This is a genomic window from Streptomyces sp. NBC_00986 (assembly GCF_045162565.1).
Classification (GTDB): domain Bacteria; phylum Actinomycetota; class Actinomycetes; order Streptomycetales; family Streptomycetaceae; genus Streptomyces.
In genome coordinates this window covers 3,214,163-3,329,505 of sequence record NZ_CP108733.1, presented here as the reverse complement: position 1 = coordinate 3,329,505, position 115,343 = coordinate 3,214,163, and the positions used below count along the sequence as shown (strand labels likewise).

91 protein-coding genes and 1 tRNA gene (2 of these 92 running past the window's edge) are annotated in these 115,343 nt (G+C 70.9%); 43 read left to right on the top strand and 49 right to left on the bottom strand.

All coding sequences use genetic code 11. The features are described 5' to 3' along the window. From OG504_RS14475 to msrB, 4 genes are all read left to right on the top strand, one after another. Positions 1-189 carry the final stretch of a pyrimidine reductase family protein gene (locus OG504_RS14475; RefSeq protein ID WP_405990205.1) on the top strand. Its footprint begins 606 nt before the window's first position, so only the last 189 of its 795 coding nucleotides appear in the window; the start codon falls outside the window, past its left edge; its stop codon occupies positions 187-189. A 154-nt stretch (positions 190-343) separates the two neighbouring features. Then, positions 344-817 carry an indole-3-glycerol phosphate synthase gene (locus OG504_RS14470; protein ID WP_199811090.1) on the top strand — a complete coding sequence of 158 codons (474 nt, stop codon included), beginning with the start codon at positions 344-346 and terminating at the stop codon, positions 815-817. Positions 818-927: 110 nt separating this feature from the next. Beyond that, positions 928-2,316: a UDP-N-acetylmuramate--L-alanine ligase gene (gene murC, locus OG504_RS14465; protein WP_405990204.1), complete on the top strand. Its 1,389-nt coding sequence runs from the start codon at positions 928-930 to the stop codon at positions 2,314-2,316. Between the two features lie 13 nt (positions 2,317-2,329). Next, positions 2,330-2,737 (top strand): peptide-methionine (R)-S-oxide reductase MsrB, encoded by a 408-nt coding sequence (msrB, locus tag OG504_RS14460; protein WP_403584613.1) that lies wholly within the window; start codon positions 2,330-2,332, stop codon positions 2,735-2,737. 105 nt (positions 2,738-2,842) lie between these two features. Here msrB and OG504_RS14455 read toward each other — a convergent pair whose 3' ends face one another. Both OG504_RS14455 and OG504_RS14450 read right to left on the bottom strand, forming a co-directional pair. Next, entirely contained in the window at positions 2,843-3,592 is a 750-nt protein-coding gene (locus tag OG504_RS14455; protein WP_405990203.1) for an SDR family oxidoreductase, read from the bottom strand. 156 nt (positions 3,593-3,748) lie between these two features. Continuing rightward, positions 3,749-4,654, bottom strand: coding sequence for an AraC family transcriptional regulator N-terminal domain-containing protein (locus tag OG504_RS14450; protein ID WP_405990202.1), 906 nt, complete (start codon positions 4,652-4,654; stop codon positions 3,749-3,751). A gap of 143 nt (positions 4,655-4,797) precedes the next feature. Between OG504_RS14450 and OG504_RS14445 the strand changes: the two genes are divergently transcribed. Together OG504_RS14445 and OG504_RS14440 are read left to right on the top strand one after the other, a co-directional pair. After that, positions 4,798-5,115, top strand: coding sequence for a putative quinol monooxygenase (locus tag OG504_RS14445; protein WP_405990201.1), 318 nt, complete (start codon positions 4,798-4,800; stop codon positions 5,113-5,115). Positions 5,116-5,237: 122 nt separating this feature from the next. Then, positions 5,238-6,206, top strand: a complete 969-nt coding sequence (locus OG504_RS14440) for an alpha/beta hydrolase (protein WP_405990200.1) — start codon at positions 5,238-5,240, stop codon at positions 6,204-6,206. Positions 6,207-6,379: 173 nt separating this feature from the next. Here OG504_RS14440 and OG504_RS14435 read toward each other — a convergent pair whose 3' ends face one another. Next, positions 6,380-7,105: a DUF4241 domain-containing protein gene (locus OG504_RS14435; protein ID WP_405990199.1), complete on the bottom strand. Its 726-nt coding sequence runs from the start codon at positions 7,103-7,105 to the stop codon at positions 6,380-6,382. Positions 7,106-7,181: 76 nt separating this feature from the next. Next, complete coding sequence (locus OG504_RS14430) at positions 7,182-8,189, bottom strand: thaumatin family protein (RefSeq protein ID WP_405990198.1); 1,008 nt, start codon at positions 8,187-8,189, stop codon at positions 7,182-7,184. A gap of 199 nt (positions 8,190-8,388) precedes the next feature. Here OG504_RS14430 and OG504_RS14425 point away from each other — a divergent pair, with 199 nt between their 5' ends. After that, on the top strand, positions 8,389-10,284 hold the full coding sequence (locus OG504_RS14425; protein ID WP_405990197.1) for a sigma-70 family RNA polymerase sigma factor: 1,896 nt from the start codon (positions 8,389-8,391) through the stop codon (positions 10,282-10,284). Between the two features lie 22 nt (positions 10,285-10,306). Here the strand turns inward: OG504_RS14425 and OG504_RS14420 are convergent, their stop codons facing one another. After that, positions 10,307-11,344 carry a thaumatin family protein gene (locus OG504_RS14420; RefSeq protein ID WP_405990196.1) on the bottom strand — a complete coding sequence of 346 codons (1,038 nt, stop codon included), beginning with the start codon at positions 11,342-11,344 and terminating at the stop codon, positions 10,307-10,309. A 349-nt stretch (positions 11,345-11,693) separates the two neighbouring features. Between OG504_RS14420 and OG504_RS14415 the strand changes: the two genes are divergently transcribed. Continuing rightward, positions 11,694-12,254 (top strand): DUF3455 domain-containing protein, encoded by a 561-nt coding sequence (locus OG504_RS14415; protein WP_405990195.1) that lies wholly within the window; start codon positions 11,694-11,696, stop codon positions 12,252-12,254. 70 nt (positions 12,255-12,324) lie between these two features. Here OG504_RS14415 and OG504_RS14410 read toward each other — a convergent pair whose 3' ends face one another. Then, complete coding sequence (locus OG504_RS14410) at positions 12,325-14,406, bottom strand: AAA family ATPase (protein ID WP_405990194.1); 2,082 nt, start codon at positions 14,404-14,406, stop codon at positions 12,325-12,327. A gap of 276 nt (positions 14,407-14,682) precedes the next feature. Between OG504_RS14410 and OG504_RS14405 the strand changes: the two genes are divergently transcribed. Continuing rightward, positions 14,683-15,951, top strand: a complete 1,269-nt coding sequence (locus tag OG504_RS14405) for an alpha/beta hydrolase (protein WP_405990193.1) — start codon at positions 14,683-14,685, stop codon at positions 15,949-15,951. Between the two features lie 21 nt (positions 15,952-15,972). Here OG504_RS14405 and OG504_RS14400 read toward each other — a convergent pair whose 3' ends face one another. Further along, positions 15,973-18,774 (bottom strand): LuxR C-terminal-related transcriptional regulator, encoded by a 2,802-nt coding sequence (locus OG504_RS14400; protein ID WP_405990192.1) that lies wholly within the window; start codon positions 18,772-18,774, stop codon positions 15,973-15,975. Between the two features lie 218 nt (positions 18,775-18,992). On the opposite strand from OG504_RS14400, the gene OG504_RS14395 reads away from it, so the two are divergent. From OG504_RS14395 to OG504_RS14385, 3 genes are all read left to right on the top strand, one after another. Beyond that, positions 18,993-19,661 (top strand): LuxR C-terminal-related transcriptional regulator, encoded by a 669-nt coding sequence (locus OG504_RS14395; protein ID WP_405990191.1) that lies wholly within the window; start codon positions 18,993-18,995, stop codon positions 19,659-19,661. Positions 19,662-19,838: 177 nt separating this feature from the next. Next, entirely contained in the window at positions 19,839-20,522 is a 684-nt protein-coding gene (locus OG504_RS14390; protein ID WP_405990190.1) for a DUF4255 domain-containing protein, read from the top strand. Between the two features lie 35 nt (positions 20,523-20,557). Beyond that, entirely contained in the window at positions 20,558-22,588 is a 2,031-nt protein-coding gene (locus OG504_RS14385; protein ID WP_405996333.1) for an ATP-binding protein, read from the top strand. Positions 22,589-22,616: 28 nt separating this feature from the next. Here OG504_RS14385 and OG504_RS14380 read toward each other — a convergent pair whose 3' ends face one another. Further along, complete coding sequence (locus OG504_RS14380) at positions 22,617-24,044, bottom strand: hydrolase (RefSeq protein ID WP_405990189.1); 1,428 nt, start codon at positions 24,042-24,044, stop codon at positions 22,617-22,619. A 260-nt stretch (positions 24,045-24,304) separates the two neighbouring features. Between OG504_RS14380 and OG504_RS14375 the strand changes: the two genes are divergently transcribed. Genes OG504_RS14375 through OG504_RS14360 form a run of 4 tightly spaced genes read left to right on the top strand, consistent with a single transcriptional unit; the run spans position 24,305 to position 27,051 of the window. Further along, positions 24,305-25,897 carry a phage tail sheath family protein gene (locus OG504_RS14375; RefSeq protein WP_405990188.1) on the top strand — a complete coding sequence of 531 codons (1,593 nt, stop codon included), beginning with the start codon at positions 24,305-24,307 and terminating at the stop codon, positions 25,895-25,897. Between the two features lie 58 nt (positions 25,898-25,955). Then, on the top strand, positions 25,956-26,399 hold the full coding sequence (locus tag OG504_RS14370; protein ID WP_019063375.1) for a phage tail protein: 444 nt from the start codon (positions 25,956-25,958) through the stop codon (positions 26,397-26,399). Next, complete coding sequence (locus OG504_RS14365; protein WP_405990187.1) at positions 26,399-26,896, top strand: hypothetical protein; 498 nt, start codon at positions 26,399-26,401, stop codon at positions 26,894-26,896. The genes OG504_RS14370 and OG504_RS14365 overlap by 1 nt, the downstream gene beginning before the upstream one ends. After that, positions 26,893-27,051 (top strand): DUF6760 family protein, encoded by a 159-nt coding sequence (locus tag OG504_RS14360; protein ID WP_200684736.1) that lies wholly within the window; start codon positions 26,893-26,895, stop codon positions 27,049-27,051. Before OG504_RS14365 ends, OG504_RS14360 begins: the two co-directional genes overlap by 4 nt. Positions 27,052-28,184: 1,133 nt before the next feature. On the opposite strand, the gene OG504_RS14355 is transcribed toward OG504_RS14360, so the two are convergent. Further along, on the bottom strand, positions 28,185-28,520 hold the full coding sequence (locus tag OG504_RS14355; protein ID WP_405990186.1) for a hypothetical protein: 336 nt from the start codon (positions 28,518-28,520) through the stop codon (positions 28,185-28,187). A gap of 2,216 nt (positions 28,521-30,736) precedes the next feature. Between OG504_RS14355 and OG504_RS14350 the strand changes: the two genes are divergently transcribed. The 7 genes from OG504_RS14350 (at position 30,737) to OG504_RS14320 (ending at position 38,391) form a co-directional block, all read left to right on the top strand. Next, positions 30,737-31,159 carry a phage tail protein gene (locus OG504_RS14350; RefSeq protein WP_033281422.1) on the top strand — a complete coding sequence of 141 codons (423 nt, stop codon included), beginning with the start codon at positions 30,737-30,739 and terminating at the stop codon, positions 31,157-31,159. A 20-nt stretch (positions 31,160-31,179) separates the two neighbouring features. Continuing rightward, positions 31,180-31,899, top strand: coding sequence for a peptidase M23 (locus OG504_RS14345; RefSeq protein ID WP_405990185.1), 720 nt, complete (start codon positions 31,180-31,182; stop codon positions 31,897-31,899). Then, positions 31,899-33,806, top strand: a complete 1,908-nt coding sequence (locus OG504_RS14340) for a VgrG-related protein (protein WP_405990184.1) — start codon at positions 31,899-31,901, stop codon at positions 33,804-33,806. Before OG504_RS14345 ends, OG504_RS14340 begins: the two co-directional genes overlap by 1 nt. A gap of 61 nt (positions 33,807-33,867) precedes the next feature. Further along, the gene (locus OG504_RS14335; RefSeq protein ID WP_019062855.1) at positions 33,868-34,311 is read left to right on the top strand and encodes a GPW/gp25 family protein; all 444 of its coding nucleotides are present in this window, start codon (positions 33,868-33,870) and stop codon (positions 34,309-34,311) included. Positions 34,312-34,314: 3 nt separating this feature from the next. Beyond that, the gene (locus OG504_RS14330) at positions 34,315-36,273 is read left to right on the top strand and encodes a putative baseplate assembly protein (RefSeq protein WP_405990183.1); all 1,959 of its coding nucleotides are present in this window, start codon (positions 34,315-34,317) and stop codon (positions 36,271-36,273) included. Positions 36,274-36,319: 46 nt separating this feature from the next. Next, a complete protein-coding gene (locus OG504_RS14325; protein WP_365303802.1) occupies positions 36,320-36,886 on the top strand; it encodes a phage tail protein in 567 nt (188 codons plus the stop codon). Then, positions 36,883-38,391: an NADase-type glycan-binding domain-containing protein gene (locus OG504_RS14320; RefSeq protein WP_405990182.1), complete on the top strand. Its 1,509-nt coding sequence runs from the start codon at positions 36,883-36,885 to the stop codon at positions 38,389-38,391. Before OG504_RS14325 ends, OG504_RS14320 begins: the two co-directional genes overlap by 4 nt. Before the next feature lie 42 nt (positions 38,392-38,433). Here the strand turns inward: OG504_RS14320 and OG504_RS14315 are convergent, their stop codons facing one another. Then, positions 38,434-38,892, bottom strand: coding sequence for a cupin domain-containing protein (locus tag OG504_RS14315; RefSeq protein WP_405990181.1), 459 nt, complete (start codon positions 38,890-38,892; stop codon positions 38,434-38,436). Positions 38,893-39,067: 175 nt separating this feature from the next. On the opposite strand from OG504_RS14315, the gene OG504_RS14310 reads away from it, so the two are divergent. Next, positions 39,068-39,709, top strand: coding sequence for a TetR/AcrR family transcriptional regulator (locus OG504_RS14310; RefSeq protein ID WP_405990180.1), 642 nt, complete (start codon positions 39,068-39,070; stop codon positions 39,707-39,709). Positions 39,710-39,731: 22 nt separating this feature from the next. Here OG504_RS14310 and OG504_RS14305 read toward each other — a convergent pair whose 3' ends face one another. The 3 genes from OG504_RS14305 to OG504_RS14295 form a co-directional block, all read right to left on the bottom strand. Continuing rightward, positions 39,732-42,098, bottom strand: coding sequence for a hypothetical protein (locus OG504_RS14305; RefSeq protein WP_405990179.1), 2,367 nt, complete (start codon positions 42,096-42,098; stop codon positions 39,732-39,734). Between the two features lie 3 nt (positions 42,099-42,101). Continuing rightward, positions 42,102-42,173, bottom strand: a tRNA-Lys gene (locus tag OG504_RS14300). 87 nt (positions 42,174-42,260) lie between these two features. Next, entirely contained in the window at positions 42,261-43,286 is a 1,026-nt protein-coding gene (locus OG504_RS14295) for a YbhN family protein (RefSeq protein ID WP_405990178.1), read from the bottom strand. 255 nt (positions 43,287-43,541) lie between these two features. Here OG504_RS14295 and OG504_RS14290 point away from each other — a divergent pair, with 255 nt between their 5' ends. Continuing rightward, positions 43,542-45,020, top strand: a complete 1,479-nt coding sequence (locus tag OG504_RS14290) for a glycoside hydrolase family 3 N-terminal domain-containing protein (RefSeq protein WP_405990177.1) — start codon at positions 43,542-43,544, stop codon at positions 45,018-45,020. A gap of 3 nt (positions 45,021-45,023) precedes the next feature. Here the strand turns inward: OG504_RS14290 and OG504_RS14285 are convergent, their stop codons facing one another. Continuing rightward, entirely contained in the window at positions 45,024-46,229 is a 1,206-nt protein-coding gene (locus OG504_RS14285) for a glycosyl hydrolase (protein ID WP_405996332.1), read from the bottom strand. A gap of 92 nt (positions 46,230-46,321) precedes the next feature. Between OG504_RS14285 and OG504_RS14280 the strand changes: the two genes are divergently transcribed. Both OG504_RS14280 and OG504_RS14275 read left to right on the top strand, forming a co-directional pair. After that, positions 46,322-47,332 carry an N-acetylglucosamine kinase gene (locus tag OG504_RS14280; RefSeq protein WP_405990176.1) on the top strand — a complete coding sequence of 337 codons (1,011 nt, stop codon included), beginning with the start codon at positions 46,322-46,324 and terminating at the stop codon, positions 47,330-47,332. Continuing rightward, a complete protein-coding gene (locus OG504_RS14275) occupies positions 47,329-49,629 on the top strand; it encodes a glycoside hydrolase family 3 N-terminal domain-containing protein (RefSeq protein WP_405990175.1) in 2,301 nt (766 codons plus the stop codon). The genes OG504_RS14280 and OG504_RS14275 overlap by 4 nt, the downstream gene beginning before the upstream one ends. 3 nt (positions 49,630-49,632) lie before the next feature. Here the strand turns inward: OG504_RS14275 and OG504_RS14270 are convergent, their stop codons facing one another. The 6 genes from OG504_RS14270 to OG504_RS14245 form a co-directional block, all read right to left on the bottom strand. Next, the gene (locus OG504_RS14270; protein ID WP_405990174.1) at positions 49,633-50,517 is read right to left on the bottom strand and encodes a carbohydrate ABC transporter permease; all 885 of its coding nucleotides are present in this window, start codon (positions 50,515-50,517) and stop codon (positions 49,633-49,635) included. Continuing rightward, entirely contained in the window at positions 50,514-51,530 is a 1,017-nt protein-coding gene (locus OG504_RS14265) for a carbohydrate ABC transporter permease (RefSeq protein WP_405990173.1), read from the bottom strand. The genes OG504_RS14270 and OG504_RS14265 overlap by 4 nt, the downstream gene beginning before the upstream one ends. Next, complete coding sequence (locus tag OG504_RS14260) at positions 51,530-52,900, bottom strand: extracellular solute-binding protein (RefSeq protein ID WP_405990172.1); 1,371 nt, start codon at positions 52,898-52,900, stop codon at positions 51,530-51,532. The genes OG504_RS14265 and OG504_RS14260 overlap by 1 nt, the downstream gene beginning before the upstream one ends. A gap of 129 nt (positions 52,901-53,029) precedes the next feature. Beyond that, positions 53,030-53,659: a peptidyl-prolyl cis-trans isomerase gene (locus tag OG504_RS14255; RefSeq protein WP_405990171.1), complete on the bottom strand. Its 630-nt coding sequence runs from the start codon at positions 53,657-53,659 to the stop codon at positions 53,030-53,032. Next, the gene (locus OG504_RS14250) at positions 53,656-57,900 is read right to left on the bottom strand and encodes an NEW3 domain-containing protein (protein ID WP_405990170.1); all 4,245 of its coding nucleotides are present in this window, start codon (positions 57,898-57,900) and stop codon (positions 53,656-53,658) included. Before OG504_RS14250 ends, OG504_RS14255 begins: the two co-directional genes overlap by 4 nt. 133 nt (positions 57,901-58,033) lie before the next feature. After that, the gene (locus OG504_RS14245; RefSeq protein ID WP_318019443.1) at positions 58,034-58,918 is read right to left on the bottom strand and encodes a MurR/RpiR family transcriptional regulator; all 885 of its coding nucleotides are present in this window, start codon (positions 58,916-58,918) and stop codon (positions 58,034-58,036) included. Positions 58,919-59,036: 118 nt separating this feature from the next. Here OG504_RS14245 and OG504_RS14240 point away from each other — a divergent pair, with 118 nt between their 5' ends. Further along, a complete protein-coding gene (locus OG504_RS14240) occupies positions 59,037-59,801 on the top strand; it encodes a sugar isomerase domain-containing protein (protein ID WP_405990169.1) in 765 nt (254 codons plus the stop codon). A gap of 207 nt (positions 59,802-60,008) precedes the next feature. Here the strand turns inward: OG504_RS14240 and OG504_RS14235 are convergent, their stop codons facing one another. After that, complete coding sequence (locus OG504_RS14235) at positions 60,009-60,335, bottom strand: hypothetical protein (RefSeq protein WP_405990168.1); 327 nt, start codon at positions 60,333-60,335, stop codon at positions 60,009-60,011. A 16-nt stretch (positions 60,336-60,351) separates the two neighbouring features. Here OG504_RS14235 and OG504_RS14230 point away from each other — a divergent pair, with 16 nt between their 5' ends. Then, a complete protein-coding gene (locus tag OG504_RS14230) occupies positions 60,352-60,867 on the top strand; it encodes an AAA family ATPase (RefSeq protein ID WP_405990167.1) in 516 nt (171 codons plus the stop codon). Positions 60,868-60,883: 16 nt separating this feature from the next. On the opposite strand, the gene OG504_RS14225 is transcribed toward OG504_RS14230, so the two are convergent. From OG504_RS14225 to OG504_RS14200, 6 genes are read right to left on the bottom strand one after another with little or no spacing between them, the layout of a single operon-like run. Next, positions 60,884-61,966 (bottom strand): class I SAM-dependent methyltransferase, encoded by a 1,083-nt coding sequence (locus OG504_RS14225; RefSeq protein WP_405990166.1) that lies wholly within the window; start codon positions 61,964-61,966, stop codon positions 60,884-60,886. Continuing rightward, entirely contained in the window at positions 61,963-63,162 is a 1,200-nt protein-coding gene (locus OG504_RS14220; protein WP_405990165.1) for a glycosyltransferase, read from the bottom strand. Before OG504_RS14220 ends, OG504_RS14225 begins: the two co-directional genes overlap by 4 nt. Then, positions 63,159-63,977, bottom strand: a complete 819-nt coding sequence (locus OG504_RS14215) for an alpha/beta fold hydrolase (protein WP_405990164.1) — start codon at positions 63,975-63,977, stop codon at positions 63,159-63,161. The genes OG504_RS14220 and OG504_RS14215 overlap by 4 nt, the downstream gene beginning before the upstream one ends. Positions 63,978-63,980: 3 nt before the next feature. After that, entirely contained in the window at positions 63,981-64,283 is a 303-nt protein-coding gene (locus tag OG504_RS14210) for an acyl carrier protein (protein ID WP_405990163.1), read from the bottom strand. After that, positions 64,280-68,821 carry a beta-ketoacyl synthase N-terminal-like domain-containing protein gene (locus OG504_RS14205; protein ID WP_405990162.1) on the bottom strand — a complete coding sequence of 1,514 codons (4,542 nt, stop codon included), beginning with the start codon at positions 68,819-68,821 and terminating at the stop codon, positions 64,280-64,282. The genes OG504_RS14210 and OG504_RS14205 overlap by 4 nt, the downstream gene beginning before the upstream one ends. Before the next feature lie 2 nt (positions 68,822-68,823). Beyond that, on the bottom strand, positions 68,824-75,693 hold the full coding sequence (locus tag OG504_RS14200; RefSeq protein ID WP_405990161.1) for an SDR family oxidoreductase: 6,870 nt from the start codon (positions 75,691-75,693) through the stop codon (positions 68,824-68,826). 397 nt (positions 75,694-76,090) lie between these two features. Here OG504_RS14200 and OG504_RS14195 point away from each other — a divergent pair, with 397 nt between their 5' ends. Continuing rightward, positions 76,091-76,696 carry a GPP34 family phosphoprotein gene (locus tag OG504_RS14195; RefSeq protein ID WP_405990160.1) on the top strand — a complete coding sequence of 202 codons (606 nt, stop codon included), beginning with the start codon at positions 76,091-76,093 and terminating at the stop codon, positions 76,694-76,696. Between the two features lie 183 nt (positions 76,697-76,879). Here OG504_RS14195 and OG504_RS14190 read toward each other — a convergent pair whose 3' ends face one another. Together OG504_RS14190 and OG504_RS14185 are read right to left on the bottom strand one after the other, a co-directional pair. Then, complete coding sequence (locus tag OG504_RS14190) at positions 76,880-78,322, bottom strand: sensor histidine kinase (protein ID WP_405990159.1); 1,443 nt, start codon at positions 78,320-78,322, stop codon at positions 76,880-76,882. Then, entirely contained in the window at positions 78,319-79,008 is a 690-nt protein-coding gene (locus OG504_RS14185; RefSeq protein ID WP_405990158.1) for a response regulator transcription factor, read from the bottom strand. The genes OG504_RS14190 and OG504_RS14185 overlap by 4 nt, the downstream gene beginning before the upstream one ends. 150 nt (positions 79,009-79,158) lie before the next feature. Here OG504_RS14185 and OG504_RS14180 point away from each other — a divergent pair, with 150 nt between their 5' ends. Genes OG504_RS14180 through OG504_RS14170 form a run of 3 tightly spaced genes read left to right on the top strand, consistent with a single transcriptional unit; the run spans position 79,159 to position 81,689 of the window. After that, complete coding sequence (locus tag OG504_RS14180; RefSeq protein WP_405990157.1) at positions 79,159-80,496, top strand: ferric reductase-like transmembrane domain-containing protein; 1,338 nt, start codon at positions 79,159-79,161, stop codon at positions 80,494-80,496. A 10-nt stretch (positions 80,497-80,506) separates the two neighbouring features. Beyond that, positions 80,507-80,956 carry an FMN-binding protein gene (locus tag OG504_RS14175; RefSeq protein WP_405990156.1) on the top strand — a complete coding sequence of 150 codons (450 nt, stop codon included), beginning with the start codon at positions 80,507-80,509 and terminating at the stop codon, positions 80,954-80,956. 1 nt (position 80,957) lies between these two features. Continuing rightward, the gene (locus OG504_RS14170; protein WP_405990155.1) at positions 80,958-81,689 is read left to right on the top strand and encodes an FAD:protein FMN transferase; all 732 of its coding nucleotides are present in this window, start codon (positions 80,958-80,960) and stop codon (positions 81,687-81,689) included. A gap of 154 nt (positions 81,690-81,843) precedes the next feature. Here OG504_RS14170 and OG504_RS14165 read toward each other — a convergent pair whose 3' ends face one another. Continuing rightward, complete coding sequence (locus OG504_RS14165) at positions 81,844-83,982, bottom strand: ArnT family glycosyltransferase (RefSeq protein ID WP_405990154.1); 2,139 nt, start codon at positions 83,980-83,982, stop codon at positions 81,844-81,846. Next, on the bottom strand, positions 83,979-84,821 hold the full coding sequence (locus tag OG504_RS14160) for a dolichyl-phosphate beta-glucosyltransferase (protein ID WP_405990153.1): 843 nt from the start codon (positions 84,819-84,821) through the stop codon (positions 83,979-83,981). The genes OG504_RS14165 and OG504_RS14160 overlap by 4 nt, the downstream gene beginning before the upstream one ends. Before the next feature lie 244 nt (positions 84,822-85,065). On the opposite strand from OG504_RS14160, the gene OG504_RS14155 reads away from it, so the two are divergent. The 3 genes from OG504_RS14155 to OG504_RS14145 are packed head-to-tail and all read left to right on the top strand — an operon-like array spanning position 85,066 to position 87,568. After that, positions 85,066-86,196 (top strand): ABC transporter ATP-binding protein, encoded by a 1,131-nt coding sequence (locus OG504_RS14155; RefSeq protein ID WP_405990152.1) that lies wholly within the window; start codon positions 85,066-85,068, stop codon positions 86,194-86,196. Continuing rightward, positions 86,193-86,903: an ABC transporter permease gene (locus OG504_RS14150; RefSeq protein ID WP_405990151.1), complete on the top strand. Its 711-nt coding sequence runs from the start codon at positions 86,193-86,195 to the stop codon at positions 86,901-86,903. Before OG504_RS14155 ends, OG504_RS14150 begins: the two co-directional genes overlap by 4 nt. Beyond that, complete coding sequence (locus tag OG504_RS14145) at positions 86,900-87,568, top strand: ABC transporter permease (RefSeq protein WP_405990150.1); 669 nt, start codon at positions 86,900-86,902, stop codon at positions 87,566-87,568. The genes OG504_RS14150 and OG504_RS14145 overlap by 4 nt, the downstream gene beginning before the upstream one ends. Before the next feature lie 67 nt (positions 87,569-87,635). On the opposite strand, the gene OG504_RS14140 is transcribed toward OG504_RS14145, so the two are convergent. Genes OG504_RS14140 through OG504_RS14125 form a run of 4 tightly spaced genes read right to left on the bottom strand, consistent with a single transcriptional unit; the run spans position 87,636 to position 91,721 of the window. Further along, the gene (locus OG504_RS14140) at positions 87,636-88,232 is read right to left on the bottom strand and encodes a GTP-binding protein (protein WP_405990149.1); all 597 of its coding nucleotides are present in this window, start codon (positions 88,230-88,232) and stop codon (positions 87,636-87,638) included. Then, positions 88,219-88,674 carry a DUF742 domain-containing protein gene (locus OG504_RS14135; RefSeq protein ID WP_365303741.1) on the bottom strand — a complete coding sequence of 152 codons (456 nt, stop codon included), beginning with the start codon at positions 88,672-88,674 and terminating at the stop codon, positions 88,219-88,221. The genes OG504_RS14140 and OG504_RS14135 overlap by 14 nt, the downstream gene beginning before the upstream one ends. A gap of 36 nt (positions 88,675-88,710) precedes the next feature. Further along, a complete protein-coding gene (locus tag OG504_RS14130; protein ID WP_019062808.1) occupies positions 88,711-89,187 on the bottom strand; it encodes a roadblock/LC7 domain-containing protein in 477 nt (158 codons plus the stop codon). Next, on the bottom strand, positions 89,184-91,721 hold the full coding sequence (locus OG504_RS14125) for an ATP-binding protein (RefSeq protein WP_405990148.1): 2,538 nt from the start codon (positions 91,719-91,721) through the stop codon (positions 89,184-89,186). Before OG504_RS14125 ends, OG504_RS14130 begins: the two co-directional genes overlap by 4 nt. A gap of 364 nt (positions 91,722-92,085) precedes the next feature. On the opposite strand from OG504_RS14125, the gene OG504_RS14120 reads away from it, so the two are divergent. After that, on the top strand, positions 92,086-93,048 hold the full coding sequence (locus tag OG504_RS14120) for an ABC transporter substrate-binding protein (protein WP_405990147.1): 963 nt from the start codon (positions 92,086-92,088) through the stop codon (positions 93,046-93,048). Positions 93,049-93,105: 57 nt separating this feature from the next. Here the strand turns inward: OG504_RS14120 and OG504_RS14115 are convergent, their stop codons facing one another. From OG504_RS14115 to OG504_RS14090, 6 genes are all read right to left on the bottom strand, one after another. Further along, positions 93,106-94,503: a glycoside hydrolase family 43 protein gene (locus tag OG504_RS14115; RefSeq protein WP_405990146.1), complete on the bottom strand. Its 1,398-nt coding sequence runs from the start codon at positions 94,501-94,503 to the stop codon at positions 93,106-93,108. 193 nt (positions 94,504-94,696) lie between these two features. After that, positions 94,697-95,629 (bottom strand): ROK family protein, encoded by a 933-nt coding sequence (locus OG504_RS14110; protein WP_405990145.1) that lies wholly within the window; start codon positions 95,627-95,629, stop codon positions 94,697-94,699. Then, positions 95,626-97,284: a dipeptide ABC transporter ATP-binding protein gene (locus OG504_RS14105; protein ID WP_405990144.1), complete on the bottom strand. Its 1,659-nt coding sequence runs from the start codon at positions 97,282-97,284 to the stop codon at positions 95,626-95,628. Before OG504_RS14105 ends, OG504_RS14110 begins: the two co-directional genes overlap by 4 nt. Next, the gene (locus tag OG504_RS14100; RefSeq protein ID WP_405996331.1) at positions 97,281-98,153 is read right to left on the bottom strand and encodes an ABC transporter permease; all 873 of its coding nucleotides are present in this window, start codon (positions 98,151-98,153) and stop codon (positions 97,281-97,283) included. Before OG504_RS14100 ends, OG504_RS14105 begins: the two co-directional genes overlap by 4 nt. Before the next feature lie 26 nt (positions 98,154-98,179). After that, entirely contained in the window at positions 98,180-99,139 is a 960-nt protein-coding gene (locus tag OG504_RS14095) for an ABC transporter permease (RefSeq protein WP_405990143.1), read from the bottom strand. Between the two features lie 3 nt (positions 99,140-99,142). After that, a complete protein-coding gene (locus tag OG504_RS14090) occupies positions 99,143-100,900 on the bottom strand; it encodes a peptide ABC transporter substrate-binding protein (RefSeq protein WP_405990142.1) in 1,758 nt (585 codons plus the stop codon). 181 nt (positions 100,901-101,081) lie between these two features. Between OG504_RS14090 and OG504_RS14085 the strand changes: the two genes are divergently transcribed. Together OG504_RS14085 and OG504_RS14080 are read left to right on the top strand one after the other, a co-directional pair. Further along, complete coding sequence (locus OG504_RS14085) at positions 101,082-102,281, top strand: ROK family protein (protein ID WP_405990141.1); 1,200 nt, start codon at positions 101,082-101,084, stop codon at positions 102,279-102,281. Positions 102,282-102,355: 74 nt separating this feature from the next. Next, positions 102,356-103,864 carry a M81 family metallopeptidase gene (locus tag OG504_RS14080; RefSeq protein WP_405990140.1) on the top strand — a complete coding sequence of 503 codons (1,509 nt, stop codon included), beginning with the start codon at positions 102,356-102,358 and terminating at the stop codon, positions 103,862-103,864. Here OG504_RS14080 and OG504_RS14075 read toward each other — a convergent pair. The 6 genes from OG504_RS14075 to OG504_RS14050 all read right to left on the bottom strand — a co-directional run bounded on the left by OG504_RS14075 (position 103,845) and on the right by OG504_RS14050 (position 109,536). Then, the gene (locus tag OG504_RS14075; protein ID WP_405990139.1) at positions 103,845-104,462 is read right to left on the bottom strand and encodes a GTP-binding protein; all 618 of its coding nucleotides are present in this window, start codon (positions 104,460-104,462) and stop codon (positions 103,845-103,847) included. The two genes, OG504_RS14080 and OG504_RS14075, sit on opposite strands and share 20 nt — an antisense overlap. Continuing rightward, complete coding sequence (locus OG504_RS14070) at positions 104,449-104,808, bottom strand: DUF742 domain-containing protein (RefSeq protein ID WP_328677335.1); 360 nt, start codon at positions 104,806-104,808, stop codon at positions 104,449-104,451. Before OG504_RS14070 ends, OG504_RS14075 begins: the two co-directional genes overlap by 14 nt. A gap of 1 nt (position 104,809) precedes the next feature. Then, entirely contained in the window at positions 104,810-105,241 is a 432-nt protein-coding gene (locus tag OG504_RS14065; protein ID WP_405990138.1) for a roadblock/LC7 domain-containing protein, read from the bottom strand. 11 nt (positions 105,242-105,252) lie between these two features. Continuing rightward, positions 105,253-107,646 (bottom strand): nitrate- and nitrite sensing domain-containing protein, encoded by a 2,394-nt coding sequence (locus OG504_RS14060; protein ID WP_405990137.1) that lies wholly within the window; start codon positions 107,644-107,646, stop codon positions 105,253-105,255. 39 nt (positions 107,647-107,685) lie between these two features. Next, positions 107,686-108,699 (bottom strand): substrate-binding domain-containing protein, encoded by a 1,014-nt coding sequence (locus OG504_RS14055; RefSeq protein ID WP_405990136.1) that lies wholly within the window; start codon positions 108,697-108,699, stop codon positions 107,686-107,688. A 381-nt stretch (positions 108,700-109,080) separates the two neighbouring features. Beyond that, positions 109,081-109,536 (bottom strand): tellurite resistance TerB family protein, encoded by a 456-nt coding sequence (locus OG504_RS14050; protein WP_033281474.1) that lies wholly within the window; start codon positions 109,534-109,536, stop codon positions 109,081-109,083. A 147-nt stretch (positions 109,537-109,683) separates the two neighbouring features. Here OG504_RS14050 and OG504_RS14045 point away from each other — a divergent pair, with 147 nt between their 5' ends. From OG504_RS14045 to tatA, 3 genes are read left to right on the top strand one after another with little or no spacing between them, the layout of a single operon-like run. Next, positions 109,684-110,040: an ArsR/SmtB family transcription factor gene (locus OG504_RS14045; protein WP_405990135.1), complete on the top strand. Its 357-nt coding sequence runs from the start codon at positions 109,684-109,686 to the stop codon at positions 110,038-110,040. Continuing rightward, entirely contained in the window at positions 110,030-112,507 is a 2,478-nt protein-coding gene (gene mgtA, locus OG504_RS14040) for a magnesium-translocating P-type ATPase (protein WP_405990134.1), read from the top strand. Before OG504_RS14045 ends, mgtA begins: the two co-directional genes overlap by 11 nt. A 35-nt stretch (positions 112,508-112,542) precedes the next feature. After that, positions 112,543-112,797 carry a Sec-independent protein translocase subunit TatA gene (tatA, locus tag OG504_RS14035; protein ID WP_405990133.1) on the top strand — a complete coding sequence of 85 codons (255 nt, stop codon included), beginning with the start codon at positions 112,543-112,545 and terminating at the stop codon, positions 112,795-112,797. Positions 112,798-112,985: 188 nt separating this feature from the next. Here the strand turns inward: tatA and OG504_RS14030 are convergent, their stop codons facing one another. Both OG504_RS14030 and OG504_RS14025 read right to left on the bottom strand, forming a co-directional pair. Further along, entirely contained in the window at positions 112,986-113,429 is a 444-nt protein-coding gene (locus tag OG504_RS14030) for a DUF6114 domain-containing protein (RefSeq protein WP_363095338.1), read from the bottom strand. Further along, positions 113,429-114,112, bottom strand: a complete 684-nt coding sequence (locus OG504_RS14025) for a DUF6230 family protein (RefSeq protein WP_405990132.1) — start codon at positions 114,110-114,112, stop codon at positions 113,429-113,431. The genes OG504_RS14030 and OG504_RS14025 overlap by 1 nt, the downstream gene beginning before the upstream one ends. Before the next feature lie 665 nt (positions 114,113-114,777). Between OG504_RS14025 and OG504_RS14020 the strand changes: the two genes are divergently transcribed. Beyond that, positions 114,778-115,343 carry the 5' portion of a Tat pathway signal sequence domain protein gene (locus tag OG504_RS14020; RefSeq protein WP_405990131.1) on the top strand. It continues 85 nt past the right edge of the window, so only the first 566 of its 651 coding nucleotides appear in the window; its start codon is at positions 114,778-114,780; its stop codon lies off the right edge, out of view.

The following is a 115,343-nucleotide window of genomic DNA, read 5'->3' as shown; positions in this document are numbered from 1 at the left end:
CGGCTGCTGGGGCAGTTCGTGGCCGCAGGGGTGCTCGACGAGCTGTGTCTGACGCTCTCGCCGATGCTCGTGGCGGGGGAGGCGCAGCGGATCTCCGGCGGGCCGTCGGTTAAGGTGCCCCAGCGCTTCGAACTGGTGTCCCTGCTGGAAGAGGCCGGGTTCCTGTTCGGTCGCTACCGTCGGTCCTGAGTGCGGGCGGAATGATCCGTTCCGTTTGTCTTTCGACGGGCACACTAAATCCGGCAGTACCCGTGCGATCACGGGGCAGGATGGTTTCCGCAGGGCCTCGACGGCCCACGGAGGAGAGAGGGCCCGAGGGTCCTCGAAGGAGAAAGGGCGCCTGGTGTTCACAAGCGTACTGATGATCGAGAAGGCCCTTACGTCCGCCGACGTGGAGTTCGTCACCACCTTGCACGGTGACGAGACCGTCTCCTTCCACGTGTTGCTCCAGCCCCGCGGCGACCAGGCGGACCGCCTGCTGCGGGCCATCGACGACGTCGCCCTCGGCGAACTCGACGAGGCGGCACACGAGCGGGAGACCCCCGAGGGCAAGGACGCGGCGGCACTCGGTACGCAGGCTCTGGAGGTGTCCCTGGCGGCCCTGCACGCGGCCGGCAGCGAGGCGCAGGGGCGGCTCATCGAGGACCACCCGCTGGACGCGCTGAAGACCCTCGTGGACGAGATCGGCGCGGACGAGGTCATCGTGCTGACCGATCCCCACTACGTGGAGGAGTTCTTCCACCGGGACTGGGCCTCGCGCGCCCGTCACAAGGTCGGCGTACCGGTGCTGAAGCTGTTCTCGCACAGCAAGGAGTAGCGGTCGGCGGGACGGCCGACGGGTGTCCGTGATTGTCAGTGGCACCGCATAGGCTTGCCGCTGAACGTCCGCCGTACCCGTACGGAACCAGCACGCACAGGGAGACACGCATGGCACCCGGCCTTCCCACCGCCATGGACCGACCGCACTTCATCGGCATCGGCGGGGCCGGGATGTCGGGGATCGCCAAGATCCTCGCGCAGCGCGGGGCGAAGGTCGCGGGCAGCGACGCCAAGGACTCCGCGACCGCCGACGCCCTGCGCGCCCTGGGTGCCACGGTGCACATCGGACACGCGGCGGAGCACCTCGCCGACGACGCCACCTGCGTGGTCGTGTCGTCGGCGATCCGCAAGGACAACCCCGAGCTGGCCCGCGCGGCCGAGCTCGGCATCCCCGTCGTCCACCGCTCGGACGCCCTCGCCCGCCTGATGGACGGCCTGCGCCCGATCGCCGTAGCGGGCACGCACGGCAAGACGACCACGACGTCGATGCTCGCGGTGTCGCTGTCCGAGCTGGGCCTGAAGCCCTCGTACGCGATCGGCGGCGATCTGGACGCCCCCGGTTCGAACGCGCTGCACGGCGACGGCGAGATCTTCGTCGCCGAGGCGGACGAATCGGACCGCAGCTTCCACAAGTACGCGCCCGAGGTCGCGATCGTCCTCAACGTGGAGCTCGACCACCACGCCAACTACGCGTCCATGGAAGAGATCTACGAGTCCTTCCAGACCTTCGCGGACCGGATCGTGCCGGACGGCACCCTGGTGATCTCGGCGGACCACGAGGGCGCCCGGGAGCTGACGCGGCGAATCTCCGACTCCGTGAAGACGGTGACGTACGGAGAGGCGGAGGACGCCGACGTACGCATCCTCTCCGTGGTCGCGCAGGGCCTGAAGAGCGAGGTGACCGTCCTCCTGGGGGGTGAGGAACTCACCTTCACCGTCTCGGTCCCCGGCCGGCACTACGCGAGCAACGCGGTCGCGGCCCTCGCCGCGGGCGTCGCGCTCGGCATCCCGGCCGCGGAACTGGCGCCCGCGCTCGCCGCGTACACAGGGGTGAAGCGGCGCCTCCAGCTCAAGGGCGAGGCGGCCGGCGTCCAGGTGATCGACTCCTACGCCCACCACCCCACGGAGATGACCGCCGACCTGGAGGCGATGCGCGCGGCGGCCTCCTCCGCGCGGCTGCTGGTCGTCTTCCAGCCCCACCTCTTCTCCCGCACCCAGGAGCTCGGCAAGGAGATGGGCCAGTCCCTCGCCCTCGCCGACGCCTCGCTGGTCCTGGACATCTACCCGGCCCGCGAGGACCCGATCCCCGGCATCACCAGCGACCTGATCATCGAGGCCGCGCGCGCCGCGGGCGCCGATGTGACCCCGGTCCACGACAAGGCGGACGTACCGGAGGCCGTGGCGGGAATGGCGAAGCCCGGTGATCTGGTTCTCACCATGGGAGCGGGCGATGTGACAGACCTCGGCCCGCGGATCCTGGACCGTCTCGCGAAGTAAGGGGCTGAGCTGCATGTCGTACGACGTCGAAAAGCCGGACGAGGAATGGCGCGCGGAGCTGAACCCGGCCGAGTACGCGGTGCTGCGGCAGGCCGGCACGGAACCCGCCTTCGTCGGTGAGTACACCGACACCAAGACGAAGGGCGTCTACTCCTGCCGGGCCTGTGGCGCCGAACTCTTCACCTCCACCGAGAAGTTCGAGTCCCACTGCGGCTGGCCTTCCTTCTACGACCCGAAGGACACCGACGCGGTCGAACTGATCCAGGACCGCTCGCACGGCATGGTGCGCACCGAGGTGCGGTGTGCCCGGTGCGGGTCGCACCTCGGGCATGTCTTCGAGGGCGAGGGCTACGCGACCCCGACGGACCAGCGGTACTGCATCAACAGCATTTCGCTGCGGCTGACGCCTGAAGAGGGCTGACACGGGCAAGTCGCCTGGTAGCGGGGCGGTAAGAGCACTCTGGGACAGCGAGCCGGCCCCGCGCATGTGCGCGGGGCCGGCTCTGTTCCTCTGCCCGCTGGTCGATCACTTCGCCTGGGCGAGCCAGACCGCGTCGGGGCCGGCCGGGAAGCGCAACTGGCCGGTCGTGTCGTGCACGGCGCGCCACACCGTCTCGGCGACGTCGCTCTCCTTGGTGAACAGGTCCTGGCCCGTGAAGGAGTCCATGGTCTTCTTCGCCCACGTCGCGTAGGGCGCCGGGACCAGCTCGTCCACCGAGCTGCCGTTCGTCGCGACGGCGGCGAAGTTGGTCGTCAGGCAGGCACCCGGTTCGACCGTCTTCGCCTGCACTCCGAAGGGCGCGAGTTCGAGCGAGAGGGATGCGGTGAACCCCTCGACGGCCATCTTGCTCGCCTTGTAGACGGCCGAGAGGGGCATGTGGCCCAGCACCACGCTGGAGGTCACGTTGATCACCACGCCGGAGCCCCGCTCGCGGAACTGGGGGAGCACGGCCTGCGTCGTCGCCATCACGCCGAACGTGTTGGTCTCGAACACGTCCCGCACCCGGGCCATGGGGGTGCCCTCGAACACGCCGATCGACGGGACGCCCGCGTTGTTGACCAGGACGTCGACCGGCCCGGCCGCCTCGAACGCGGCGGTGATCGTCTCGGGCCTGGTCACGTCGAGCGCGACGACGCGCAGCCGGTCCGACTCGGGCAGGACACCCGGACGCGGCGTGCGCATCGTGGCGATGACGTTCCACCCCTGCGCGTGGAAGTGGAGGGCGGTCGCCCGCCCGTATCCGGATGAGGCACCAGTGATCAGGACTGTCTTCATGCTGTGATCCTCGCGATGTCGTGGGAGCCGCGACGAGCAGGCATTTTCCTACCCGGCGGAAGAACTTCTGATCCCAGTAAATCGCTCTCACCTGCGGAGACAGTAGAGCCATTCTCTCTAATACTTGCACGATCCTCTACGGCGCTCCGGCTCCGCTCAGGGCAGGACGCTCACGGGGGTGCGCCCGATGTTCCGCAGGCGGGCCGCGTCCCGGCTCGGGGGTTCACCGAACTGGCGGCGGTACTCGCGGCTGAACTGCGACGGGTTGTCGTAGCCGACGCGCTGCCCGACCCCCGTGACGTCCCCGGGGTGGGTGGCCAGCAGCAGCCGGGCCTCCTGGAGGCGGATCTGCTTCTGGAACTGGATGGGGCTCATCGCGGTCACCGCCTGGAAGTTGCGGTAGAACGCGGAGACGCTCATCCCGGAAAGCCGCGCCACGTCCTCGACCCGGAAGGGCTGCGCGTAGTGCTCGCGGATCCAGCGCACGGCCCGGGAGACATGGCTGAGCCCGCTGTCGGCGAGGCCGAGCTGGCGTACCGTCGCGCCCTGCTCGCCGGTGATCAGCCGCCAGAGGATCTCGCGCTTGGCCAGCGGGGCCAGTACGGCCCGGTCGCGGGGCTCGTCGAGCAGGCGCAGCAGCCGTACCACCGCGTCGAGCAGGGCGGCCGGGGCATCGCTGACGGCGATTCCCGACGGGGTGCCTCCGCCGGTGCGGGGGAGGTCGCCGGGACCGGCCTGCAGCAGGAGTTCGGCTACGGCGGACGGTTCCAGGGTGAGGCCGAAGCCGAGGGCCGGCCGCTCGGGGTCGGCCTGGGTGAACTGCCCGGTGACGGGCAGGTCGACGGATGCGACCAGGTACTGCCCGGGGCCGTACTCGTAGACCCGCTCGCCCAGCGCGAGGCGTTTGGCGCCCTGGGCGATGACGGCGACCACCGTGCCGGACATGGAGGGCGCCGGCGGATCAGGCCGGTCGACCTTCGAGATCAGGACGCCGTCGACGGCGGTGGTCCAGTCGGGCCGGGCATGCCGGTCCAGCAGGGTGCGGAACTCTTCCAGGGACATGCGTCCATTGCAGCACCCCACCGCCGTCCAGCTCCCGAACTCGCGAGGATCGTGCAAGTGGCCGCGAGCATCGTTCTAACGTTTCCGCAGTTCAGTGGCCTTGAATGGAATCAGCCCACTCCATCACCGCCAAGGAGAAACCCATGCTTGCCACCTACGGCTTCAACGCCACCCTGACCGCCAGGCCCGGGATGGGCGGCCGGCTGGTCGACCTGCTGCTGACGGGCCTGGACGAGGGCAGCCCCGGCGCGAGCGAACACTGCGTCGTGTACCTCGTCTCCCGTTCCGCGTCCGACTCCGACGTCGTCCATGTCACCGAGGGCTGGACCAGCGAGGAGGACCACCACCGGATCTTCGCCGGTGAGGCCGCTCAGGCCATCGTGGCGCGGATCGCCGGGCTGCTGGCCAAGGAGTCCGAGTACACCGACTACGTCCCGGTCCTCGGCAAGGCCGCCTTCTGATCTCCCGGGCCGATCTGCCGACTCGCTACCTGGCCACCTGCCCACCTGGCCGCCTGCCCAGACGCCCCCCTCTTCGTCCTCGTCCCCGTCCGTCCGGCACCACACCACGAAAGGCCCACGCCATGACCGCCGTACGTCCCGCTCTGGACCCCGAACTGCGCGAACTGCTGGCCGACATGCCCCTCATGTCCCAGCTCACCCCGGAACTTCTCGCGCAATTGCGGCAGTTCCCCTCGGCACCCGTCGACTCGCTCCTGGCACACCGGCAGGTCGACAGGCGTGAGGTCGGCGTGCCGGCCGAGGACGGTTTCCAGATCCGGCTGTCGGTCTTCAGCCCCGCGAACACCGATCGCACCACGGCCGCCCCCTGCGTCTACTGGATCCACGGTGGCGGGATGGTCATGGGCGACCGCTTCTCGCAGCTCGACATCCCGCTGGAATGGCTCGACGAGTTCGGCGCGGTCGTGGTCTCCGTGGACTACCGGCTCGCACCGGAGGTCACCGGCACCACCCTCGTCGACGACTGCTACCGAGGTCTGCTCTGGACCGCCGGACACTGCGAAGAACTGGGCGTCGACCCCACCCGGATCATCGTCGCCGGCGCCAGCGCGGGCGGCGGCCTCGCTGCCGGTCTCACCCTGATGGCACGCGACCTCGGCGCCCCGGCGATCGCCGCGCAGGTGCTGATCTGCCCCATGCTCGACCACCGCAACACCACCACCTCCAGCCGCCAGTACTCCGGCGTGCCCGGTGTCTGGACCGGCGAGATGAACGAGTTCGGCTGGCGAGCCGTCCTCGGCGACCTCACCGACGCCGAGGTGTCCCCGTACGTCTCACCCGCCCGGGCCGAGGACCTCTCGGACCTGCCGGCCACCTACATCGACGCCGGCTCCGCCGAAGTCTTCCGCGACGAGGACACCGACTACGCCACCCGCATCTGGGCGGCCGGCGGCCAGGCCGAACTCCACGTCTGGGCAGGCGGGTTCCACGGCTTCGACGCGCTGTACCCGCAGGCGGACATCTCGGCCACGGCCCGCCGCACGCGCATCGACTGGCTCGGCCGAACCCTGCGTACGAACGGCTCCGCGTGACGCACCGTGCGTAGATCCGGCGTTGAGCCTGCGCGGTCCTCCACCGCAGTCGACGTCGTTCGCTCGGACCAGCGGTTGGTGATCTACCGTGCCGTGGACGACGCGAGCCGGTCGGCATTGGACCGGTTGTGCGCGGGGTGATGTCGAACCGCCCCCTCGTGCACTGAGCGGCGTCAGGCCTTGGCGCCGGACATGCCGCTGGTCACCACGATCGTGGCCACCGCGCCGGTCCCGGTGCGGCCCAGCCAGACCACGCCGCCCGACTCCGCGGTGAACGTGACGAGGTCGGCGCGTCGTGTTTCGTCGCTCAACCGCTCGCAGTTGTCGGGCAGTTGCTCGGAATCGCGCGGCACCGGGCTGCCGTCCACGAACGTGCGGAACGGCGCCACCAGGGTCGTCCACGCCTCGGCGTCGGCGAAGCAGCCGAAGTTGGCATCCGAGGAGAACCCGACCTGCTCGCCCGGCTGAAGCCGGTCGATGTCGTCGTGGATCCCCAGGCCCATCTCCCACCCGGCCACGGGGTCGTCGCTCAGGCGTATCCGGGTCGCGGCGCACGCGATGCCGTCGAAGTGCTCACCGAAGAACTCGTACGGCCCCGCCGTCCAGGCGATCTCCACCGGGTAGGTGCCCGGTGGAATCCGCACGGCCAGTTCGCGCGGGGGCTTGGTCGGCGACCCGTTCTCGTAGTCGCTGATCTCGTCGTCGTGCCACGGCGCGTCCACGATCAGACGGCCGCTGGGTATGCGAATGGTGGTCATCCGCTCAACTCCCGTGACCACGATGGGTGTTGACGGATCGTCGTACACGGTCCCCAGGTGCGCGCCGGTCGTGAACGCCGTCTCCAGATACCAGGTGGCCTCCGGCCCGGCGGCCGGCCGGGCGTCCCCGAACCAGTCCATGTCCCGTCCCTCCCCTGCCGTCCGGCCGGACGGTCAAGGGAAAAGGTACGCGGGGCCACTGACATCGAACCGCGTGCTACGACCCGGTCGTCCCGAAGGTGACCCTGTAATAGCAGGCCCCCTTGCACGGCATCGTCGCCCCGTCGTCGAAGGCGTACGAATAGGCGTACGGGGCGGCCCGCTTGAAGACCTGGGTGTAGTCGACCGGCCACTTCGAGGGGACGCAGTTGTCGCGGCCCGCCCAGGCGCCGCGGCAGCAGTACGTGTCGCCGCCGAACGCCGCGCAGGGCGGTTTGCAGCCGACGACCTGGCCGCCCGACACCGCCTGCATCGCGGTGGGGCAGTCGATGTCCGACGTGCAGACGCCCTTGTAGCAGCCCGAGGAACCGACCGGGTCGACGGTCGTGGTGTGCGAGATGTTGATGTACATCGGCAGGTTCGAGCCGTCGACCATGCTCACGTCGTAGAAATCCATCCCGGCGTACGCGTCGAACGTGAACTCACCCAGTGTGGTGGGCGGGTTGGCGCCCTCGCACACGCTGGTGCAGTCGCCGGTCGCGCAGTGGCCGGCGGCCGTCGAGGTACAGCCCGTGCGGCCCCAGATGCGGCCGCCCCAGTTGTTCGCCACGGTCACCGACAGGCTCTGGCCCGGGGCGAGTCGGCGGCCCTGCGGGTAGACGGCGGTGTTGGTGACGACCGCCCAGACCGTCTTCGGGGTGCGGTTGACGACCGTGATCAGGCGCTTGCCGACCGGGGCCGCCGAGGGGTGCGCTGTCGGTCCGACTGCCTTGGCGGTGGGTTTGCTTGTGCTCTTCTTCGAGACGGCGGTTCTGGGGGACGGAGAAGCCGAGGCGCTCCGACTCGGAGAAGGCGACGGCGAGGGCGACGCACTTCGGGACACGGCCGGACGCGCGGCCGTGTCCTGGTGGGCCGTCGTGCGGGTGCCGCCCGTTCCGGACGGCGTCCACACGCTGTAGGCGATCAGCACGGTGGCGGCCGTCGCGACGGCCGCTGCCCCGACGTACCACCAGCGTCGGCGGTGTCGCGGCGGGCCCGCACTGCGCCTTCTGCGTCCTCGTGCCATCGTCCTCGCGCCTTCCTCATGCACTCCGGATGTGTCCCTGCCTATCGGTGACCTTCTCGGCGACGGCTCGACAACATAAATTCGGACGCGACCGGCTGATTTCTTTTGTTGTCCTGTTTTCTGTAGTCCTTGCGCGCGTCGGCGGTCTCCGAATCAGAGAGTTGCCACGGCCGGACCACACGCGGAGGAACGAACGCAGATGACCGAGAAGCCCAGGAGTGGACCCGACGCGGGCGTGGTGACGGCCGCGTGCGCGGGCGACCGGCAGGCCCTGGATCACCTGCTGACGCAGTGCCTGCCGCTGGTCTACAACATCGTCGGCCGGGCCCTGAACGGTCACGCCGACGTCGATGACGTCGTACAGGAGACGCTGTTGCGCATGGTGCGGGGGCTGCCGAAGCTGCGGGATCCCGCCGCGTTCCGGTCGTGGCTGGTGGCCATCACGATCAGGCAGGTACGGGACCGTGAGCAGATACGGGCCGCCGATCGCGACCGCCGGGCGCACATCGAGGACGCGGAGACGATCACCGACCCCGCGCTCGACTTCGCCGGACTGACCATCCTGCGGCTGGGGTTGACCGAGCAGCGCCGTGAAGTCGTCGAGGCCACACGCTGGTTGGACCCGGACGACCAGGAACTGCTGTCCCTGTGGTGGCTGGAGGAGACCGGCGAACTCGAACGGGCCGAACTCGCCGGTGCGTTGGGGCTCTCCGACCGGCACGCCTCCGTGCGCGTGCAGCGGATGAAGAAGCAGATGGAGGTCTCGCGCGTGGTGGTGCGGGCGCTGGCCGCCGCACCGCGCTGCGTGGAGCTGGACGAGACGGCCTCGACGTGGGACGGCACGCCAAGTGCCTTGTGGCGCAAGCGGTTTGCGCGGCACATCCGTGGGTGCGGGGTGTGCCAGGGGCTCGATGAGGGGCTGCTCCCGATGGACCGGCTGTTGAGCGGGCTTCCGTTGGTGGCGGTTCCGACGGGACTTGACCCGGCGCGGGTCCTCAACGCCGTTATGGGGGAGGGTGGTTCGTCCTCACCGGCGGACCAACCCGCGCACTCCGCGCACCGGGGAACCCGTCGACGGCACGGGCGCCGGTCCGGTCGGTCCGGTCGTATGGGCAAGCAGGTCGTGGGTGGCTCGGCGGCGGTCGCCGTCGTCGTGGTGGCGGCGCTGGTCGCGCCCCGGCTGACGGGGGGACCCTCTTCTACGACGGCTGTGGCATCGCCCGCTCCGGTGGTCAGTGTCACCCCGAGCCCCACGCCCTCGCCCTCCCCGAGCACGTCGCCGAGCGCGTCCCCGACGCCGAGGGCCAAGCCGAGCCCCTCTCCCTCGAAGCACGCCGCCGCCCCCGCGCACATCGCCTCCGGTGCCAAGAAGGGCGTCGGGGTGTGGTCGTTCGGCGGGGTGAGCCAGGCGCTCGCCGCGAGCGGGGCGAACTGGTACTACACCTGGTCCACGCAGCACTCGGGGATCACGACGCCCTCGTCGGGGTCGTTCGTACCCATGATCTGGGGCGCGAAGTCCGTCACCGACTCCTCGCTGGCCCAGGCCCGGGAGTACGGGCCGTATCTGCTGGGGTTCAACGAACCGGACATGGCGCAGCAGTCGAACATGACCGTCGAGCAGGCGCTGCAGCTGTGGCCCCAACTCATGGCGGCGGGCAAGATCCTGGGCAGCCCGGCGGTGGCCTACGGCGGTGACACGGCGGGTGGTTGGCTGGACCGTTTCATGTCGGGGGCCAGGACGAAGGGGTACCGGGTCGACTTCATCACGCTGCACTGGTACGGCGGCGACTTCCGCACCCCGCAGGCCGTCGAGCAGCTGAAGTCGTACCTGGCCGCGGTGTACGCGCGCTACCACAAGCCGATCTGGCTCACCGAGTACGCGCTGATCGACTTCTCCCAGGGGACGCGATTCCCGTCCGCGCAGCAACAGGCCGACTTCGTGACCGCGTCCACCAAGGCGTTGGACGGGCTGTCGTACGTGCAGCGCTACGCGTGGTTCGGGCTGGGCGCGGACGCGTCGAAGCCGAGCAGCGGGCTCTTCACGGACGGTACGACGACCACCGCGGCGGGCCGGGCCTTCCAGTCCGCCGACTGATCCGGCCCGGCCGCCCCCGGAGTCAGGGGCTCACACCCCAGGTGATGCGGTACCCGCACTCTCCCGAGCAGGTGAGCACGCTGGTCGCGTCGTCGTTGACGTAGGAGTAGGCGAAGGGCTCGGCCTTCTTGAACACGGCCGCCGAGTCGACGGGCCAGGACGACGGGACGCACTGGGGTCGTGCCGCGTAGGCGCCGGTGCAGCAGGTCTTGTCCGTCTTGAACACCAGGCAGGCGCTCAGGCAGGCCACGACCCGGCCGTCCCGCACGCGCCGCAGTTCGGTGGGGCAGGTCGCGTTGGCGTCCCGGGTGCACCCGGCGGCGGAGCAGCCGTTCGCGTCGATCTTGTCCTGGGACGAGCCGCCGTAACTGTTGATCCACATCGGCAGGTTGTTGCCCTCGACCAGGCTGACGTCGTAGAAGTCCATGCCGTTCCAGGCGTTCAGGTTGAACTCGGCCAGCGTGGAGGGGAATTCGCCCCAGGTCGAACCGCACTGGAAACGGCCGCAGTCGCCGGTCGTGCAGTGGCCGTCGCCGGCCGCGTCGAAGGAACAGCCGGTGCGCGCCCACACCCGGACGTCCCAGTGGTCGGGGACGGTGAAGCTGAGGCTGGCCCCGGGCTTCAGCACCCAACCCGTCGCCTCCACAGGGTGTTTGGGGTCCGCCGCGATCGCGGGCCAGATCGTCCGGTCGAGGCGGTTGACGAGGGTGACGGTCCGCTTGCCGGCGGTCGCGGTCTTCGGCTGACCGGCCGCGCGGGACGGCGAGGCGCTCGCCTCGGCCGGCTTCCGTGCGTCAGGGGTGGGCGAGGGGGAGGGCGTGGCGCGCGGCGATGACGTCGTCGTCGGCGACGGTCCGGGGAGGGACGGGGTGCCGGCGACCGCCGTACCGTGCGCGGACGACGGGCCGGCGACCGTACGGTCTCCCGGGGTTCCCGGCTGCGCGCGGGCGAGCAGGACGCCGGTCACCACGGCGAGGCAGGTCAGGAGCACCGCGGCGGCCAGGCCTACCTGTCTGCGTGCCGGGCGGGGCGGGCGGGGCGCACGGCGGTGGCCCGCCACGGTTCGTGCGCGCCCTTGTCGGCGGATGGACGACCGGCGACGAGGCATGTGTCAACACTCCTGTCCGTTCCCACGTTCCGCCGCGCGGTGATCCGGCCGGCGGAGTCTTCCGTAGTGGAGACCGGCGCACGCCCCGCCGGACAACGGAAACGGGACCGGCAATACCCACTTCGCCGTGCCGGTGAGCAGTGCTGGTCACAAGTCGATCAGAAGTTGGCAACCTGGCGGCGAGTAATCCCCCGTACATTGCGGCAGCGGGGCCGAAAGATCATCTGATCGGCCCGGGAGTCCGGACATCCGCGACCCCGATACCGCGATCCTGTTCAGAAATTGCTCTGGAGACATACCGATGAAGATCGCCAAACGTCTCATCCTCACCACCGCGGCCGTCACCGCCGTGGCCGCCGGCACGCTCGTGAGCGCGACGGTCGGCCAGGCCGCCACCCCGCAGTCGCCCGTCCGCCTCGGTGTCACCGTGCCCGACGCGCTGAAGGTCCCGGACGGCAACACGCTCACCGGCGTCTTCTCCGCCGCCGGCGTCCAGACCTACACCTGCACCAACAGCGCCTGGACGCTGCTGGAGCCGGCCGCCACCCTGTGGGCCAAGAACGACCGCACCAAGCGTCCCGTCGCCCTGCACTCGCGCGGCCCGGTGTGGGTGTCCACGGTGGACGGCAGCGCGGTGAACGGCTCCGCGATCGCCACCTCGCCCAAGACGGGCGCCATCCCCGAGCTGCTGGTGAAGGCCACCGCCACCCGCGGCACCGGGACGTTCGCCGACGTGTCCTACGTCCAGCGCCTGGGCACCAGCGGCGGCGTCGCCCCCACCACGGCCTGCACCGGCACCAGCACGGACCAGGTCAGCGTGCAGTACACCGCCACGTACGCGTTCTACAAGCCCGCCAAGTAGTCCGGTAGGCGGCGACGGCAGTGGCCTCCCGGGGGTTCCTGGGGGCCACTGCCGTGCGTCTGACGGGCCCTCAACTCCCTTGCTGCGGCTCCTGTTCGGCCCTGATCCGGCCGTGCACCTCCCAGTCCCACACCGTCTCCCGCACCTCGTCCAGGGCGCGGGCCAGATGCCTGCGGTAGGTGCTGAACGCCAGGTTGAGCTTCCGCGCCACGGCGTCCTGCGTGGACGTCGAGTGGTACGTCAGCGTCAGCACGTCGTGCAGATGCCGGGTGCGGGGATGGGCGTTCAGCCGCTGTACGGCCCTGCCGATCAGGTCGCGCAGCGCGGTCACCGGGTCGCCCTCGCTGAGCTCCTCCACCAGTCGGCTGCGCAGCAGCGGGTTGTCGGCGAGCCCGCCGGGGTCGAGCCAGCCGCGCAGCGCCTCCCGAACGGCGGCGTCCGACTCCTCCCGACTCAACGGTGTCACACGGGACTTGGGCTTCCCGGCGACCACGGCCGGTGCCCCGCCGAGCAGGCGCGCGTCGATACCCTCGGCCCACTCCTCCACCCGCGCCGCCCGCCAGTCGTGACAGAACAGGCCGTACCCGCGATCGGCGTGCACGGCCCGGCGGGGCGGCTGGAACATGCCGAGATACGTCAACAGCGGGGCCCAGAACTTCGGTTCGGCGCTGACGAAGCACGACCAGGCACAGTGCTTGGCGCGCAGCACCTCGAAGACGATCCGCGTGCGCACCAGGTCCCACGACCGCGAGGGGCGGTGGTGGTGCTCCTCGTGCACCATGAACCGCGCCACACCCAGGTGTTCGCCCTGGCGCGGGGGAGTCATCGCGGAGACCAGCTCCCACGCCTCCGCCAGCACGGGGTCCGCCGCCCGGGTCTCGTCGTCGAATGCGTCGATCCTCAACCAGGCCATGAACCCGAGGATTTGACCCGTGTCGCAGCGCCGGTGGACGTGAAACGCCTCTGGCTGACGTCTCAACCAGTACGCGACCATACGGGCGTTGTGCTCGCCCTCGACCTTGTGGGTCAGCTCGATCAGGGCGGGGACGTCCTCCGGGCGCATCGGCTGCTCGTGGACGTCCGGTTCGTCCCGGCCGCCCTGGAACTCCCTCAGCCACTGCGCCCTGGAGACGATGTGGTTGAACTCCCGTGCCGCGCGCAGGGCTTCCTTCTCCGGTGCCTCGCGGACGCGCTCCACCAGGTGGCGGCGGATCGTGCGGTGCATGGCCTTGTAGCGTTCCGGGTCGCGCCAGCGGAAGTCGCTGTCGAGGGCGTCACGGACGACGTCGTAGGGGCACACCCCGAAGGGGCCCGACTTCATGAACGACAACTGCCGCAGCCAGGCGAAGAGTTCGGTGGCGTCCTCGTCCGGGAGTGCCACGCGCAGCAACTCCTCGGTGGTGTCCGCGACATGGCCGCACACCTCCAGGGCGCGCCGGTGTGCGGGCGAGGGCGGTCTGCCGACGATGTGGGTCAGCAGGCGGTCGACGACCGTGCGCAGCGGGGCCCAGAAGACCTCGTCCGTCGAGGAGTTGTCGTGGGTCGCGGCCTCCGCGACCAGGCGCAGGGCGAGCGGATGGCCCGCGGCGAACCGGAGGAGGGACGGGTGCAGTGCGGGGTCCGCGCCCTGCGAGGTGAGCAGCGCCGCCGAGTCCGCGGGCCCCAACTCCCTTAGGGGCACGACCTGGAGGACCTCGCTCCACGCGAGGTCCGCCTTCCAGAGGGGGTCGGGTGCGTGCCGTCCGGCGACGACGACCAGGGATCCGGCGGGTAACCGCGGCAGGAAGCGGTCCCGTATCCACTCCTCCATGTCCCGGTAGCGCTCGAAGTCGTCGACCAGCAGGACAGCGTTGTCGCGGGCGAAGACCTCGGCGGTCGCCTCCTCGAAGGCCGACGGCGAGAGCTCGACCGTACGGGCGTCGACGCCGACGACCGGCCGGCCCGCGGCGCGTGCCTCCGCGGCGAAGCGCTGCAGCAGCACGCTCTTCCCCATGCCGCCCGGGCCGTGCAGCACGATGACCATCGGGGCGCCGGGTGCACCGGCCAACGCCCGCCGGAACAGGGCGAGTTCCTCGCGCCTGCCGACGAAGTTCTGCAGGCGGGCGGAGGCCAGTCTGTCGGCCAGCAGGCCGGCGGAATCGTCCTTGGCCATGCCGTTCCCTTCCCCGGAGTCGACCGCTTCGGGCCGCTGCGAAACCTACCCGTTCGGGCCGGCCCATGGAGTACGGCCGGACCTTACGCCGGTCTTACGGACAACGGGACCGGTCACCGGCCGGGCGCCCTAAACCTGGGAGGGGGCCGTCCGTGGAAACACCTGCCGACCCGCTTCTTTGTCCTATTCGTGCTCGTTGAGGAACGCAGAAGGGTCCGTAACCCTCCTTCTGTGTGAAGGAAACAGCACAGGCAAGGAAACCGGGGACTGAGTGGCATGGGTTTGACCAGCGAGACTACCGTTTATGTGGTGGCGGCCGTGGCTGCCGTCTGCGTGGCGCTGCTGGTCTGGGTGTGGCCGCGGCTCGCCAGTCCGGGCGTGCGGCAGGTGCTCGGGCGGCTGGCAGCCATTGGGGTGACTCAGGTCACCATCATCGCGGCGTTCGCGTGCTGGCTGAACTCCTCGTACCAGTTCTTCGGATCGTGGGGCGAGCTCTTCGGCAACGTCGACACCGCCCCCGTCGGCGTGACCCAGGCGGCCGACCACAGCGGTGACGGCACGGCCGGCGGTGTCTCCGTGAAGGGCGCGCTGGTGCAGCCCGCCGGCGACGAGCAGCTGAGCCGGGTCAGCGGACTGCCCACCGGCGATCCCGCGGTGAACGGCAAGGTGGAGTCCGTGAAGGTCATCGGCCGCCGTACGGGAGTGGTCGACCCGGCGTTCGTCTACCTGCCGCCGCAGTACTTCCAGAAGGCGTACGCGCGCCAGCGCTTCCCCGTCGTCGTCACGCTCAGCGGCTACCCGGGCAGCATCTTCAACCTCGCGCAGTATCTACGGGTGTCGCAGACCGCCGGGCAGCTGCAGAAGAGCGGGCAGATGCAGCCGACCATCATGGTGATGATCCGGCCGACGATCGCCCCGCCGCGCGACACCGAGTGCGTGAACGTCCCTGGCGGACCGCAGACCGAGACCTTCCTCGCCAAGGACCTTCCGCAGGCCCTCAAGTCCGTCTACCGGGTGGGCCACGACGCCAGCGCCTGGGGCGTCATGGGGTACTCCTCCGGCGGGAGTTGCGCCCTCCAGCTGACGATGCGCAACCCGCACGTGTACACGACGGCCGCCGCGCTCTCGCCCGACTACAGGGTCAAGGACGACCCCACCACCGGCAACCTCTTCGGCAGCGGCCTCGGCCGGGTGAACCGGGTCAACGGGCATGACCTGATGTGGCGGTTGAAGCACCTGCCCATCCCGCAGGTCTCCGTCCTGGTCGCCGAGAGCAAGCACGGCGAGCGGGGCTATCCGCAGACCCTCGCCTTCATCAAGGCCGTCAAGGCACCCATGCGTGTCGCGTCGATCCAGCCCGCGTCGGGCAGCCACAACTTCCCCACCTGGGTACGGGAGATGCCCGCGTCCCTGAAGTGGATGAACCAGCAACTCACCTTCCCCCAGGACGTCGTGCCCCGGCACGTCCCCAAGAAGAAGGGCAACAGCACCGTGCGGGCGGAGGGCACCGAGCCCAAGAAGCCGGCCGCCGGGGCGCGCAAGTAACGCGCGCTGGGCCACTGCCCGTTACTTGCGCCCCAGCGTTCCGGGCAGTTCGCCCCGCCGCCGGATGCCCAACTTCCGGTAGGAACTGGTGAGATGGGTCTCCACCGTGCGGCGGGCCAGATGCAGCAGATCGGCGATCTCGGTGTTCGTCCGGCCGTCGGCGGCCAGTTCGGCGATCCGCCGCTCACTCGTCGTGAGCGACCGCGAACCAGTACGGGCGGGCGCCGAGCGCCGGGCCCCGCTCTCGCCCAACGCCTCCTCCGCCAGAGCCCATTGACGCGTCGCCCCCAGCCGCTCCGCACGCTCGGCGGCCTCCCGCAGACAGGCCCGGGCCCGCCCCCGGTCCCCGGCCGCGGTCAGCCCGCGGCCCCGCACGATCAGCGCCGATACCAACTCGGCCTCCGTGCCCACCGGCCCGTCCCGCAGCAGTCGTAGGGCCTCCTCCGCGAGCTCCAGACCGCGTCGGCCGCCGGTCGCCGCGGCCAGGACACGCAGTGAACGGCCCACCGTGCGGGGTGTGTTCCACACCCGGGCCAGCCGCAGCTCCTCCTCGGCCAGGGCGATGGCCTCCCGGGGACGGGCCAGCGCGATCCGGCACTCGGCGGCGGCCGTGCGCCACGGGGTGACGACCGGACTGACCACCTCACGGGCCGACTGCCGGCGCCCGCACTCCAGGAAGTCGTGCAGCGCGCCCGCCATGTCGCCGGTCGCGGCGCGCACCACTCCTCGCGCGTAGAGAAAGCGGTTCAACTCCCAGGATTCCGGCGCGGACCGCAGGTCGAGACCGTCCGCGAGCCGCAGCGCCCGTGCCTCCTCGCCGGTCGCCACGAGCGAAAGCAGCACATGGGCCTGCCGGTTGGAGGGGCCGGTGCGCGCCCGGTCACGCGGACACGGGTCCGCCAGCAGCCGCGCGTGCTCGCCGCGTGCGGCCAGGATGTCGGCCCGTACGTTGACCAGCGCCTCGTGCATCGGGTGCAGCACGTCGGGACGCTGACCCACCAGGCCGCGCTCCACCAGCCGTTCCGCTTCCGGGAGTTCGTCGGCCCACTGGGCCACGGCGGCGGCCGTGCCGATCAGGAACGGCTCGGTCAGCGGATCGGCGGGCTGCGCGAGCAGCGCCCGCAGCCGCCGCATCGCCTCCGCCGCCGAGATCAGCCCGGCCGTGGCCGCATGCCGTACGACCAGCGCGTGACCGGCCGTGCCGACCAGCTCCGGCGAGTGCTCGGCGGCGTCGCACAGCCACCGGTACACCTCCTTGCGTACCGTCTGGTCCTGCTCGGACAGCAGCACCGAGGCGGTCTGGAGGGTACGGATCAGCTGCGGACGGTCCGTCAACTCGTCCTCCAGTGTGCGCAGTACGTCCACGGCGGCCAGGGTCCTGCCCCGGCCGGCCAGCGCCGTGCCGAGCGCGACCGCCGCCCGCACCGTGTCCTGCGGCGCCCCCGACAGCCGTAGCGCCTCGCTCAGGCGGGGGATACCGGCCGAGGTCGTCTGTGCCGTGTACTCCAAGGAGCCCAGTTCGGTGAGCAGTTGCTGTCTGCGGGCGTCCGGGAGCGGCTCCTCGAGGACCCGGCGCAGGAAGGCGGCCGCGTCGGACGTGCGGCCGTCGCGCAGCGCGAGCGAGGACGCCTCCTGGAGCGCGACCGCCGTCCAGGGCTCGCCCACCGGGTCGGACAGCAGCAACTGCCGGGCCACCGTGTCGGGAGAGACACCGTGGCGCTGCATCGTCTCGGCCGCCGCCGCGTGCGCGGCCCGCCGCCGGGCCACGGGCACGCCGGTGAGCACCGCGTCGCGCAGGAGTGGATGCGCGTAGCGCGGACGCCCGTCGGGGTCGGGGCGCAGCACCCCGAGCCCGGTCATCGCGGTGAGCCAGCCGGCCACCCGCGCCGGGTCGGCACCCGCCAACTCGGCGATCACGGCAGCCAGTTCGTCGATGGGACAGGTGTCATGGCCGCTCGGCAACTCCTGCGGGGTGTCGCCGTCCCACCCCTCGTCCAGCGCGGCCAGCGCCCGGGCGACCTCGCCGGTGGCCTGACCCGCGCTGTCCAGCCACCAGGACACGGCGGCCGGATACGCGCCCGGGTACAGCGCGGCGGACGTCCTCGGCACGGTCGGGTGCCGCCCGGCGCCGAGGTCGTCGAGCAGGGCCCGCAGCAGCAACGGGTTGCCGGCACCGGCCCGTACGCAGTCGTCCACCCACGGCTCGGGGGCATCCGCATGGGCCGAACGCACCAGCTCGGCCGCCGAGTTCGCGGTCAGGGGACCCAGCGTGAGGGTGCGCACCAGGGCGGGCGACAGGGTGTGGGTCAGGCCCGGCGCCGGTGGATCGACGTCGTACTGGCTGCGTTCCGTGACGACCAGCAGAATCCGTAATCGGTCGACGTGCCGGGCGGACTCGACCAGCCAGCGGTGCGAGGCCGGGTCGGCGAGGTGGACGTCGTCCACGGCGATCAGCAGCGGGGCCCGGTCGGCGTAGGAGTGCAGCACCCGCCGGAACAGCTCGGCGCTCGCCCGCTCGTCACCGGCGAACTTCACGTCCCCGAACTCCGGTACCGGAGCCATCAGTTGCAGCACGGTGGCGTACGGCACCGCCTGGTCGCGGGGCGAACAGCGGGCCCGCAGCACCCGCATGCCGTGCGCCCGGGCATCCGTCACGGCGCCCTCCAGCACGGTGGTACGGCCCGTCCCGGTGGCCCCGCGCAGCAGCACCAGCCGGCCGGCACCGGCCCGGGCCCACGCGGCCTCCGCCACCAACAGCCGTGCCGCGTCGCGGTGTTCGGGCGGTGTCGCGGACGCTCCGGCGTCAGACGTCGTCCCCGTCATCGCGGTCCTCCTCGTCTCCGTCGTACCCGTCGTGCCGGTCGCTTCCGCCGTCTTGGCCGCTCACTCGCCGTGGTCCGCCGTACGTCCGATCTCGTGGTGCTGCTCGTGGTCCTCCACGATTGCGCGCGCCCCACCCGTCCCGTGAGGGTGAGGAGTACACGGCCGCCACCAGCGCACCTGGGGTGGCACGTAGTTGGATGTGGATTCGAGGGAGAACGTTGCTCAGCTCATCGCGGCCCGCACACCCCGGTACCGCCGACTCCGCCGACCGCATACCCGTGGCGGTGCACGCCCCGGACCCGATCTCCCGCGAGGGGGCACTCAGCCAGCTGCGCAGATACCCGGAGATCGACCTCCGCGAGGAGAACGACACCGGTCCCGGCAGAGTGGCCCTGTTCATCGCCGACACCCTCGACGAGACCGCGCTCGCCCGGCTGCGCCGACTGGTGCGCAGCGAGGGCGGGCGGGCCGTGCTCGTCGTCGGGGCGCTGCGCGAGGCCGAGTTGCTCGACGTGATCGAGTGCGGGGTCGGCGCCATCGTGTGGCGCGGGGAGGCGACCGCACAGCGCCTGGTGCAGGCCGTGGTCGCCGCGGCCCGCGGTGACGGCGACCTCCCGGCCGATCTGATCGGCCGACTCGTCGAACAGGTGGGAACACTGCATCGCAGCGCGGCGGGCCGGTCCGGAGGCCACCCCTCGGGGCTCTCGCCGCGCGAGGTGGACGTCCTGCGGCTGGTCGCCGAAGGGCTGGACACCGGAGAGATAGCCAGCAAGCTCTCCTATTCCGAACGCACCGTCAAAAACGTCATGCACGGACTGACCACACGCCTTCACCTGCGCAATCGGGCGCATGCCGTGGCGCATGCCCTTCGGGAAGGCTACATCTGACCGAACGGGCACTCGAAGGAGGACGCGCGGGCAGCGTGTCCTGCCCCGTTCCCGTCCCCAAGGTGATTGCGGGGACGGGCGGTTGGGACGGCACGATCGGGGGACGGCCGACAGGGGCGTACCGGGCGCCGACGCGTACCGCGGGGCACGACAGCACGGCAGGGCGGGAGTTCGGCGGTGATCCACGAGGTGGACGAGGTTCTCAAGGACCTGATCGGCGGCGGCGCACTGGCCGGTTCGGGCATCGAGGTCTCCTTCGACGCCCCGACCCGCGACTGGGCGGCCCGCCGCAACACCCCCACGATCAACACCTACTTGTACGACATCCGGGAGGACGTGCACCGGCGCCAGCGCGGGCATGTCGCCGTGCGCGACGAACGCGACGTGGTCGTCAAGCGTCGCCAGCCACCGCGCTGGTTCCGGCTGTCGTATCTGGTGACCGCGTGGACGAAACGGCCGCAGGACGAACACCGGCTGCTGTCGGCCGTGTTGTCGACCCTCATCCCGCGCGAGCTGCTCGCCCCCGCCGAACTCCCCGGTTCCCTAGGTCAGTTGGGCTTGACGGTGCCGATCTCGGTGGCCGGCATCCAGACCGAGTCACGCTCCCTCGCGGAGATCTGGTCCGCCCTCGGCGGCGAACTCAAGCCGTCCCTCGACCTCGTGGTCACCGCGCCCTTCCCGGCCTACCCCGAGTACGACGCCGGCCCGCCCGTCACCGAGGGCGCGGCGGTCCGCGTGAGCGGCCTCGACGGCACCGAGCCGGGCGTGGAGGAACGCGCGCACCGTCCGCGGCAGGTGGCGGCGGTACGGGAGGCGCGCGAGGTCGCTCGGCGCAAGAGGGCGCCGGGGACGCCGACGTGACGGTGACGGACGAGACCGGGGACGTCGAAGTCTCAGTGGCAGAAGACGCGTTGGGCTTCGCCGTCGAGCCGGAGACCGAGATCCTCCTCGCCCGCCTCGGTCACCTCCGTGAGCGCGTCGCCCTGCTCGTCGACCGGCGTTCCGCCACCGACCCCACGGCCGGCGACCCGATGCGCGGCCTGTACCTCCCGGAAGAGGCGGTACGGCACCTGCTGCTGCGCTCCCCGGAGCAGGAACTGGGCTCGCCCGCCCGGGAGTTGGCGCACAGCCCGGCCGACCGGCTCGCCGCCCTGCACCTGACCGACCTCGACACCGCCCTTCTCCTCGTCGCCCTCGCCCCCGACCTGGACCGCACCTTCGAGCCGCTCTACGGCTACCTCAACGACGACGTCAGCCGCCGCCGGGCCACCGTCGGACTTGCCCTGGACCTGTGCGGCGTACCGGCACACCAGGCGGAGGGCCGGGCCCGGTTCCTGCCCACGGCACCGCTGTCCGCCCTCGGACTGCTCACCGTGGAGGAACCCGAACGCCCGTTCCTCGGCCGCTCGTTGCGCGTGCCCGACCGGGTCGTGGCGCATCTGCTCGGGGACGACACCCCGGACGCGCCCCTCACCGGGCACCTCCACCCGCTGCCGGTTCCGGTGCCGAGTGGGTCGTACGACGCACAGGAGACTGGCGGGCAAGAGCCGGGCGGAGACGAGGAGTTCACCGTTTTCGTCGACCGGCTGGGCGCACTGCTCGCCGAAGGTCCGCCTCTCACCGTGTATGTGAGGGAGCGTCACGAAGGCGACGGGCTGGTGTGCGTGGCGGCGGCGCTGCACGCGGCGGGGGTGGCCGCCGTGCGCTACTCCGGACCCGTGGAGCAGGTGCCGGAGCTGCTGCGCGAGGCCCGGCTGAGCGGCCGTACGGTCGTCGTGGGCGGACTGTCCGACCAACCCGGCGCGTTGGTAAGGGCGTTGACCGACGCCACTGACGTCTCCGTACTGATCGCCGGTGCGCGGCCGTACGACCCGCAGTGGTGCGAGAGCGATCCGCTGATCCTGGAGGCGCCTCGGCAGCGCGCCGCGGCGGTGCGGGCCTGGACGGACGCCGTCGGCGAGCAGAACGGCTTCGACGTACGGGCCACCGTCGCGCCGTACCATCTCGGCGCCGACCGCATCGCGCGCGCCGCCCGTGCGGCCCGGGGGCTCGCCGCGTTCGACGGCACCCCGATGAGCGCCGCCCATCTGCGGCTCGCGGCGCGACAGCAGTCGGCGTCGGGGCTCGAACAGCATGCACGGCGGATCCGGCCCGCCGTGGACTGGCGGGACCTCGTCCTGCCCGAGCGGTCCCTGACCCAGCTGCACGAACTCGCCCTGCGCGCCCGGCATCGCGACCGGGTCCTCGGCGACTGGCGGCTCAGCGCGGGCGGCGGCCGGGGGCGTGGCGTGCTCGGCCTGTTCGCGGGGGAGTCCGGGACCGGCAAGACACTGTCGGCGGAGGTCGTCGCGGCCGAACTCGGCCTGGATCTCTATGTCGTTCAGCTGTCGTCGATCGTCGACAAGTACGTCGGCGAGACCGAGAAGAACCTCGAACGGATCTTCACGGAGGCCGACCGCACCGACGCCGTGCTCCTCTTCGACGAGGCCGACGCCGTCTTCGGCAAGCGGTCCGAGGTGAAGGACTCGCACGACCGGTACGCCAACATGGAGAGCGCCTATCTGCTCCAACGCCTGGAGTCCTTCGACGGGATCGCGCTGCTCACCACCAACCTGCGCGCCAACATCGACGAGGCGTTCACCCGCCGGCTCGACCTGGTCGTCGACTTCCCGTTCCCGGACCCGGCGCAGCGGCTCGCGCTGTGGCGGCACGGGCTGACCCATGTGCCGAGCGCGCCCGACCTCGAACTCGCGCCGCTGGCCGATGAGTTCGAGCTGGCCGGCGGCTCCATCCGCAGCGCCGTCGTCACCGCCGCCTACCTCGCCGCCGGACGCGGCGACACGGTGACCGCGCCGGACCTCCTCGAAGGGGCCCGCCGCGAATACCGCAAGGCGGGGCGGCTGGTGCCGGGAGAAGGCACCTGGTAGCCGCCCCGCCAGGGTGGATCAGAAACCGTCAGTTCGGCACCGTCAGCCTGACCGCCACCAGCCAGTGCGCGTTGTCGAGGGTGCCCGAGAAGCCGTACTCGGGCCGCGGCTTGGTGCAGTTCTGCGGGCTCCAGTCCCAACCGGAGTTGCGGACGATCCAACAGAGCTGACCACTGCCGATGTTGTTCGCGAAGCCCGTCATGTACGCGGCGCCCGGCTTCGCGCTGCCGATGTAGTTGTCCTTGCCGTCGGCGATGATGGCCGTCCAGCCCGAAGGCTGGTACTTGCCGTAGCCGTTGGTCGACGCCGGGTCGTGGATGAAGGCGTTCGCGGCCGAACCGGCGGTCCCGGAGACCGCGATGTTCACGGAGAGGATCTGCTCGTCGTCGGTGGAGGTGGCGGCCGTGGCACCGTCGCACTCCGGGGCCTGCCAGCCCTTGCCACCGATGTAGATCCGGTAGCAGACATGGCGTCCGGAGTCCCGCGCGGCCAGCTTGTTCACCGCGGTCGCCGCCGTCACGGGCTTCGGCTTGGCGGACGGCTTGGAGTCCCCGCCGCCGCCCGATCCGCCACCGGCCGCCGCGGCCGTCGAGGTCTCGGCCGCCGGGGGCGCGCTCGTCACGACGGGCGAGGGCGGCGGGGGAGCGGCGCTCAGCGTGGGGCTGGGCGCGAGCGTGCTGACGCCCGCGTCCTTCAACTGCTCGGTGGCGGCGGTCTGCACCTGCGGCTTGTACGCGATCCACAGCATGACGAAGGTGAGCGCGAGCGCGGTGAGGACCCCGAGGAAGGTGGCCAGCCAGCGCGGCAGGAACCCGCGCTGGAGGTAAGTCCCCTCCACCGGAAGGGGGTTGGCGCCGGACCGCAACACGCTGAGCGTGTACGGCCGTTGCTCCTTCGGCCCGAACCAGATGATCTTCCGCGGCTTCAGGGACGCCTTGACGAACGCCGCCCGGCCCGGCTCGATCTGCACATTGCCCGGATGGATGTCGTACGACAGCTGGTCGCCGTTGTCGCTGCCGCTGATCGACGCCGTCAGCCTGGTGTTGCCGAGGTTGTCCACGGCGAGTTGGGGACGGCCCCGGAAACGCCCCTTGACCGTCGGCGGCACCAGCTCCGCCCGCACCTCCGTGAACGGGGTGATGGTCAGATTGCCCTCGGGGACGGTGACCGCCTCCGGGTGCTCGGTCGGCGTGATCCGCACCGCGTACGGGTTCGGGCCCGCCGTCGCGTCCGGGGTGCGCGGCGGCGCGAACGTCAGGTCGACCGTCCCCGTCGTGCCCGGATAGAGCCGCAGCGTCTGCGGCTCCACAACGGTCCAGGGCGCGATGCTCCCGACCGGTTCGAAGCGGTACTCGTCCACGACGTCGCCGGTGTTGCGCAGCCGCAGCCGCACGCGGGTACTGCCACCGGGATCGACGGTCGCGGACGCGGGCTCCAGGGAGGTCCACAGACTCATGAGCCGACGCTACGACGGATGGTGAGGGCGCGTCAGGAGTCGCCGGGGCAACACAAGTTGCCCAAAAGGGCCGCCCGGCAAACCCCCGCTGCCCCCGCGCCGACGGTCTCCACCGCGGTGTGCCGCCCCTGTTCCCGCTGTGGAGTGCCCCTGAGGGCAAGGAAGTTGCCCCGAGGCAGGCACTCAGGGACGTTTCGGCGGCCGGGTCGCGCGCGTGACGCTTGAGGGCGTCCTGTCTCGTACCCCGAGGAGAGCAGAGCATGCCGTCCTATCTGTCGCCCGGCGTCTACGTCGAGGAGGTGGCCAGCGGCTCACGCCCGATCGAGGGAGTGGGCACCTCGGTGGCGGCCTTCGTGGGCCTGGCCCCGACCGGTCCGCTGAACGAGCCGACCCTGGTGACCAACTGGACGCAGTACGTGGCTGCCTTCGGTGAGTTCACCGACGGGTACTACCTCGCTCACTCCGTCTACGGCTTCTTCAACAACGGCGGTTCGGCGGCCTACGTCGTCCGTGTCGGCGGCACCGCCGAGGGCACCGCCGGCGAGTCCAACTCCCCTTCCGCCGTGACGGGTTCGGCCGCTCCGGCCGCGCTGCCGCCCGGCGAGCCGGCCCAGCTCGGCACCTTTGCCGTGACCGCTCTGGCACCCGGCGACCTGAGTGTCGAGGTGGCCGACGCCGAGGGTGAAGGCCCCGCCGAACGCTTCCGGCTGGTCGTCAAGGACGCCGGCAAGGACGTCGAGAGCTTCGACGTGACCGCCAAGAAGGGCGGCCGCAACTACGTCGTCACGCAGGTCAAGGAGCGCTCCAAGCTCATCGCCGTGGCCGAGACCGCGCCCGCCGCGCAGCTGGCCCGCCCGGAGAACCAGACGGTCGCCCTCACTGCGCCCGCCTCCGCTCCGGCCGCACCCGTCGTACCCGGCAAGGGAACTGACACTGCGTCACACCCCGGCCCGGCCACCTACCTCGGTGACTCCTCCGACCGCACCGGCTTCGGCGGCCTGGAGGCGGTGGACGAGATCTCGATGGTCGCGGTGCCCGACCTGATGGCCGCCTACCAGCGCGGCGCGATCGACCTGGAGGCCGTCAAGGCGGTCCAGTTGGGTCTGATCGCGCACTGCGAGCTGATGGGTGACCGGGTCGCGGTCATCGACCCGCCGCCGAGCCTGAACGCCCGTCAGATCCGGGTGTGGCGACAGGAGACGGCCGGCTACGACTCCAAGTACGCGGCCCTGTACTACCCGTGGATCAAGACCTTCGATCCGTCCAGCGGGCAGTCCCGGCTGATCCCGCCGAGCGGCCACATCGCCGGCGTCTGGGCCCGCAACGACTCCGAGCGCGGCGTGCACAAGGCGCCCGCCAACGAGGTCGTACGCGGCGCGGTCGACCTGGAGACCCAAATCACGCGCGGCGAGCAGGACTTGCTCAACCCGATCGGCGTCAACTGCATCCGCGCCTTCCCGGGCCGCGGCATCCGCGTCTGGGGCGCGCGCACCATGTCCTCCGACCCGGCCTGGCGCTACCTCAACATCCGCCGGTACTTCAACTACCTGGAGGAGTCGATCCTGATCGGCACCCAGTGGGTGGTGTTCGAGCCGAACGACCACGCGCTGTGGGCGCGGATCCGGCGCAACATCTCGGCCTTCCTGGTCAACGAGTGGCGCAGCGGTGCCCTGTTCGGCCAGCGGCCGGAGGAGGCGTACTACGTCAAGTGCGACGAGGAGACCAACCCGCCGGAGTCCGTCGACGTCGGCCGCGTCGTCTGCGAGATCGGCATCGCGCCGGTCAAGCCGGCCGAGTTCGTGATCTTCCGACTGGCTCAGTTCTCCAGCGGCAGCGGGGAGTTGGAGGAGTAGTCCCCCATCCTCATCAGCCAGCAGTCAGCCGCCGTAACGCCAGAAGGAACGCGAATTCATGAGTCTCCAGCCGGGTGACGCCCTCACCTCACACAATTTCGGCCTGCAGATCGACGGCGTGATGGTCGAGTACCTCGCGGAGGTCAGCGGCCTCAGCATCGAGCAGGACGTCATCACGTACCAGCAGAACACCCCCAACGGCCAGAACGTGGTCAAGAACCTGCCGGGCGTGAAGAAGAACGGCACCTGCACGGTCATCCGCGGCATGACCCAGTCGGCCTCGTTCACCCAGTGGATCAACGAGTCGATCTCCGGTCAGATGACCACCGCGCGCAAGAACGCGTCGATCATCATGATGGACTTCCAGAACAACCCGGTGAAGCGCTACCACCTGCGCAACGCCTGGTGCAGCAAGATCGACGCGAGCACGGTGAAGGCGGGCGAGGCCGCCGCGCTCACCGAGTCCGTGACCATCGTGTTCGAAGAACTGGTCATCGAATAATGAGGCGTTCGGCGGCGGGCGCGGCCGTGGCCGCGCCGGGTGCGGAGCCCGCGGCCGAGGTGGGGGCCGGACCGATACCGGCCCCGGCTCCGGCCGCCGCGGCACCCGCTCCGGTCGTACGGCAGACGCTGCGGACCGAGTTCCCCTTCCAGCTGCCGCGCGGTTACGTCGACGAGTCCGGCACGGTCCACCAGGACGGTGTGATGCGACTGGCCACCGCACGCGACGAGTTGGTGCCGCTGCGGGACGTCCGCGTGCAGGAGAACCCGGCGTATCTGTCGGTGGTGCTGCTCGGCCGGGTCATCACGCGGCTGGGCGCCGTCCCCATGGTCCACGACGGGATCGTGGAGAACATGTTCGCCTCCGACCTCGCCTTCCTCCAGGACTTCTACCGCCAGATCAACGCGGAAGGCCACACCCGCGCGGCAGTTCAGTGCCCGCACTGCGCGGAACCCTTCGAAGTGGAGCTCGGCGGGAGCCGCCTGGGGGAATCGTGACGTACGCGACCGACCGGCTGCACGAGGAGATCGCGTACGTCGCCTACCACTTCCACTGGAGCCTGGAGGACATCCTGGACCTCGAACACCACGACCGCCGCCGCTACACGGGCGAGATCGCGTCCCTGGTGACGCGGTCCGGGGCGGAGGGCTGAGCGGTGGGGTTCTTGGACCGGTTGCGGGGGCGGGCCGGAGGGGACGCCAACTCCGGAGACGGTAAGGGAGGTGGCGAGGTTCCGGGTCCCGCTGAGGCGGATGGCTCCGCGGGTCCGGCGAGTTCTGGTTCTACGGCTGCCACGGCTGCTGCGGCTTCCGCGCCTGCGGTGGCCTTGGCCGCGTGGCCGGGGTTGCCGCCGATCCAGCGGGCCTCTGCCCTCGGGGGTACCGGAGTTGCCGACGCCGGGTTCGGTGCGCGGCTGCCGACGTGGCAGAACCCTTCGTTCACGGGGTCGGGGTTCCGTGCGGTGCTGGACGCGGAGCGGAGTGCCCGGATCGCGGGTTCCTCGCTGCCCGCGGGGCCGGCGCGGGCGGTACCGAGCCTGGGGCAGCCTGCGGGTGAACTTCCCTTGGCGGGGCGGCCTTTGGTCGCGCAGCCGGGGCCGGTGGTTCCGATGCGGGCGAGTGCGGGGCCTGTGGTGCAGCGGGCTGTGCGGCCTGCGCGGGCTGTGCCTCTTGCGTCGAGTGGGGCTGAGGGTGTGCGCGGTACTGCTCACGCTCCTGTGGCGGGTTCGGGCGGTGCGGTGGGGTCGGCTTCCGGTATTCGGGTGACCGCGGTGTCGTCCTCGAAGCAACTCCGGCCGAGGGAAGGGTCGTTGACGAGGTCGAGTGCGGCTGCGGTGCAGCGGCGGTTGGTCGGTCGGCGGAACTCGGGGACTGTGGGGGATGGTTCGGGTAGTGAGTCCGCTGCGGGGCCAACTGGCGGAGACCGAGGGGATGTTGAGCCGGTCGGCGACTCACCTGTTCCGGCGGCTGGTGACGTTGTGGGGCAACTCGGCCGTGAGGCAGGCGTAGTTCCCGGAGGGGGAGGCGCTGGCCCAAGTGGCGGGCCTCCGGCTGCGCTTCCTCCCGTCCCTCCTCGGGCAGCCGGTATTCACGGCACCGGAGGGAACGAGGCCGGGCGGGTGGCCGTGCAGCGTGCCGTGGCTGCGCATGGCGCGCCGGAGTCGCAGGTCGTGGTTCCGGCGGCTCCGAGCAGGTCGGCCGCCGGCCCCGGTGAGGCGAAGCCCGCTGTACAACGACGACCGGCGACCGAGTCGGGCACACTGCGGACGCCACCGGCGCACGGCAGTCACGAGCCCGTCGGCCCCAGCGCGACCGAGCCCGAAAACCGCCCCGGCACACCCGGCGGCGCGGCTCCCGTTTCCGAGAGCGGGACGGACAGCGTGCAGCGGGCGGCCACCTCGCCGGGTGCGGCAGCCGCTGCTTCGACGGCTCCGAAGTCCACGAAGTCCACGATGGCGTCGACGCCGACGTCGACGCCGACGCCGAACTCCGCAGTGCCGTCAGCCGAGTTGCCGTCAGTCGCGCCCGCCGCTCCTGCACAGCCGACGACGCCGAACACCTCCCCCGCACCGATGCCCGTGCAACGTGCCGCGAGTGCTCCTGCCCCACGTGATGGGGGCACCACCCAGCCCCAACCTCAGGTCCACACCCCGGCAGCTCCCGCAGGACCGCCGGATTCCGCCCGCACCCGGACCAGCAATCCGACCCCCGGTCCTACGCCCGTTCCCGCACCCCAGATCCAACGCAGCGCCGCCCGCCGCCCGCCTCGCATCCCCCTCGGCGCCCCGCTCACCACGCGCCCGAACGAGGCACGGCAGCCCTCAACACCCGTACCGCCGATGCCCAGTTCGGCTACTCACCGCGCGCAGGGAAACACCCCCAACGCCCCCGCCCCGCAAGGTGATCCGCCCACGGTTCCGGCGCCCACACCAGCCTCCGACTCGCCGGCTCCCGTGACGCCCACTCCCGTCCGGCGCCGTTCACCCCTCGGCGCTCCGGTCACCGTCACGCCCGCGGACGCGAGGCCTCTCACCGGTTCGCCGTTCACGCCGGCCGGCCCCGGGCACCGTACGGAACCGGGTTCGAGGCCGACAGCGGGACCTGGGCCGGTGATCCAACGAAGCGTCGCTTCCAACACGTCCGCACCGCCCCAGGCCACCGCCCCCGCCCCCTCAACCACGACACACGTGCCTGCCGCATACCCGACCACCGCACATCCGCTTGCGGCGCCCCCAACTACCACGCATGAGGCCGCAGTTGCCCCGGCGGAAACCGCGACACCGGGTCCAGGACCGATGGTCCAGCGGAGCACCTCGCCGAGCGCGCCTGTACCGGCTGCTCAGGGCCCCTTGGCCATGAGCCCTTCACCCGCCGCGGGCCCCTCGCCTGTCACGAGCTCCTCACTCGCCGCGCCTCCAACCATCGCGACCCCGGCCAACCTGGCAGCTCCGGCGACACCGGCTCAGGGGCCGACGATCCAACGAAGCGTCGCCCCAGGCGCGCCTGTACCGGCCGCGCAGGCCCCCTCGGCCACCGCCCCGTCACTCGCCGTCGTGCCCCCGACCACCGCAGACATGCGGACCGCAGCCCCGGCCGCGAGCCTGTCTCCGGCTGCGCTTCCGTCCTCGACTGTGATCCCGTCCTCTGCGGCGACCCCGTCGCCAGCCGTGACCTCGTCCGAGGTGGGGGCCCGGTCCCCGGTTGCGACTTCGTCCACGCTTGGGCCCCGGCCCTCGGCTGGGACTTCAGCCCCAGCCGTGACTTCGCCGTCAGCCGCGACGCAGTCCCCAGCCGGGCCCTCGTCCCCAGCCGCGCCCTCGCCCTCGGCCATGCTCCCGCCCTCAAGCACAGCTCCGCCCCGCGCCACAAAGCCGACTCCGCCCAGCCCGACCGCCCCCGCACCGACCCCTCCCCACGCGACCTCCCGCACCGCACCGCCGCTCACCGCGACCTCCCCGACCGCGCCCTCTCTCACCACACCCCCGCTCACCGCGCCCCGCCCCACAACACACGCACCCACCACACCGGGGCCCTCAACCGGCTCGCTCCGCACACCACCCCCGGCGCAGCGCTCCGCACCCCGGTCGCCCGTCACCCCCGTACAACGTCACCGCCGTACGACACCGGACAGGTCCGCCACACCCGTAGTACCCGGCACTCCCGCAGTCCCCGTCACCCCGGGAGCCCCCGGAATTCCGGGCACCCCCGTACCACCCAGGACGGCCACACTCCCCGGCACCCCCGCAGCCCCCCGCACCCCCGCCATACCCGTAGTACCCCTACGCCTCTCCACCCCCGCACCCCACACCCCCTCCCGGTCTCCACCCCACCCGGACCCGGACTTGGACCTGGCCCCCTCTCCACCCCACCCGGCCCCCTCACCCCCAGCCGTATCCCCACCGTCCAACGCAACGCCTCCTCGACCACTACCACCACCGCACTCGGCCCCGCAGCCCTCTCCCCCTGAACCAGGCCCGCCCCACCCTCACCAAAACCCCCACCAGACTCGCCGCCCCCGCCTCACGCCCCTCCGCTCCACCCCCGCCGTACACCGCATCCCCCTCCCAGTCACCCCCACCCCCCGACCCTCCACCCCCGTACTCCCCAGGCGCCACCGACCCCCCACCCCCGCCTACGAGGCAATCCCCGCAGGCCAGTTCGACCCCCGAGACCTCACCGACTTCCAGCTCGACGAACTCGTGCACCGGATCATCGGCCGCATCACCCGCCTGATCCGCACGGAACTCCGTCTGGACCGCGAACGGATCGGCAAACTCCGCGACCCCCGCCACTGACCGGAACCACACCCCGACGCGACAACAGAAAGGCCCACCCGCGATGTCCCGCCTCGACCCGGGCTCCACCATCTGGTTCACCCTCAGCATCGACGGCGAGAGCCTCGGCTACTTCAACGGGTGCGACGGGCTGTCGTCGACGGTGGAGATCGAGCACCGGCAGGAGGGCGGCAACAACGGCTTCGTCTGGCAACTCCCCACCCGTGTCACCTTCTCCACCATCCGGCTGACCCGCCCGCTCACCCCGGACACCGCGAAGGTCGCCAAGTGGATCTCCTCCGTGCAGACCGGGATCAAGCGGCCCACCGGGCAGATCGCGGCGTTGCGCGCGGACGGTTCGGAGGTCGCGCACTGGGGGCTGATCGACGTGCTGCCGGTGAGCTGGCAGGGGCCCTCCCTCGACCCGTCCGGGCCTGCCGTCGCCACCGAGGTCCTGGAGATCGCCCACCACGGATTCACGGACTGAGCGGGGGAGGGAAACAGACCATGGCCACCAGTAGAGGCGCGGGCAAGAGCCTTGTCCGTGCCAGCCTTGCCATTCATGAGCCACCCGTCGGGGGCAGCACCACCCCGGGCGGCCTCATCAAGACCTTCGCCTTCGACTTCAACCCGGCGCAACTGTCCCTCACCCGCCGCGCCCAGTGGAAGACGACCCCCGCACAGATCGAACGGGACGGTTCCCTACCGGAGTTCATGGGTTCGCAGCCGCGCGAGATGGGCGTGGAGATCTTCCTCGACTCCTCCGACGAACCGACCAGCAACTCGGTGCTGAAGAAGGTCGAGTCGCTGCTCGCCTGCTGCGACGTGACCACCAAGTCCATTGCCGCCAAACAGCCTTCACCGCCGTGGGTCGTGTTCCAGTGGGGGTCGTTCTCGACGGCTCGCTTCACCGCCTACGTCTCCTCCGTCGAGGCCGCCTACTCACTCTTCGGGACGACCGGCGTGCCCATCCGCGCCACCTGCCGGCTGCAACTGCACGAGATACCGAGCAACACCAAGGGCCAGAACCCGACTTCGGGCGCGCTCACCGCGCAGCGCGTGCACCGGGTCGTAGCGGGGGACTCCCTGCAGTCGCTGGCCTGGCGGGAGTACGGCGACTCCGCCGCGTGGCGGGCGATCGCCGAGGCCAACGGGATCGACGACCCGACGCGGCTCGCGAACGGTGTCGAACTCGTGCTGCCCTCCGCCGAGGAGGTGCGTTCCTGATGGTGAAGTCCGCGTTCTCCAACGTCGTCGAGGTGAAGATCGGCGGCGCCAAGATCCCTTCCGAGTACGCCCGTTACCTCGTCGACAGCTACGTCGACCAGGGCGTCGGCGTGCCCGCCGCGTTCCGGCTCACCTTCCGGGACCCGTACCGCCTGATCCTCGGCAAGCTCGGGGTCACCTTCGGCACGAAGGTCGTCATCGCCCCGGTCGCCGACGGACAGGGCGCCTCCGATCCGCTACTGACGGGTGAAGTCACGGGACTTGAGGCCGACTACGACGGCACCGGCACCTTCACCGTCGTGCGCGGCTACGACTTCGGGCACCGGCTGCTGCGCCAGCGCCGCGTCGCCGCCTACCGCAACCAGAGCGCGTCCGACATCGCCCGCAAACTCGCCGCCCAGGACGGGGTACCGATCGGGAAGATCACGTCCACGCGGACCGTGTACGAGTTCATCTCCCAGTCCAACGTGACCGATTGGGACTTTCTCGCCCGGCTCGCCGACGAGAACGAGATGGTCATGTCGGTCGACGCGGACGGCAAGTTCCAGTTCGTGGAGCCGAAGCCGTCGTCCGGTGCGCCGTCGCCCGAAACCGACGGCGACAAAAGCCCGTTCGTGCTCCAGGCCGGGCACGACATCCTGCGGCTGCGGGCCGCCGTGACCGCCGCCGACCAGGTCGGGACGGTCGAGGCGCGCGGCTGGGACGTCACCACGAAGAAGAAGCTCACCGCGACTTCGCCCGGGGCCTCGAATCCGTCCATCGGTATCGGGACCACCCCGGGCGCGGCGGCGGGCAAGTTCAAGACGGCCAAGCTGGTCGAGACGGGCACGCCCTACGACAAGCAGAACGAGGTGAAGTTCGCGGCCGCCGCCCTCGCCGACGACGTGACGTCCTCCTTCGCCGAGCTGGAGGTCGTCGCGCGCGGAAATCCCAAGCTGCGCCCGGGAGTTCCGGTCGCGCTCGCGGACGTGGGCCCGCCCTTCGAGGGCAAGTACACGGCCACCTCCGTACGGCACGTCTTCGGCGACGGCAAGCACTACGAGACCTGGGTGACGGTCAGCGGACGGCAGTGGCGTTCGCTGTACGGGCTCGCCTCGGGCGGCTCGGAGACCGCGCCCCGGCTGCCCGGTGTCGCCAACGCCCTTGTCACGGACGTCAATGACCCGCTGAAGCAGGGGCGGGTGCGGCTGCAGTTCCCGTGGCTCGACGACACGTACGTCAGCGACTGGACGCGGACCGTGCAGTGGGGCGGGCTCGGCGGTGGCGGGATCTTCCCCATGGACGTCAACGACGAAGTGCTGGTCGCCTTCGACCGAGGGGCACTTGACCACCCCTTCGTGATCGGCGGGCTCTACAACGGCAAGGACAAGCCGACCGTCGTCGGTGATGTTCCGCTGCACGACGCCGTACGGAAGAAGGCGAGCCGGCACACCGTCTCCGACCGGGACGGCAACCGGATGGACCTGCTAAGCCAGAAGACCGGCGGCCGCAGGCAGGGTGTCCGACTGGCCTCAGGGGACAAGCAGTTGACCATCACCCTGGACCGCACCAACACCGAGATCATCGTGGACAGCAAGGGCGAGGTCACCATCAAGGGCAGCCGCTCGGTGTCCGTCGAGGCCGGTACCGATCTCACCCTGAGCGCCCGGCGCAGTCTCACGATCAAGAGCGGCGGGCCGCTGAACATCGAGGGGCGCGGGCTGGTCAACGTCAAGTCGACCGCGGGGGCCATCACGGTGGACGCGATGGGCGCCCTGAACATGAAGGCACTGGGCAACGCGATGCTCACCGGGATCGGCAGCGTCCAGATCAACTCCGTTGCCACCGTGGGCATTCGGGCCGTCACCGTGCCGATCATGGGCGCGGTGACCCTCAACGGCCTTGTCCCGATGGTGATTCCGGCATGAGCCGCCTGACGGGCAAGGACATGAGTGGCCCAACGGGCAAGGAACGGGCGGGTGTTGTCTGATGGCCGAACAATTCGTGGGCTCCGGCTGGTCGTTCCCGCTGCGCATCGGGCCGACCGGCGGCATCGCGCTGGTCAGCGGGGAACGCGAGGTCGAGGAGGCGATCCGGCTCGTGCTGTCCACCGCGCCGGGCGAGCGGCCGATGCGGCCGGACTTCGGCTGTGCGATCCACGACCTGGTGTTCGCGCCGGTCAACGAGCAGACCGCGGGCCGGATCCAGCACGAGGTGCACGTCAGCCTCGACCGCTGGGAGCCGCGCATCGAGGTCGACGACGTCGAGGTCACCGCGGGCACCGAGCAGAGCGTGCTGTACATCGACGTCCGCTACTCGATCCGCGGCACCAACAACCCGCGCAGCCTCGTCTTCCCCTTCTACGTCATCCCGTCCCACGACGAGCCGGACACCTCCGGTACGCCCGGCACGGCTGCTGAAAGCGACAACTGACCGATGGCCCTGCCCTCCCCGAACCTCGACGACCGCCGCTTCCAGCAGTTCGTCGACGACGCCAAGCGCTACATCCAGCAGCGCGCCCCGGAGTGGACCGACCACAACGTCTCCGACCCCGGTGTCACCCTCGTCGAGACGGTCGCGCACATGGCCGACCAGATCGTCTACCGCCTCAACCGGGTACCGGACAAGAACCACTTGGCCTTCCTCGACCTGGTCGGCATCACGCTCTTCCCGCCGTCCGCTGCCCGCACCGACGTCACGTTCTGGCTGTCGGCGCCCCAGGAGGAAGCGGTGCACGTGCCGCTCGGCACCGAGGTCGCGACGATGCGCACCGAGGGCGAGGAAGCGGTCGTCTTCGCCACCGAGCGCGAACTCGCCGTCGTACCAAGTGCGTTGCGGCATCTCGTGGTGCAGCACCGGGGCAAGCAGGTCGTCGACCGGACCCACGACCTCGCCGAGGGCAACCACGTCATGTGCTTCGCCGAGTCGCCCGACCCCGGCGACTCCATGCTGTTCGGCCTCACCGCCGCCGTCCCGCACTGCGCCCTCGCCCTCGAACTCGACAGCCGCGTCGACGGAGTCGGCGTCGACCCGCGCCAACCGCCCCTGGTGTGGGAGGCATGGACCGCCGACGGCTGGCAGGCGTGCGAGGTGGACCGCGACGGCACCGGCGGCCTCAACCGCCCCGGCGCGGTCGTCCTGCACGTCCCCGCCGGCCACACCCTGTCCCGCAACGGCGGCCAGGAAGCAGGCTGGTTGCGCTGCCGCGTCACCGAACCCCACTCCGACCAGCCCTTCTACACCCTCTCGCCGACCGTCCGCTCCGCCGAGGCCTTCACCATCGGCGGCACCACCACCGTCGTCCACGCCGACACGGTCTACGACGAGGCCCTCGGCGAGTCCACCGGCCTCCCCGGGCAACGGCTGCGGCTCTCCCACACACCGGTCGTCGGCGACGCCGTACCCCTGCTCCTCCAGACCGCCGAGCACGACGGCTGGACCGACTGGCAGGTCGTCCCGCACTTCGCCGCCTCCGGCCCCGACGACCGCCACATCACCCTCGACGCGGCGACCGGCGAACTCGCCTTCGGCCCCGCCGTCCGTGAACCCGACGGCTCGCTGCGCCAGTACGGCGGGGTCGCCCCCAAGGGCTCGGTGATCCGCGCCCGCCGCTACCGCACCGGCGGCGGCCGGGCCGGCAATGTGGCACGCGGCGCGGTGCAGAGCCTGCGCAGCTCCATCCCGTACGTCTCCGAGGTCGTCAACCGCGAGGCCGCGCGCGGGGGAGTGGACGGCGAGACCGTCCAGGAGGCCAAGACCCGCGCCCCGATCACCCTGCGCGCCCAGGAACGGGCCGTCACCCTCCGGGACTACGAGGAACTGTCCCGCCGAGCCGCCCCCGAGACCGCCCGCATCACCTGCCTGGAGGGCGACGAGGAGGAGCACGGGGCCTACGCCGTACGGGTGTTGGTCGTCCCGCAGGCCGTACCCGACCCGGGTGGCCGACTGCGCTTCGAGCAACTGGTTCCCGGTGACGCCCTGTTGGACCGCATCACCCGGCATCTCGACGAACGGCGGCTGATCGGGACCCGGTTGGCGGTCGGGCCGCCCTTCTACCAGGGCGTCACCGTCGTCGCCACGGTCCACGCCTTCCGCGGTGTCGACACCGACCGGGTGCGCCGCCAGGCCCACGATGCCCTCTACCGCCACCTCGACCCGCTCACCGGCGGATCGGACGGAAAGGGCTGGCCGTTCGGGCGCCCGGTGCAGTCCGGCGAGGTCTTCGCGGTGCTCCAGCGGGTGCCCGGCGTCGAGTTGGTCGACGAGGTCGTCCTGCACCCCGCCGACCCGCTCACCGGCAAGCGCGGCGACCCCACGGACCGCATCGACCTGGAGCGGCCGTCGCTGGTGTTCTCCTTCGACCACCGCGTCCGCGTGATCGGAGACGGCGCGTGAACATCACCAGCGTGAATATCGCCGACTCCGTTCAAGGAGGCGCGCGTTGAGGGGATCAGTCGACGGTCTCGGCTCGTCCGCGCCGATCGGCGCCATGCTGCCCGCCGTGTTCGCCGACGACGACCTCGCCCAGCGTTTCGTCGCCGGGCTCGACGAGGTCGTAGCGCCGATCCTGAGTGTGCTGGACTGCCTCGACACGTACTTCAGGCCGTCGCTGGCACCGCTCGACTTCGTTCAGTGGCTGGGGAGTTGGGTCGGGGCCGAGACCGACGGCAGCGAACCGGAGGAGCGGCTGCGGGCCGCCGTGGCCGCGGCCACGTACCTCCACCGTATTCGCGGCACCCGGCGCGGACTGGCCGAGGCCGTGCGGCTCGCCTTCGGGGCCGAACCGGAGATCACCGAGAGCGGCGCCGCCGACTGGAACGCCCGCCCGCTCGGCCCGGTACCCGGCGAACGCAGCCCCCGGCTCCACGTCCACCTGCGGCTGCCCGCGCCGACCACCCTGGACACCCACCGCCTCGACGCCCTCGTGGCGGCGGCCCGTCCCGCCCACATGCCGTACACGGTCCAGGTGACCGCCACCGTGCTCCCCGAAAGGAACCCCGAGAGATGACGACCACCCAGAGCTGCGCCGAATGCGGAACCCGCGCGGAACCGGGCCAGTCGTTCTGCGACGCCTGCGGTGCCGTCCTGAGCTGGACGGACCGTGCGGGCGCCCGCACCGGGGCCCCGGCCGAACGCGGCGAGAGCGCCGGGGGAGCCCCGGCCGCGAGCGGTGACCCGGGCTGGGACGCCTTCTCCCAGTCCGACAGCCCGGGCCTGCCGCGCCCCCGCCGGGACACGCTGGGCACGAACGAGCAGTCACCGCAGGGGAGTTCGGGCTCGGACGACCCCGCCGCCCGACTCGACGCCCTGTCCCTGCGCCTGGACGCCCTCGCCGCCGGCGGCTCGTACGACCCGGTCGGCGCGGGCACCCGCCAGGAGCCGGCGAGCGGTGAGGCGTCCGGCGGTTCTACGACTCCTCACGCATCCGGCGCAGCTACGAGCCACCCCGCGCCCCACACGAGCACCGACCCGGTGCCCGCGCCCGACGCGCCGTACGGCCACCACGACGGCACCACCGCCCGCACCCCCTCCACGACCGACACCGCCCCCACCCAACCGGTCCCCGCCACCTCCCCGGAACCGGGACAGGGACAGGGACCGGAACCGGAACCGGAGTCCGAGGCCGAGCGCGCCCGGCGCCTGCTCGTCCCCGTCTCCGACCCGGAGCCCCGCCAGGCCCCGTCCGTGGCCCCGGTGCTGCCCGGCCGCCCGGTCGCCGCGCGCCCGCAGTCCGTCCGGGCACCCGGTGTCGAACCGGGAGCCGCCGGCGGAATCCCGTGCCCCTGGTGCGCCACGGCGAACCGGCCCGACCGGCACTACTGCGCGCGCTGCGCGATGCCCATGGCCGGCGAGGAGCGCGCCCCCGGTCGACTGCCCTGGTGGCGGCGGCTGCTCGCGTTCCGGAACGGTGAGATCCCGTGGGCGGGGGACCGGCCCCGGCTGCGCCGTACCTTCGACCGGGTGCTGACCTGGGTGGGCGCGGCGGTCGTACTGACCCTGCTGATCGTGCTGGCCGTCAACATCCCGCGTGCCGTGGACGCGACGAAGGACCACTTCGCCAAGCGGGCCCCCGTCTACCCGGACCGCGTCAGCGCCTCCCGCTCCTTTCCGGGCCACAAGCCGGAGCTGGCCTTCGACCGGCTGAACAACACCTGGTGGGGACCAGGGGTGAGCCAGGCGGGCCAGGGGCAGTGGCTGGAGGCGCAGTTCGACGAGCCGACGCGGCTGCTGGACCTGATGATCACCCCGGGTGTGTCCACCCGCCCCGACCAGCTCAGCCAGTCGGCGCTCCCGCACCGGATCGAGGCGGTGATCACCACGGCCAAGGGCAAGACGATCACCCGCCAGATCACCCTGGACCAGGGGGCGGGAGCCCAGCGCCGTTCTTTCCGCGTCGGCACGGTCACGTCGGTCCGCTTCACCATCGAGTCCGCCTACGGAGCCTCCGGGAGCAAGCAAGTGGCCATCGCCGAGATCGAGTTCTTCGGCCCGTCGAGCTCGGGCGGTTCCTGACGCACGGTTCCTGACGGGACGGTCCCCACGGCGCCGGGTGCCTCAGGCGTAGTCGGTGGCGGGGACCGTGCCGTAGCGGCTCATCGTCTCGATCGTCGACTCGGTGTTGAACTCCCGGCCGCCGGCGATCATGTCCCGCAGGTCGCGGAAGTACTGCACGAACAGGTCGGGCGTGAAGGTGTTGATCATCACCGCGGGTTCGTCGCCGGGGTTGGCGAAGGTGTGCGGGGCGCCCGGCGGGATCATCGCGAGGGTGCCCGCCGGGGCGATGTGCACGGTCTCGCCGACGGTGAAGTGCACGGTGCCGGAGACGACGTAGAACCCCTCGTCGTGCTGGGCGTGGCGGTGCTGCGGCGGCCCCTGGGTGTGCGGGGCGATGGTGATCTCGCCGATGCCGAGCCGGTGGCCGGTGGTGCTGCCGTCCTCCAGGATGCGCATCGTGACCGGGCCCAGCCGGATCGACTCGCCGTCGTCCGGACCGACCACGGAAACCTCGTTCATCGCCGACTCCCTTGTGTGTGGCGCGAGTTGAGAGCTCGTTGCGCTGTGGCGCGCCCTCAGGACGCTAGCCTGGCGCCTCTCGTTATGCAAGCTCACTCTTACAATGAGAGCTGTGCGTGATAATGTGGGAGCGACGGACGGCGACGACGAGCGAATACGGGGAAGTGACGCACCGATGGCGACAGCACAGACGGACACGGGCCGCAGCAACCAGAAGAAGCGCACCCGTACGGCGATCGTCGACGCGGCGCGCGGGCTGATCGGCACGGGCAGCGAGGTGACGATGCCCGAGGTCGCCCGCGTCGCCCTGGTCTCCGAGGCCACCGCCTACCGCTACTTCCCCGACCTGCCGTCGCTGATCGGCGAGGCCCTGGCCGGCGTCTGGCCCGACCCCGTCGACGCGCTCGGCCCGGTCGCCGACTCCCGCGATCCGGTCGAACGGATCGCGTTCGCCTGCGAGTTCCTGCTCCGCGGCACCCAGGCCCGGCAGGGCGGGGTGCGCGCGATGATGGCCGCGACCATCGTCCGCCCCGACACGGCGAACATGCGCCCCGGCATCCGCTTCGGCCTCATCGACCACGCCCTCGCCCCCCTGGCGGCCACCCTCGGCGAGACCGACCCGGCCGCGTTCACCCAGCTCAAGCGGGGCCTCGCGGTGGTCATGGCCGCGGACGCCCTGTTCACCCTCACCGACCAGTGCGGCCTCACCCCCGACGAGGCGATCACCAGCGCCGTAGGCACCGCGAAGACCCTGACGGAGGCGGCGGTGCGCGCGGCGACGAAGGCGGCGGAGGCGCAGGAGGCGCAGGAGGGTTAGGGCCGGCCTGCGTGCCGGTCTCTCAACTACCCCTTGTCCCTCCGGCGGTTGGGTCCGTCGCCAGCCAGTGGCCGTCCGTGCTCCAGCCGAGGAGTCGGCGGGCACGGCCCTCGTCCGCCGTGCCGTCGGGGGCGAAGGTGCCGCCGTCCGCGACCAGGCGCAGCCCGGCCAGTGCGGGCGCGAGGCGGGCGGTGACGTGGGCCGGGTGGCGGGCCGCCTCCGCGTCCAGGTCGTCGAGCACGCGGCGCTGTTCTGCGGGCGGGCAGAGGGACAGGTGGAACACCAACTGCCGCCAGGCGTACGCCGCGTCCTTGATCGTGGGGTACGGCCACGGGTTGCGGTGCACTCGGGCCGTCAGCCGGCACACGGTGCCGAAGCAGCGGCGCGCCAGGTCGGCCCACCCGGGCTCGGGGGCGATGCCGACGCGGTGGACCAGCGTGGCCAGGTTGTGCGTGGTCAGGATCTGGGACTGCTCGATCACCTTGCCGTTGGCCGCCACCCAGGACCCGGACGAGGAAAGGGACTTCGATCCCGCCGGGGCAGAGGACGCCGCCTCGGCCCGCTCCGCGCACAGCCGCGCGAACCCCGGGGACGTCCGTGGCCCGGACCCGTCCGCCCGGCCCGAGGCCTCGCTCGCCTCGGCGATCGCCAGGTCGTGGATCGCCGCGTAGTCGATGCCGTAGTAGCGCTCGTACAGCGAACCACCGAGCAGTTCGCCCGCGATCCCGGCCGCCACAAGGAACTTGGGGCCGAAGGCGTCCATGAAGATGTCCGCGGCCAGCTCCTCCACCAGTGGGGCGCCCGGCTTCGACTGGCGGGCGAGTACGCCGAGTTCGCGCACGAGCGGGTTGGGCAGGATCGTGCCCGGGAACCCGAGCACGGCCAGCTCGCCCAACTGCCTTAGCAACAGGGCCGCTTCGGTCGTACCGTCGCCGCGCTGCGCGGCCACCGCCCGCACCCAGGGCAGTTCCTCGATCCGGACCTGCCGTTCCAGGTTGAGCAGGAGGAGCGAACGGCGGTTGCGGAACGCGCGGTAGTTCGCGGCCATCAGCGTGCGCAGCGCCGGGTCGTCGTAGCTCCGTGCGGTGGTGACGGCGACCAACTGCGGTACAAGTTCTGCCAGTACCTCGGCCGAGGGGACGACTCCCCGCTCCACAAGGGTGGCTACCGGTGCGCTCAGCGCGCCCTCGACCACCCGCCGTAGCACGGGCGGGAGTTGGGCACCGGCGGGCAGGCCGGTCTCCCGCTCCTCCGGCTCGGAGACGGGGGCGAGTACGGGGGCGAGGTCGGCGATGCCCGACTCCTGGGGCAGCCCGGCGAGGCGGCCCACCAGCACTTGCGCGAGGGCGTGGTGGGAGGGGAGCGCGGCCTGGGTCCGCTGCACCCGGCGCAGTTCCGTGTGCGGTGCCGAGCCCGGCAGACCGCGCCGTCGCACCATCGACGCGACGGCGTGCCGCAGCAGCCCGAGCCGCCGCGCGTCCAACACCCGCCCGGCGACGGTCTCTTCCAGCGCGCCGCGCAGAATGCCGAGGTTCTCCTTGGGATCGCGGTGCTTCCCGCAGCGGGTGTGCTCCTCGGCCAGCTGCCGGTATCGGCTCAACAAACCGGCACCGCACGCCAACCAGTCGGCGTCCGGGGCGAGTTCGAGTACCCGCCCGTCCTCCCCGCCCGCCGTCTCCAACCAGTGGACGAGCAACTCGTCCCCGAACGGCTGCCATACGGCGAGTGCCTCGCGCTGTGCCTCCACGGCCGCGTTGGGACGCCGCCGGACCAGCCGGTCCACGGTGTCGGAGACGGTACGGCGGTGCAGTGCGTCGGTGGCGTCCGGCGTGGTGCGGCCGGTCGACGGGCGTGGCAGGAACCGGAGTCGGTCCGCGAACGGCTCCAGCTCCGCGACCAGGTCCAGCGCGGCGGCCGTCTCCCCGTGCCGCACCAGCCAGGCCATGGTGAGCAGCGCGCCCTCCTCGGGCACGGTCACCTCGTACCGCCCGCTGTTCAACTGCCCCCACAGCCAGGTGAGTCCGGTGTCGGTGAGGCAGTGCGCGAACAGCGCCCGCCGGTCCGCGGGCACGCCGAACCGCTCCGCGAGCCGCGTCTCGTACGGCTGGAGCGGGCCGCCCGCGCTGGGGGTACCCGTGGCGAAGCCGCCGTGCACCACCTCAGGGGTGACCCAGGCCGGGAGCCCGGCCACCGGGGTGCGCGAACCGATCGACAGCAGGCCACCGGCCATCCCCGCTAGCACCGCACGCCAGCGCGTCACGCGGCTCTCCGCGCGGCGGCGGGTGTCGGCGTCCTCGTGGGTCAGGGCGGTCGTGAAGGCCTTGGCCAACTGGCCCCGGGCATAGCCGGGGGCCGCGGTGAGGTGCTGCTGGTCAGCGTCGTCGTCCATAAGCCGACGTGGCAGGTCCTGCCCCTGCGCCCTCCGGGATAAGAGCCCGGTGCTCTGCTGCTGAGCTACACGCCGATGAGCAGCGACGCTAGACGCGGAACGGGTCGTCGTACAAGGGGATTTCGACGGACAAGGGGATGCCGATGTCCAGGGGGATGTCGGTCACAGCACCTTCCGGTGGACCAGCGCCGACAGCATCAGCGCGCCCGGCAGCAACGGCACCCACACCGTCAGGACGCGGTAGCCGATGACGCTCGCCGTGGCCACGTCCATGGGGGCGCCGAACGCGACCATCGTGAACACCGTCGCCGCGTCCACGGGTCCGATCCCGCCGGGTGCGGGAACGGCGCCGACCGCGGTGCTGGCGGCCAGGAACGCCAGGACGACCTGCGCCCAGGACAGCGGCATGCCGAGCGAGGCCCCGACCGAGAAGATCACGGTCGCCTGCAGCACCGGCGCGGCGGCCGCCCCGCCCCACAGGGCGAGGATCCGGCTGGGCATGGTGTGCAGCTGCCGTACGTCGGTCAGGGCGGTGCGGAAGCAGCGGAGGACCGGGCGGCGCAGCGGGGGGACGACGGCCAGGAGCAGGGCGGCCGTGCCGAACGCGATCCCCAGTCCGCCGAAGGCGAGGACCAACGACCAGCCCCGCGGGACGAGTTGGCCGAACCTCAGCATCTCGGGGAAGGCGATGAGGAAGGCGATGAGCACGATGGTCTTCGCGATCGGCCGGACGAGTGAGTACAGGGCGAGCGAGGCGGTGGCGCGGGCGAGGGGGATGCCGCGGCCCTGGAGGAAGCGCAGCGTCACGGCGTGGGCGCCGATGCTGGCCGGCAGCGCGTGGTTGGCGGCGCCCGCGGCGAACTGCGAGGCGATCAGCAGACCGGTCGGCAGCCGTTCGGGCACGGCACCCTGGCGGACGAGGGCGGCGGTGCCCCAGCCGAGGCAGGTGAAGAAGAACGCGGCGAGCAGCCACCAGGGGTCGGCGGAGGCGAGCCGGGCCGTGCCGTCGTACATGGCACGCCAGTCGACCGCCGCCCACACCGCGATCAGCAGCAGGGGCAGCAGGGTCAGGATCCTGGTGGCGAGGCGTGCCGCGGAGGGGAGGCGGAAGGGGACGGGGGCGGGAGCGGGGCCGGGGGCGGAGACGGGGAGCGGCCCGGGGATCTCTTCGAGCGGAAGCAGGGACACGTTGCGAAACGTTCCCGTCCGGTATGACGTCGCGGTGTCCGTCAGCGGAAGGGGCGCGGGCGGCTGGGCGACGCGGACGGCGTGAATGGCTTGAAGGGCCCGGGTGAACGCACCGGGCGCACCATCGGCATCATCGGTGACACCGCCCACTTCACCGCCCGCTCCACCACTCACGCCACCACCCCAGATCATTGCCTGAATCAACAATCCATCGGTTTGTTGACTTTAGGTTGAGCGAGCCATTTCAATTCCAGTATGACCCACGCCGAGCGTACGTCCGCCGCCGTCACCGCTCTGCCCGCCGACCTCGACGAGGCGGCCCACCGCTGTCTGGTCGCCGGGTTCGAGGGTGCGACGGCCGTGCCGGACACGCTCAAGCGGCTCATCGACCGCGGCCTCGGCGGCGTCATCCTGTTCACCCGCAATGTGCGGGACGCCGAGCAGGTGCGCCGGCTCACCGACCAACTCCGCTCCGTCCGCCCCGACCTGCTCGTGGCCATCGACAACGAGGGCGGCGGAATCGGCCACTTGGTGAGCGCGGGCGCCCCGGACGTTCCCGGCTCCTATGCCCTGGGAGTCGTCGACGACCCGGCCCTGACCGCCCGTTGCGCCGACGCGCTTGCCGGCCATCTCGCCACACTGGGCATCACCGCCTCGTACGCACCTGTCGCCGACCTTCAGCACCAACCGCGCAACCCGATCGTGCGCACCCGCTCCTTCGGTGCCGATCCCGCTCTGGCCGCCCGCCATCTGCGCGCCTGGATCACCGCCACCGACGTCCGCGGCATCGCTTCCTGTGCCAAGCATTTCCCGGGCCACGGCGGCACAATCACCGACAGCCATCACGGTGTCGCCACGGATCCGCGCCCGTACGACGAACTCCTCGTCGACCTCGCACCGTTCCGCGCCGCCATAGCCGCGGGCGTACCGATGCTGATGAGCGCCCACGTCGTGTTCCCGGCCCTGGACGCCAACCGCCCGGCCACCCTCAGCCGTCGCATCCTCGGCGATCTGCTCCGCCTCGAACTCGGCTTCGACGGCGTCCTGGTGAGCGACGCCCTGGAGATGAAGGCGATAGCCGACGCGTACGGCGAAGCGGCCGGGGCCCGCATCGCCCTCGCCGCCGGAGCGGACCAAGTCATCGTCGCCGTACCGGACTTGGACGTCACCCTGGCCTGCCGGGACGCCGTGCTCGACGCACTGCACTCACGCGTGCTGCCCGAGGAGCGGGTGTGGGAGGCGGCCGGGCGGGTACGACGCCTCGCCGAGCGATACGCGACCCCGCGCCGGACGGTCACCGCCTGGGACGCGGACGCCGGCCTGGAGGCGGCCCGCCGCGCGGTACGCACCCGGACCCTGCCCCCGCCGGTACGCGGCGCCCACGTCGTCGACCTGTTCCCGGCCCCGCACCCCGCCCTGAACTGGGGCGGCGAGGACCTTCTCACCGAACTCCGCGCGATCGACCCCACGGCCACCGGCACCGCGCTCAACACGGAACCGGCCGACCCCGCCGCCCTCGTCGACGGGATCGTGCGGGCGGGCGCGCCGCTGGTCGTCGCCACCTCCGACGCCGACCTGCACCCGTGGCAGGCCCGGCTGCGCGACACGCTCAAGGCCTGGCGACCCGACGCCGTACTGGTCGACACGGGACTGCCGGAGGGCGGCGCCCTCTGCTCCTACGGGCGGGGGCGGGTCAACCTGCGGGCGGTCGCGGAGGTACTCGCGGGCGCCTGACCGTCACGTCGGCCGTACGACTTCCTTGATGCCCCGCGCCGCCAAGTACCCCGCATCCTCCGCCCGTTCGGCCAGGACCACCGCGGGCCGGAGACCCTCCGCGCGCAGCCGCATCCACTCCTCGAAGTACGCCCCTCCCGGCCCGGACACCGAGCGGGTGCCCGGGGTGCAGTCCAACACCAGGGCGGTCTCGCGGAGTTGGACGGTGTGCGGCTCGGCAATCGCTTCGGCGAAGGCCTCGGCGATGGGCTTGGGACGGCCCGCGGAGTCGAACAGGCCCAGCGTGTACTCGAGTTCGGGGTAGTCGGCGAGCGAGCGGTCCACGTCGTGCGAGCACCACCAGGTCACGCCCCAGAGGCCAGCGCACTCGGCCGCGTTGCGCACGGTCGCCCGCGCGAACTCCGGGGCGTCGGCCGCCGGGATGTGCGGTTCGGGCGCGCCGGTCTCCTGGACCCAGACCGGGCGGGCCGGGTCGGTGGCGTACGCCTTGGCCAACTCCGTTCCGTACTCGGCGAGATGGAGCACCTGCGGGGAGCGCGGCCCGTACCGGCGGGCGCAGTCGCCCGAGAACACCCACGGGTGGACGGTGGTCACATCACCCTTGCGGGCCGAGGCCTCCGGCGTGAACGGGTGGTCGTCGCCGTACCAGGCGGCGTCGTACGCGGAGTGCGTGACCAGGCGATCGGCGGGCAGATTCTCCCGCGCGGCGGCCAGCAGGGTGTCGAGATAGTGATCCACCTCGGCCACCGTCACCGGGTTGTGCTCCACCAAGTTGTTGAGCTCGTTGCCGAGTTGGAGCCCGATCAGGTTCGGGCGGTCGGCCAGCGCGCTGCCCAGCGTGCGCATCAGCTCCGCCTGGGCGGTGATCGTCTCCGGGTCGGTGAACACGTTGCGGTGGTGCCAGCTGCGGGTCCACTCCGGGTAGAAGTCGAAGCTCGACAGATGGCCCTGGACGCCGTCGACGAGGACGTCGAGGCCCGCCTCGCCCGCCAGGTCGACGAGGTGCACCAGCTGGTCCACGGCCGTCCGGCGGATCAGCGTGCGGTTGGGCTGGAGCAGCGGCCAGAGGTGGAAGATCCGGACGTGGTCCAGGCCGAGCCCGGCTATCTGGGCCAGATCCTCGCGGGCGTGCGCCGGGTCGAAGTCGTGCCAGGAGTGGAACCAACCGCGGCGCGGCGTGTAGTTGACGCCGAAGCGGAGCGTAGGAATGGGATCCTCCCCAGGTCCGGTCTTGCCCTGTCTGTGTCATCTGTGTCGTCGGCTCTTGTTCTGCGCGAATGTATCAACCACCATAGTCAGTGATGAGCAATGATTTGAACCAAGAATTCACCGGGGACCTCGTCATCGGTCTCGACGCCGGCGGCACCCGCACCCGCGCCGTCCTCGCCGCCGCCGAGGACGGGCGCGCGTTCGGCGAGGGCGCGGCCGGCCCCGGCAACGCATTGACCGTCCCGGTCCCGCGCCTCACCGACCACCTGGTCGAGGCGATCGGGCAGGCCGTCCCCGTGCAGGCCCGCGCCCGTGTGGTCGCCGTGTCCGGCGGATTCGCGGGCGCCACGGCCGCCTCCGCCGAGGACCCGGGACACGTCAACGCCCGCACCGCCCTCACCGCCGCGCTGCGACGCCTCGGCATCCCCGCCGACCGGATCCGCATCTGCAGCGACATCGAGGCGGCCTTCGCCTCCGCCCCCGGCACGCCGGCCGACGGCCTCGCGCTGGTCGCCGGCACCGGCGCGGTCGCCCTGCGCATCACCGACCGCCGCACCACGACCAGCGTCGACGGCGACGGCTGGCTCCTCGGCGACGACGGCAGCGGCTTCTGGATCGGCCGGAGCGCGGTACGGGCGGCCCTGCGCATGGCGGACGGACGCGGCCCTACGACCGTGCTGGCCGGGTTCGTCGGACAGGCACTCGGGGTGCCGGACGAGGCCCTGCCCGCCGATGGCGACTGGTCCCGCGCCCACCGCGAGGCCTACCGCATGCACGTACTCCCCGCCGTGATGGCCGAACTCCCCATCCACCTCGCCCGGTTCGCCCCACTGGTGGTCGAGGCGGCGGGAGAGAAGGACACCGTGGCGGAAGGCATCCTCGACGAGGCGGCAGACCAACTGGCTGAGACGGTAAGGGCGTTGGAGCCGGGCCCCGGCGAGCGAATCGTCGCCACCGGCGGCCTGCTCGGCCCCGAAGGCCCGCTGACGACCCCCCTCACCGCCCGCCTCCACATCCTCGGCCTCACCCTCGACTGGGTACCCGACGGCTGCCGGGGCGCGGTCGCCCTTGCCCGACTCGCCTACGACGGTGACACCCGATGACCGACCCCACCACCCCCGTTTACCGCGACCCCAACGCCCCTGTGGACAGCCGGGTTTGCGACCTCCTCGCCCGCATGACCGTGCGCGAGAAGGTCGGCCAGCTCAACCAGCGGATGTACGGCTGGAATGCCTACCGCCGCACGGCCGAGGGCTACGAACTCACCGACGCCCTCCGCGCCGAGACCGACCGCTTCGCCGGACTCGGCGCGCTCTACGGCCTGTTCCGCGCCGACGCCTGGTCCGGCGTCGACCACACCAACGGCCCAGGCGCCCAAGACAGCGCAGCCCTGGCCGAGTTGGTGCAAGGCCATGTCATCGCGAGCAGCCGACTCGGTATCCCGGCGCTGTTCGTCGAGGAGGTGCCACACGGCCACATGGCCCTGGACGGCACGGTCCTCCCGGTCAACCTGGCGATCGGCGCCACCTGGGACCCCGACCTGTACGAGCGGGCCGCCGCCCACGCCGCCGCCGAACTCCGCGCCCGTGGCGGCCACATGGCCCTCGTCTCCGCCCTGGACATCGCCCGCGACCCGCGCTGGGGCCGCACGGAGGAGTGCTTCGGCGAGGACCCGCACCTCGCCGCCCGGCTCACCGAGGCGCTCGTGAGGGGTATGCAGGGCGACATGACAGCGGGGTTCGCGTCCGACCAAGTCCCTGTCACACGCGCGGGGTTCGCGCCGGACAAGGCACCGGTCACCGGAGCCCGCTTCGCTCCCGACAAAGCCCCCGTCGTCCTCAAGCACTTCGCCGGCCAGGGTGCCACAGTCGGCGGCCGCAACTCCGCCGAGTCCGAACTCGGCCTCCGCGAACTCCACGAGATCCACCTCCCCGCAGCCCGCGCCGGAGTCCGCGCAGGTGCCGCCGCCCTCATGTCGGCGTACAACGAGGTCGACGGCCTGCCCTGCTCCGGCAACCGTGCCCTGCTGACCCAACTCCTGCGCGAGGAATGGGGTTTCGAGGGCCTGGTCATGGCCGACGGCCTCGCCGTGGACCGGCTGGCCCGCATCACCGGCGACAAGGTCTCGGCGGGCGCCCTCGCACTCAACGCCGGTGTCGACCTGAGCCTGTGGGACGAGGGCTTCACGCATCTGGAGGAGGCGGTCGAGCGTGGGCTGGTGAGCGAGGAGACCCTCGACACGGCCGTCGCCCGCGTACTCCGCCTGAAGTTCCAACTCGGCCTCTTCGAACAGCCCTACCCCACAACCGAGTTGCCGCCCCCGCACCAAGGCCGGGAACTGAGCACCGCCCTCGCCCGAGCCGCAGTCACCCTCCTCCACAACGACGGCGGGGTCCTCCCCACCCCGGCAACCGCCTCCCGGATCGCGGTCATCGGCCCCCAATCAGCCACCACCGCACACCAGTTGGGCGACTACACCGCTCCCCAACACCCCGGCACGGGAACCAGCGTCCTCGACGGCCTACGCCAACTCGCCCCGCCCGGCACCGACATCCGCCACGCCCCCGGCTGCGCCCTCACCGGCGACGACCTCTCCGGCATCCCCGAGGCGGTCGCCGCGGCCGCCGCCTCCGACCTGGCGGTGCTGGTGCTGGGCGGCAGCAGCGCCCGTACCCCCGACACGGACTTCGACGCCAACGGGGCGGCACGGAACGCCGTTTCGGAGATGACGTGCGGCGAGGGAGTCGACCTGGCCGGCCTGAGCCTCGGCCGCGCCCAACTCGCCCTCCTGGACGCGGTCACCGCGACCGGCACACCCACGGCGGTGGTCCTGATCCAGGGCCGCCCGCACGTCGTCCCCGAACATGCCGGCGCCCTGCTCACCGCCTGGTACCCGGGCCCGTGGGGCGGCGAGGCCATCGCCGAAGTCCTGCTCGGCCGCGCCGAACCGACCGGCCGCCTGCCCGTCTCCATCCCCCGCTCGGTGGCCCAACTCCCCGTCTACTACAACCACAAGGACACCGAGTACGGCGGCTACGTGGACACCGACGCCGAGCCGCTCTACTCCTTCGGGCACGGGCTGTCGTACACGAGCTTCGAGTACGGGCCGCCGCGCGTCGCGGGGAACGCGATCGAGGTCGACGTCACCAACACCGGGAAGCGCCACGGCCGTTCGGTCGTCCAGGTGTACATCCGGCGGCTGCTCACCCCGGTGTGGCCGCGCACGCTCGAACTGCACGACTTCCAGGCAGTCGAGTTGGCCCCGGGGGAGCGCCGTAGGGTCGAAATCCCCTTCGGCACCGACCAGTTGGAGCAGGTCGGTGCCGTGGAGGTCCGGGTCGCCCAGTCCGCTCGGGCCGCGCTCGCCGTCGAGCCCGTCGTCGTACGGCTCAAAGGCTGAGGCTCAGAGTTTGACGGCTCCCGCCGACACGCCCTTGTAGAACCAGCGTTGGGTGATGACGAACAGTACGAGCACCGGGATCACGGAGATCACCGACCCCGCCATCACCACCCGCTGGTCGTAGCCGAACGACGAACTCTGCAACCGCGAAAGGCCCAGCGTCAGGGTCATGTGGTCCTCGGAGCGGAGGACGATCAGGGGCCAGAGGAAGTCGTCCCAGGCGCTGATGAAGGTGTTGATGGTGACCACCATGATCGCGCCCCACGCGGACGGGAGATAGAGGTAGCGGAAGCGCTGCCACTCGCTCGCGCCGTCCAGCATCCCGGAGTCCTCGATCTCGCGCGGTACCGCGAGGAACGCGCCGCGCATCAGCAGGACGTTGATCGCGCCCACGAAGCCGGGCAGCCACACGCCCACCACGTTGTCGACCAGGCCGAGGTCGCGGATGCTCAGGAAGAGCGACACCATGATCGACTCGAAGGGGAACATCATCGAGGCGACGAGGAGGATCCAGACCGCCCTGCGCCCCTTCCAGGCGGGCTTGGAGAGCATGTAGCCGGCGGTGGTGGAGAACAGCAACTGGCTTGCCACCGACAGGAGTACGACGATCAGGCTGTTCCTGATGTACGTCACCACCGGGACCTGGCTGAAGACCTCGCGGTAGGCGTGCAGGGTCGGGTGGTGGGGCAGCAGGGTGGCGCTCGCGCCGAAGACGTCCTCGCCGGTGCCCTTGAGCGAGGCCAGGAGTTGCCAGATCAGCGGGCCGACCGTGAGGCCCAGGACCAGCAGCAACAGCAGGTAGCGGACGAGGAGTTCGCGGGGGCGGCCGTAGTCACGCCAACGGGGCGTCAGGCGGCGGGACTTGGGCCGCACTGCGGTCGTCGTCATGACTCGTCCTCCTTCGTGAGGCGCTGCGCCAGCAGGGTCAGGCCCAGGGTCAGGACGAACAGCGCCACGCTCACCGCCGAGCCGTAGCCCGCGTTGCCGGTGATGGGGTCCAGGCCGACGTCCCGGATGTAGAAGGGCAGCGTGCGGTCGGCGCCGCCGGGGCCGCCGGTGGAGCTGCCGAGCATGTAGATCTCGGTGAACACGCGCAGTGAACCGATGCCGGTGAGGGTGCCGACCAGCATCATCGCCTGCCGTACGCCGGGCACGGTGATGTGCCAGAAGCGGCGGGCGGCACCGGCGCCGTCCATCGAGGCGGCCTCGTGCAGCTCCTTTGGAACGTTCCCGAGGGCGGCCAGGTAGAAGACCATGTACCAGCCGAGGCCCTTCCACAGGGTGAGGCCCATCGCGGAGAGCAGGATCAGCCAGGAGTCGGAGAGGAAGGGGATCGCCGACCGGATCAAGTGGGCTTTCTCCAGCCAGGTGTTGACCAGTCCGTCGTCCGCCAGCAGCCACTGCCAGCTCAGACCGACGACCACGCTGGAGGCCAGCACCGGGGTGTAGAAGGCGGAGCGGAAGAAGCCGATGCCGGGGAGGTTCTTCTCCACCAGGACGGCCAGCAGGAGGGGCAGCAGCACCATCAGGGGGACGACGATCACGGCGTACAGGACGCTGTTGCGGGTCGCCAGCCAGAAGTCCGAATCACCCATCATCCGGGTGTAGTTGGAGAGCCCGACGAAGCTCGCGGCGCCGCCGAGCGGCTTGGCGTCCGTGAACGACAGCAGCAGGGTGTTGAGGAACGGGAACACCCCGAACACCGCCGCGCAGACGATCGCCGGCGCGGTCCAGAGCCAGGGCAGCCACCAACGGCGGTACAGCGCCGCCCCGTTGGCGCCGGGGGCGGGTCCGGGGAGGACGGCCCGGGCGAATCTGCGTATGCGGGACGCGCCCGGTGCGGAGGCGACGGCCTCCGCACCGGGCACGGACACCGGCTTCACGGTCTGTGTCGCCACCATCAACCAGCCTGCTTCAGCAGCTCGTTGGCCTTCGCCTGGGCGTCCTTCACGGCCTGCGCCGCGCTCTTCTTGCCCTGCATCGCCAGCTGCACCTGGGAGACGATCGCGGTCTGCACGGCGGGGGAGATGACGGTCTGGTAGGCCGTGGTCGTCTTGAGCTGGTCGGCGACCAGCTTGCGGGCCTGCGCGAACGGGTCGTTGCCGCTGACCTGCTGGAAGAACGGGTCGTTCAGCGAGGTGGTCGTGGTCGGGAAGATCACCACGTCCGGGTCCTTGGCCCACGCCGTCTGGTTCTCGGCGTTGGTGAGGTACTCCGCGAACGCCAGTGCCACGGGGGCGTGTTTGCTGGTCGCGGCGACCGAGATGTACTGCGGGGCGCCGGTGGTGTGCCCGAGCGCGTCGAAGGGCTGCTGCCCGACCGCCGTCTTGGCGTAGATCGAGGGGCTGTTCTGCTTCACGAATCGCACATAGCTCGGGTTGGTCGAGCCGTAGGCGACCTTGCCCTGCGTGTACGGTGTGGACGGGTCGTTGCTGGAGGACAGCGAGTCCTTCGGCATCGCGCCCTCCTTGTACAGCTTCGCCATCCAGGCGACCCACTGCGTGGTGCGCGGATCGTCGGCGAACACGGCCGACTTGCCGTCGCTGGAGAGGGTTTTGATGTTCATCTGGTCGAAGTCCGCCGGGATGCGCCAGATCGGGTTGGCCATCGTCGCGTAGTACTTGCCCTTGGCCGACTTGGCGATCTTCTCGTAGTCGGCGAACAGCCCGAAGATGGTCGTCGGCGGCTTCGCGGGATCGATCCCGGCCTTCTTCAACAGGTCGGTGTTGTACGTCAGGACGATGCCGCCGGTGTACCAGGGGAGCACAGTGTGCAGCGCCGATCCCGAGGCGTCCTTGAAGGTGCTGGACTTCCAGAACGCGGGGACGAACGGCTTGCCGACCGAGGGGTCCTTGACGCCCAGGTTGAGCAGATAGCCCGCCTTCGTCAGCGCCGTCGCCGTCTCCGCGTTGAGGTTGAGGACGTCCGGCAGCGTGCAGGCCTGGGCGTCGGCCACGGTGCGCTGGGTGAAGGTGCTGTCGCCCGGATCGTCGATCCACTTCACCGACGTACCGGGGTGCGCCTTCTCGAAGGACTTGATCACCCCGTTGAAGAAACTCCCGAAGTCTTTCTTCAAGTTGGTGGTCTGGAAGGTGATGCTGCCCTTCACCTCGCCGGTGAGCTTCCCGGACCCCACATTGCCCTTGTCCACCTTGCAGCCGCCCGCGGTGGAGTCGCTGTCGCCCGAACTGCCGGACAGCCCGCAGCCGGCGGCCGTCAGGGTCAGGACGATGATCCCCACCATCGATCCGGTCAGTCTTCCTGTGCGCATCGCTGCCCTCCTGAGCATCAGCCAACAGCTGGTTCAATTAACCAACTTCGACTCCGATTGATGAAAAGGTGGACCAGAATTCATCGGAGGTCAATGGGTTCTCATGTTGCTTTTAGGTTCCGGGAGTGATCAGTGCCGGTGCTCGTGGTCCGGGTGCGCCGGATCGCCGGGGTGCTCATGCCCCACGGCGTACACGACGCCGGCCTTGGCCTGGTCCAACCAACCGAAGAAGGCCCGCCGCCCCGCTGCCCGCCGCAACTCTCGCGCGACCCCCGCACGGGCCTGCCCGTACGGCAGGAAGTCCTCCGATGACGCCCCGCCGAACGGGTCGACACCGCGCCGCAGCGCCTCCGTGGTGAGGAAGCGATCCCGGTTCCGGTCGTAGTAGTCCCGCACGGCCGCCTCCGCGACCTCCTGCTCGCCCTCCAACTCGGCCAGCAGCAGCCGGGCGGCCGGGGAGTGCGCGAGGGCCGCCGCGACGATGCTGCCGAGATCCGCTACGTCCGTCTCGGCGACGGCGAGCACCCGATCCGGCGCCACCTCGTCGGGAGGCTCCAACCCCCGCTCCGCGCAAGCCCGTTGAGCCAGCTCGTCGATGACCACCACTTGGGTCGCCCACCGCCGCCGCTGCCGTTCGGCCCGCGCGAGCGCCTCGGGCCGGGTGCTCTCCCGGTCCCGCGCCGGTACGGCGGCCAGCAAGGCGTCCACCCGTCTCTTTGGAACGGTCCTGCCGCGCACCACGGCCGCGTGCTCCGTCACGGCGTCACCTCCAGTGCGACGGCCTCCGTGTAGGCGACACACCCGTGCCAGGCGACCTTCGCCAGCAGCCAGTACGACCCCGGCGGCACCGCCGACCCGTCCACCTCGATGACGCACTCCTGGTCCGCGCCCCCGGCCACCGTGAACCCCTGGCAGCCGGGCGCGACTCCGGCCCAGGTGCCCCACGAGGAGACGGCCCAGAGGGTGCCGTTGATGGGCCCTTGGGTGGTGTTGCGGACGGTCACCGGAACCTGGACGCGCTCGCCGGTTCGCACACTGATCCGTTCAACTCCCAGCCCGGACACGAGCGTTGGACCGTGCTGCCCGTCGGCCACGTCCAGCGCCACGACGTCCTCGTACGTCTGCCCGCCGTACTCCAACCGTGCCGCGAGCCAGTGCCGGCCCGGCTCCGGTTCCGGCGGTGGTGTCACGGTCACCTCGGCCAGCGTGAAGCCGCCGGGGCCCAACGCGTAGGGAAGTTCGGCGGGTTCGGCGGTCCAGCCGGGCGGGACGTCGACAGTCACCGTGCCCGACACCGGCGCGTCGGTGAGTTCCGAGCCGACCCGGACGGTCGCGGTGACGGGGCCGGACACGGTGAGGGTGCCGGGGGAGAGGTACACGGACACCGGCATGTTTCCCCGGGGCGCGGGGCCGGAGTTGTGGAGCCAGTAACGGGTGTGGACGGGTTGGGCGGGCTCAACTCCCGCAATTCCGGGAAGGGGTGAGGATTCGGAGGCTTCGTCGGGAGTCGCCAGCACCGTCGCGACCTCGAAACCGGTCAGGTCGACGGCGAGCCCGCCGTCCCGCTCCGGCGCCAACTCCTCGCCGGGCGCCTCCAGTACGTCGGCCCGCGCACCCTCGGCCCAGTCGCGCGGCCCGCGTACCCGGGCCCGCACCGGCCGACCGTTCACCTCATGCATCCGTACGACGACACCGCGCCCCGGGTCGACCGGTACCGCGCTGCCCCGGGCGAGTGGCGAGCCGATCGGCTTGAGCGCGTCGAGCACGACCTCACCCGCCGGCTCCAGGGCGAGCAGGGCCAACTTCCTCGGCAGGACCCCCTGTTGGGCAGAGGTGGAGGTGGAGGTCCGCAGGCGAGCTGTGAGCGGGTGGTTGAACTCATGTCCGGCCAGGGGCAAGCGCGCCTCCCGCCAGTCACCCGCGCCCGCGACCACCGCGTACTCGAACTCATGCGTCCAGCGCTGGAGCTGGAAGGCGGAACCGTCGGGTGCCGTGCGGCGGGGTGGGTCGACCCAGATGCCGGAGGGCCACCCGGTGCAGGAGCGCATGAGGGACATGTAGAGGTCGCCGGAGGAGGTGACGACACAGCCGGGCGTGCCCCGGTTGAGTACGGCAAAGCTCCGGCCGTCCCACGCGTCGCCCGGCGGCAGCGCCTCGCAGCCGCCCGCCGCCGTGGCCGTGAGGACCGCGTCGTCGAGGTCGGCGATCAGTGCGTCGACCGCCTTCGCGTCGTCCTCTGGGCGGGCGCCCGCGACCACGAGCAGCGGCAGCCGTTCGAGGTCGCGCAGGTCGGCCCCGGGCACCCACTCCTCACGCAGCCCGGCACGCGGCGCGACCCACACCGTCGCCACACCCCGCTCGGCCAGCTGCCGGCGCAGTTCACGCCCCGCTGCCGGGTCCCAGCCGAGGGCCTCGGCGACCACGGAGTTGCGCTCGGGCGCACCCACGGCGATGCGGAAGTCGGGGAGATTGGAGTCGACTTCGAGGTCGCCGTAGCGCGGGCCGCCGGCGATCGTCGAGGTCGCGGTGACCCCGGCGCGGACGAGCGCGGCCGCGAGCGGGGCACCGAGTTCACCGGCCTCGTCCCAGTCGGCGTAGACGAGTTCGGCGACCCCGATGGATCGGTGCCCGAGCAGCCGCCCCGACTCGTCCCGCACCGCGACCCGCGCGGTGGACCCCAGCCCGAACCACGTGTTCGCCGGGTTGTCGAGCGTCCACGGGAACTCCTCGCTGTCCACCTCCACGAACCCGAACCCACGCCCGATCACCGCGTCCGCCACCTCGTGCACCGGCAGCCCGCCGGTCACGTCGGACGGCCAGCGCACCCGGATCAGCCGGTCGGCGCCGTCGTAGCCGTCGATGGTGGTCGTCACGTCGAGGCGCGGGACCCCGGTCCACAGGGTCAGCCTCTGGGTGTACCGGAACAGTCCGAGGTCGGCGGTGACGGTGATCCGTGAACCGGCGGGCGAGTGCTGGACATTGACGTCGGCGACGACATCCCGGCTGCGTGCGGCCGTGGTCCCGGTCGGCGTGAGATGCCAGGGCCCCTCACCGAAGCGTGGGTGCCGTGCGTACTCCTCCTGTACGACGAGTTCGTTGCCGATGTCATCGGTGCGCAGCAACTCCCTGCCGTTCTCGGACAGTTCGCGCAGGCCGCTGACACCACCGCCGCGCGCGGGGTCGACCGTCACCTCGTAGAACTCGTTGCGGATGGTGAGGCCCTCGCCGGGCGTCCACTCGGGCACCGAACCCTCGGCGAGCGGGAGGGCCTTGAGGCCCATGCCGGGTACCTCCGGTACGACGACGCGGAGTTGGTCGCCCTCGCGTACCGCGGGCAGCGGCAGGCCGGTGTCGTCCAGCGGGACCAGGCCCGGGTCCGCGACGGTCAACACATCCCGGCGCTCCCAGGTCGACGCGTTGAACACCACCAAGTCATCAGTCGCGCCCGGTAGTTGAGCCACCTTCCCGGCCAGGGCGTCCGTCGCGTCGGCGTGCACCGCCTCGGCCAGGTCGTACAGCTCGCGCCAGCCGGTCATCAGGTCGATGTACACCTGGTCCGACTCGGAGCCGGTGATGGCGTCGTGGTGGGCGCCGTAGATGAGCTGTCGCCAGGCCTTGTCCAACGCCGCGTCCGGGTACGGGTGTTGGGCGACGAGCGAGGCCAGGGTCGCCCAGGCCTCGGCGTCGGCGAGGAGGGTCTCGCCGTAGCGCTGGGCCTGCTTGGTGTCGATGTAGGAGACGTCCTTGCCGGTGTAGATCGGGTTCATGTCCCGGGTCTGCGGGGACGCCTTGCGGCCCTCCTCGTCCAACTGGGCGCGGACGGCGGCGAAGAAGTCGCGTGGGATCGCGCTGACGAAGCGCGGCCAGACGTAACGGGCGTTCCAGTCGCGGTGGATGTCCATCACCCAGCGGCACGGGGGCGCGTAGTCGCCGCCGACCGGGAGCAGCACGTTGCGGGTGAGTGCGACCTTCTTCAGCCCCTTGAAGAGCTTCAGTGCTGCCGCTTCGGCCTCGGGGAGCGTGGGCGCGTTGTCGATCGCCCAGCCCGCGCCGTAGTGGTTGACCATGTAGGCCGTGAGCAGGCCGCGCCCGGAAGGGGCGATCCAGCTGAACTCGGCGGGGAACTGCATGCGTTGGGGGTCGCGCGGCTCCTCGCCGAACACGGACAGGGTCGGGCCCCACTGGTGGAACGGGCCGCGCGCCCACGAACTGGAGGTCACTCCCGCGTCCGCCATCAGTCCGGGGAACTGCGGGTCGTGCCCGAACGCGTCCAACTGCCAGGCGGTTTCGGGGGTCGCGCCCAGGATGCCGCGCTGAAAGCCGTCCCCGTACAGGGCGTTGCGTACGGTCGCCTCGGCGCCGGTGAGGTTGGTGTTGGGCTCGTTGTAGGTGCCGCCCATGATCTCGACGCGGCCGGTGCGGATCAACTCCCGTAGGAAGGCGCGCTCTTCGGGGAAGGCGTCCCAGTACGGCTTGAGGTAGTCGACCTCGGCCAGGACGAAGGTGTACGCGGGGTCGCGGCGGGCCAGGTCGCAGTGGGCGCGGACGAGACTCATGCCGGACTGGCCGCGGGAGTCGAAGGTGCGGGCCGGGAGGCCGCTGGAGGCGGGGTCGTCGGCCACGTCCCAGGTCTCGGTGTAAGCGCCCTGGGTGTTCCACCAGACGGGGTCGTAGTGGAAGTGGCTGACCATGAACATGGTCCAGCCGGGCTCCGCGGTCGTGAACTCGGCGGTGAGCGTGGCCAGTTGGTCGCCGTCGGCCGCCGTCACCTCGATCGCGCATCGCTCGCCGGGCGCGAGGTCCGTGGTCACGGGTATCTCGACGTGCGCGGTGCCGTCATCGCCCACGGCCGTCTCCGCGGTGCCGTGGACACCGGGGCCCTCGACCGTGAGGTGGACCGGCCGGCCGGGGACGTGGGCGAGTTCGGCGGCCACCACCTGGAGCGGATGCTCGGCGGTGCCGACGAACAGCTCGGTCGACAGGGCAGCGGTGACGCGCATGGGTCTCCTACCAGAGGCTCGGCGGAGCGCCCATCCTGACACCGCGAAGATGATTCAAACAACCATCTCCGCGTAACTTCGGTGGTTCATCCATGCAGAGTCGGCCGAGATCACGGCCGGGTCCCGGCTGGGATCACCGGCCCCTGCGAGCCTTCACCGTGTGCTCCCCGGCGATGTGGTCGGTGAGGGCAAGGGAGGCGCTCGCGCGCTGGTAGGAGAGCTGCGCGATGCGGACGTAGAGGCAGTCGATCAGGACCAGGACGGAGTGGCGGGCGCCGATGATGCCGGTGGGGAAACTCGTCGCCGAGGACGAGGAGATGAGCCGGATGTCGGCGGCGCGGGCCAGCGGGGAGCGCGGGTCGGAGGTGAGGGCGATGGTGGTGGCGCCGCGCTCCTTGGCCAGTTCGAAGGGCTCGATGGTCTCGCGGGTCGAACCGGACTGGGAGATGCCGATGGCCACGTCCGCCGGCGTGAGCAGGGCGGCGGAGGTGGTGGCCGCGTGCACCTCGGTCCAGCCGCGCACCGCGCAGCCGATGCGGAACAGTCGGGTTTCGGTCTCCTGCGCGACCGCTCCGCTGCCGCCGATGCCGTAGACGTCGATGCGCCGGGCGCGGGCGGCGGCGGTGGCCGCGCGCTCCACCGCGTCGAGGTCGATCCGGTCGATCGTCTGCTGCACCGCGCGGAGGTCCGCGCTGCCCACGACCTGCACGACCCGTTCGAGATCGTCGTCCGGGGAGATGTCCGGGCCGATCTCCGCGGTGCCCCAGTCGGAGACCTCGCCGCGGCCGCGCTCCTGGGCCAGTTCGATCAGCAGATGCTGGTACGAGTCGAGGCCTACCGCACGGCAGAACCGGGTCACCGTGGCCTGTGACGTGCCGGTGCGGCGGCCCAGTTCGGCGGCCGAGCAGTGGGTGACGGCGGCCGGATCCTCCAGGATCAGCTCGCCGACCTTCCTCAGTGAGCCGGCCAGCCGGGGCAGCTCGGTGCGGATGAGGGTGGTGACGTCTGTCGGGGGCATGTGCAGAAGGTATCAGCCTCCCCAGAGGCCATCGATTGAATACCAGGACCGCATGTGATTTATTGATTCATTGATCTAGAAAGAATAGGTGGTTTGATCCACCGGTGGGGAGAATCGCGTGTCCGCCGAGTCCGTAAGCGCCGAGACCTTCGCGCGCGAGAGCCTGGCCGTCCTCCAGCACATCACCGAGTCCAGCCGCGACACCGTGTCCCGCGCCGCCGAACTGATCGCGGACTGCGTCCGCACGGACGGCGTCATCCAGGCCTTCGGCACCGGCCACTCCCAGGCCATGGTCCTCGAACTCGCGGGCCGCGCCGGGGGTCTGGTGCCCACCAACCGCCTCAGCATCGCCGACCTCGTCCTCTACGGCGGCGACCCGCCCAGCGTCCTCGACGACCCGCTGCTGGAGCGCCAGGCGGGGGTCGCCGAGCGCCTCTACGACCTCGCCGCGCCCCGCCCCGAGGACCTCTTCGTGATCATCTCCAACTCCGGTGTGAACAAGGTGATCGTGGAGATGGCCCTGCGGGTGAAGGAGCGCGGCCACCGACTTCTGGCCATCACCTCGCTCGCCCACACCCACGCCGTCCCGGCCGGTCACCCGAGCGGCAAGAAGCTCGTCGACCTCGCCGACGTCGTCCTCGACAACGCGGCCCCGCGCGGCGACGCCCTCCTCGAACTCCCCACCGGCGGCGCCGTTTGCGCCCTGTCCACGCTCACCGGCGCGATGCTCGTCCAGCTGTCGGTCGCGGAGGCGGCGGCCCGGCTGCTCGCCTCGGGGGAACGCCCGCCGGTGTATGTCTCGGCCAATGTGCCCGGCGGCTTCGAGGGCAATCTGGAGCTGGAGAAGCGGTACGAGGGGCGAATCCGCCGTACCGCGAGCTGAGTTGACGTAGAGGTGGAGTGGGACGAGCGGCCGGAGCCCCCGGAACCGGGCCGCGGCCGCTCGTCGTCGTCACGTCCCCGTCGACACGTCTCCCGCCAACGCGCAGGAGTCAGACGGGAATTGCTGGAATCACCGAGTGATGCTAGACGCGGTGAATGCATCATTCAATGGGGGCCAGCCGGTACTCGGCCACCGGGGGGCGGTTGCTCAGCCCGTGCGGAGCACCGCCGGACCCTCCTCCGCGATGCGGTCGACCACGGCCGACGGCAGGCCCTCGTCGGTCACGACCGTGTCGAGCCGGTTCAGCTTCGTCACGTTGAACCGCTCCACCGCGCCCCATTTCGTGCTGTCGGCGAGCAGCGTGACCGAGCCGGCCGCCTCCATCACCGCCTGCTTGAGCAGCACCTTGTCCATCGAGAAACTCGTGATGCCGTGGGCCAGGTCCCAGGACCCCGCGCTCAGAAAGGCGAGGTCGAGGTTCAGAGCTCCGACCGTCCTGGCCGCGAGCGGCCCACTGCTCGAACCGCTCGACACATCGACCTCGCCGCCGGTGTGGACACACCACCATGGTGTCCTCGACGAGCTCGGCGGCCCGCTGGGCGATGGCCTGCTTACGGGGCATCTCGAACTCGCCGGCACGGACCCGAACGAGCGCGACCTCAACCCGTACTACCAGTCCGTGGTGATGGACCTCGAGTACGCGACCGTCCTCGACCTTGCCGCCGACAACCTGAGGTCGGGGCGCCCGGTCGTCCTGGACGCGCCGTTCGGTCGCTACTTCCAACAGCCGGACTACCTGGCCGAGGTGACCTACCGTCACAACTGGCCCTCCGACGTCGAGTTGGTCGTCGTCCAGGTGCAGGTGGACAAGGACACCGCCCGCGAACGCGTCCGCGCCAGAGGCTGTGCCCGCGACCTGTCCAAGCTCGCCGACTGGGACACGTTCTGGAAGACGGCCGAGGCCAACGAGTGCCGATGGGCGGACGGGCGGCGGCTGGTGTTCGACAACCGCGCCGACGGTGTCACGGCGGACGCGGTCGCCCGCGTGCTGGAGAGTCTGTCCTGACCGTCCGCGTCATGGCTCAGTCCCGTCGCGCCACCAGTCGGTAGGCGTTCGACACCCCCAGCCGATGCGACAGCCGCTTCACCACGAACCGGTCCAGCAGCGTGCCGAGGATCAGCACCGGTATCCCCGCGATCAGCACCGCCGCACGGCCCGTACGGGCCAGTCCCGACGGCGGCTTCGGCAGCCACGGGAGGTTGTCGCGGGGCGCGGCCGTGTCCAGGGCCAGCCAGGTGCCGGCGAGGAGATCGACCGGGTCGTGCGGCTCCGCGTGCTGTTCGGCCACGACCGTGAAGCCCAGGTCGGTGAGGCGGCGGCGCAGGTTCTCGACCGGGATGAAGTGCAGGTGCTGCGGCTGGAGCCAAGGCAGCCACCAGCGGCCCAGGAGGCGGGAGTAGCGGCTGTCGGGGTCGGGGACCTCGATCAGGAGATGCCCGCCGGGGCGCACGGCCTGGTGTGCGGCGGCCAGTTCACGCTCGGGCTCCGTGCTGTGCTCCAGGTAGTGGAACATGCTGACGACGTCGTAGTGACCCGAGAGGCCTGGGGCCAGTTCGGGGAAGCTGCCCCGGTAGCCGCGCTCCACCCGCCCCGCCTGCTCGGCGAGTTCGGCGCCGTCCGTGAAGTCGAGGCCGTCGAAGGTGGTGTCGGGGTACACCGTGCGGGCCGACTCGCAGAAGTGGCCGTGGCCCGTGCCGACGTCCAGCCAGTTCTTGGGAGTTGGCGAGTGCGGGAGCAGGGACTCCGCGCGCTGCTCGTACATCTTCGTGCGGGCTGCGAACGTGTTGCCCAACTGCTTCTCGCCCAGGCCGTCGTAGAAGTCCCGGTAGTAGAACTCCAGCCCGGCCGGGCTCAGTCGGGGGTTCTGGAACGTGTGCCGGCAGTCCTCGCACTGGTCCAACTCGAACGTGCCCGGCTTGTGCTGGATCAGGTCCTTGGTGCGCAGCCGGGTCTTGAGGCGGGACGAGTCGCACCAGGGGCACGTCTCGCGCCGGGGTTCGAAGAAGCGGTCCAGGCCCTTGGCCAAGTCGGCCTGGTAGGTGGGCCGTAGGGCTGCCACCTGGTCGTTGCGGCTCGGGGGCTTGGGGTCGTCCTCGTTGCTCACGGGGTCTCCTTCGGGGACGCGCCGGTGGCCAGTCGCTCCAGGTGGGTCGCCGCCGCGCGGGTGCCTCCGGCAGCGCGGAACGCCGTACGGATGCGGCCGGCCGCGGCGCGGTGGTCGGGTTCGTGGAGTACGGCGTCGATCGCCGCGCCCAGCTTGGGGGCGGTGACCCGGCCGAAGCGGACGCGGATCCCGGCGCCCGCGCCGGTGACCTGTCCGGCGATCACCGGCTGGTCGTCGCGGATGGGGGCCACGACGAGGGGGACGCCGTGCCACAGCGCCTCGCACACCGTGTTGTGCCCGGCGTGCGAGACGACCGCGTCCGCCCTTTCGAGGAGCGGGAGTTGGGGGATCGACGGCAGGATCAGCAGGTCCTTGTCCTGCTCGTCGGACGTGCCCAGCGCGCCACCCGGGTCCGCGATCACCGTCTGTACGCGGTCCGTTCGCGCCCGCAGCGCCGTCACGCACTCGGTGAGGAAACGGGCGCCCACATCGGTGTTGGCGGTGCCGAGGCTGACCAGGACCAGGGAGCGGGCCGGGTCCAGCCAGTCCCAGGGGAAGTCCGGCGCGGCCGGGCGGGGCGCGATCGACGGGCCGACCCAGCGGATCTGCTCGCCCTGCCGGGCCTCGGGGCCGACGAGTTCCGGGGTGCTGAAGGCGAGTACGAGGTGTGGGGAGAAGCGGGGGTCGGCGGTGCCCGAGGGGTCGCCGAGGTCGGTGCGGAGTCCGTGCAGCAACTCGTCCAGCCACAGGGCGACTTTGGGCATCCCGGCGAGGACATCCGTGAACTCGGCCGAGGTCGTCGCCGAGGTCGCCCACGGCACCCCGAGCCGCTCCGCCACCAGGCCGCCGGCCAGGGCCTGTTGGTCGGCGACGATCGCGTCGGGCCCGAACTCCTCGACGGCCGCGGTGACTCCGGGGGCCATCTGCTCGGCGAGCGGCGCGAGGAAGGCCTCCCACAGGAACTTCAGCGCCTCGGGGCCACGGATGTCGGGCGGACGGATGCCCTCGCCCTCACCCGGTACCGGCCCGTCGCACGGGAACACCCGCGCCGACTCTCCCGCGAGCCGCCGTACGAGAGCGGGGTCGGCGCAGACCCATGCCAACTCGTGCCCCCGTGCCGCCAGTTCGGCCGCCACGCCCACCGCCGGGTTGATGTGGCCGACCAGCGGTGGGACGACGAACAGGAACCGGCTCACCGGGCCGCCACCTCGGCGACCTCCGGCGTACTCGCCTGGATCAGGGAGAGGATGTGCCCGCCGACCACGCCTGCCGCCTCGACCAGTACGGAGTGTTCATGGCCGGGGACGACGACCGTCCGGCAGTCGGGGAGCACGGACTCCAGCCAGGGGGCGAGCAGGGCGAGGTCCGAGTCGCCGCCGTAGACGCCGAGCACCGGGCAGTACACAGCGCGGATCTGATCCTCCGTCAAGACACCGCTGGCCGGGATGTCCTGGGAGAGGGAGGTCTCCCGGGCCAGGCGGGCGGCGCCCTTCGCGAGTCGGGCGGTGTTGTGGCCGCGGTTCACGCTGATCCAGGCGATCGCGTCGTCCTCGTTGTGCGCCAGCTCGTGCAGCACGCGGTCCAGGATGCCGCCGAGTTTCGGTGCCCAGGCCGTGGTCGCCGGTTCCGACTCGATGAGGGAGACGCTGGCGGCCCGCTCCGGATGACGGGCCGCGTAGCCGAACGCCACTGTCCCGCCGTAGGAGTTGCCGACCAGATGGACCGGGCCGGTCACCTCCAGGCGGTCGAGCAGCGCCTCCAGGTCGTCGATGTTGTCGTCGAGGGTGTAGCCGGTGGCCGGGCGCCCGCTGCGGCCGTGGCCGCGCAGGTCGTACATGACGACGTCGATGCCGGCCAGCGCGAACGGCGGCGCGATGGTGAAGTAGTAGCTGGCCAGGCTGTCGGTGAGCAGACCGTGCACGAGCACCGCCGTGGCGGTGACCGGACGGCCCTCGGGCGGGCTCATTCGCTGTACGTGCAACCGGAGTTGACCGGTGTCGACCATCGCCATGGCTCAGCCCGCCTCGGCTGCCTTGAGGCTCTGCACGACGTACTCCACGAGCCGGCCGACGGTGAGTTCGATGATCTCGTCGAACTCCATCCCGGCCAGGAACTCGGCGAAGTTGACCTTCGTGCCGTAGTGCTCCTGGAGCAGACCGGCCAGGGTCACCAGGTCGATGCTCTCCAGCTCGAGGTCTCGGTTGAAGGTCGTCGTCATGGTGATCTCGACATCGTCGACGCCGTACTCGTCCTCCAGCAGTGCGGTGAGCATGCCGGTGAGGTCGGCGAGGACGGCGTCCTCGGTGGTGGGGGTCATCGGTCGTACTCCTCTTCGTGCGCGGGTCCCGTCGTCCAGGCCACGACGTAGGTCCTGTCCGGCAGATTGGGGGGATTGCCGGCCGGCTCGTAGTGCACGGTGTAGGCACGTTCCAGGCGCCCCGACACCAACAACCTTGATCCGGGGGCCACTTGGAAGACCGCGAAGTCACGCGGCCGACCCCGGAAACCGGTGCCCTCCGCCTTCGCGACCGCCTCCTTCGCCGCCCAGAAGCGGGCGAACCACAGTGCCTCGGACTCGCCGGTGGCGGCCAACTGGGCGCGCATGAGCGCCAGTTCCTCCACGCCGAGGGCGGTGGTGAGGGTGGCCGGGGGGCGCTCCACGACCTCCTCGATGTCGATCCCGGGGCCGGGACCGGGCGCGTGCGGCCGGACGATCGCGACCGCCGCCTCGGCGCGGTGGGCGAGCGAGACGTCCAGCGGGGGCAGGGTCCGGCCGTGCAGGCCGGTGACGTACGGGCGGCCCGACTCGTCGTTGTGGACCCGGATCTCCGCCGGAAAGACGGGCCCCTCGCCGTGGCCCCACAGCCACTGCCGTACCGCGTCCTTCACCGCGATCCGGCCCAGCAGCCACTGCCTGCGGCCGCGCGGCGGATGCTCGGCGTACTGCGAACGCTCCACGCTGCTCAGGGAGTTGCGCATGATCAGATCGCGCGAGGCGAGGTCGGGCCAGCGCTCGTTGAGCAGGGTCCGGCCGCCCGGGCGGGCCTCGGAGAGGGTGTTGCGCTCCGGGAAACGCTCGACCGGCTTGGTCTGCGGATCGTTGTCGAAGCGCCGGTCCTGCCAGCCGGTCAGCTCCGCCCACACCTCGCCGTCGACCGTGAGTTGTACGTCGGCTTCGAGCGCGGTGTCGGTGAGTGAGGTGATCCGCACCAGGCACTCCACCTCCGTACCGGGGCGCGGATGAGGGCCGTAGAAGCGCATCTCGCGCATGCCGACCGGGAAGACGACGGTGCGTTCGGTGCGGGTCGCCATGATCCAGTAGCCGAGGATCTGGCCGACGTTGTCGAGCAGGGCGCCCGGGGCGGGCGGTGTGGTGATCACGCCGCGTACGTGGCGGTCGCCGATCGCGGTGAGTTCGGTGACCCCTTGGAACGCCGGGCCGTGGAACATCCAGCGCTCGTTGTAGAGATGGGCCGCGGTGTGGTCGGGGACGCGTTCCGTGGTGGGGGCCGGTCGAGGGTACGGTGGGGGTGATACGGCGTGGGCGGGGGCGAGTTCGACCACACCGCGCGCGTGCGGGCCGAAGGAGACGGCGAGTCGGTCGGGGGTGTCCGCAACTACCCGCACCGGTACGTCGATCGACGGTGTCGCCGTCAGCCACCGGTCGAATCTCGCGTCGTGCACGGCTACCGCGCGCATGCCCGGGGCGGCCCGTTCCGCCGCCTCGATGATGTGCTGGACGATCGTGGTCGCGGGGACCACCGGCCAACGGTCAGCCACGTCCGGCCAGTTGGGGCGTTGCGGGAAGAAGCAGTGGTCCATGAGGTAGGGCATGGACTTGGGGGAGACGTGGACCGTGGTCTGCCATTCCCGTGGGGGAGCGGGTGGCGCGGCGGCCGCGATGCGGGGTGCGGGGACGGCTGTCGCGGTACGGCGGCCGCCCGCGGTGATGAGTTGGGCGGCCGTGTCGGCGGTGTCGCGCATGAGCGCATGGAGTTCGGCGGCCGCCGGGAAGCGGTCGGTGAGGGCGTCCAAGGGCGAAAGGGCCGCCAGGGTCGGGTTGTTGGCGGCGGCCGGTGTGCGGAGCTCCGCCCGGAGCTTCACCAAGGTCGGGGCGTCGAGCGACACGAGTGCGCCGTCCATGTCGAGCCGCACCGGGGGCCGTTCCCGTCGTGGAGCCGGTTTCCGGGGGGCCAGTGTCACCGGGTCCGTCGTTCCGCCCGCCGCCCACAAGGCCATTGCCACGCGCCGGAGTTGGGCCAGTCCGGAACGGTGGGGCGAGTTGGCCGCGACGACCAGGTGATCGCGTCCGCTGAGGGTCGCGTCGATGAGGGAGCCGAGTTGGCCGGTGCCGACCTGGACGAACGCGCGATGGCCGGCCGCGTACATGGCTTCGACGAGTTGGCGGAACCGTACGGGTTCCAGGAGGTGGCGGATGAAGAGTGCGCGTACCGCCTTCTCGTCCGTGGGGTACGGCGAGGCGGTGGTCCCGGACCACAGGGGGACCGTCGGCGGGTAGAGGCGGAAGCGGTTCGTGGCCTCTTCGATCGGGGCGAGATACGGCTTCAACATCGGTGTGTGGAAACCGGATCGGAACGGGAGGACCTGACTCAGGACACCCTGCGCACGGAAGGACCGCACGAACTCGTCCACGGCCTTGTCCGGTCCGCACACCATCGACTGGCCCGGCGCGTTGTCGTGGGAGAGCACGATCCCGGCGTCCGGCCAGTCGGCGGCGAGCGCCGACAGCACGCGCTCGGCCGGGGCTCCGACCGCCCCGAAGGCGAGGCCGGGGACCGTCACCGAGTCGGGGTCGAACGCCTCCATGAAGTCGCTGACCTCGTCCGACGAGTACACCCCTGCGGCCGTCATCGCGGTCCACTCGCCGACGCTGTGTCCGGCGACCGCGTCCGGGGCGACGCCCATCTCGCGCAGCGCGGCGTCCAACAGCCGCCCGACGCCGACGACATCGAAGCCGTGGCGGCCGACGTCCCCCACCTGTGCGGGAGTTGAGGAGCGATTCTCGCGCAGCCCGAAGTGCGCGGCCACGTCCTCGACCCGGGGTGTGAAGTCGCCCTCCAGGCCCGGGAAGACGAACGCCAGCTTTCCCGCGCCGAGTCCGATCAGCGGGCTCGGCGTGAACCACACATCGCTACGGCCCTGCCACGCCCGCCCCTTGGCGACCGCCCGGCGGGCCAGCGCGAGGCGCTTGGCGTCCGGGGCGACGATGCCGAGCCGGGAACGGCCCGCGGTGGCAGGGGTGTTGTCCGCGGCCAGCAGGGTGGAATCGTCCGCGTCCAGCAGCGCGGCGAGAGCCTCGGGGCTGTCGGCGGCGAGCATGAGCACGCGTTCCGGTTCGGCCACGGAGGCTGTGCGAGCGGGGGCGTTCGTGCGTTCCGGTCGGTCGATCACCCCCGCCGAACGTGACGCCCGCGCCCCCGGTGCCTCCTCCAGCACGACATGCGCGTTGATGCCGCCGAACCCGAACGCGTTGACCGCCGCGCGCCGCACCGGCTGTTCGGAGGTCGTCTCCCAGGGCGCCGCCTTCTCCAGTGGACGGAACCGGGTCGCCGCGAGCGCGGGGTGCGGGTCGTCGCAGTGCAGGGTCGGCAGGAGCATGCCGTGGTGGACGGCGAGGGCGGCCTTGACCAGACCGGCGACTCCGGCGGCCGGCATCGTGTGGCCGATCATCGACTTCACCGAGCCGATCACCGCACGGCCCTGGGAGGTGCCCGTGTCCCCGAACACCTCGGCCAGCGTGGCGAGTTCGGCCCCGTCACCGGCGGGGGTCGCCGTGCCGTGCGCCTCAAGGAGGCCGATGGAGCCGGGCAGCGCGGGGTCCAGTCCCGCAGCCTGCCAGGCCTGTCGTACGGCGTGGGTCTGGCCGGTCGAGTCGGGGTTGACGAGACTCGCGGCGCGGCCGTCGCTGGACACGCCGGTGCCGCGGATGACGGCGTAGATCCGGTCGCCGTCGCGCTCGGCGTCGGCGAGGCGCTTGAGGACGACGACTCCCGTGCCCTCGCCGATCAGGATGCCGTCGGCGTCACGGTGGAAGGGGCGGATGCGCTGGCTCGGGGAGAGCGCCCGCAGCTGGGAGAAAACGCTCCACAGCGTGATGTCGTGGCAGTGGTGGACACCGCCCGCGAGCATCAAGTCACAGCGCCCGGCGGCCAGTTCGGCGACCGCCTGGTCGACGGCGATCAGTGAGGACGCGCAGGCCGCGTCCACCGTGTACGCCGGGCCGCGCAGGTCGAGACGGTTGGCGACCCGGGACGCCGCGAGGTTGGGCACCAGGCCGATGACCGACTCGGGACTGTCGGGGCCGAGCCGTTCGGTGAACGCCGTGCGGATGCGGTCGAGTTGGCCGGGGTCCAGGTCGGGCAGCAACTCGCCCAGGGTGCGGACGAGTTGGCCCGCCGTACGGACCCGCTGATCGAGGCGGACCAGGCCCGGGGTGAGATAGCCGCCCCGGCCGAGCACGATGCCTACGCGTTGCCGGTCGGGCAGGCGGCTCTCCCCGCCCGCGTCGGCGAGGGCGGCGGCGGCCACGTGGAGGGCGATGAGCTGGTCGGGTTCGGTGCCGGGCACCGAGTTCGGCATGATGCCGAACCGGGTGACCTCGACCTCGGCCAGCTCGTCCACGAAACCACCGCGCCGGCAGTACACCTGGTCGGCCACGGCCGGACCGCTCGCGGAGTCCGGCCGGTAGTAGTCCGCGTCCCAACGCCCGTCCGGCACCTCGCTGATGGCGTCCGTGCCGCCCAGCAGATTCCGCCAGTACGCGTCGAGGTCGGCGGCGCCGGGGAGCAGCACGGACATTCCCACGATGGCGACCGGCACTTGACGGTCCGTCATGGCTACCAGCCCGAAGCGGTGTAGACGACGGCCCCTGCTGACTCGTCACCCCAGGCGAGCTCGCGCAGCAGGGCCGCGGTGCCCTCCTCGGGGTCGATCAGCGAGATACCGCGCCGGGCGTACTCGCGTCCCAACTCCGGCGTGACCATGCCGTGGTGACCACCGGTGGGCGCCCACGGACCCCAGTGCACGGTGAGCGCACGGTGTCCGGTGCGGGCGGACCAGGCGGTGCCCAGGCTCTGCAGCGCGTCGTTGGCGGCGGCGTAGTCGACCTGGCCCCGGTTGCCGAGGACGGCGGAGATGGAGCCGAACAGCACGGCGAAAGCAGGGCCGTTGGGGAGCTCCTCCAGCGCCGACAGCAGGGTCTCGGCGCCGTGCGTCTTCGTGCCGTAGACCCGCTGGAAGGACTCGGTGGTCTTCTCGGCGATCAGCCGGTCCTCGATGACGCCGGCCGCGTAGACGACACCGTCGAGGCGGCCGTGTTCGGCGTGGATCTCCTTGACCGCCTGGAGTGCGGCGTCCGGTTCGCGGAAGTCGACGGAGTGGTAGCGGGCCTGGCTGCCGAGAGCGGCGAGTTCGTCGAGGGTCGCGGTGATCTCCCTTTGCGCGAGCAGGAGTTCGGCGGTGCGGTTGATCTCGGCGGGGGTGAGCCCACCACCCTTCGCGGCGAGTGCCGCACGCAGTTCGGCCGGGGTACGGGCGCCCGCCGTCGCGGGGTCCTCGGGTCCTGCCGGTGCGGCCGTCCTGCCCAGCAGTTCGATACGGCAGCGGGATGCGGCGGCGAGCGCGACGGCGAACTTCGCGGTGATGCCCCGCGCGCCGCCCACCAGCAGCACCACCGAGTCGCGGTCGAGCCCGATCGCGGAGGCTTCGGCGACTCCGTCACCGGCAGGTCCGGCACCGTTGGTCGCGAGCGCGCCCAGCGGTGTCTCGGTCAGCTCAAGTCCGTGTCGTCCGGCGGTGGTTCGCAGGACGACCGGCTCGGTGTCGGGCGCCAGGAGTTCGGCGATCAGCGCGTCGGCGACGGCATCCGGTGCGGTGTCCTCCAGTTCGACGACCCGGGCAACGGTGTCCGGGTACTCGCGGGCCACCGTACGGAACAGTCCGTGCAGGCCCGCCGATCCGCTGTCCGCGCCCTGTACCGCGAGGAGTTGGCGCGGGTTGCGGCGCAGGGCGGCCTGGAACACCGGGAAGGCGTCCGGCAGCACCGGGGCCGATGCGGTGAGCGGCGCGAGATACAGGACCGCGTCCACCTTGCCGTCGGCTTCGGTGAGTTGGTGCTCCGGGGCGACGATCACCGTTTCGGCGCCGTACGAGGAGAGCCTCGCCGCGACCGCCTCCGCGGGGCCACTGTCACGGTCCCCGTAGAGAACGAAACGTCGGCCGCTCAGCACGGATGCCGGGTCCGTCGGGTTGTCGCCGTCCTGGTGCGCCAGCAGCACCGGGCGCAGTTGGAGGCGCTTCGGCGCGGAGCCGGTGACCTCGTCCTGCGGGGCGGGGGCGCTGTCCGGCGCCGTGGGTTCGGCCGCTTCCACCGCTGCGGGCTCCGTCAGCCGTGCCGACAGCCAGCCCGTGACCGAGGCCGCCGTGCGGGCCTTCGCCAGGTCCTCCAGCTCGGCGTCGTCGAGCGTGGCGACGTCCATCCCGCCGCCGATGCCCAGCCGCCCGGCCAGTTCGCCGGCGATCTCGGCGCGCTTGATGGAGTCGATGCTGAGGTCCGCCTCCAGGTCGAGGTCGGGCTCGATCATGTCGACGGGGTAGCCGGTGCGTTCGCTGATGATCTCCAGGACGACCCGGAGCACGTCGGCCTCGGTGACGGTTTCGGGTGCCTGGGGAGCGGCCAACTCCACGACTGCCGTGGGGTGTTGGGGCATCGGTGCCGCGGCCGCCGGCAGGGCGGGTATCTGCGGCAGTGCCTCGACCACGGCGGGCGCCGGTGCCGGAACCCACGTTCCCTGCGGCACCGGTCCCTGCGCCGCGCCGAAGTACGTCAGCAGCACATCCCGTTGCGCGGCCACCATCTCCCGGCTGGTGCGCAGGAATTCGGAGATGAGCGCGTCCCTGTTCGCCTCGACGGGGGCACCGCCTTGAGGGTTCGTCGTCACAGTCGTCTCCACAACGCGTCGGGCCGGTGCGAGGGCACCGGGCAGGAGTGCTCCGGCGGCGGTACGGACGAGCTGTCCGTCGACCGTCCAGCCGGGTCGCGAGGGCACGGGGGTCCGGGCCGCGTCGACGGCGTCGCGCCCGTTGAAGAGCCATCCGGTGCGCACCGGCAGCCCCGCGACGGCCAGTTGGGCCAGCGCGTCGAGCCAGCCGCGCAGCCCGCTGTCCTGCCGGGGCTCGCACGCGACCGTGCGATGCGGGCGGTCGCCGAGGATCTGGTCGACCAGCCGGGTCAGCACGGAACCGGGACCGGCCTCCACGAAGACCCTGGCTCCCGCCTCGTACATGGCCTCGATCTCCGCGACGAAGCCGACCGGCGAGCCTATCTGCGCGGCGAGTTCGGCCCGGACCGCGTCGGCGTCCTCGCCGTAGGGGGCCGCCGTGCGGTTGGACCACACGGGGAACTCGGGTGTGAGCACCGGCCGTTGTGCGAGGGCCTCCGCGAACCGTTCGCCTGCTCCCGCAACCAACGGGCTGTGGAAGGCGCAGGCGACGGGGATGCGCTTGGCGCCGAGACCGGCGTCGCGCAGGAGCCGTACGGCGGTGGCGACTGCCTCCGTCGGGCCCGAAATCACTGTCTGGCGGGGCGAGTTGTGGTTGGCGATGACGACGGAGTCCGGGGCGTCCGCCGCCTTCAATGCCTGCTCGACCTCCTCCGCACCGGCGGCCACCGCGGCCATCGTGCCCGGGTCGTCCGCGCCCGTGGCTTCGAGGATCGCCGCCGCACGTTCGGCGCTCAGTTCCAGCAGGGCCTCCGGCGCGATCGCACCGGCCGCGCAGAGGGCGACCAGCTCGCCGTAACTGTGCCCGGCCGCCATGTCGGGCCGCACGCCCGCCTCGGTGAGCAGGGCGTGGGCGGCCAACCCGGCGATGCCCAGGGCGGGTTGCGCGACCCGGGTGTCGGTGAGCCCGGCCTGCTGGCGGTCGCGGGCGGTGTCGTCGAAGGCGGTGGGCGGGTAGAGCGCGTCGGCGTGGTCGCGGCCGAGGTGCAGATAGTGCTGCAGCTCGGGGAACGCGATGAAGACGTCGGCGAGCATGCCGGGGCGCTGACTGCCTTGACCTGGGAAGAGGAACGCGACCTTGCCGTTGTCCGGGTTCCCGTCAGCGAGGTGAATTCCGGCTGCAGGATCATGCTCACCCGCCAACGCCCGCCGCAGTTGCCCGACCAGCCCCTCGACATCCCTGGCCACGACGGCCACCTGCACGGATTCCTGCCGGGCGTCCGAGCGCCGTGACGCGCTCAGCGCGAGGTCGCGCAGTTTCCAGTGACCCGCCTCCGCGAGCTTCAGGAGCTCCTCGATGCCCCGCCGCGCGGCCGCCCGGTCCGTACCCCGGAAGGTGAACAGCTCGGCGGGCCACGCGTCCAGACCCTGCGCGGGCGGAACCGCCTCGCCGTAAGCCCCGATCACCGCATGGAAGTTGGTGCCGCCGAAGCCGAACGCGCTGAGGCCCGCGACGCGTTCCTCGGCCGGGGCCGCCCAGGGCCGTGGCCGGGCGTGGAAGACGAACGGGCTGCTGTCCTGCTGCCAGGCCGAGTTGGGCCGCTTCATGTGCAGGGTGGGCGGCTTGACGCCGGTGTAGAGGGACAGCACGGTCTTGATGAGACCGGCGAGTCCGGCGGCGCACTTCGTGTGTCCGATCTGGGACTTGACCGAGCCGAGCGCACAACTGCCCGTCTCCGCGCCGGACTCGGTGAACACCTCGCTGAGGATGGAGAGTTCGGTGCGGTCGCCGACGACCGTCCCGGTGCCGTGCGCCTCGACCAGGCCGACCTCGGAAGGGGAGACGCCCGCGTTGCGGTACGCCCGTTCCAGCGCGGCCCGTTGGCCCTCAGGGCGGGGTGCCGTGAGGCCCAGGGAGCGGCCGTCGCTGGAGCTGCCGACTCCCTTGATCACGCCGTAGATCCGGTCGCCGTCCCGCTCCGCGTCCGCGAGCCGCTTGAGGACCACGCAGGCGACACCCTCGCCGAGCGCGATGCCGTCCGCCGAGCTGTCGAAGGCGCGGGAGCGGCCGGTGGGGGAGAGGGCGTGCACGGAGGAGAAGAGGACGTAGTCGTTGATGCCGTTGTGGAGGTCGGCGCCCCCGCACAGGACCACATCGCTGGTGCCGCCCACGAGTTCCTTGCAGGCGACGTCGACGGCGGCCAGCGAGGAAGCGCAGGCCGCGTCGACCGTGAAGTTGGCGCCGCCGAGGTCGAGCCGGTTGGCGATGCGGCCCGAGATGACGTTGGAGAGCATCCCGGGGAAGGAGTCCTCGGTGAGCGTGGGGAGTTGCTCCTCGATGCCCTGCGGGATCCTGCCGTAGTAGGAGGGCAGTACGGCGCGCAGCGTGGTCGCGTTGGACAGGTCGCTGCCCGCCTCCGCGCCGAACACCACGGAGGTGCGCGCACGGTCGAACTTCCGCCCCCGGTCGCCGTATCCGGCGTCCTCCAGCGAACGCCGGGCCGCTTCGAGGGCCAGCAGCTGCACCGGTTCGATGCTGCCGAGGGAGGTCGGCGGGATGCCGTAGCGCAGCGGGTCGAAGGGGATGCGCGGCAGGAAGCCGCCCCACTTCGAGGGGGTGGCGCCGTCCTTGTCGGCGGAGTAGTGGACGGCGGGGTCCCAGCGGTCGGGCGGGACCTCGTCGACGGAGTCGCGGCCGCCGAGGATGTTCGCCCAGAACGTGGGGAGGTCGGGTGCCTGCGGGAACATGCACGCCATGCCGATGACTGCGATGTCCAGGGGGGCCGGTGCCTCCGGCTCGGCCGTTTCCTCAACTCCCAGGCGGGCGCGGGCGGTTCGCGCGCTCTCGGCCAGGAAGTCGGCGGCCTCCTCGGTGACCGAGCGGTGCAGGGCGTCGATCGTGGTGGTCGCCGAACGCAGCACGGCGACCTCGCCGGCCATGAACATCCCCTCGGCGAGCTGGCGTTGCTCGTCCACGGCGGTCAGCGCGCCGTCCACGTCCCGCTCCACACCCTTGCTGGCGATGCGCAGCCGGCCGACGTTGAGCCGCTCCAGCTTCTCCCAGATCTGCCGGTCCGGTACGCCCTGCTCGCGCAACTGGGCTTCGAAGTCGAGGTAGTTGTCACTGAACGGGCTCGGAACGCAGCGGGTGGCGTGACCGGGCGCGGTCTCCAGCAACGCGGTGCGGGTGGCCAGGACGACCTGCTCCTGGAACAGCGGCTGGACCGCCCCGCGCGTCACCGCCTCCTCCGTGAACAGATAGGCGGTGCCCATCAGGACGCCGATAGCGGCGCCGCACGCGGTGAGCGGTGCGGCGAGCGCGGCCACCATCGCCGCCGAGCGCTCGTCGTGGACGCCGCCCGCGAGGAACACCTCGATGTGCTCGGCCGTGCCTGGGTCGGCCTTCGCCAAGAAGTCGTCCAGGACGGCGAGTTGGGCCTCCCAGAGGGGGAAGCTGCCGCGCGGGCCGACATGGCCGCCGCACTCGGACCCCTCGAACACGAATTTGCGCATCCCCGCGTCCAGGAACTGCCGCAGCAGCCCCGGCGAGGGCACATGCAGGAAGGTGGAGATCCCGGCCCGCTCCAACGCCTCGGCCTGGGAGGGGCGTCCGCCCGCGATGATCGCGTGCGTGGGCTCCAACTCCCGTACCGCTTCGAGCTGGGCGTTGCGCATCTCCTCGGGGGCGAAGCCGAGCACCCCGACACCCCAGGGGCGATCGCCCACGGCGGCGCGGGTCTCGGCCAGGACAGTCCGCGACTGCTCGCCGCTCGAGAGGGCCAGCGCGACGAACGGCAGGGCACCGCCCTCGGCGACGGCCGCGGCGAACTCCGCCTGGTCGCTGACACGGGTCATCGGGCCCTGCGCGACGGGGAGTCGGGTGCCGAGCGTCCGGCTCATCGGGGAACCGGCGCGCAGTGCGGCGGCCGGTGCCTCGTCCCGTACGGACTCCCGTACGGCGGCGGTCAGTTCGCGCACCGTGCGACCCGTGTCGCCCCAGCGTTCCGCGAAGCGCGCGGCGAGGAAACCGTCCTGGCCGACCGGGAGGAGCTGGGTGCGCGGGTCGCGGGCGCCGAGCAGTTCGGACACGCGGTCGGCGGGCACCTGCGGGGCGTCAGGACCGCGCCGTAGGAGCACGCGGTGTCCGGCCACCAGCGTGGTCTCGGAGCCGTCCGTCGAGCGGAGTGCGGCGGCCGCGGTCTCCGGGAGGGTCGACTCGGCGAGCAGGGCGAGTTGGCTGTCGAGGACGATCCCTGCCGCGCCACCGGCCACGGCCGCTGCGGCCGTACGGGGGCCGATGCCGCCGCAGGCCCAGACCGGGACGTCCACACCGGGGTCGGCGAGCAGGCGCTGGAGTAACACGAACGTGCTCAACTCGCCCACCCGGCCGCCGCTTTCGGCGCCCCGGGCGATCAGTCCGTGCGCACCGGCGCGGACCGCGGCCAGCGCCTGGTCCGGGTCGGTGACCTCTACCAGCACCCGGTGCTCCGCGACGACCTCGTCGACCCGCCAGGCGGCGTCCACGGCGAGGACGACCGCGTGCGGGGCGGCGCCGGTACCCGTCGTGAGGTCACCGGGGCCGATCCGGCAGTGCGGCCCGACCCGTACCCCGAAAGGACCCGGAGACCAGCGGCGGATTCGCGTCAGGGCCTCTCTGGATCTTCGGTCGCCGTTTCCCAGGTCCAGTACGCCCAAGCCGCCGGCGCGGCTGACGGCCGCCGCGAGTCGGGCATCCGGCTCATGGAACGGGGTGATTCCAATGATCATGCATTCGGCGCGCGCGACAGGCGTCATGATTCTCCGAATAAACGGTGAAATGGCACGGTGGGGGGTTTCGGCTGGGGTGTGCCGAATGTAATCGCAGAGGCGCAATGGGGACTGGTGGAAAGCTAGCCCCCCGGTTACTCGTCGGTCAACAACGCCAAGGTAAGCAACTGGTTGACGGGGGTGATCCAGCCAGCCGGAACGGGGCCCCAAACAACCGAAAACCCTGCCAATTTCCTTCAGAGGGCACACCACTCGGACCGCAGTGGCGCAAGCGGTCCAAAAGCCCCCGCTATTCATCCGAGGCTCACAGTCCCGAAACACCGCTGACGGCGGGAAGGAATTATGTAAACGTTGGGTGTCGCTGCCTCCTCGCATAAGCCGCGCTAGGTTGGCACCTATGAGCACACCGCGGGACCTGATGATCGTCGCCATGGATGTCGCACCCGACCGCCCCGTCGAGACGGGTGACCTGTCGCTCGCGCTCGCCGGAGCGGAGGTGGTCGACCTCCTCGCCGCCGAAGCCGTCGTGCTGGACGGCGACCTGATCGTGCCGAACCCCCGACTTCCCTTGGAGGACGGCCTGTTGGACCAGGCCGCGGCCGCGCTCGTGCGGGAGACACCGTACGAGTCGGTCGAGGACTGGCTGTGGCGGCGCGGGCGGAGCCTGTCCTCCGCCTATCTCGCCGCGCTGGAGGCGGAGGGGCTGGTCGCCCGGCAGCGCGGGCGCTGGATCCCGGTCCGCACCGGCCGCACGGCTCTGGTCGACTCCCCGGCCCGCAGCCGCGCGGCGGACCGCTGGGCCCAGGGCGAACCCGTCCTCGCCCAGCTCGCCGAGGCCGCCGGGATCCGCGAGGTCTCGGACGAGGACTCCGCGAAGGTCACCGACGAGTCGCTGGACACGGTCATCGCCGTGGTCCACGACGCGGTGACGGAACTGGAGGCCGTACGGCAGCGGAAGAGTGTCGAGGACGCGGCCTACGACAACGTGTGGCGCGGTATGTGACGGTGACCTCTTGGCTGCGAAGTACGACAACTGCCGAAAAAACAGAGCCAGTTGATGGTCCTGAGCCTCAGGTGACGACACGTCACCCATGGTAGGCACAAGGCCCTCGCTGAGCTAGAGCGAGCGGGGGCGGGCGCTACCCGCGTTCACCGGGACGAAGCCGCCCTCCCCCCGACAGGATCCTCACCGGGACGAAGCCGCCCCCAGCGGGATCGTCACCGTGAACACCGTCGCCCCCGGCTCCGACGTCAGTTCCACGGTGCCGCCGTGCGCCTTCGCCAGCGACCGCGCCACCGCGAGGCCCAGCCCGCTGCCGCCCCGGTCCCGGGTGCGGGCCTTGTCGACCCGGTAGAAGCGGTCGAAGACCCGGGCCCGGTCCTCCTCGGGGATGCCGGGACCCGCGTCGGCGATCCGTACGGATGCTGTGCCGGCGGCGACCGACAGCGACACCGAGACCTCCGTACCGGCCGGGGTGTGCACGGCCGCGTTGGTCAGCAGGTTGTCCAGCACCTGCCGGATACGGACCGGGTCGACGCGCAGCCGCACCGGGGACCCGGGCACCGACACCGTCAGCGGGTGGTCCCGGTGCCCGGCGCGGAAGGCGTCCGCCGCCTGCCCCACCAGGTCCACCAGGTCCGCGTCCTCCGGCCGTAGCGGAGTCTCCACGTCCGCCGCGTCGAGGCGGGCCAGCAGGAGGAGGTCGTCGAGGAGGACGCCCATGCGGGCGGCCTCGGCGCGCAGCCGGGCCAGGTGCTTGTCGCGCTCCTCGGGGACGTTCGCGGCCGCGTACTGGAACAGGTCCGCGTAGCCGCGCACCGACATCAGCGGGGTCCGCAGCTCGTGCGAGGCGTCCGCGACGAACCGGCGCAGCCGCTGCTCCGCCTCCGCGCGCACCGCGAGGGAGTCGTCGATGTGCTCCAGCATCGTGTTGAACGCGGTGCGCAGCTCCTCCACCTCGGGCCCGCCGTCGCCTCGCTCGGCGCGCAGCGGCAGCCGGGCGGCCGACTCGGTGAGGTCGTGCGAGGCGATGCCGTGGGCCGTCGTCGCCATGTCGCTGAGCGGCCGCAGCCCGCGCCGCAGCAGGTTCCGCCCTATGACCACCAGCACCAGCAGGGCCAGCGCGAACGCCACCACCTGGACCGTGACCAGCTGCCGTACCGTCCCCTGCACGTCCGCCAGCGGGGCCGCGCTCACCAGGACCACGCCGGGTTCGACCTCGCAGGCCCGCAGCCGGTAGGTGCCCTCGCCGTCGATCGTCACCGTGCGGGTGATCTCGGTGGTGGAGTGCGCCATCGTCTTCGCGAGGGCGGTGAGCGCGCGGGTGTCGTCCGGTACGTCGGAGGGCTCGCGCAGTTTCGGGGTCGTGCCCTTGACGTCGTAGACCGCCGTGTACCAGCCGTAGTACGGCTTGCGCTCGACGATGCCGTGCACCTGGGCGTCCTTGGACTGGACGGTCTGGACGAGCTTCATCTGGTCGCTGACCTGGCGTTGCAGATAGTCCCGCATGTACATCGTCAGAGCTGTTCCGACGACCGCGAACACGATCAGGGACAGGACGCCCACGCCCAGGGCGAGGCGGGTGCCCAGGCGGACCCGGCGCCAGTTGTGGCGCAGTCGTCGGATCATTCGGCGGCCTGCCGGATCACATAGCCGAAGCCGCGCACGGTGTGGATCAGCGGGTCGTGCCCCTCGTCCAGCTTCCGGCGCAGGCGGCTGACCACCAGCTCCACCACATTGGAGCGGCCACCGAAGCCGTACTCCCACACGTGGTCGAGGATCTGCGCCTTGGTGAGGACCGTCGGTGACTTGCGCATGAGGTAGCGCAGGACCTCGTACTCGGTGGGGGTGAGCGTGAGGAGCCGGTCGCCGCGGCGCACCTCCCGCGTGTCCTCGTCCATCGTGAGGTCCGCGACCTGGAGGACCGACCGCTGGAACCCGGGCCCGGCGCTGCGCCGCAGCACGGTCCGCAGCCGGGCCATCAGCTCCTCCACCGCGAACGGCTTGACCAGGTAGTCGTCACCTCCCCGGGTCAGCCCCGCCACCCGGTCGGCGACGGCGTCCCGCGCGGTGAGGAACACCACCGGCACCATCGTCCCGGACCGCCGCAGCCGGTCCAGCACACCGAAACCGTCCAGGCCGGGCAGCATCAGGTCGAGCACCACGATGTCCGGTGCGAACTCGGCGGCCACGGTCAGCGCCTCCTCACCGGAGTACGCGCACGCGGCCTCCCAGCCCTCGTACCGGGCGACCGTCGCGACAAGATCAGCGATCGGCGGGTCGTCGTCCACGACGAGGAGTCGTACTTTGTCCACCCGCTCATACTGCGCCACACACCTCTGGACGCCAGACCCGCGGCACCGCCACACCCGCATCGATAACCACTTGAAAGCCGGCCGACAGGAAAACGACAGCCCCCCGAGGTCAAGCTCGTCTCCCAGGACCCGATCAAGGAGCTGCCGTCCGTGACGACCGTCCAATCACCCCCTGCGCCCCCCACGGCGATACGCCCCAGGGTGGTGGCCCGCACGGGCCTGTACGCCGTGCTGGCCGCGAACGTCGCCGTGGTGACCGTCTTCTTCGCCCAGGCGGGATTCGCCTCCAACGCGCTCATCGTCATCGGCCGCCTCCTCGGCCTCTACGGCGCGCTCGTCATGGCCTTCCAGCTGCTGCTGGTGGCCCGCCTGCCCTGGCTCGACCGCCGGATCGGCATGGACCGGCTCACCAACTGGCACCGCTGGACCGGCTTCGCGCTGCTCTGGACGCTGCTCGGGCACCTCGTGTTCATCGCCTTCGGCTACGCCCAGGGCACCGACACCGGCCCGGTCGGCGAGGTCGTCGACCTCGCCGAGACCACCGAGGGCATCCTGCGCGCGCTCGTCGCGTTCGCCCTGATCCTCGTCATCGGCGCGACCTCCGCGCGCTACGCGCGACGCCGACTCGCCTACGAGACCTGGCACTTCATCCACCTCTACACCTACGTCGCGGTGGTCCTCGCCTTCACCCACCAGGTCGCGGTCGGTACGACGTTCACCGCGTCGTCCGCCGCCACGACGTACTGGTACGCGGTGTGGGGCGTCGCGCTCGGCTCGGTCGCCCTGGGCCGCGTGATCCTCCCCCTGTGGCGCAACCTCCGCCACCAGCTCCGGGTCGAGGCGGTCGTCCCCGAGTCCGACAACGTCGTCTCGATCTACATCACCGGCCGCGACCTCCACCAACTCCCGGCCCAGGCGGGCCAGTTCTTCCTCTGGCGGTTCCTGACGAAGGACCGCTGGTGGCAGGCCAACCCCTTCTCCCTCTCGGCCGCCCCCGACGGCACCCGCCTCCGCCTCACCGCGAAAACGGCCGGTGCCGGCACGGCGGCCCTCCGCCACCTCAAGCCCGGCACCCGCGTCTTCGCCGAGGGCCCCTACGGTGCCTTCACCACCCTGCACCGCACGAAGCCGGAGTCCCTGCTCATCGCGGGCGGCGTAGGCGTCACCCCGATCCGCGCCCTGCTGGAGGACCTGGAGGGCCACGCGGTCGTCATCTACCGCGTCGCCACCGACCGCGACGCCGTCCTCTACGACGAGCTGGCCGAACTCGCCCAGGCCAAGGGCGCCCAGCTCCACCTGGTCACCGGCCCGCCCGTCCCCGACAAGCTCGCCCCGCGCGAACTCGCCCGGCTCGTACCGGACATCGCCGACCGCGACGTCTTCCTCTGCGGACCGCCGCCGATGATGAACGCCGTGCTGCGCAGCCTCGGCGACCTGGGCGTGCCCAAGCAGCAGATCCACTTCGAACGCTTCAGCCTGGCGGGATGAGAGACAAATCGTGAAGCGAGTCATACCTGTCCTGGTGCTGTCCGTCGCGGGGTTGATCCCCGTGTGGCGCTACGAGCCGTCCATCGGCACGAGCACGACGACGACCACGGAGGCGGTCTCGACACCGACTCCGACGCCTACGGCCACCTCGTCGTCCGGGGCCTCGTCCGGGTCTTCGTCGACGCCCTCCGCGTCCTCGAAGAAGGTCGTCCAGGGCACCGCGATCAACACCTCCAAGGGCACCGTGCAGGTGCAGGTGACCTTCGAGGGCGACAAGATCAGCTCGGTGAGCATGCTCCAGCAGCCGGACCACCCGCAGACCACCGCGGCCGTCCCGGTGCTGATCGAGGAGACCCTCAAGGCGCAGAGCTCGAAGATCGACACGGTGTCCGGCGCCACGATCACCAGCGACGCCTACGTCCAGTCGCTCCAGGCCGCGATCGACGCCAAGGGCGCCTGAAATGCGCCGAGTCGAGCACGTGATGGGGTTCCCGGTGTCGTTGCGGGTCGACGACGAGGGCGTCGGGGAGGAGACCGCGGACGCGCTCTTCGCCTGGCTGCGCGAGGTCGACGCCCGCTTCAGCCCGTTCCGCGCGGACAGCGAGGTCTGCCGCTACGACCGCGGCGAGCTGCAACTCCCCGACCTCAGCGCGGACTTGACCGAGGTGCTCGACCTCTGCGAGCAGTACCGGCTCGCGACCGGCGGCGCCTTCGACATCCGGCTGCCCGGCCGGCCCTTCGACCCCTGCGCGGTGGTCAAGGGCTGGTCGGTGCAGCGGGCGGCGGAACTCCTCACCGCCGCCGGTGCCCGGCGCTTCATCCTCAACGCCGGTGGCGACGTGGTCGTGGCCGGCGGTCCGTGGCGGGTGGGCGTACGGCACCCCGAGCACGCCGACCAGCTGTGCACGGTCCTGGAGTTGACCGACGGGGCGGTGGCGACCTCCGCGCGCTACGAGCGCGGCGACCACATCGTCGACGGGCGCACCGGCGCACCGGCGACCGGCCTGCTCAGCATCTCCGTCGTGGCCGCCTCCCTCACCGAGGCGGACGCCACGGCCACCGCGGCCTTCGCGATGGGTCCGGAGGGCGTCGACTGGGCCGCCGCCCGGCCCGGCTGCGAGGTGTTCGCGGTCGACGCGGAGCGCTGCGTGCGGCGTACGCAGGGATTTCCGGTTGCCCTTGCTGAGGCCTGAGCGATTCGGTTGGTGCCGCGATGTGTCGTTGTTCGTCTGTCGCGCCGTTGTGGCTGGTCGCGCCCCGCGGCGGAGCCGCTGAAACCGGAGTCGACAAGCGGAAGGGCCGCCGGGTTACCGGCGGCCCTTCCTGTCGGGAGATGTGGCTGGTGGTTCAGCTGACGTCGGAGGCGTCCAGGCGGTACAGGCCGCTGCTCGTCGAGGAAGAGGAACTCGATGAACTGGAGCTGTACGCCGAGGACTTGACCGCCGTGCCGTGGGCCTTGACCCAGGCCGTGATCGCGGAGTTGGTGCCCTGGCCGCCGTCGCTGCTGACGATGATGTAGTGCAACTTGCCGGACTTCACCAGGGACTTGAGCTTGGCGAGGGTCATCGCGTTGTCGCTGCCGGACCAGCCGCCCATGGAGATCACGGGCTGCCCCGACTCCAGGATGATCGAGGACGCCGTCTGGTCGGTGGAGACCGCCAGCAGCCAAGTCGCCCCGTCCTGGTGCTTCTTGAGGTACGTGATCATCTCGGACGAGACCTGGGTGCCGCCACCCATACCGCCACCGGCCGACTGCGCACCGGACTCGGACGTGGACTCGGATCCGGACTCGGCGCCGGGCTTCGTAGCCGAGGAGGAGGACGAAGGCGCCGAGCCGCTGCCCGAGGGCCGGGTGCCGGACGGGGCCGAACCGCTGGGCTTCGTACCGGACTTGGTGCCGCTCGGCGCGCCGCCCATGCCGCCACCGCCGCCACCCATGCCGCCACCGGTGCTGGGACCGGCCGTCGGGTTGGTGCCGTTGGTCGAGGAGGTGGCCGCCGAGACCGAGTAGGCCGCGGGACCGGCGAGGAGGGCGACGACGGCGGCCAGCGCCGCGAAGCCCATCAGGCGGTGGCGCTTGGTGAACCGGCCGACCAGCAGGCCGAGTACGGAGGCGATGCCCGCCACGCCGACCACGATCTCCGCGACCGTGTACACCGTGCCGGAGCCGGAGACCCGCTGGAGCAGGACGACCGCCCAGACGGAGCTGGCCGCGATGGCCGCCGGCAGCACCCAGGCCCACTTGGCCGCCGAGCCCTCACGGAAGGCGCGGTAGAGCAGGACCCCGCCCGCACCGGCCAGGGCCGCGATACCGGGGGCCATGGCGGTGACGTAGTACGGGTGGAACGTGCCCTCGGCGAGCGAGAAGGTCAGGAAGTGGAGGACGAACCAGCCGCCCCAGAGCATGAGAGCCGCGCGCTTGGCGTCCGTGCGGGGAGCGCGGCCGCGCAGGACGAGACCGCCGATGAGCGCGATCGCCGCGAAGGGGATCAGCCAGGAGATCTGGCCGCCCATGATCTCGTTGAACATCCGGTACAGGCCCGAACTGCCGCCGAACGAAGCCCCGTTGCCCTGCGAGCCGACCGAGGAGCTGGCGCCGAAGATGCGGCCGAAGCCGTTGTAGCCGATGACCAGGTCCCACACCGTGTTGTCGGTGGAACCGCCGATGTAGGGGCGGGAGGACGCGGGGATCAGGTCGACGACCACCATCCACCAGGCGCTGGAGACGACCAGCGCGACGGTGGCGACGGCGAGGTTGCGGATGCGCTTGCCCAGGGAGACGTTCGTGGCCCAGAGGTAGACGAGGAAGAACGCGGGCAGGACGACGTACGCCTGCATCATCTTGGTGTTGAACGCGAAGCCGATCGCGACCGCCGACCACACCAGCGGCATCAACTTCCCGTTGCGGACGGCCTTCATGAGGGCCGCGGCGCCGAGCATCATCAGCAGGACGAGGATCGGGTCCGGGTTGGTGTCACGGGTGATGGCGACCGTGATCGGGGTGAGGGTGAGGACCAGTGCGGAGATCGTGCCCGCGATCGGACCGAAGTCCCGCTTGATCTGGCGGTACAGCAGGGCGACCGAGCCGGTGCCGGCCGCGATCATCGGCAGCATCAACTGCCAGGTGCCGTAACCGAATACGCGGGCGGAGAGGCCCATCACCCAGAGGGCGAACGGTGGTTTGTCGACCGTGATGAAGCTGCCGGAGTCGAGCGCGCCGAAGAAGAAGGCCTTCCAGCTCTTGGTGCCGCTGTAGACGGCCGCGTCGTAGAAGGTGTTGCCGGTGATCGAGGTGAGGTTCCAGGCGTAGAGGGCCGTGGCCAGCAGCAGGATGCCCCACAGGGCCGGGCGGGCCCAGCGCGGGTCGTCCTCCGGGCCCGTGAAGAGCCTTCTGGCGCGGGAGTTGAGGCCGCCGTCGGCGGGCGGGCCCGCGCGGTGCGAGCGGCGGGCGGTCTCCTGACCGGGGGGCGGGGCGAGGGTCGTCATGACGCGTACTCCAGGTGTTCCGCGGAAGAGGCGGGCGCCCCGACGGGCAGGACAGGGGTGGTGGTGCGGGTGCGGCGGGGTACGGCGGCGATGCGGGCGCGGCCGGTGACGGAATTCTTGAACATGCGGCGCATGCCCTTGAGGTCGTCGAGGGCGGTGCGGACGATGTCGACACGGCTGTCGGGGTCGTCGGTCCAGTCGACCGGGACCTCGTGGATGCGGAGCCTGTTGCGCTGGGCGAGGACGAGGAGTTCGGTGTCGAAGAACCAGGCGGTGTCCTCGATGTGCGGGGCGAGCGCCCGGAACACCTCGGTGCGGACGGCCTTGAAGCCGCACTGCGCGTCCGAGAAGCGGGCCGCGAGGCCTGCCTTGAGGAGGAGGTTGTAGGAGCGGGAGATGAACTCCCGCTTGGCGCCGCGCTGTACGGCCGACTGCCGGTGCAGCCGGCTGCCGATCGCCACGTCGCTGTGGCCGGACAGGAGCGGGGCGACCAGTGGCAGGAAGCCTTCGAGGCCGGTGGACAGGTCGACGTCCATGTACGCGACCACGTCCGCCTCCGACCGGCTCCACACCTGCTTCAGCGCGCGGCCCCGGCCCTTGGCGTCGAGGTGCACGGCGTGCACGTGCGGCAGCCGCTGGGTGAGGTCGAGCGCCTCCTGCCAGGTGGCGTCGGTGCTCGCGTTGTCCGCCACGGTGATCGTGAACGGGAACGGGAAGGACGTTTCGAGGTATGCGTGGAGACGGCCGACACTGCCGGCGAGGACGTGCGCCTCGTTGTAGACCGGCACCACGATCTCGACCGACCGCTGCCGGACGCCTCCCGCGTTCTGTTCGTTCATGACGGTGACGATCCGGGTGCTGTCTGTGCGGTCACTGAGCCTTCACTGAGCGGCCGATGAGAATCAGCGGACTCACAGGAAGAGCACAGCCAATCCGCGTCGAACCCCTAGGCAACGGCACCGAAAAGCCCTCAGGCGCCCGCCAAGTTCCCGCAACACAAGCCGTCTAGACTCTCTCCTCAACGGCCAGAGACAGCGGTCAGGAACGGGCAGTTTCTGCCACATCCGAAGGGTATTCGGCGTTTTGATACGGATAGATTCAGTCACCAAGCGGTACCCGGACGGCACGGTGGCGGTCGACCAACTGTCCTTGGACATACCGGACCGCTCGATCACCGTCCTCGTCGGCCCCTCCGGCTGCGGCAAGACGACCACCCTGCGCATGATCAACCGGATGATCGACCCCAGTGAGGGCACGATCTCCCTGGACGGCGCGGACATCACCAAGCAGCCGGTCAACACGCTGCGCCGGTCGATGGGTTACGTCATCCAGAACGCCGGACTCTTCCAGCACCGCACGATCGTCGACAACATCGCGACCGTGCCCCGCATGCTCGGCTGGGGCAAGGAGAAGGCCAGGGCGCGGGCCACCGAACTCATGGCGCGGGTGGGCCTCGACGCCGCCCTCGCCAAGCGGTACCCGTACCAGCTCTCCGGCGGCCAGCAGCAGCGCGTCGGCGTCGCCCGCGCCCTCGCCGCCGACCCGCCGGTCCTCCTCATGGACGAGCCCTTCTCCGCCGTGGACCCCGTCGTCCGCAAGGGCCTCCAGGACGAACTCCTGCGCCTCCAGGAGGAGTTGGGCAAGACCATCGTCTTCGTCACCCACGACATCGACGAGGCGATCAAGCTCGGCACGATGGTCGCGGTGCTGCGCACCGGCGGCAAGCTCGCCCAGTTCGCCCCGCCCGCCGAGCTGTTGTCCGACCCGGCGGACGCCTTCGTCGAGGACTTCCTCGGCGCCGACCGGGGCATCCGCCGCCTGTCCTTCTTCTCCTCCGCGGGCCTCGACCTCAAGACCTCCCCGATCGTCGCCGTCGACTCCACCGCCGAGCAGATCGCCGAACGCACCACCCCCGACGTGCCGTACCTCCTCGTCACCGACCTGGACGGCAGGCCGCTGGGCTGGAGCGAACCCGGCGCACTCACCGCGGGGCAGATCGATCCGGCCCGACTCCTCGCCCACGGCCGCCCGTTCGAGGCCGGCAAGGACTCCCTGCGGGCCGCGCTGGACGGGGCGGTGCTGTCGCCGACCGGGTGGGCGGTGGGCGTGGACGGGACCGGGCGCGTGGTCGGGGTTGTCTCGCAGGGGGCTGTGGGCGAGGCGATCCGCAGCGCCCACGCGGCTGGTCGCAGCGGCGCGAAGGTCGCCGGATGAACGACTGGTTCCGCATCCCCAGTGACCTCCAGAACAGCTACCTCGGTCTGATCGGCCTGCACCTGCGCGAGGCCGTCATCCCGGTCCTCGTCGGCCTCGTGATCGCGCTGCCCATCGCCCAACTCTGCGTGCGGCTGCGCTGGTTGTACCCGCCGGTGCTCTGGGTGACGACCGTGCTCTACGCGATTCCCTCGCTGGCGTTCTTCGTCGTCCTCATCGACTACACCGGCCAGACCGAGACGACCGTGATGATCCCGCTCGGCGTCTACAGCCTGGTGGTGTTCGTCCCGGCGATCGTGGACGGCGTCCGCTCGGTGCCCCAGGAGACCCTGGACGCGGCCACCGCGATGGGCCTCGGACCCGTACGCCGGTATCTCCAGGTGCAGTTGCCGATCGCCGTGCCCGCGATCATCGCCGGCCTGCGGGTGGCGACCGTGTCCAGCATCTCCCTCGTCAGCGTCGGCATGCTGATCGGCAACCAGGGCGCCCTGGGCAATCTCCTCAACGACGGTCAGATCTACCACCAGCCGCGGCTGATCTGGCTCTCCGTGATCACCACGGCCGTCCTCGCCATCGTCGTGGACGCCGTCCTGGTCGGCGTACGCCTCCTCCTCACGCCCTGGATGCCGCGCGGCACCCGCAAGGCCCGCCCCGCCGAGGACCGGCCGGAACCGGCCGAACTCGTACTGGAGGACGCAGCCCGGTGAACGTACTCCACTACATCAACCTGTTCTTCAGCGACAGCACCCACTGGCACGGCTACGACGGCATCCCCACCCGTCTCGCCGAGCACGTCCGGTACTCGCTGATCGCGCTCGCGATCGCCGCCGCCATCGGCCTCCCGATCGGCCTGCTGACGGGCCACACCGGACGTGGCGGCAACGCCCTCTCGCTCATCGCCACCGCCGCCCGCGCCCTGCCCAGCTTCGGCCTCCTGGTGCTGATGTTCGTGCTGATCGGCTTCGGGCTGGTGCCGGTGATGATCCCGCTGGTCGTCCTCGCCGTACCGCCGATCCTGGTCACCACGTACGAGGCGATGCGCTCCGTCGACCCGTCCCCGGTCGACGCGGCCCGCGGCATGGGCATGAACGAGGCGAACGTCCTGTTCCAGGTGGAACTCCCGGTCGCCCTCCCGCTGATCCTCAGCGGCCTGCGCTCGGCCGCCATCCAGATCGTCTCCACGGCCACCATCGCGGCGTACGTCAGCCTCGGCGGCCTCGGCCGCTACATCATCGACGGCCTCTACCAGCGGAACTACGAGAAGGTCGTCGGCGGCGCCACCCTGGTCGCCGGGATGGCCCTGGTGACGCTCGGACTCTTCTGGGGCATCGCACGGCTCGCGGTGTCGCCGGGGGTCCGCAGGAGCAACTGAACGCCGCTGAAAGCGCAGTTGGGGGGAGCGGCCACCGGCCCTCCCCCCAACTCGCATTCCACCGCCGTCAGTTCTCCGTGCGCGCCAGCGCCAGCTCCAGTACGACCAGCAACGCGTCCCGCACCGAGCCGCGTTCGCGTGCGTCGAAGGCGAGGACCGGGACACGTTCGTTGACGTCCAGGGCCCAGCGGACCTCGTCGAGGGAGTGCTCGATCTTGCCGTCGAAGGCGTTGAGGGCGACCGCGAACGGGATCTGCTTGTGCTCGAAGTAGTCGACCGCGGCGTAGCAGTCGTCGAGGCGCCGGGTGTCGACGATCACGAGGCCGCCGACCGCGCCTTCCACGATGTCGTCCCACATGAAGCCGAACCGGTCCTGCCCGGGCGTACCGAAGAGGTACAGCTTCAGGGTCGGGTCGATGGTGATGCAGCCGAAGTCCATCGCGACCGTGGTGGTGGTCTTGCGCGGGGTGTGGGACAGGTCGTCCACGCCCGCCGCGACCTCGGTGATGGCGGCCTCGGTGGTGAGCGGCTCGATCTCGGAGATCGCGCCCACGGTGGTGGTCTTGCCCACGCCGAAGCCGCCCGCGACGACCATCTTCACCGGCAGCGGCGGTCGTACGACGGTCTGTGCCGCACCGCGGGCGACCGGTTCAGTCGGTGTCACGGAGTACTCCCCGGGAGTTGGGGATGGCGCGGAGGCCATCGATGACCCTTCGCAGGACGGTTGCGTCATGGGTGATGTCGGAGTTGGGCACGTGCACCGTCAACTGCCCGGCGGCACGCAGGTCCTCGGCGAGGACCCGCACCACGTTCAGGTGCAGCCGCAGCCGGGCCGCGATCTCCGCGAGGGACTGCGGCTGCCGGCACGCGGCGACGATGTCGTGCTGCTCGAAGGAGAGCCGGTCGAGTACTTCGAGCCCGGCGGCCGTGGCCACCACCTGGGTCTCGACCGGGATCGGCCGCCCGGAGGCGGCCGCGTCCGCGCCCGCGACCCGGCCGGCGGTGACCAGGAACGGCCGTACGGCGGAAGGCGTGCGCACCGGATCGCGACCCGGGGGTGTGGCCCCGTCCGCGCCGGCACCGCTCGGAGTGCGGCCGTCGGGCATGAGTGGCTGTTCCTCTCTCGACCGGTCGGGGACCGGTCACCGAGCCGAAGCGGCGCCGACGCTGTTCTTCAGCTGGAGCACCAGCTGGGGGTTGAGCGCGGAACCGGCACGGTTGGCGAACAGCGTCATCTCGTAGGCGATGTTGCCGAGCTTGGCCTCCTTGTCGGTGACGACGCCGAGGACGGCGCCGCTGCCGATCGCGGAGACGAGGACGTGGCCGCCCTCCAGGTCGATGATGACCTTGTTCAGGCCGCCGAGACCGTAGTTGCCGGAGGCTCCGGCGGCGAGGCTGGTGATGCCGGAGACGATGGCCCCGAGCCGCTCCGAGTGGGCGTGTTCACGCAGTTCGGCCACGGCGATCAGCAGGCCGTCGGAGGACACCGCGATGGCGTCGACGACACCCGCGGTCTCCGTCGCGAAACGGTTGAGCAGCCAGTTGAAATCGGCCGCGGCTGCCTGCAGATCGGCCGGCGTGGTGCCCCCCGTGGGAGTGTCACCTGTCGACGTACTCACTGCTCCGCTCCTTTCGGGAGGTGGTTCCGGTCGTGCGGGTGGTTCGCGTCCGGGGCACGCAGGCCCGTGAGGGTGTCGCTGTCGCGATGTGCCTGTTCTACGGCGGCCTCGAACTCCTCGAGGGCCGAGCGGACGGCGTCCGCGTCGGCGGGCCGGGGGGCCTGCCGGGCGGCTTGCTGGGCGGCGTCGTCGGCGCCCGTACGAAGGGTGGCACCCCTGACCCGCCGCCGCAGTGGCCGGGAGCCTCCCGCGGCGTCGTCGGGGGCGGTGGCGGACTCGTCCGCCGGGGCGTGGTGGGTGACGGGCGGGGCCGCCGCCGCGGCTCTCGGTGCCGTCTCGTACCGGGAGACCCTGCGGGGGAGCGGAGTGGGCTCGTCGTCATCGGCGTGCATGTGCTCGGGTGTGCTCGGCTCGGGCCTGCTCAGGGTGATCGACGGGCGCGGCCCGGAGTCCGAGGTGGCCCAGGAGGGCGCCGGACGCTGGTCCTGGTGCACCGGACGGTGGTCCTGGTTCGAGGTGGTGGTCGGCGCAACGGCCGTGCCCACGCCCACAGTTGACCCCGCTCCCGACCCCAACTCCGTGTATCCGGTATTGGAGGAACCGGTGGAGGCCAGCGCGCTCATCCGCAGCAGCAGCGTCGCCGGGATGGTGATCTCGGACGTCACACCGCCGCCCGGGGTGCGGGCGAGGGTGACGTCGATGTCCCAGCGGCGGGCGAGCGTACCGACCACGAACAGGCCCAGCACCTTCGTCGGCACCAGGTCGAGACGCTCACGGCGGATCAGGCGGGCGTTCTCCTCGGCGATGCGCTCGGCGCTCATCCCGAGGCCGTGGTCGGCGACCACGATCAGCGCGTCGTCGCCGTCGGTCCGTACGACCACCTCGACGGGGCTGCCCGCGGGCGAGAACGAGACCGCGTTCTCCAGGAGTTCGGCGACCATCAGCGTGAGGTCGCCGATGATGTCGGGCTCCACCATGACCTCGGTGTCGGCCCGCAGACCCACCCGCTGGAAGCCCTCGATCTGGCCGAGCGCGGCCCGTACGACGTTGGTGAGTTCGGTGGGTCCGCCGTCCAGCACGGTCTCGCGGATGCCGGCGAGCAGCATCAGGCTGTCCGCGTTGCGGCGCAGGCGGACGGCGATGTGGTCGATGGAGTAGAGCCGCTCCAGCAGCGCCGGGTCGGTCTCACCGCGCTCCACCGCGTCGATCAGGGCGAGTTGACGGGTCGTCAGGTTGCTGACGCGGCGGCCGACGTTGCCGAACATCTCGGCGACGTTGCGGCGGCTGACCACCTGGCGGGCCAGCAGCGCGGCGGCCGTGGTCTGCACATGGTTGAAGGCCTCGGCGAGGTCACCGATCTCGTCCTTCGCGGTGACCGGCATGTCCCGCAGCAGCGGCGGTCCGTCGTCCTCGGCGTCGTCGTCGGCGACGCGGGCGAGTTCACGGCCCGCGACCTCGGCGACCTGCTTCGCGGCCCCGGTGAGGGCCTGCACGGGGCGGACCACCGAGCGGCGCACGATCACCACGAAGACGAGCCACAGCACGAAGCCGAGCAGCGACAGGCTCAGCAGCAGCCCGGCGCGCCAGGAGGCGGAGGAGGACGCGTCGTCGGCGCGGGTGGCGATCTGGTCGATGAGCGAGCCGGTGATCTTCAGCCGGCTCGCGGCCTGCTGCGGGTACGAGGGGTAGTCGCCCATGGCGTCCGCGAAGGCCTTGCGGACGGCGCCGGGCGTCTCGGCCTGCAGCCCGCTGGGGTCGATCTGCAGCTCGGCGTAGGCCTCGGCGATCTCCCGCTGCGCCGGGGTGTGCTCGATGCCCGAGAGCTGGTCGGCCTGGTCCTCGGTGGCGAACCGGGCGAACCGGGCGGACTGGTAGGTGAAGAGGTCGTAGGAGCCGACCGCGTTGTTGTACTCGATGAGCGCGTTGCTGTCACCGGTCGTCGCGGAGAACACGCTGGTCTCGAACGAGCTGTGGGCGGCGTCCGCCCGCAGCACGGAGTCCAGCAGGTTGCCGGTGAAGGTGGTGGCGAGGTTCGCGTTGTGCTCGAGGTCGAGCCCGTCGATCAGACCGTCCGAGGCGCTGGTGTACGCCGGGTCGATGTTGTCGGCGGGGAGGTAGCTCTGCTCGACGGTGTCGCGCAGCGTCTCCAGGCCGTTGATCTCCTTCAGGGCCTGGGCCTCGCTGGCCGGCAGCCGGTCGCCGAAGGTGTCGCGCACCTTCTCGACCTGCTTGTCCACGGCCAGCTGAGCCGCCCGGTAGGCGCTCTGCGAGGGGGTGCCGCCGTCGTTGGTGGCCTCGAAACGGACGGAGAGCAGGATGGCCTGCTGGTGCTCCGCCTCCACGAGGTTCACCAGCCTGGCGACCTGCCCGCTGTCCCGCACCAGTTGCGCCGCGTCGCTCGCGTCCGTCGACTGCCCGATCTCGTCCGAGATGAGATACGCCAGCAGCACAGCGACCACCGCGAGCGGTACGCCGACGAGCAGATTGAGCTTGCGCCTGAAGGGCCAACGGTCTGCGAAGCCCCGTATGGACACCAGGCCTCCTTCGTGGGGTGTTGTCACGATACGCGCAGCGACGCGTGTGACTGTTTTTGATCGAAGCGGCCCCCGCACACCGCTGTGACCGACGCCAACTCCGGGGAGACTACCGCCTCTTTGAACGATCAAGTGCGTCGCCCTACGTCAAGAATCAATTACAAAGCGACCGTGTTCGCGACCGGTCTGTTTACGTTGCCTTCACAACTGGGCACTCATTGAGGCCAATCGGTGACCAGAGTTCTCTTGACTGACCAAGAACCGGCTGGATTGGATCAGCGGAGTGCGGCGTTCACGCCCCGCGCGTCGACGCCACAGCCATGCCTGCACGCCTGTGCCAACATCCAAACCCGGAACGGGAATTGTGACTTCTAAAGCGAAGAACAGCTGGTCCAGCACTAGGTACCCCGGCGCGGCCGCCATCGCGCTCGCCGCGACGGCTGCGCTTGTCACGGGATGTGGTTCGTCCTCCGACAGCAAGTCCGACGACCCGCTCTCGGGCGGCAAGGCCGGCGGCGACACCGTCGTCGTCGGTTCCAACAACTTCGCCGAGAGCATCCTGATCGCCGACATCTACGGCGAGGCTCTCAAGGCCAAGGGCGTCAAGGTCACTTACAAGCCGAACATCGGCAGCCGTGAGACGACGTACGGCCTGCTCAAGAACGGCACGATATCCGTGCTGCCCGAGTACAACGGCGCGCTGCTGGCCTACCTCGACCCGAAGGCCACCCCGGCGACCCTCGCGGCGACCACGGCCGCGATCAACGCCAAGCTGGACCCCAAGCTGACGCTGCTGGACCCGGCCGCCGCGGAGGACAAGGACACGGTCACGCTCAACGCGGAGACCGCGAAGAAGTACAGCCTCACGTCCGACTCCTCCATCGCGGACCTCAAGTCCATCGCGAAGGACCTGGTCATCGGCGCCTCGCCGGAGTTCCAGACCCGGCAGCAGGGCCTGGTGGGCCTGAAGTCCGTCTACGGCCTGGAGTTCAAGTCCTTCAAGGCGCTGGACGCGGGCGGCCCGCTGACGGCGGCCGCGCTGAAGAAGAACACGGTGCAGGCGGCCGACCTCTTCAGCACGGACCCGACCATCGTCAAGGAGAAGCACGTCACGCTCCAGGACCCGAAGAGGCTCTTCGGCTTCGAGAACGTGCAGCCCCTCGTCTACAAGAGCGGCCTCTCCGCGGCCGGTGTCGCCGCCCTCAACGCGGTCTCCGCGAAGCTCGACACGGCGACCCTGCTGGACCTCGACACCCAGGTCCAGTCCCAGAACAAGGACCCGCTGGACGTCGCGAAGGCCTGGCTGAAGACGGCCGGCCTGAGCTGACCCGCTCCGGCGACGACGCGGGTGCCTCCGTTTCTCCGGGAGGCACCCGCGTCGTGCTCAGTACCCGACGCGGAAGGTGGCGTCCTGCTGATCCGTGGCCGTCGAGATCGGGTCGATCCGCAGGACGTAGTTCGAGTGCCGGATGTACCGCGTCGGATTGTTGTACGACCGGAACGACGCCCAGGAGGAGTCCGCGAGCCCCGCGGTCCGGTAGAACGTCGCGTCCCCGGCGAACGTCGACGTGCCGTCGTTCACGTCGAGTTGGAGCGCGTAGTTGTAATGCCGCAGATAGCGGGTCGGGTAGTTGACCGACTGGAAGGACACACCGGCGCTGTCCGCGAGACCCGGCACCAGCGTCCACTGCGAGTCGGTGTACGGGTCGAAGGCGTACTCGTCGATCCGGCCGATGAAATTCGAGTGGCGGACGTAACGGGCCGGGTAGTTGTAGGACTTGAGCCGGTTCCAGGCCGGGGTGCCCCACTTGGCGATCAGGTTGTTGTACTCGGCCGTGGTGATCGGCTGGATGCCGCAGTGCTTCGAGTTGAGCGGCTGCGTGTACAGCTTCTGGTCGACTGCCGTCCAGGTACCGGCGGCGAGACTGCTGGTCTGCCAGGCGTAGTAGACGCCGTTGGGATCCCAGGTGTCCCCCCACAGGTACCAAGTAGTGCTGGACGTAAGGGACTTGACCAACGTCGGCGCCTCGGTGCCGTTGTGCGAGACGGCCGTGCTGAACTTCGTGAAGCTGCCCGGGTCCAGTGACGTGGACTTCGCGCCGACCAGGGTCGAATTCTTCTTGAAGTAGAGGTAGTTGACCCCGTTCACGCCGACAGCGAGGTCACCGTCGATGACGTCGTACCCGGGGTCGAAGAACACCTGTGGATCACCGGCGGTCACGAAGTCGCTCGTGTAGTTGACCATGATGACGTTGTGCCCGCTGTCGTCGACGGCCGAGTAGATCACGCCGTACTGACCCCGCCCCGCGTCCCAGAACGACTCCGGCGCCCACGCGTGGGTGTCCAGGTCGTGCACCTTCATCCGCCGGTAACCGGTGAAGGTACGCAGATCGGTGGAGTCCCAGACGTGGATGTACTGGCTGACGTACGACCAGTCGGTGCCGTTGAGGTCGGTCGCGAGGACCACGAACGTGCCGTCCTGCTTGCGCAGGATGAACGGGTCGCGCAGGCCCAGGGAGCCCGCGGTGGGGGTGGCGACGGGGGCGTTCTGGTTGAGCGGGGTCCACTGCAGACCGTCGGGGCTGACGGCGAGGTGCAGGCCGTAGTCGGCGCCCAGGAACGTCGGCGACTCGGTGAAGTAGCACATGACATAAGCCGAGTTGGTCGCGGCCTGCGCGCTGCCCGCGCCGAGTGTGAGCGCGCCGGTGGCCGCGAGGGGGACGGTCGCGGCCATGCCGAGGAACAGGCGGCGGGAGGGGTGGGGGAGAGGGGGGACGGCCATGTGTTCTCCAGGGGGTGCGGGGCGGCCCATCGGTTCAGATCGTTCGATATCCCGAACTAGGTTCGGTAAGTCGATCAGAAGGTAGAGATGGGGCGCGTGTGCGTCAATCACACGGTCGCGCTTGGCCAATTCCGGTCGTTCACATAGGAGTTGACCGAGGGCCACCTGTGTGGATCAGTGCCCCCGAGGCGCCTCACACGCCCGCGCCCACACCCAGCTCCGCCCGCGCCCGGGCCGCCGCCCCGACCGCCACCGCGTCCCCGCCCAGCCGCGCCGGCAGCACCCGCACCGGATGACCGCTCACCGGCGGCTCCACCGCCAATGTCTCCTGTACGGCGGACTCGACCAGCTCCCACGACCGGCTCACACCCCCGCCGATCACGCACGTCGTGACGTCCAGCAGCCCCGCCGTGATCAGTAGCGCACGGGCGACACCGCGCCCCACCGCCGCGTACACGGCCCGTGCGTCCGGATCGCCCGACCGAGCCGCCTCGGCGACCTCACGGGCCGTGAGCGCACGCCCTGTCCGCTCCCCGTAGCGCGCCGCGATCGAGCGCCCCGAGGCCAGCGTCTCCAGATGCCCTCTTCCCCCGCACGTGCACGGCAGTTCACCGAACCCGGGCACGTGGCCGATCTCGCCCGCGGCCCCGCGCGGCCCGTCGTAAAGGGCGCCATTCAGCCACAGCGCGCCACCCACGCCGGTGCCGAGGGTCATCCCGAGCACGTTCTCCGCACCGGCGACCGCACCCTTCGCGACCTCCCCGCGCAGAAACGCGTTCACGTCGTTGTCGAGGAACGCCGGTACGCCCAGGGCCTGTTGGACGGTCGCCGTCACCTCGAACCCGGCCCAGTCGCGGAAGGAGTCGCTCGCCACGAGGATCCGCCCGGCCCGCACATCCACGAGCCCGGCCGCGCCGACCCCGACCCCGAGCAACCGGGCGGGCGTACGGTCCAGCAGCAGCCGTAGCGCGGAGAGCGCGGCACCGACCATCGCCGCCCCGCCCTCGCTCGCAGGTGTCGGCACCTCCGTCCGGTCCAGGACGTCGAGTCCGGCCGTGCACAGCACGACCTGGGTGGTCGTGCCGCCGATGTCGACGCCGACGACCACCTCCGGGGAGTCCGTCACGCGCCGGCCCCCGTCCCCAACGCCAACCGGTGTTCCCTGCGCTCCCGTTGGAGCACCGGATCGGGCACGGGTACGGCGGCGATGAGCCGGCGCGTGTACGCGGTCTCCGGGTGCAGCAACGTGCTCATGGTCGGCCCCTGTTCCTCGACCCGTCCGCCCCGCATCACGACGACCCGCCCCGCGAACTGCTGCACGACGGCGAGGTCGTGCGAGACGAAGAGACAGGCGAACCCGAGTTCTGCCTGCAACTCGGCGATCACGTCCAACACGGTCTGCTGCACACTCACGTCCAGCGCGCTCGTCGGCTCGTCCGCGACCAGCAGCCGCGGTTCGAGGACCAGCGCCCGGGCGAGGCTCACCCGCTGCCGCTGCCCACCGGACAGCTCACGCGGCCCGCGCCGCGCCAACTCCCGTGGCAACCGCACCAGTTCGAGCACCTCGGCGACCCGCTCGCGCCGCTCGGCGGCCCCCATCCCACGCCGGTGCACCCGCAACGGCTCGGCCACACACTCCCCGACACTCATCCGCGCGTCCAACGAGGCCACCGGATCCTGCAACACCACACCGACCCCGGCCAGCAGCGCCCGCCGAGCCCGCCCCCGCGCCTTGCGCAGATCGGCCCCGAAGAGCGAGACGCCCCCCGACTCCGGCGCGACCAGCCCGAGAGCCACCCGGGCGGCGGTCGACTTCCCCGACCCGGACTCACCGACAAGCCCCACGGTCTCACCGGCCCGCACGGTCAGCGACACCTCCTCCAGCGCCCGCACGGCACGGGGCCTACGCCCGAACTGCACGCTGACATCCCGCAGTTCGACCACAGGAGCAGCCGTCTCGACAGGCTCACGCACAACGGCACCCACCGGCTCGCTCACCGCCAGCCGAGGCACGGCGGCCAGCAACCGCCGCGTGTACTCGTGCGTCGGCCGCAACAGCACGTCCTCCACCGCTCCGGTCTCCACGACCTCCCCCTCCAGCATCACGGCGACCCGGTCGGCGAAGTCGGCGACGACCCCCATGTTGTGCGTGACCAGCAGCACCCCGGTTCCGGAGTCGGCGGCCAACGCCCGCAGCAGATCCAGGATCTCGGCCTGCACGGTGACGTCCAGCGCGGTGGTCGGCTCGTCGGCCACCAGCAACCCGGGCGAGTTGGCGATGGCCATGGCGATCACCACCCGCTGCCGCTGCCCACCGGACAACTGGAACGGAAAGGCGGAAGCCCGCCGCTCGGGCTCAGGAATCCCGACCCTTCCCAGCAACGCGACCGCTTCAGCGGCCGCCTCCTGCCGGGAGACGTCCCGATGATTCCGCACAACTTCCGCTATCTGCCTGCCGATTCGGGTCAGCGGATCAAGCGCGGTGGCCGGCTCCTGGAACACCATCGAGGCCGTACGCCCCCGCAACCCCGCGAGTTCGGCCTCACCGGCCCCCACGACATCCGTACCGCCGACCGAAACGCCCCCGGACGCAAGGGCGTTGCCGGGCAGCAACCCGAGAGCAGCGAGCGCGACGGTCGACTTCCCGGACCCGGACTCACCGACGAGGGCAAGAGTCTCGCCGGGCTCGACCCGCAACGACACCCCACGCACGGCGGGCACATCACCGCTCTCGGTGGAGAAGGTGACACCCAGATTCTCTATCTCAAGGATGCTGTTCATCCCCGTCCCTTCACGTCGAAGGCGTCACGAAGCCCGTCACCGACCGCGTTGAACGCGCACACGACGAGGATGATCGCGAGACCCGGCGGCACGATCAGCCACCAGCGTCCCGAGTAGGCGGCCGTCAGCCCGGCCGAGAGCATGCCGCCCCAGTCGGTCGACGGCGGCTGAACTCCCAGCCCCAGATAGGACACATAGGCGACGAGCAGAATCGCGTCGGCGACCTGGAAGGTGGCGGCGACGACGATCGTCGACACCGAGTTGGGCAGGATGTGCCGGGTGATGGCCCGGCTGTGCGAACCGCCGATGGCGCGCAGGGTCAGCACATAGTCCCGGCTCTTCAACGTCAACGTCTCCGCCCGCACCAGCCGAGAAGGCACGAGCCAGGACACCAGCCCAAGAATCACGATCAGCCCAGGCACGCCAGGCGTGGTGATGGCGGACACGACCAGCAGGATGAACAGCGCCGGAATCGCGATCCCCGCATCGACAACCCGCATCATCACGGCATCGACCCACCCACCCGCATACCCGGCGACGGCCCCCCACAGAGTCCCGATCACGGTGGCAAGCACGCCGGCGGCAAGCCCGACGAGCAGCGACACCTTCCCGCCGTACATGAGCCGCCCCAACTCGTCATGCCCGACAGCGTCGGTACCGAGCCAATGCGCCCCACTGGGACGGAGATTGACCTGCGTGAGGTCGGTATGGATCTGATCGGTGGAGTAGAGAAAAGGCCCAACGAAGCAGAAGAGAAAGAACAGGGCGACTACTACAAGCCCGGCCACGGCAAGCTTGTTGCGAGCGAAGCGCGCCCTCAGGGGCGCGGGGCTGTGTCGATTTGCGGCTCCGCCGCGGGGCGCGAGCAACCCCCACCGACGTGCACTCTGAACACTCACGCCCGACCCCCCTTGACCCGAGGATCAACAACCCGCTGCACGACATCCGCAAGCAAGGTCCCCACGACGGTCGCGACGGAAATGACGAGCACACACCCGAGAAGCACCGGATAGTCCGAAGACTGAGCCGCACTCCAGAACAACAGCCCCATCCCCGGGTAGTTGAACAGCTGCTCAACAACCAGCGCACCCCCGAACAGCACCGGCACGTAATACCCCAACATCGCGATCACCGGCGTCAACGAGTTCCGGAACACGTGCTTGAAAAGAATCGCCCGCTGCCGAGAACCCCCCGCCCGAGCAGTCCGCACGTAGTCCTCGGACAGGTTCTCCAACGTCGAGGCCCGCATGTACCGACTGAACACGGCAACCATCGATGCCGCCCCGGTCACCACAGGCAGCACCAACGCAACGGGATCCGCGAAGACTTGAGCCACGGTGTCCCCCTGCGGCGCCTGCGAGGGAAACCACCGCAGCAGCTGAGTGAAGACGAGCACCAGCACAAGTCCCAGGAAGTACACGGGAGTCGAGTACGCGACGAAGCTCAACGTGGTGATGACATAGTCGGCCGGCTTGTTCCGCCGGACGGCCTGCCACATGCCCAACGGAATGGCGAGCACCAGCCCGAGAACCGCGGACAGCACGGTCAACACCAGTGTCTTCGGCAGCCGTTGCTCGATGAGCCGGGACACCGCCTCGTTCAGCGTGTACGACGTCCCGAGGTCCCCGTGCAGCAACTGCCGCAGGTAGTACAGGTACTGCACGGGCAGCGGCCGGTCGAGCCCCTGGTCGTGGTTGAACAGCGTGATCTGCTGCGGCGTGGCCTGCGGGCCGAGGATCCCGCGCGCGGGACCCCCGGGCAGCGCGTGCAGCAGACCGAACACCACGACCGTCACGATGAGGATCACGACCAGCGCCTGCGCGATCCGCCGGGTCAGATACAGAAGGGTGTCCATGCCTCAGCTGGTCCACTTCCACTGGGCCGGGTGGAAGTTGGCGAGCGGGTCCTGGGTGAAGCCGCCGAGGCCGTTCTTGACGACGGAGATCTGGTAGTCGGGCTCGGGCAGCCAGATCACCGGCAGATCCTTGGCGAGGGCCGCGCTGTAGTCCTGGATCTCCTGGGTCGAACTCGACGTCGTGGACGAGGAGATGAGCTTGTCGACCTCGGCGTTGGAGTAGTTGCCGAAGTTCGCGCCGCCCTTCGTCTGGAAGAGCGAGTCACCGGTCGGGAAGGCGGGGAAGTACCAACTGCCCGCCGTACCGAAGAAGGACAGCTGCCACTTGCAGATCGACTGCGAGGCCGTGCACTGCGGGGTCTGCGACAGCACGGAGTTGACCGGCGCGGTCTTGATGGAGAACTTGATGCCGGTCTTCGCGAGCGAGGACTGGATCGCGCTCATCATGTTGTCGGTCACCGTCGAACCGGACTGCGACAGCACCTGCATCTGGAACTTCGTCCCCTTGGCGACCCCGTCACCGCACTGCGCGGCACCCGTGCCCGGGCTGGTGCAGGTCATGACCCCGCCCTGCTCGCTCCAACCATGGCTGCTCAGCAGGGACTTGGCGGCCGAGGTCGAGAAGGGATACGGGTTGGACTTCTGCGTGGCCGACAGGAACGACGACGTCTGCGCCTGCGGGATCGGCCCGTATCCCGGCACCGCCGTGCCGTTGAAGATGACCTTCGCCAGCGTGCTCTGGTCGATGGACTTCTGCACGGCCTGCCGGGCGTAGAGCTGCTTGAACACGGCACCCATGGAAGGGTTGTTGAAGTTGTACGGCATGTAGGTGATCGCCCAGCCCGACCACGGCTTCACCGTGTAGCCCTGCGCGGTGAAGCTCGCCTTCTGGTCGAGGTCGGTCGCCTCGATGTAGCCGTAGTCGACGCTCCCGGACCGCAGCGCGTTCTTCTCGGCGTCCGCCGTCGTGAACGGGAGGAGGTTCACGGTGGGGATGGCGGGCTTCTCGCCGCCGTCGTACTTCGAGTTGGCGGTCAGGACGACCTTGCCGGCCGTGGAGAAGGACTTCACGGCGTACGGGCCGCTGACTGTCTTCCACAGGGCGTTCGTCGCGTAACCGCTGATGTTCTTGGCCGCGTTGTTGAGGTACGTCCAGTCCTTCTTGGCGTCCCCGGCCTTGTCCCACACGTGCTGGGGGAGCGGGTTGATCTGGCTCAACTCGTTGGCCAGCATCCACTGCGGGTTGTAGGCCTTGTCGAAGGTGATCGTGAAGTGACGGGTGTCCACGGTCTTGAAGGAGGTCCAGTTGTCCGGCGCCTTGCCCGGGTTGTAGCCCGCCCACTGGGACTTGTTCGCCTTGATGAGGTCGAACCAGAACTTCACGTCGGCGGAGGTGATCGGCTTCCCGTCGCTCCAGTGCCGGTCGCCGAGGGTGATCGTGACGCTCTTGTTGTCGGCCGCGAAGGCGGCGGCGGTCGCCACCGAGCCCTTCTTGTTCCAGCCCATGCTGCCGGTCGAGCCGTCGTAGGCGATCAGCGGCTCCCACAGCGTGCTCGCGATGGCGACGTTGTTGCTGTTGAGGTGGGCCGCGGTGCCGATCGGGAGGATCCAGTTCGGGGTGAAGTTCGCGGGCAGCGCGTAGTTGATCGAGTCGTGGGACCCGGACGACGACGTGCCGCTCGACCCGGAACAGCCCGCGAGCAGCAGCGAGGCCGTGGTCAGGGAGGCACCGGCGAGGAGTCTCGAGCGAACAGGGGACATGGTTCTCCTCGGAAAAAGAGGGGCGGAGGCGGGAGTGAGGACAGTCAACGGCCCCCGGTGTCGAAGAAACAGGCGTCCCGCTGTAAAAAGCCTGTTTCTGCTGTTCTGAAAAAAGGTGAGAGGGCATGTGGGTGACTTACGCTCGTCGCCTCGATCACCCGATCCGGAAGTAACTTCCTTCATGCCTGAAAAAAGTGCGCACCGCCGGAAGAGCACCTCGGGCGTCTCCTCGCTGGCCGAGCACGTCCTCGAACTCCTCGCCTCCGGGCAGGCCGCCACCCGCACCGAACTCGCCGAACTGCTCGGCGCCGCGCCCTCGACGATCTCCCTCGCGGTGGGCCAGCTGGTGTCCCTGGGCCTGGTCGCCGAGCACGGCACGCGCTCCTCCACCGGCGGCCGCCCGCGCAAGGTCCTCCGGCTGGGCGGCAGCGACGGCTTCGCTGTCGCGGCCGAGCTGGGCGGCAAGCACGCGCACGTGGGGGTCGTACTCCCCGGCGGCGGCCTGACCGACGTGTCGACCGTGCCCTTCCCCACGGCGGACGGACCCGAGGCCGCGCTGCCGGGCCTCGCCGAGACACTCATCGCACTCGCCGAGCGACACGGCCGCGAACGGCTCCGGGGCGTGGGCCTGTGTCTGCCCGGCCCGGTCGACATCAGCTCCGGGACGGTCACGTTGCCCGCGCGCATGCCCGGCTGGAACAAGTTCCCCATCCGAGACTGGCTCGCCGACCGCTTCGAGGTCCCGGCCGCCGTCGAGAACGACGCCAACTGCATGGCCGTGGGCGAACACACCGTCCAGCCCGCCGAGCGCCGCCAGTCGATCATGGTCAAGGTGGGCACCGGCATCGGCGCGGGCGTCATCGCCGACGGCCGCCTCTACCGTGGCGGCACGGGCGCGGCGGGCGAGATCACCCACGTCCGCGTGGAGGCCGCCCAGGACACCCCCTGCTCCTGCGGCAACACCGGCTGCCTGGAGACCGTCGCCTCCGGCGCCGCCCTGGTCCGCATCCTGCGCGGCCACGGCCTCGACGTGACATCCACCGAGGACGTCGTACGCCTCGCCACCGACGCCCACCCCGAGACGACCCGAGCGGTCCGCCAGGCCGGCCGCTACCTGGGCCAGGTCCTGGCCGCCAACGTCAACTTCTTCAACCCCGACGCGGTCTACCTCGGTGGCATCCTCTCCACCCTGGAACCCTTCGTAGCGGCAGTCCGCAGCCAACTGTACGAGGGCTGCCACCCCCTGGTCACCGAGCACCTGGTGATCGAACGAGCCAGCTTGGGTGCGGACGCAGGGCTGGTGGGCGCGGGCCAGTTCGCGTTGCAACGGGCCCTGGCGCAGGCATTGCAGACGGTCACAGACAAACCCGGGACGCGCTAGGTCTTTCAGGGGCGCGGGGAACTGCGCGACCAGCCACGACGAAGCCGCACCCAACACACAACCTGGAGCCCCCATTGCCTCCTTCTCGTCCCGTGATCGCCGTCGCAGGCCTAGGCATCGAGTCCTCGACCTTCTCCCCGGCCCGCACAGAAGCCCCCGCCTTCCACCCCCAACGAGGCCCCGAAGTCCTCACCCGCTACCCCTTCCTGGCCCCCGGAACCCCCCTCCGAGAAGCCGCGGACTGGCAAGGCGCCCTCGTCGGCAAGGCCCTCCCCGGCGGCACGGTAACGGCAGCCGCATTCACCGAACTCTCCGACGAACTCATCACCCGCCTGAGCGAGTTGGGCCCCGTAGACGGCCTCTGGTACGACATCCACGGCGCGATGACAGTAGAGGGCATGGACGACGCCGAAGCCGTCCTCCTCGCCCGCATCCGAGAGACCATCGGCCGGCAAACCCTCGTATCGACCTCCATGGACCTGCACGGCAACGTCTCCCGCGAACTGGTCCACCAGAGCGACCTGATCACCTGCTACCGCATGGCCCCGCACGAGGACGCCATGGACACCAAGGAACGCGCCGCCCGCAACCTCGTAGACCTCCTGGCCGGCGGAGCACCCCGCCCGGTCAAGGCCTGGATCCCGGTCCCGGTACTGCTCGCAGGCGAACAGACCTCCACCCGCATCGAACCGGCGAAGAGCGTCTACGCGGCCGTAGAAAAAGTAGAAGCAACCGCAGGAGTAACCGACGCGGCGATCTGGGTCGGCTATGCCTGGGCGGACGAGCCCCGCAACCGCGCCGCAGTCGTCGTGACCGGTCCGTCGGAACCCCAAGTCACCGCAGCCGCCGAACAGTTGGCCCGCGGCTTTTGGGAGGCAAGGCACGACTTCGAGTTCGTAGCCCCGACCGGGATCCTGGCCGACTGCCTGGACGAGGCCCTAACCTCCACCGCCCGCCCGTACTTCATCAGCGACACCGGCGACAACCCGACCGCGGGCGGCGCCGGCGACGTCACCTGGGGCCTCCAACAGGTCCTGGAACGCCCGGAGTTCAAGGACGAGAGCGGCCCTACGGTCATCTACGCGTCGCTGCCAGGCCCGGCCGCCGTAGCCACCGCCGTGGAAGCCGGTGTGGGCGCCACCGTCACCGTCACAGCGGGCGCCGAGGTGGACGACCGCCACGCGGGGCCGCTCACCCTCACCGGAGTCGTCCACTCGATCCGGCACGGCGACCGGGACGCGGAGACCGAGGTCGTCCTCAGAGTGGGCAGCGTGCACGTCGTCCTGACCCGGCTGCGGAAGCCGTACCACCACGAACACGACTTCACCGACCTGGAGTTGGACCCGCGCTCCGCCGACCTCGTGCTCGTCAAGATCGGCTATCTCGAACCCGAACTCTTCGCCATGGCCGCCGACTGGAAGATGGCCCTCACTCCGGGCGGGGTCGACCAGGATCTCGCGCGGCTCGGCCATCACCGCATCCGGCGGCCCCTGTTCCCCTTCGACCGGGACATGCCCGACCCGGACCTCACGGCCCGGGTCATCGCCGCCTCCGACGAACCGCTCAGCGGGGCGGACGAGTGAGCTTGCCGCCCCCGCCGTCCTCGATGGCGGCTTCGATCAACTGGTCGAGCAGCGCGATCAGTACGTTCCGGCACGAGTCGCGCTCCCGCGCGTCGCACAGCAGCACGCGGACGTCCTCCGGGAGCGCCAGCGCGTCGCGGACCGCCTCCGCCGGATACGGATGCTCGCCGTAGAAGCCGTTCACGCCCACCACGAACGGGATGCCGCGGCGTTCGAAGAAGTCGACGGCCGCGAAGCTGGACTTCGGGCGGCGGACGTCGATCAGGACGACCGCGCCGAGCGCGCCGAGGGCCAGGTCGTTCCACATGAACCAGAAGCGCTGCTGGCCCGGGGTGCCGAACAGGTAGAGCACCAGGTCCTGGCCGATGGTGATGCGGCCGAAGTCCAGGGCCACGGTGGTGGCCCGTTTCTCCTCGATGCCGTCGAGGTCGTCGACGGCGAGGCCCGCCACGGTCAGCGGTTCCTCGGTGCGCAGCGGCGCGATCTCGCTCACCGAACCGACCATGGTGGTCTTGCCGACGCCGAAGCCCCCCGCGATCAGGATCTTGACCGTCTCGGGTGGCGCGGGTGCCGGAGCGATGGTGTCAGAGCCGGTCAAGGCCCTCCCTCACTTTCTGCAGCAGGTCCATGTCCGGGCTGGTACGGGAGACCGGGTGCGGCGGCCGGGCCGTGATCAGGCCCGCCTCCAGCAGATCGCAGAGCATGATCACTACCACGCTCACCGGAAGGTCGACAAGAGCGGCGACCTCCGCCACCGCCAGCGGCTCGGCGCACAGCCGCAGGATGCGGGACTGCTCCGGCTGCGGCCGGGGCGCCCGCGCGGGTACCGGATCGACCGCGGTCACCGTGGTGATGAGGGTGAAATCGGCGCGGCTGGGCCGGGTTCTGCCACCGGTCAGCGTGAACGGCCTTACGAGCCGTCCCGCCGCGTCGCCACCGCTCACCTCACTCGCCGGAGCCGGCCGTGGGGCCGACGTTGGCCCGCGGCGCGGCGCTGAGATGCTCGCCTATCTTCTTCACCAGCATGTTCATCTGGTACGCCACGACCCCGACGTCCGCGCCCGGACCGGTCAGGACGACCAGGTGGGCGCCGGGGCCCGCCGCGGTGAGGATGAGATAGCTGTTCGCCATCTCGATCAGCGCCTGGCGCACCGGACCGCCCCGGAAGTCCATGCTGACCCCCTTGCTGAGGCTCATCAGCCCGGACGCGGTGGCCGCGAGCCGCTCGGCGTCGTCGCGCAGGAACCCGGTGGACTTGCTGACGACCAGGCCGTCCTCGGACAGCACGACGGCCTGGTTCACCTCGGCCACCCGGTCCACGAGTCCGGTGAGCAACTGGTCGAGCTGGGTGTGCGTGGCGGGGACGGGTCGTGTCATGGCGGAGTCCTTCATGAGCGGTCGGCGGGCGGATTCGGGGAGGCTGCTGCTTCCTCCTGGTCGTACTGCGACGGCGCGTCGTCGTCGATGGAGTCTCGCGCCTGGAACGTGCCGCGCTGGAACCCGGTCAGTGAGGAGGCCGCACGCTCCGCGGTGAAGTCTTCCAGCTCCGTGTCCTCCTCGACCGCCCCGGCCTCCTCCCGCAACTCACTGGCCAGACTGGTCTGCGGCACCCGCCGCGGCAAGGGGGTCAGCCCGCCGAGTCCGGCCGTCACCGCCTCGGACTCCGGGGAGCGCGCCGGGGGGATGACGGGACGGACCTTGGGAGCGGAGCCCTGTGCGTCAACTGCCCTGTCGGCCACAGTAGTTGTCGTGGCGGCGGCCGCCTGTTCCGCCTCCTCCGCCACGACGGACTCCGCGTCGGCGGCTCGTACGGCGCCCCGGGTGGACTCCTCGGGTACCTCGGGTACGACGATCTCGTGCGGGATGAGCACGATCGCGGTCGTGCCGCCGTACGGCGAGGAGCGCAGGGTCACCGCGATGCCGTGCCGGGTGGCGAGCCGGGCGATCACGAACATGCCGAGCCGGAGGTCGTCGGCGAGGGCGACCACGTCGAACTGCGGGGCCACCGCCAGCTGTCCGTTGAGCGAGGCGTAGTCCTCCTCCGACATGCCGAGCCCGCGGTCCTCGACCTCGATGACGAGTCCCTTGGCGACCATCGCGGCCCGCACCCCGACCGGGCTCGGCGCGGGGGAGTACACGGTCGCGTTGTCGATCAGCTCGGCCAGCAGGTGGATCACGTCGGCGACCGCGGGCGGCGCCAGGCACACCTCCTCCTCGGTGTGCACCTCCACCCGCTGGTACTCGGCGACCTCGCCGACGGCGCTGCGCAGGATGTCGATCAGCGCGACCGGCTCGGTCCAGCTGCGGCGCGGCTGCTCACCGCTGATGACGACGAGGTTCTCCTCGTAGCGACGCAACTGGCTTGCCGTGGAGTCCAGTTCGTACAGGCCGCGCAGGACCTCGGGGTCGTCGTGCCGGCGCTCCAGCTGGTCGAGCTTGGTGAGCTGGAGGTTGACCAGGTTCTGGCTCTGCCGGGCGATGCCGAGGATGACCTTCTGGAAACCCCGCCGGGTGTCGGCGAGTTCGACCGCGGTGTGCACGGCGGTGCGCTGTGCGGTGTTGAACGCCTGGGCCACCTGGCCGAGTTCGTCGTTCCCGTAGTCCAGGGGCGGGGTCGCCGACTCCACGTCGATCTTCTCGCCCCGGTTCAACCGGGCCACCACGTCGGGCAGTCGGTCCTCGGCGAGGCCCAGCGTGGCCGCCTTCAGACCGCGCAGCCGGCGGGACAGGGAGCGGGTGATCCGCCACGACATGCCGACGCACAGCAGCAGGGCGGCGAGTCCGCCCGCGCTCAGTGAAGCGGCGGTGACGAGCAGGTTGTGCGCCTTGTCGGAGCTGCGGTCGAGGAGTCCGGCCGTCTGCTGCCGGATCAACGACTCGTACTCTTCGGCGACTTGGGACAGTGCCGCGTTCCACTGCTTCTGCTCGGTGGGCAGGGCGATCCGGCCGGCCGAGCCGTCGTCCGGCACCGCCTTGTCCGCCGTGCCGGCCGTGAGCACCGCGTCCTCCGTGGACTCCAGGGTGCTCCACTCGACGCTCTGCAGAATGTGCTCGATCCGCGTCTTGGTGGCGCCCTGGAACCCGGTGGCGATCTGGTCCTCGACCAGCCAGCGCCGGGCGTGCACCAGCTCGGCGAACTGCTCCCACGACTCGTCGTTCAGATACCCGGAGTGCCAGGCCAGCGTCAGCTGCGCGTCCTCCTGGGAGACCAGCTCCGCGCCGTGCTCCAGCGCGACGAGCGGCTCCGCCTGCGAGGTGAGGTCACCGTCGTCGACCTGGGACAGCTCCTGGAACGCCTGGATCTGGTCGTCGATGATCGCGGTGTACTGGTCCAGCACCTGCTGGGGCGTGATGTCGGTGGGCTTGTCCACCTGGTCCCGGTAGTACTCGAGGCTGTCGACCGACGCGACGACCGAGTACATCCGGTCCCTGATGCGGGACGGCGCCTTCTTGATCGCCCCCGACTGGGCCACGAGTTGGGCCACCGCCTTGTCCGTCACCGCGCGCTGGGCCTCCAAGGCGGCCTGCGAGCCGTGCGGATCCGCCATCCACGCCGCCGAGAGACTGCGCTCCTTCTGGAGCGCGAGCGCGGCCTCGGTGCCCATGGCGCCGGTCGACCTGCTCAACTCCGTCTGCGAGCGCAGCCGTAGCCCCTCCGCGAACATCTGGGTCGTCGTCACGCCCCACATGGCGGCCAGCGTGACGCTGGGGACCAGGGCGAGCAGGATCAGGGAAAGACGTATGGAACCGACGCGGCGCCGGGCACCTGTCCGTGGAGACATCGTGGTCGTCCTCGCTACATCCTCGTACGAAGTGTCCGGTCAGCGCGTTCCGTTGGCCGCGAACTTCGCGACCGCGCCGACGTTCGTCTTCGTCACGAACGCCGGGCCGGTGAGCACGGGAGCCGCCCCGCCGCCACTGATGTTGCCGTTGGTCTTGTAGAGCCACAACGAGTCCACGGCCAGATAGCCCTGAAGATAAGGCTGTTGATCGACAGCGAACTGTATGGACCCGCTCTGCACGGCCTTGACCAGGTCCTGGTTGAGGTCGAAGGTCGCGACCTTGGCCCTGCTGCCCGCCGCCTTCACGGACTTGACCGCGGCCAGTGCGAAATCGGCGCCCATCATGACCACTTCGTCGATGCTGGGGTCCTGCTTCAGTCGGTCCGTGACCCCCGCGGACACGGCGTCCATGTCGGTGCCGTCCACGTAGAGCATGTCGGTCTCGCCGGTGAACGCCTTCTTCACGCCCGCGCAGCGCGCCTCCAGGGCGACATTGCCCCGCTCGTGGATCACGCACAGGGCGTGCCTGGCCTTGAAGGCGTCCAGTTTCTGGCCGACGGCGCGGCCCGCGACGCTCTCGTCCTGCCCGAAGAACTGCAGCACGCCCTCCGACTGCCAGGAGTCGATACCGGAGTTGAGGCCGACCACGGGAATGTCCGAGGCCTTCGCCTCCTTGATGGGCCCCTTCATCGCGGCCGGCTTGGCGAGCGTCAGCGCGATGCCGTCGACCCCGTCCTTGATCGAGTCCCGCACCAGCTCGGCCTGACCGGTGGCGTCGGGGTCGCTCGCGTACGTCAGGTCGACGCCGTCCTTGGCCGCGGCGGCCTCGGCGCCCTTCTGCACCAGCAGCCAGAACGCGTCGCCCTTGCTCGCGTGGGTGACCAGCGCGATCTTGAGCCGGCCCGTGCCCGCGGCACCGGCCGCGTCCTTGCCGGAGTCGGAACCACCGGTCGCCGAGCAGCCGGAGAGCAGCAGGGAGCCGGCCACGGCGAGGGTGAGCGCCGTGCCTCGTACGAGACGGAAGGAGGCGTGAGGTGGGGGTGGAGTGGTCATGTGCGGTGCGGCACCTCGCTGTGCGGCCGAGCTGGGGGACGGGGAGGATGCGCCCGGAGCCGTGAGAGGTGCGCCGACCGGGTTACTCCCGTTGGGCCGGAGCCAATCGCGTGTGACCGCTGGTAGTCAAGTGAGCAGCGACATGGAGTGAGTTGTTGGCGCCGCATTGTGATCATCTCGACGTCGTACGGAAGTTGGGCGGTCCGAGGAGGAGGTTACGGGCGGGGGACGGGTGGTTAAGGCGAGGGACTACGCCGAGGACCGCGGCGGATCCTCCCGAAGGGTGCCCCGCCGTCGAGGGGCGGGGGCGTGGATCGGACCGCGGTCCAGGTCGTCAGGGGTGGTCCAACTCCCGTACGAGAAGGGGGAGTCGACGGCGGGTCAGAGGTCGAACTCGTGCGGCGGCAGGTCGAGGCTGAAGCACGCCTCGCGGACCACGGCCTGCTCGGTCTTGTCGAAGTCGCCGTCCGCGCCGCCGATCACGATGCCGATCTGGATCACGGCACGCGCCTCGGCGGGCTTCTTCTTCGCCTTGGCGATCTCCTGGAGCACACTGACCTTGCCGAAGGCGAAGTCGGCGGTCAGCTTGTTCAGGTTCTCGTCGAAGCGGCGCTGGAGGTCCGTCGCGTCGAAGTTCTGCAGCACCTCGTTGCTCGCGATGAGCTGGGCGACGCGCTGCCGCTCCGACGGGTCGACCGTGCCGTCGGCGGCCGCCACCAGCGCGCACATCGCCATGCTCGCGTCGCGGAACGCCCCGCTCTTCAGGTCGTTCTTCTTCGCCACGAGCTGGGTCTGCATCGTCGACGCGGACTCCTTGAAGCGGTCCCACAGGGCCATGCGAACTCCATATGTAGTAAGTCGTGCGTCGGGAAATCAGTCGTGCGGCCGCGGCATCGTGGAAACTCCCGGGACCGGGGAGAAGTTCCGGCCGCCTAGACTGGGCGGTTCACGAACGGGACCGGTCAGGGACGGGAGGCGACGGCGGTGGCGGCAGCCGGCAGCGGCTTCGAGGACCCGTCCGCCGACGTGCTCGCGGACGCCGCCGCGGCCTTCGGGCTGCTGGCCTCGCCCGCGCGGCTGCACATCGTGTGGGCGCTGGCCCAGGGCGAGAGCGATGTCACCGGGCTCGCGGAGCGGGTCGGCGGCGCGCTGCCCGCGGTCAGCCAGCACCTCACCAAACTGAAGCTCGCGGGCCTGGTCCGGTCCCGCCGCGAGGGCCGCCGCCAGGTGTACTTCGTCGACGACCCCGACGTGGTCGACGTCGTCCGGCTCGCGGTCACCCGCATCGGCGCCCGCGCCGCCCGGACCGACCTGCCCGCCCCCCGACTCCGTGGCCTCTGACACCGCCGCCCACCGGCACACCCCGCTCCAGGTGCTGCGGCACCTCGACACCGGCCCGCGCGGACTGACCGACCCGGAGGCCGCGGCCCGGCTCGCGGCGACCGGCGAGAACACGGTCCCCCGGCGCCGTACGACCTCCTGGCCCCGCCTCTTCCTGCGCAGCCTGCGCGACCCCTTCACCGCCGTCCTGCTCTGCCTCGGCCTGGTCTCGGCGCTCGTCGCCTCCTGGGGCACCGCCGCGGTGATCCTCGCCCTCGTCGCGGTGAGCTGCGCGCTGCGCACGAGCGGGGAGCACCGGGCCGACCGCTCCCTGCACGACCTGCGCGAGCTGGTCGGCGCCACCGCCACCGTGCTGCGCCGTACGGACGCTCAGGCGCCGGTGAGGGCCCGGGAGACGCCGGTCGCCGAGCTGGTGCCGGGCGATGTGATCCGGCTCGGGCCCGGCGACCTCGTCCCCGCGGACGTACGACTGCTGCGCGCCACCGGGCTGACCGTGCACCAGGCCGCCCTCACCGGCGAGTCCGCGCCGGTCGCCAAGGCCGCCGTGGAACTGCCCGGGGCGGACGACGAGGGGCCGTTCGCGCCGCCGGAGCTGTGTTTCCAGGGCAGCGGTGTCGTGTCGGGGAGTGCCACGGCGGTGGTGGTGGCGACGGGGGCGCGGACCCGGTTCGCGGCCGCGCACGACGGGCCGGTGCGGCGGGAGGCGAGCGCGTTCGACCGGTCCGTGCACGGGATCTCCTGGGTGCTGATCCGGTTCATGCTGATCACGCCCCCGCTCGTCCTCATGGCCAACGCGGCGCTGCGCGGGCGCGGCCTGGCGACGCTGCCGTTCGCCGTCGCGGTGGCGGTCGGGCTGACGCCCGAGATGCTCCCGGTGATCGTGACGACCTGCCTCGCGCGCGGGGCGGCACTGCTCGCCCGTACGCACGGCGTCGTCGTCCGACGGCTCCCCGCGCTGCACGACCTCGGCGCCGTGGACGTCCTCTGCCTCGACAAGACGGGCACGCTCACCCAGGACCGCCCGGTCGTGGAACGCGCCCTCGGCCCCGACGGTCTCGCCGATCCCGACGTCCTGCGGCTGGCCGCCACAGCCGCGTGGTGGACCCTCCAACTCGCCGAGGCGCCCGTGCCGGACGCGCTCGACGAGGCGCTGCTGGAGGCGGCGGGGCCGGTGGGGGAGTCGTACGACGGGGTCGGGGCCGTGCCCTTCGATCCGGTACGGCGGCTCGCGACGGCGGTGGTGCGGGGGGAGGCCCTCGGCACGCACACGCTGATCGTGAAGGGGGCGGTGGAGGACGTACTGGAGCGGTGTGTCCTCGACGAGGCCGAGCGCGACCGCCTGCTGTCCCTGGCCGAGCGGGAGGCGGAGTCCGGCCTGCGGCTCCTTGCGGTCGCAACGGCCGAACGCCCCGCACGCGCGCGTGACTACGGTCCGGCGGACGAACGGGGCCTGGTCTTCCGGGGGTTGGTGACGTTCCACGACGCGCTGAATCCTGATGCCGGGGAAGCTCTACGGGCTCTTGCCGACCTCGGTGTCGGCGTGCGGATCCTCACGGGGGACCATCCGGCGACGGCGGCGCGGGTGTGCCGGGAGCTGGGGCTGGCGCCGGGGGAGGTGCGGGTCGCGGCGCGTTGCACGCCCCAGGACAAGGCCCGCGCGGTCGCCGACCTGCGCGCGGCCGGGCACACGGTCGGCTTCCTCGGGGACGGTCTGAACGACGTGCCCGCGCTGCGCGCCGCCGATGTCGGTATCGCGCCGCGTGCCGCCGTGGACGTGGCGCGGGAGGCCGCCGACGTCGTGCTCGCCGGCAAGGACCTCGCCGCGATCCGGCACGCGGTCACGGCCGGGCGGCACAGCAGCGCGAACATCGCCTCGTATCTGCGGATCACCCTCTCCTCGAACCTCGGCAACGTCATCGCGATGCTCGCGGCGGGCCTGCTGCTGCCCTTCCTGCCGATGCTCCCGGCGCAGGTACTCGCCCAGAACCTGTGCTTCGACGCGGCCCAACTGGCCTTCGCCTACGACCGTCCCGGCGCGGCGGCGCTGCGCCGCCCGACGGTGCTGCGGCCGCGGGCGTTCCTCCGCTTCATCACCGGGTTCGGGGTGCTGAACGCGGTCGCGGACCTGGCGACGTTCGCGGTGCTGGCGCTCGCGCTGCGGGGTCCGGACGCCGTGGACGACGAGGTGCTGTTCCACTCGGCCTGGTTCACGGAGAACCTGCTCACCCAGGCGCTGGTGATGCTCCTCCTGCGGACCAGGGGCGGTACACCGGGTCCGGTGGGGCGAGCCGCCGCCGCGCTGGCCGCCGTAGGAGTCCTGCTGCCCCTGAGCCCGCTGGGCGCCGCGCTGGGCATGACGGGGATGGCGTTCCCCTACTACGTCCTCCTGGCAGCCGTGCTCGGTGTGTACGCCCTGGCCCTGAGGGGTTTGCGTTCCACCCGAGGGTTGTACAGTTGCGCAACATAGCAACTGTCGTGTGAGGGAATGAGGAGGACGAGGTCATGCTCCGCAACGGACTGGAACCTTGGCACCTGCTGGTCGTGGCGATCATGGTCATCCTGCTGTTCGGCTCGAAGAAGCTCCCGGAGGCCGCACGCGGACTGGGCAAGTCCATGCGCATCCTCAAGAGCGAGGCGAAGGCGATGAAGGAGGAGAACGCCGTGGCGGAGTCGGTGTCGGCGGAGCCGACGACTGTCCACACCGTGACGGAGTCTCCGGTGGCCGCTGCTACGGAGCCGCCCGCCACCGCCCACTGAACTCGCCGACCGCAGTGACCCCGGGCGGGGTGGCCCCACCGCCTGCTCCGGCCCTGAACTCCCGCCGCTCACCGAATCCTTCGGCCCCGAACTCGGCCCGGTCGCCGGAGTCGGTCTCGTCCGTCGCGGTGCTCAACCGGTCGAGGAACGCGTCGAGCCCCGGCTGTTGCCGGGGCCGATGTGACGGGTCAGGCCTGCTGCTGGAGTTCCGTCTTCGTGGCCGTCTTCGCCTCACGCTTACGACGCTTGCGCTCCGAGCGCGGCTCCTGGTCCGGCAGCCAGCCGAACGTCATACAGCTGCCCACGATGCCCAGCAGCAGCCCGATGAAGAAGCCGCCGAGGTTCGAGGTGAGCCAGCTGCCCAGGGAGCAGAGGATCCCGACGATCGAGTAGAACAGGCGCTGGCCCGGGCTGAAGAGGATCAGCAGTCCGCACAGCAGCATCATCACCGGGAGCAGATAGCCGGTCATGCCCTGCATCCCGATGTGCATCGCGACCTTCAGCGACACCTTCTCCGTGAGCAGGATCTCCGCCCCGCCCAGGGCGAGCAACAGCCCGCCCCAGAACGGACGGCGGGCCCGCCAGCGCCGGAAGGCGGGCCCTTTCCCCTGCTGTGGCAGGTTCTCCGACATCAGCAACCCGAGTCGCTGAAGCTGAGCTTGAGCCCCGGCAGCTTGAACACACCCGCCGTAGTGGCGTAGTTGGTCTGCCGCAGGTTGTCGATGTGCACGGTGTCGGACTGCTGGCTGAAGACGCCCTTCTTGCCCTGCACACCCGCCTTGTTCAGCGTGCTCGCGTCGTTGCCGATCTGGATGTTGCCGAAGGACGCGTCACCCGACAGCTCGGTCGAGTCCGTGGTCAGGTCGGTCGCCGTGACCTTCGTCGAGCCGCTGCCCGCCTTGATGAGCAGGTTGATGCCGCCGAGGTCCACGCTCTGGCAGAGGCTGTCGAGCGTGGCGGTCTTGATGGCGGAGGTCATGATCAGCACCTGCCCGCCGGTGTCGCCCTCGTTCGGGCTGTTCGGGATCATGCTGTCCAGGTCGCCGAACTGCTCGAAGCCGGTGCCGTCGAGCGACTTGGCCGTGACCGTGAACGGCATGCCCGAGATGGAGAACTGCACCCCCAGCGCGCCCTGTGCGGTGAGCACCGCGAGGGCCGCGGCGGCCAGCGTGGCCGGCACCGCCATGATCGCGGCACGGCGCAGTCGGACCTGACCGCGTCTCTCGGGCCCCTCGGCTGTCGCGGGTGCGGAACCGCTTTCCGGCTGCTCAGGGGTGTTTCCGTTGGACGGGTTGGCGTCCGAGGGTGAAGCCATGTCTGCTCCCATGTGCTGCTCTGGTTCAACGCGAGTCGGTATCGAAGTGGCGCGTTGTCCTGGCGCGGACAGCGAGTGCGGCGAACCCCTCCCCACAACTCCCGGCGGGTGCAAGGGCTTTCAAGGTTACGCAGCAGTAGCCGTCGAGGAAGTTACCGGGGGTTACATTGAGGGGTCAAGGGAGTTGTGAAAAAAGAGTGTTGATGATGCGCCACCTGTGAGGCAAGGCTTTCGCGCGCCTCCGGCGAGCCTCGGCTTGTACATCAACTTGCCCTGCATCTCTTGACGTTGACTGACACTCAGGTCTACAACTCTCCCTTGTTTGCCGGATCCGTGGCGCCGGATCCGCCGCGCGGCACGAGCCGCGTTCCCGGACTTCCCTTTCCGCAGGGGCACTTCACGCCCTCAGAGTCCGAACCCCGCGGCTCGGCACGGCCGCTTCCCCCCTGGTCGTGCCGTCCGCCCCACCGCCCGGCCCGGCCGGAGACCCTCAACCCCCGCGGGCCTCCGGCCGGTCACCGGCCGGCCGCCGCCCCGGCCCGTCACGTACGGAGAAGGCGTCACGGGCCGGCGGCGGCGAACTCGCGCCCCTCGACCCCCACTTACCCCACCCCCCAAGAACCCCCCGGTTCGACCCTCCACTTCGAAAGAAGAGGTACACCCGCATGCGCACTCGCACCGTCCTCACCCTCGTCGGCTCCGTCGCCGCGCTCACCCTCCCCTTCATCGCCCCGGCGTCGGCGGCCGACACCGTGCTCACCACCGGCAGCCTCGGCGGCACGGCCGTCGCCGTCGGCGATGTGCTGACCGCGCCCCTGGCCACCGGCACCACCGCCACCCTGTACTCCAGTGCGACCGGCACCAGCGGCATCAAGTGCACGACGTCGCAGTTCACGGCGACCGTCACCGACAACCCGACCGCGCCGGGCACCGCCACCGAGTCCGTCTCCGGGCAGAGCTTCGACAGCAGCAGCTGCACGAGCAACGTCCTCGGCGTCACCGGTGTCACCAGCATCACGGTCGACAACCTGCCGTACAGCACCGCGGCCGTCTCGGACGGCACCCTGACCGTCACCCCGGCCAGCGGCTCCACCATCCAGACCACGGTCAAGCTGACCACCCTGCTGGGCAGCATCACCTGCGTCTACCAGGCGCCCAGCCTGACCGGCACGGCCAGCAACACCGACACCAGCATCAACTTCACCAGCCAGGCCTTCACCAAGACCTCCGG

Excerpts from the sequence above, each read along its gene's own strand:
- OG504_RS14270 (WP_405990174.1), bottom strand. The coding sequence starts at position 50,517 with ATGACGACGACCGCAGTGCGGCCCAAGTCCCGCCGCCTGACGCCCCGT.
- OG504_RS14090 (WP_405990142.1), bottom strand. The coding sequence starts at position 100,900 with ATGTCCCCTGTTCGCTCGAGACTCCTCGCCGGTGCCTCCCTGACCACG.
- OG504_RS14340 (WP_405990184.1), top strand. The coding sequence starts at position 31,899 with ATGGTGAAGTCCGCGTTCTCCAACGTCGTCGAGGTGAAGATCGGCGGC.
- OG504_RS14115 (WP_405990146.1), bottom strand. The coding sequence starts at position 94,503 with ATGGCCGTCCCCCCTCTCCCCCACCCCTCCCGCCGCCTGTTCCTCGGC.
- msrB (WP_403584613.1), top strand. The coding sequence starts at position 2,330 with ATGTCGTACGACGTCGAAAAGCCGGACGAGGAATGGCGCGCGGAGCTG.
- tatA (WP_405990133.1), top strand. The coding sequence starts at position 112,543 with ATGCTCCGCAACGGACTGGAACCTTGGCACCTGCTGGTCGTGGCGATC.
- OG504_RS14320 (WP_405990182.1), top strand. The coding sequence starts at position 36,883 with ATGACGACCACCCAGAGCTGCGCCGAATGCGGAACCCGCGCGGAACCG.
- OG504_RS14380 (WP_405990189.1), bottom strand. The coding sequence starts at position 24,044 with ATGAGTCTGTGGACCTCCCTGGAGCCCGCGTCCGCGACCGTCGATCCC.
- OG504_RS14170 (WP_405990155.1), top strand. The coding sequence starts at position 80,958 with ATGCGCCGAGTCGAGCACGTGATGGGGTTCCCGGTGTCGTTGCGGGTC.
- OG504_RS14215 (WP_405990164.1), bottom strand. The coding sequence starts at position 63,977 with ATGGCGATGGTCGACACCGGTCAACTCCGGTTGCACGTACAGCGAATG.
- OG504_RS14160 (WP_405990153.1), bottom strand. The coding sequence starts at position 84,821 with ATGAACGAACAGAACGCGGGAGGCGTCCGGCAGCGGTCGGTCGAGATC.
- OG504_RS14375 (WP_405990188.1), top strand. The coding sequence starts at position 24,305 with ATGCCGTCCTATCTGTCGCCCGGCGTCTACGTCGAGGAGGTGGCCAGC.
- OG504_RS14195 (WP_405990160.1), top strand. The coding sequence starts at position 76,091 with ATGAGCACACCGCGGGACCTGATGATCGTCGCCATGGATGTCGCACCC.
- OG504_RS14260 (WP_405990172.1), bottom strand. The coding sequence starts at position 52,900 with ATGCGCACAGGAAGACTGACCGGATCGATGGTGGGGATCATCGTCCTG.
- OG504_RS14410 (WP_405990194.1), bottom strand. The coding sequence starts at position 14,406 with ATGGCCAAGGACGATTCCGCCGGCCTGCTGGCCGACAGACTGGCCTCC.
- OG504_RS14445 (WP_405990201.1), top strand. The coding sequence starts at position 4,798 with ATGCTTGCCACCTACGGCTTCAACGCCACCCTGACCGCCAGGCCCGGG.
- OG504_RS14210 (WP_405990163.1), bottom strand. The coding sequence starts at position 64,283 with ATGACCCCCACCACCGAGGACGCCGTCCTCGCCGACCTCACCGGCATG.
- OG504_RS14165 (WP_405990154.1), bottom strand. The coding sequence starts at position 83,982 with ATGACGACCCTCGCCCCGCCCCCCGGTCAGGAGACCGCCCGCCGCTCG.
- OG504_RS14315 (WP_405990181.1), bottom strand. The coding sequence starts at position 38,892 with ATGAACGAGGTTTCCGTGGTCGGTCCGGACGACGGCGAGTCGATCCGG.
- OG504_RS14245 (WP_318019443.1), bottom strand. The coding sequence starts at position 58,918 with ATGCCCCCGACAGACGTCACCACCCTCATCCGCACCGAGCTGCCCCGG.
- OG504_RS14250 (WP_405990170.1), bottom strand. The coding sequence starts at position 57,900 with ATGCGCGTCACCGCTGCCCTGTCGACCGAGCTGTTCGTCGGCACCGCC.
- OG504_RS14430 (WP_405990198.1), bottom strand. The coding sequence starts at position 8,189 with ATGGCACGAGGACGCAGAAGGCGCAGTGCGGGCCCGCCGCGACACCGC.
- OG504_RS14050 (WP_033281474.1), bottom strand. The coding sequence starts at position 109,536 with ATGGCCCTGTGGGACCGCTTCAAGGAGTCCGCGTCGACGATGCAGACC.
- OG504_RS14150 (WP_405990151.1), top strand. The coding sequence starts at position 86,193 with ATGAACGACTGGTTCCGCATCCCCAGTGACCTCCAGAACAGCTACCTC.
- OG504_RS14205 (WP_405990162.1), bottom strand. The coding sequence starts at position 68,821 with ATGACGGACCGTCAAGTGCCGGTCGCCATCGTGGGAATGTCCGTGCTG.
- OG504_RS14400 (WP_405990192.1), bottom strand. The coding sequence starts at position 18,774 with ATGACGGGGACGACGTCTGACGCCGGAGCGTCCGCGACACCGCCCGAA.
- OG504_RS14105 (WP_405990144.1), bottom strand. The coding sequence starts at position 97,284 with ATGAACAGCATCCTTGAGATAGAGAATCTGGGTGTCACCTTCTCCACC.
- OG504_RS14415 (WP_405990195.1), top strand. The coding sequence starts at position 11,694 with ATGAAGATCGCCAAACGTCTCATCCTCACCACCGCGGCCGTCACCGCC.
- OG504_RS14095 (WP_405990143.1), bottom strand. The coding sequence starts at position 99,139 with ATGGACACCCTTCTGTATCTGACCCGGCGGATCGCGCAGGCGCTGGTC.
- OG504_RS14370 (WP_019063375.1), top strand. The coding sequence starts at position 25,956 with ATGAGTCTCCAGCCGGGTGACGCCCTCACCTCACACAATTTCGGCCTG.
- OG504_RS14330 (WP_405990183.1), top strand. The coding sequence starts at position 34,315 with ATGGCCCTGCCCTCCCCGAACCTCGACGACCGCCGCTTCCAGCAGTTC.
- OG504_RS14200 (WP_405990161.1), bottom strand. The coding sequence starts at position 75,693 with ATGATCATTGGAATCACCCCGTTCCATGAGCCGGATGCCCGACTCGCG.
- OG504_RS14065 (WP_405990138.1), bottom strand. The coding sequence starts at position 105,241 with ATGACACGACCCGTCCCCGCCACGCACACCCAGCTCGACCAGTTGCTC.
- OG504_RS14060 (WP_405990137.1), bottom strand. The coding sequence starts at position 107,646 with ATGTCTCCACGGACAGGTGCCCGGCGCCGCGTCGGTTCCATACGTCTT.
- OG504_RS14440 (WP_405990200.1), top strand. The coding sequence starts at position 5,238 with ATGACCGCCGTACGTCCCGCTCTGGACCCCGAACTGCGCGAACTGCTG.
- OG504_RS14335 (WP_019062855.1), top strand. The coding sequence starts at position 33,868 with ATGGCCGAACAATTCGTGGGCTCCGGCTGGTCGTTCCCGCTGCGCATC.
- OG504_RS14450 (WP_405990202.1), bottom strand. The coding sequence starts at position 4,654 with ATGTCCCTGGAAGAGTTCCGCACCCTGCTGGACCGGCATGCCCGGCCC.
- OG504_RS14435 (WP_405990199.1), bottom strand. The coding sequence starts at position 7,105 with ATGGACTGGTTCGGGGACGCCCGGCCGGCCGCCGGGCCGGAGGCCACC.
- OG504_RS14455 (WP_405990203.1), bottom strand. The coding sequence starts at position 3,592 with ATGAAGACAGTCCTGATCACTGGTGCCTCATCCGGATACGGGCGGGCG.
- OG504_RS14135 (WP_365303741.1), bottom strand. The coding sequence starts at position 88,674 with ATGCCCGACGGCCGCACTCCGAGCGGTGCCGGCGCGGACGGGGCCACA.
- OG504_RS14055 (WP_405990136.1), bottom strand. The coding sequence starts at position 108,699 with ATGACCACTCCACCCCCACCTCACGCCTCCTTCCGTCTCGTACGAGGC.
- OG504_RS14275 (WP_405990175.1), top strand. The coding sequence starts at position 47,329 with ATGACCGACCCCACCACCCCCGTTTACCGCGACCCCAACGCCCCTGTG.
- OG504_RS14305 (WP_405990179.1), bottom strand. The coding sequence starts at position 42,098 with ATGGACGACGACGCTGACCAGCAGCACCTCACCGCGGCCCCCGGCTAT.
- murC (WP_405990204.1), top strand. The coding sequence starts at position 928 with ATGGCACCCGGCCTTCCCACCGCCATGGACCGACCGCACTTCATCGGC.
- OG504_RS14350 (WP_033281422.1), top strand. The coding sequence starts at position 30,737 with ATGTCCCGCCTCGACCCGGGCTCCACCATCTGGTTCACCCTCAGCATC.
- OG504_RS14025 (WP_405990132.1), bottom strand. The coding sequence starts at position 114,112 with ATGGCTTCACCCTCGGACGCCAACCCGTCCAACGGAAACACCCCTGAG.
- OG504_RS14425 (WP_405990197.1), top strand. The coding sequence starts at position 8,389 with ATGACCGAGAAGCCCAGGAGTGGACCCGACGCGGGCGTGGTGACGGCC.
- OG504_RS14405 (WP_405990193.1), top strand. The coding sequence starts at position 14,683 with ATGGGTTTGACCAGCGAGACTACCGTTTATGTGGTGGCGGCCGTGGCT.
- OG504_RS14265 (WP_405990173.1), bottom strand. The coding sequence starts at position 51,530 with ATGGTGGCGACACAGACCGTGAAGCCGGTGTCCGTGCCCGGTGCGGAG.
- OG504_RS14030 (WP_363095338.1), bottom strand. The coding sequence starts at position 113,429 with ATGTCGGAGAACCTGCCACAGCAGGGGAAAGGGCCCGCCTTCCGGCGC.
- OG504_RS14280 (WP_405990176.1), top strand. The coding sequence starts at position 46,322 with ATGAGCAATGATTTGAACCAAGAATTCACCGGGGACCTCGTCATCGGT.
- OG504_RS14085 (WP_405990141.1), top strand. The coding sequence starts at position 101,082 with ATGCCTGAAAAAAGTGCGCACCGCCGGAAGAGCACCTCGGGCGTCTCC.
- OG504_RS14310 (WP_405990180.1), top strand. The coding sequence starts at position 39,068 with ATGGCGACAGCACAGACGGACACGGGCCGCAGCAACCAGAAGAAGCGC.
- OG504_RS14345 (WP_405990185.1), top strand. The coding sequence starts at position 31,180 with ATGGCCACCAGTAGAGGCGCGGGCAAGAGCCTTGTCCGTGCCAGCCTT.
- OG504_RS14190 (WP_405990159.1), bottom strand. The coding sequence starts at position 78,322 with ATGATCCGACGACTGCGCCACAACTGGCGCCGGGTCCGCCTGGGCACC.
- OG504_RS14290 (WP_405990177.1), top strand. The coding sequence starts at position 43,542 with ATGACCCACGCCGAGCGTACGTCCGCCGCCGTCACCGCTCTGCCCGCC.
- OG504_RS14365 (WP_405990187.1), top strand. The coding sequence starts at position 26,399 with ATGAGGCGTTCGGCGGCGGGCGCGGCCGTGGCCGCGCCGGGTGCGGAG.